Annotated in this window: 98 protein-coding genes, 1 tRNA gene, 1 pseudogene and 1 riboswitch; of the genes and pseudogenes, 41 read left to right on the top strand and 59 right to left on the bottom strand. The window is 72.6% G+C overall.

The window, feature by feature from the left end:
- Positions 1 to 125: 125 nt before the first annotated feature.
- Positions 126 to 395 (bottom strand): DUF4031 domain-containing protein, encoded by a 270-nt coding sequence (locus tag AB0D44_RS15495; protein WP_362590091.1) that lies wholly within the window; start codon positions 393 to 395, stop codon positions 126 to 128.
- Complete coding sequence (locus AB0D44_RS15490) at positions 392 to 763, bottom strand: hypothetical protein (protein WP_362590088.1); 372 nt, start codon at positions 761 to 763, stop codon at positions 392 to 394. The genes AB0D44_RS15495 and AB0D44_RS15490 overlap by 4 nt, the downstream gene beginning before the upstream one ends.
- 366 nt (positions 764 to 1,129) lie before the next feature.
- On the opposite strand from AB0D44_RS15490, the gene AB0D44_RS15485 reads away from it, so the two are divergent.
- Genes AB0D44_RS15485 through AB0D44_RS15475 form a run of 3 tightly spaced genes read left to right on the top strand, consistent with a single transcriptional unit; the run spans position 1,130 to position 4,471 of the window.
- Positions 1,130 to 1,984, top strand: coding sequence for a MurR/RpiR family transcriptional regulator (locus tag AB0D44_RS15485; RefSeq protein WP_362590112.1), 855 nt, complete (start codon positions 1,130 to 1,132; stop codon positions 1,982 to 1,984).
- A gap of 42 nt (positions 1,985 to 2,026) precedes the next feature.
- Positions 2,027 to 2,962: an N-acetylmuramic acid 6-phosphate etherase gene (gene murQ, locus AB0D44_RS15480; protein WP_362590086.1), complete on the top strand. Its 936-nt coding sequence runs from the start codon at positions 2,027 to 2,029 to the stop codon at positions 2,960 to 2,962.
- Positions 2,963 to 2,992: 30 nt separating this feature from the next.
- The gene (locus tag AB0D44_RS15475; protein ID WP_362590083.1) at positions 2,993 to 4,471 is read left to right on the top strand and encodes a PTS transporter subunit EIIC; all 1,479 of its coding nucleotides are present in this window, start codon (positions 2,993 to 2,995) and stop codon (positions 4,469 to 4,471) included.
- Between the two features lie 28 nt (positions 4,472 to 4,499).
- On the opposite strand, the gene AB0D44_RS15470 is transcribed toward AB0D44_RS15475, so the two are convergent.
- Positions 4,500 to 5,936, bottom strand: a complete 1,437-nt coding sequence (locus AB0D44_RS15470) for a hypothetical protein (RefSeq protein WP_362590080.1) — start codon at positions 5,934 to 5,936, stop codon at positions 4,500 to 4,502.
- Between the two features lie 138 nt (positions 5,937 to 6,074).
- On the opposite strand from AB0D44_RS15470, the gene AB0D44_RS15465 reads away from it, so the two are divergent.
- Positions 6,075 to 6,275, top strand: coding sequence for a hypothetical protein (locus AB0D44_RS15465; RefSeq protein ID WP_362590077.1), 201 nt, complete (start codon positions 6,075 to 6,077; stop codon positions 6,273 to 6,275).
- 7 nt (positions 6,276 to 6,282) lie between these two features.
- Here AB0D44_RS15465 and AB0D44_RS15460 read toward each other — a convergent pair whose 3' ends face one another.
- Positions 6,283 to 6,939 (bottom strand): hypothetical protein, encoded by a 657-nt coding sequence (locus AB0D44_RS15460; protein WP_362590075.1) that lies wholly within the window; start codon positions 6,937 to 6,939, stop codon positions 6,283 to 6,285.
- Complete coding sequence (locus AB0D44_RS15455; RefSeq protein WP_362590072.1) at positions 6,936 to 7,154, bottom strand: hypothetical protein; 219 nt, start codon at positions 7,152 to 7,154, stop codon at positions 6,936 to 6,938. Before AB0D44_RS15455 ends, AB0D44_RS15460 begins: the two co-directional genes overlap by 4 nt.
- A gap of 115 nt (positions 7,155 to 7,269) precedes the next feature.
- Here AB0D44_RS15455 and AB0D44_RS15450 point away from each other — a divergent pair, with 115 nt between their 5' ends.
- Positions 7,270 to 8,106 (top strand): helix-turn-helix transcriptional regulator, encoded by an 837-nt coding sequence (locus tag AB0D44_RS15450; RefSeq protein WP_362590070.1) that lies wholly within the window; start codon positions 7,270 to 7,272, stop codon positions 8,104 to 8,106.
- Entirely contained in the window at positions 8,090 to 8,344 is a 255-nt protein-coding gene (locus tag AB0D44_RS15445; RefSeq protein WP_362590067.1) for a DUF397 domain-containing protein, read from the top strand. The genes AB0D44_RS15450 and AB0D44_RS15445 overlap by 17 nt, the downstream gene beginning before the upstream one ends.
- Positions 8,345 to 8,348: 4 nt before the next feature.
- On the opposite strand, the gene AB0D44_RS15440 is transcribed toward AB0D44_RS15445, so the two are convergent.
- Complete coding sequence (locus AB0D44_RS15440) at positions 8,349 to 9,536, bottom strand: S8 family peptidase (RefSeq protein WP_362590064.1); 1,188 nt, start codon at positions 9,534 to 9,536, stop codon at positions 8,349 to 8,351.
- Between the two features lie 390 nt (positions 9,537 to 9,926).
- On the opposite strand from AB0D44_RS15440, the gene AB0D44_RS15435 reads away from it, so the two are divergent.
- Positions 9,927 to 10,298 (top strand): protease inhibitor I9 family protein, encoded by a 372-nt coding sequence (locus AB0D44_RS15435; protein WP_362590061.1) that lies wholly within the window; start codon positions 9,927 to 9,929, stop codon positions 10,296 to 10,298.
- Between the two features lie 94 nt (positions 10,299 to 10,392).
- Complete coding sequence (locus AB0D44_RS15430) at positions 10,393 to 12,000, top strand: serine/threonine-protein kinase (RefSeq protein WP_362590058.1); 1,608 nt, start codon at positions 10,393 to 10,395, stop codon at positions 11,998 to 12,000.
- Positions 12,001 to 12,018: 18 nt separating this feature from the next.
- Here AB0D44_RS15430 and AB0D44_RS15425 read toward each other — a convergent pair whose 3' ends face one another.
- The 6 genes from AB0D44_RS15425 to thrC form a co-directional block, all read right to left on the bottom strand.
- The gene (locus AB0D44_RS15425) at positions 12,019 to 12,762 is read right to left on the bottom strand and encodes a beta-glucanase (RefSeq protein WP_362590055.1); all 744 of its coding nucleotides are present in this window, start codon (positions 12,760 to 12,762) and stop codon (positions 12,019 to 12,021) included.
- A 69-nt stretch (positions 12,763 to 12,831) separates the two neighbouring features.
- Positions 12,832 to 13,446 (bottom strand): phosphoribosylanthranilate isomerase, encoded by a 615-nt coding sequence (locus AB0D44_RS15420; protein ID WP_362590053.1) that lies wholly within the window; start codon positions 13,444 to 13,446, stop codon positions 12,832 to 12,834.
- 182 nt (positions 13,447 to 13,628) lie between these two features.
- Positions 13,629 to 15,251, bottom strand: a complete 1,623-nt coding sequence (gene groL / locus AB0D44_RS15415; protein ID WP_362590050.1) for a chaperonin GroEL — start codon at positions 15,249 to 15,251, stop codon at positions 13,629 to 13,631.
- A 303-nt stretch (positions 15,252 to 15,554) separates the two neighbouring features.
- Positions 15,555 to 15,761 (bottom strand): cold-shock protein, encoded by a 207-nt coding sequence (locus tag AB0D44_RS15410; protein ID WP_030009783.1) that lies wholly within the window; start codon positions 15,759 to 15,761, stop codon positions 15,555 to 15,557.
- Between the two features lie 408 nt (positions 15,762 to 16,169).
- Positions 16,170 to 16,445, bottom strand: coding sequence for a MoaD/ThiS family protein (locus tag AB0D44_RS15405; protein ID WP_362590047.1), 276 nt, complete (start codon positions 16,443 to 16,445; stop codon positions 16,170 to 16,172).
- A gap of 36 nt (positions 16,446 to 16,481) precedes the next feature.
- A complete protein-coding gene (gene thrC, locus AB0D44_RS15400) occupies positions 16,482 to 17,780 on the bottom strand; it encodes a threonine synthase (protein ID WP_362590044.1) in 1,299 nt (432 codons plus the stop codon).
- A riboswitch (SAM riboswitch) is annotated at positions 17,774 to 17,925 on the bottom strand. It overlaps the preceding gene by 7 nt.
- A gap of 185 nt (positions 17,926 to 18,110) precedes the next feature.
- Here thrC and AB0D44_RS15395 point away from each other — a divergent pair.
- Positions 18,111 to 19,061: a glucosyl-3-phosphoglycerate synthase gene (locus AB0D44_RS15395; protein ID WP_362590109.1), complete on the top strand. Its 951-nt coding sequence runs from the start codon at positions 18,111 to 18,113 to the stop codon at positions 19,059 to 19,061.
- A 46-nt stretch (positions 19,062 to 19,107) separates the two neighbouring features.
- Positions 19,108 to 20,463: a trehalose-6-phosphate synthase gene (locus AB0D44_RS15390; protein ID WP_362590042.1), complete on the top strand. Its 1,356-nt coding sequence runs from the start codon at positions 19,108 to 19,110 to the stop codon at positions 20,461 to 20,463.
- Positions 20,464 to 20,671: 208 nt separating this feature from the next.
- On the opposite strand, the gene otsB is transcribed toward AB0D44_RS15390, so the two are convergent.
- The 3 genes from otsB to AB0D44_RS15375 all read right to left on the bottom strand — a co-directional run bounded on the left by otsB (position 20,672) and on the right by AB0D44_RS15375 (position 23,219).
- The gene (otsB, locus tag AB0D44_RS15385) at positions 20,672 to 21,520 is read right to left on the bottom strand and encodes a trehalose-phosphatase (RefSeq protein WP_362590040.1); all 849 of its coding nucleotides are present in this window, start codon (positions 21,518 to 21,520) and stop codon (positions 20,672 to 20,674) included.
- A 76-nt stretch (positions 21,521 to 21,596) separates the two neighbouring features.
- Complete coding sequence (locus tag AB0D44_RS15380; protein WP_362590037.1) at positions 21,597 to 21,833, bottom strand: DUF3263 domain-containing protein; 237 nt, start codon at positions 21,831 to 21,833, stop codon at positions 21,597 to 21,599.
- Positions 21,834 to 21,917: 84 nt separating this feature from the next.
- Complete coding sequence (locus AB0D44_RS15375) at positions 21,918 to 23,219, bottom strand: extracellular solute-binding protein (protein ID WP_362590034.1); 1,302 nt, start codon at positions 23,217 to 23,219, stop codon at positions 21,918 to 21,920.
- A 166-nt stretch (positions 23,220 to 23,385) separates the two neighbouring features.
- Here AB0D44_RS15375 and AB0D44_RS15370 point away from each other — a divergent pair, with 166 nt between their 5' ends.
- The 3 genes from AB0D44_RS15370 to AB0D44_RS15360 all read left to right on the top strand — a co-directional run bounded on the left by AB0D44_RS15370 (position 23,386) and on the right by AB0D44_RS15360 (position 26,505).
- On the top strand, positions 23,386 to 24,318 hold the full coding sequence (locus AB0D44_RS15370) for an ROK family protein (RefSeq protein ID WP_362590106.1): 933 nt from the start codon (positions 23,386 to 23,388) through the stop codon (positions 24,316 to 24,318).
- Positions 24,318 to 25,481 carry an N-acetylglucosamine-6-phosphate deacetylase gene (nagA, locus tag AB0D44_RS15365; protein ID WP_362590031.1) on the top strand — a complete coding sequence of 388 codons (1,164 nt, stop codon included), beginning with the start codon at positions 24,318 to 24,320 and terminating at the stop codon, positions 25,479 to 25,481. Before AB0D44_RS15370 ends, nagA begins: the two co-directional genes overlap by 1 nt.
- A 100-nt stretch (positions 25,482 to 25,581) precedes the next feature.
- Complete coding sequence (locus tag AB0D44_RS15360) at positions 25,582 to 26,505, top strand: 1-phosphofructokinase family hexose kinase (RefSeq protein WP_362590028.1); 924 nt, start codon at positions 25,582 to 25,584, stop codon at positions 26,503 to 26,505.
- Positions 26,506 to 26,527: 22 nt separating this feature from the next.
- Here the strand turns inward: AB0D44_RS15360 and AB0D44_RS15355 are convergent, their stop codons facing one another.
- On the bottom strand, positions 26,528 to 27,571 hold the full coding sequence (locus AB0D44_RS15355) for a CBM35 domain-containing protein (RefSeq protein WP_362590025.1): 1,044 nt from the start codon (positions 27,569 to 27,571) through the stop codon (positions 26,528 to 26,530).
- A 68-nt stretch (positions 27,572 to 27,639) separates the two neighbouring features.
- Complete coding sequence (gene cdgB / locus AB0D44_RS15350; RefSeq protein ID WP_362590022.1) at positions 27,640 to 29,370, bottom strand: diguanylate cyclase CdgB; 1,731 nt, start codon at positions 29,368 to 29,370, stop codon at positions 27,640 to 27,642.
- Between the two features lie 411 nt (positions 29,371 to 29,781).
- Between cdgB and AB0D44_RS15345 the strand changes: the two genes are divergently transcribed.
- A complete protein-coding gene (locus tag AB0D44_RS15345) occupies positions 29,782 to 30,267 on the top strand; it encodes a flavin reductase family protein (protein WP_362590103.1) in 486 nt (161 codons plus the stop codon).
- 4 nt (positions 30,268 to 30,271) lie between these two features.
- On the opposite strand, the gene arfB is transcribed toward AB0D44_RS15345, so the two are convergent.
- On the bottom strand, positions 30,272 to 30,697 hold the full coding sequence (gene arfB, locus AB0D44_RS15340) for an alternative ribosome rescue aminoacyl-tRNA hydrolase ArfB (RefSeq protein ID WP_362590019.1): 426 nt from the start codon (positions 30,695 to 30,697) through the stop codon (positions 30,272 to 30,274).
- A gap of 179 nt (positions 30,698 to 30,876) precedes the next feature.
- Between arfB and AB0D44_RS15335 the strand changes: the two genes are divergently transcribed.
- Both AB0D44_RS15335 and AB0D44_RS15330 read left to right on the top strand, forming a co-directional pair.
- Positions 30,877 to 31,452 carry a TerD family protein gene (locus tag AB0D44_RS15335; RefSeq protein ID WP_362590016.1) on the top strand — a complete coding sequence of 192 codons (576 nt, stop codon included), beginning with the start codon at positions 30,877 to 30,879 and terminating at the stop codon, positions 31,450 to 31,452.
- A gap of 125 nt (positions 31,453 to 31,577) precedes the next feature.
- Entirely contained in the window at positions 31,578 to 32,108 is a 531-nt protein-coding gene (locus AB0D44_RS15330) for a GNAT family N-acetyltransferase (protein WP_362590013.1), read from the top strand.
- Here the strand turns inward: AB0D44_RS15330 and AB0D44_RS15325 are convergent.
- Both AB0D44_RS15325 and AB0D44_RS15320 read right to left on the bottom strand, forming a co-directional pair.
- Entirely contained in the window at positions 32,105 to 33,517 is a 1,413-nt protein-coding gene (locus AB0D44_RS15325) for a M1 family metallopeptidase (RefSeq protein WP_362590010.1), read from the bottom strand. The two genes, AB0D44_RS15330 and AB0D44_RS15325, sit on opposite strands and share 4 nt — an antisense overlap.
- A gap of 50 nt (positions 33,518 to 33,567) precedes the next feature.
- Entirely contained in the window at positions 33,568 to 34,125 is a 558-nt protein-coding gene (locus AB0D44_RS15320) for a heme-binding protein (protein WP_362590007.1), read from the bottom strand.
- Positions 34,126 to 34,688: 563 nt separating this feature from the next.
- On the opposite strand from AB0D44_RS15320, the gene AB0D44_RS15315 reads away from it, so the two are divergent.
- The 3 genes from AB0D44_RS15315 to AB0D44_RS15305 all read left to right on the top strand — a co-directional run bounded on the left by AB0D44_RS15315 (position 34,689) and on the right by AB0D44_RS15305 (position 37,168).
- Positions 34,689 to 35,882, top strand: a complete 1,194-nt coding sequence (locus tag AB0D44_RS15315) for a sensor histidine kinase (protein WP_362590005.1) — start codon at positions 34,689 to 34,691, stop codon at positions 35,880 to 35,882.
- Positions 35,879 to 36,502, top strand: coding sequence for a response regulator transcription factor (locus AB0D44_RS15310; RefSeq protein WP_362590002.1), 624 nt, complete (start codon positions 35,879 to 35,881; stop codon positions 36,500 to 36,502). Before AB0D44_RS15315 ends, AB0D44_RS15310 begins: the two co-directional genes overlap by 4 nt.
- 162 nt (positions 36,503 to 36,664) lie before the next feature.
- The gene (locus tag AB0D44_RS15305) at positions 36,665 to 37,168 is read left to right on the top strand and encodes a hypothetical protein (RefSeq protein ID WP_362589999.1); all 504 of its coding nucleotides are present in this window, start codon (positions 36,665 to 36,667) and stop codon (positions 37,166 to 37,168) included.
- Positions 37,169 to 37,256: 88 nt separating this feature from the next.
- On the opposite strand, the gene AB0D44_RS15300 is transcribed toward AB0D44_RS15305, so the two are convergent.
- Positions 37,257 to 37,931, bottom strand: coding sequence for a pentapeptide repeat-containing protein (locus AB0D44_RS15300; RefSeq protein ID WP_362589996.1), 675 nt, complete (start codon positions 37,929 to 37,931; stop codon positions 37,257 to 37,259).
- A 100-nt stretch (positions 37,932 to 38,031) separates the two neighbouring features.
- Between AB0D44_RS15300 and AB0D44_RS15295 the strand changes: the two genes are divergently transcribed.
- Positions 38,032 to 39,024 carry a zinc-binding dehydrogenase gene (locus AB0D44_RS15295; protein WP_362590100.1) on the top strand — a complete coding sequence of 331 codons (993 nt, stop codon included), beginning with the start codon at positions 38,032 to 38,034 and terminating at the stop codon, positions 39,022 to 39,024.
- Between the two features lie 14 nt (positions 39,025 to 39,038).
- On the opposite strand, the gene AB0D44_RS15290 is transcribed toward AB0D44_RS15295, so the two are convergent.
- Both AB0D44_RS15290 and AB0D44_RS15285 read right to left on the bottom strand, forming a co-directional pair.
- Positions 39,039 to 39,521, bottom strand: a complete 483-nt coding sequence (locus AB0D44_RS15290; RefSeq protein WP_362589993.1) for a GNAT family N-acetyltransferase — start codon at positions 39,519 to 39,521, stop codon at positions 39,039 to 39,041.
- Between the two features lie 110 nt (positions 39,522 to 39,631).
- Positions 39,632 to 40,549 (bottom strand): aminoglycoside phosphotransferase family protein, encoded by a 918-nt coding sequence (locus tag AB0D44_RS15285; protein WP_362590097.1) that lies wholly within the window; start codon positions 40,547 to 40,549, stop codon positions 39,632 to 39,634.
- A 129-nt stretch (positions 40,550 to 40,678) separates the two neighbouring features.
- On the opposite strand from AB0D44_RS15285, the gene AB0D44_RS15280 reads away from it, so the two are divergent.
- Positions 40,679 to 42,061, top strand: a complete 1,383-nt coding sequence (locus tag AB0D44_RS15280; protein WP_362589990.1) for an FAD-dependent oxidoreductase — start codon at positions 40,679 to 40,681, stop codon at positions 42,059 to 42,061.
- 72 nt (positions 42,062 to 42,133) lie between these two features.
- On the opposite strand, the gene AB0D44_RS15275 is transcribed toward AB0D44_RS15280, so the two are convergent.
- Positions 42,134 to 42,208: transfer RNA gene (locus tag AB0D44_RS15275), tRNA-Thr, on the bottom strand.
- A 212-nt stretch (positions 42,209 to 42,420) separates the two neighbouring features.
- Between AB0D44_RS15275 and ugpC the strand changes: the two genes are divergently transcribed.
- The 3 genes from ugpC to AB0D44_RS15260 all read left to right on the top strand — a co-directional run bounded on the left by ugpC (position 42,421) and on the right by AB0D44_RS15260 (position 44,955).
- The gene (gene ugpC, locus AB0D44_RS15270) at positions 42,421 to 43,509 is read left to right on the top strand and encodes a sn-glycerol-3-phosphate ABC transporter ATP-binding protein UgpC (RefSeq protein ID WP_362589987.1); all 1,089 of its coding nucleotides are present in this window, start codon (positions 42,421 to 42,423) and stop codon (positions 43,507 to 43,509) included.
- 242 nt (positions 43,510 to 43,751) lie between these two features.
- Positions 43,752 to 44,168, top strand: coding sequence for a hypothetical protein (locus AB0D44_RS15265; protein ID WP_362589984.1), 417 nt, complete (start codon positions 43,752 to 43,754; stop codon positions 44,166 to 44,168).
- A gap of 28 nt (positions 44,169 to 44,196) precedes the next feature.
- Positions 44,197 to 44,955: a nucleotidyltransferase family protein gene (locus AB0D44_RS15260; protein ID WP_362589981.1), complete on the top strand. Its 759-nt coding sequence runs from the start codon at positions 44,197 to 44,199 to the stop codon at positions 44,953 to 44,955.
- An 83-nt stretch (positions 44,956 to 45,038) separates the two neighbouring features.
- On the opposite strand, the gene AB0D44_RS15255 is transcribed toward AB0D44_RS15260, so the two are convergent.
- The 7 genes from AB0D44_RS15255 to AB0D44_RS15225 form a co-directional block, all read right to left on the bottom strand.
- Positions 45,039 to 46,559 carry a DoxX family membrane protein gene (locus AB0D44_RS15255; protein ID WP_362589979.1) on the bottom strand — a complete coding sequence of 507 codons (1,521 nt, stop codon included), beginning with the start codon at positions 46,557 to 46,559 and terminating at the stop codon, positions 45,039 to 45,041.
- Positions 46,560 to 46,762: 203 nt separating this feature from the next.
- On the bottom strand, positions 46,763 to 47,734 hold the full coding sequence (gene rlmB / locus AB0D44_RS15250) for a 23S rRNA (guanosine(2251)-2'-O)-methyltransferase RlmB (RefSeq protein ID WP_362589976.1): 972 nt from the start codon (positions 47,732 to 47,734) through the stop codon (positions 46,763 to 46,765).
- A 104-nt stretch (positions 47,735 to 47,838) separates the two neighbouring features.
- Entirely contained in the window at positions 47,839 to 49,239 is a 1,401-nt protein-coding gene (gene cysS, locus AB0D44_RS15245) for a cysteine--tRNA ligase (protein WP_362589974.1), read from the bottom strand.
- A 94-nt stretch (positions 49,240 to 49,333) separates the two neighbouring features.
- On the bottom strand, positions 49,334 to 49,903 hold the full coding sequence (gene ispF, locus AB0D44_RS15240) for a 2-C-methyl-D-erythritol 2,4-cyclodiphosphate synthase (protein ID WP_362589972.1): 570 nt from the start codon (positions 49,901 to 49,903) through the stop codon (positions 49,334 to 49,336).
- Positions 49,893 to 50,639 (bottom strand): 2-C-methyl-D-erythritol 4-phosphate cytidylyltransferase, encoded by a 747-nt coding sequence (gene ispD, locus AB0D44_RS15235; protein ID WP_362589969.1) that lies wholly within the window; start codon positions 50,637 to 50,639, stop codon positions 49,893 to 49,895. The genes ispF and ispD overlap by 11 nt, the downstream gene beginning before the upstream one ends.
- A 277-nt stretch (positions 50,640 to 50,916) precedes the next feature.
- Positions 50,917 to 51,399, bottom strand: coding sequence for a CarD family transcriptional regulator (locus AB0D44_RS15230; RefSeq protein WP_003953493.1), 483 nt, complete (start codon positions 51,397 to 51,399; stop codon positions 50,917 to 50,919).
- A gap of 383 nt (positions 51,400 to 51,782) precedes the next feature.
- Positions 51,783 to 51,926: a hypothetical protein gene (locus AB0D44_RS15225; protein ID WP_362589966.1), complete on the bottom strand. Its 144-nt coding sequence runs from the start codon at positions 51,924 to 51,926 to the stop codon at positions 51,783 to 51,785.
- Positions 51,927 to 52,168: 242 nt separating this feature from the next.
- Here AB0D44_RS15225 and AB0D44_RS15220 point away from each other — a divergent pair, with 242 nt between their 5' ends.
- Complete coding sequence (locus AB0D44_RS15220) at positions 52,169 to 52,858, top strand: DUF461 domain-containing protein (protein WP_362589963.1); 690 nt, start codon at positions 52,169 to 52,171, stop codon at positions 52,856 to 52,858.
- 102 nt (positions 52,859 to 52,960) lie between these two features.
- On the opposite strand, the pseudogene AB0D44_RS15215 reads toward AB0D44_RS15220, so the two are convergent.
- The 3 genes and pseudogenes from AB0D44_RS15215 to AB0D44_RS15205 all read right to left on the bottom strand — a co-directional run.
- Positions 52,961 to 53,032, bottom strand: a pseudogene (locus tag AB0D44_RS15215) (DNA-binding response regulator); the annotation flags it as partial.
- Between the two features lie 109 nt (positions 53,033 to 53,141).
- Positions 53,142 to 53,822: a response regulator transcription factor gene (locus AB0D44_RS15210; protein WP_030387286.1), complete on the bottom strand. Its 681-nt coding sequence runs from the start codon at positions 53,820 to 53,822 to the stop codon at positions 53,142 to 53,144.
- Complete coding sequence (locus AB0D44_RS15205; RefSeq protein WP_362589960.1) at positions 53,819 to 55,057, bottom strand: ATP-binding protein; 1,239 nt, start codon at positions 55,055 to 55,057, stop codon at positions 53,819 to 53,821. The genes AB0D44_RS15210 and AB0D44_RS15205 overlap by 4 nt, the downstream gene beginning before the upstream one ends.
- Before the next feature lie 215 nt (positions 55,058 to 55,272).
- On the opposite strand from AB0D44_RS15205, the gene phoU reads away from it, so the two are divergent.
- Both phoU and AB0D44_RS15195 read left to right on the top strand, forming a co-directional pair.
- Positions 55,273 to 55,950: a phosphate signaling complex protein PhoU gene (gene phoU, locus AB0D44_RS15200; protein WP_361721411.1), complete on the top strand. Its 678-nt coding sequence runs from the start codon at positions 55,273 to 55,275 to the stop codon at positions 55,948 to 55,950.
- 100 nt (positions 55,951 to 56,050) lie between these two features.
- The gene (locus AB0D44_RS15195; protein ID WP_167344738.1) at positions 56,051 to 56,200 is read left to right on the top strand and encodes a hypothetical protein; all 150 of its coding nucleotides are present in this window, start codon (positions 56,051 to 56,053) and stop codon (positions 56,198 to 56,200) included.
- A gap of 227 nt (positions 56,201 to 56,427) precedes the next feature.
- On the opposite strand, the gene AB0D44_RS15190 is transcribed toward AB0D44_RS15195, so the two are convergent.
- Positions 56,428 to 57,189: a phosphoglyceromutase gene (locus AB0D44_RS15190; protein WP_362589958.1), complete on the bottom strand. Its 762-nt coding sequence runs from the start codon at positions 57,187 to 57,189 to the stop codon at positions 56,428 to 56,430.
- A gap of 152 nt (positions 57,190 to 57,341) precedes the next feature.
- Between AB0D44_RS15190 and AB0D44_RS15185 the strand changes: the two genes are divergently transcribed.
- Positions 57,342 to 58,721 (top strand): MFS transporter, encoded by a 1,380-nt coding sequence (locus AB0D44_RS15185; protein ID WP_362589955.1) that lies wholly within the window; start codon positions 57,342 to 57,344, stop codon positions 58,719 to 58,721.
- On the opposite strand, the gene AB0D44_RS15180 is transcribed toward AB0D44_RS15185, so the two are convergent.
- Together AB0D44_RS15180 and mshA are read right to left on the bottom strand one after the other, a co-directional pair.
- Positions 58,693 to 59,181, bottom strand: coding sequence for a YbjN domain-containing protein (locus AB0D44_RS15180; RefSeq protein ID WP_362589952.1), 489 nt, complete (start codon positions 59,179 to 59,181; stop codon positions 58,693 to 58,695). The two genes, AB0D44_RS15185 and AB0D44_RS15180, sit on opposite strands and share 29 nt — an antisense overlap.
- Entirely contained in the window at positions 59,174 to 60,472 is a 1,299-nt protein-coding gene (gene mshA, locus AB0D44_RS15175; protein ID WP_362590094.1) for a D-inositol-3-phosphate glycosyltransferase, read from the bottom strand. Before mshA ends, AB0D44_RS15180 begins: the two co-directional genes overlap by 8 nt.
- Positions 60,473 to 60,820: 348 nt before the next feature.
- On the opposite strand from mshA, the gene AB0D44_RS15170 reads away from it, so the two are divergent.
- From AB0D44_RS15170 to AB0D44_RS15160, 3 genes are all read left to right on the top strand, one after another.
- Positions 60,821 to 61,642, top strand: a complete 822-nt coding sequence (locus tag AB0D44_RS15170) for a class I SAM-dependent methyltransferase (protein ID WP_362589949.1) — start codon at positions 60,821 to 60,823, stop codon at positions 61,640 to 61,642.
- Positions 61,643 to 61,907: 265 nt separating this feature from the next.
- The gene (locus tag AB0D44_RS15165; RefSeq protein WP_362589946.1) at positions 61,908 to 62,984 is read left to right on the top strand and encodes an NlpC/P60 family protein; all 1,077 of its coding nucleotides are present in this window, start codon (positions 61,908 to 61,910) and stop codon (positions 62,982 to 62,984) included.
- A 405-nt stretch (positions 62,985 to 63,389) separates the two neighbouring features.
- Positions 63,390 to 64,706, top strand: a complete 1,317-nt coding sequence (locus AB0D44_RS15160) for a fused response regulator/phosphatase (protein WP_362589943.1) — start codon at positions 63,390 to 63,392, stop codon at positions 64,704 to 64,706.
- 33 nt (positions 64,707 to 64,739) lie between these two features.
- Here AB0D44_RS15160 and AB0D44_RS15155 read toward each other — a convergent pair whose 3' ends face one another.
- The 3 genes from AB0D44_RS15155 to AB0D44_RS15145 all read right to left on the bottom strand — a co-directional run bounded on the left by AB0D44_RS15155 (position 64,740) and on the right by AB0D44_RS15145 (position 66,265).
- Positions 64,740 to 65,078 carry a DUF2516 family protein gene (locus AB0D44_RS15155; RefSeq protein WP_362589940.1) on the bottom strand — a complete coding sequence of 113 codons (339 nt, stop codon included), beginning with the start codon at positions 65,076 to 65,078 and terminating at the stop codon, positions 64,740 to 64,742.
- A 150-nt stretch (positions 65,079 to 65,228) separates the two neighbouring features.
- Positions 65,229 to 65,813, bottom strand: a complete 585-nt coding sequence (locus AB0D44_RS15150; RefSeq protein WP_362589937.1) for a hypothetical protein — start codon at positions 65,811 to 65,813, stop codon at positions 65,229 to 65,231.
- 23 nt (positions 65,814 to 65,836) lie between these two features.
- Positions 65,837 to 66,265, bottom strand: coding sequence for a helix-turn-helix transcriptional regulator (locus tag AB0D44_RS15145; protein ID WP_362589934.1), 429 nt, complete (start codon positions 66,263 to 66,265; stop codon positions 65,837 to 65,839).
- A gap of 94 nt (positions 66,266 to 66,359) precedes the next feature.
- Between AB0D44_RS15145 and AB0D44_RS15140 the strand changes: the two genes are divergently transcribed.
- Both AB0D44_RS15140 and AB0D44_RS15135 read left to right on the top strand, forming a co-directional pair.
- Positions 66,360 to 66,755: a helix-turn-helix transcriptional regulator gene (locus AB0D44_RS15140; protein WP_362589931.1), complete on the top strand. Its 396-nt coding sequence runs from the start codon at positions 66,360 to 66,362 to the stop codon at positions 66,753 to 66,755.
- Between the two features lie 90 nt (positions 66,756 to 66,845).
- On the top strand, positions 66,846 to 67,262 hold the full coding sequence (locus AB0D44_RS15135) for a VOC family protein (protein ID WP_362589929.1): 417 nt from the start codon (positions 66,846 to 66,848) through the stop codon (positions 67,260 to 67,262).
- A 9-nt stretch (positions 67,263 to 67,271) separates the two neighbouring features.
- Here AB0D44_RS15135 and AB0D44_RS15130 read toward each other — a convergent pair whose 3' ends face one another.
- The 3 genes from AB0D44_RS15130 to AB0D44_RS15120 all read right to left on the bottom strand — a co-directional run bounded on the left by AB0D44_RS15130 (position 67,272) and on the right by AB0D44_RS15120 (position 69,994).
- Entirely contained in the window at positions 67,272 to 68,033 is a 762-nt protein-coding gene (locus AB0D44_RS15130) for a putative protein N(5)-glutamine methyltransferase (RefSeq protein WP_362589926.1), read from the bottom strand.
- 64 nt (positions 68,034 to 68,097) lie between these two features.
- The gene (locus AB0D44_RS15125; RefSeq protein WP_362589923.1) at positions 68,098 to 69,342 is read right to left on the bottom strand and encodes a GNAT family N-acetyltransferase; all 1,245 of its coding nucleotides are present in this window, start codon (positions 69,340 to 69,342) and stop codon (positions 68,098 to 68,100) included.
- Positions 69,343 to 69,409: 67 nt separating this feature from the next.
- Complete coding sequence (locus tag AB0D44_RS15120) at positions 69,410 to 69,994, bottom strand: AmfC protein (protein WP_362589920.1); 585 nt, start codon at positions 69,992 to 69,994, stop codon at positions 69,410 to 69,412.
- A 136-nt stretch (positions 69,995 to 70,130) separates the two neighbouring features.
- Here AB0D44_RS15120 and dtd point away from each other — a divergent pair, with 136 nt between their 5' ends.
- Positions 70,131 to 70,556, top strand: a complete 426-nt coding sequence (dtd, locus tag AB0D44_RS15115) for a D-aminoacyl-tRNA deacylase (RefSeq protein ID WP_362589917.1) — start codon at positions 70,131 to 70,133, stop codon at positions 70,554 to 70,556.
- 30 nt (positions 70,557 to 70,586) lie between these two features.
- On the opposite strand, the gene AB0D44_RS15110 is transcribed toward dtd, so the two are convergent.
- The 13 genes from AB0D44_RS15110 to AB0D44_RS15050 all read right to left on the bottom strand — a co-directional run bounded on the left by AB0D44_RS15110 (position 70,587) and on the right by AB0D44_RS15050 (position 80,302).
- The gene (locus AB0D44_RS15110; protein WP_362589914.1) at positions 70,587 to 71,555 is read right to left on the bottom strand and encodes a folate-binding protein; all 969 of its coding nucleotides are present in this window, start codon (positions 71,553 to 71,555) and stop codon (positions 70,587 to 70,589) included.
- Positions 71,556 to 71,576: 21 nt separating this feature from the next.
- Positions 71,577 to 72,050 (bottom strand): Fur family transcriptional regulator, encoded by a 474-nt coding sequence (locus AB0D44_RS15105; protein WP_362589911.1) that lies wholly within the window; start codon positions 72,048 to 72,050, stop codon positions 71,577 to 71,579.
- Between the two features lie 80 nt (positions 72,051 to 72,130).
- The gene (locus AB0D44_RS15100) at positions 72,131 to 72,703 is read right to left on the bottom strand and encodes an FABP family protein (RefSeq protein ID WP_362589908.1); all 573 of its coding nucleotides are present in this window, start codon (positions 72,701 to 72,703) and stop codon (positions 72,131 to 72,133) included.
- 291 nt (positions 72,704 to 72,994) lie between these two features.
- Positions 72,995 to 73,927, bottom strand: a complete 933-nt coding sequence (locus tag AB0D44_RS15095; protein ID WP_362589905.1) for a hypothetical protein — start codon at positions 73,925 to 73,927, stop codon at positions 72,995 to 72,997.
- Positions 73,924 to 74,763 (bottom strand): hypothetical protein, encoded by an 840-nt coding sequence (locus tag AB0D44_RS15090; protein WP_362589903.1) that lies wholly within the window; start codon positions 74,761 to 74,763, stop codon positions 73,924 to 73,926. The genes AB0D44_RS15095 and AB0D44_RS15090 overlap by 4 nt, the downstream gene beginning before the upstream one ends.
- Complete coding sequence (locus tag AB0D44_RS15085; protein ID WP_362589900.1) at positions 74,760 to 75,566, bottom strand: hypothetical protein; 807 nt, start codon at positions 75,564 to 75,566, stop codon at positions 74,760 to 74,762. The genes AB0D44_RS15090 and AB0D44_RS15085 overlap by 4 nt, the downstream gene beginning before the upstream one ends.
- 113 nt (positions 75,567 to 75,679) lie before the next feature.
- A complete protein-coding gene (locus AB0D44_RS15080; protein WP_362589897.1) occupies positions 75,680 to 75,943 on the bottom strand; it encodes a DUF3099 domain-containing protein in 264 nt (87 codons plus the stop codon).
- Between the two features lie 186 nt (positions 75,944 to 76,129).
- A complete protein-coding gene (locus tag AB0D44_RS15075) occupies positions 76,130 to 76,420 on the bottom strand; it encodes a DUF1416 domain-containing protein (protein ID WP_362589894.1) in 291 nt (96 codons plus the stop codon).
- A 69-nt stretch (positions 76,421 to 76,489) separates the two neighbouring features.
- Positions 76,490 to 77,335, bottom strand: coding sequence for a sulfurtransferase (locus AB0D44_RS15070; protein WP_362589892.1), 846 nt, complete (start codon positions 77,333 to 77,335; stop codon positions 76,490 to 76,492).
- A gap of 231 nt (positions 77,336 to 77,566) precedes the next feature.
- Positions 77,567 to 77,650, bottom strand: a complete 84-nt coding sequence (locus AB0D44_RS15065; protein ID WP_350206375.1) for a putative leader peptide — start codon at positions 77,648 to 77,650, stop codon at positions 77,567 to 77,569.
- A gap of 161 nt (positions 77,651 to 77,811) precedes the next feature.
- Positions 77,812 to 78,528 (bottom strand): DUF2993 domain-containing protein, encoded by a 717-nt coding sequence (locus AB0D44_RS15060; RefSeq protein WP_362589890.1) that lies wholly within the window; start codon positions 78,526 to 78,528, stop codon positions 77,812 to 77,814.
- A 63-nt stretch (positions 78,529 to 78,591) separates the two neighbouring features.
- Positions 78,592 to 80,037, bottom strand: coding sequence for a hypothetical protein (locus tag AB0D44_RS15055; RefSeq protein ID WP_362589888.1), 1,446 nt, complete (start codon positions 80,035 to 80,037; stop codon positions 78,592 to 78,594).
- Positions 80,038 to 80,047: 10 nt separating this feature from the next.
- On the bottom strand, positions 80,048 to 80,302 hold the full coding sequence (locus AB0D44_RS15050; RefSeq protein WP_361753177.1) for a MoaD/ThiS family protein: 255 nt from the start codon (positions 80,300 to 80,302) through the stop codon (positions 80,048 to 80,050).
- 472 nt (positions 80,303 to 80,774) lie between these two features.
- On the opposite strand from AB0D44_RS15050, the gene AB0D44_RS15045 reads away from it, so the two are divergent.
- The 5 genes from AB0D44_RS15045 (at position 80,775) to AB0D44_RS15025 (ending at position 86,264) form a co-directional block, all read left to right on the top strand.
- Positions 80,775 to 81,548 carry a response regulator transcription factor gene (locus AB0D44_RS15045; RefSeq protein WP_362589885.1) on the top strand — a complete coding sequence of 258 codons (774 nt, stop codon included), beginning with the start codon at positions 80,775 to 80,777 and terminating at the stop codon, positions 81,546 to 81,548.
- A gap of 169 nt (positions 81,549 to 81,717) precedes the next feature.
- Positions 81,718 to 82,740 (top strand): LacI family DNA-binding transcriptional regulator, encoded by a 1,023-nt coding sequence (locus AB0D44_RS15040; protein WP_362589882.1) that lies wholly within the window; start codon positions 81,718 to 81,720, stop codon positions 82,738 to 82,740.
- A 162-nt stretch (positions 82,741 to 82,902) separates the two neighbouring features.
- Positions 82,903 to 84,033, top strand: coding sequence for a trypsin-like peptidase domain-containing protein (locus AB0D44_RS15035; protein ID WP_362589879.1), 1,131 nt, complete (start codon positions 82,903 to 82,905; stop codon positions 84,031 to 84,033).
- Between the two features lie 60 nt (positions 84,034 to 84,093).
- Entirely contained in the window at positions 84,094 to 84,828 is a 735-nt protein-coding gene (locus AB0D44_RS15030) for a response regulator transcription factor (protein WP_362589876.1), read from the top strand.
- A complete protein-coding gene (locus tag AB0D44_RS15025) occupies positions 84,825 to 86,264 on the top strand; it encodes a HAMP domain-containing sensor histidine kinase (RefSeq protein ID WP_362589873.1) in 1,440 nt (479 codons plus the stop codon). The genes AB0D44_RS15030 and AB0D44_RS15025 overlap by 4 nt, the downstream gene beginning before the upstream one ends.
- Here the strand turns inward: AB0D44_RS15025 and AB0D44_RS15020 are convergent.
- Together AB0D44_RS15020 and AB0D44_RS15015 are read right to left on the bottom strand one after the other, a co-directional pair.
- Positions 86,244 to 87,119, bottom strand: coding sequence for a phosphatidylinositol-specific phospholipase C (locus AB0D44_RS15020; RefSeq protein ID WP_362589870.1), 876 nt, complete (start codon positions 87,117 to 87,119; stop codon positions 86,244 to 86,246). The genes AB0D44_RS15025 and AB0D44_RS15020 overlap by 21 nt on opposite strands.
- Positions 87,120 to 87,197: 78 nt before the next feature.
- Positions 87,198 to 87,767, bottom strand: a complete 570-nt coding sequence (locus AB0D44_RS15015) for a helix-turn-helix domain-containing protein (protein ID WP_362589867.1) — start codon at positions 87,765 to 87,767, stop codon at positions 87,198 to 87,200.
- A 131-nt stretch (positions 87,768 to 87,898) separates the two neighbouring features.
- On the opposite strand from AB0D44_RS15015, the gene AB0D44_RS15010 reads away from it, so the two are divergent.
- On the top strand, positions 87,899 to 88,684 hold the full coding sequence (locus AB0D44_RS15010) for an alpha/beta hydrolase (RefSeq protein ID WP_362589864.1): 786 nt from the start codon (positions 87,899 to 87,901) through the stop codon (positions 88,682 to 88,684).
- 129 nt (positions 88,685 to 88,813) lie between these two features.
- On the opposite strand, the gene AB0D44_RS15005 is transcribed toward AB0D44_RS15010, so the two are convergent.
- The gene (locus AB0D44_RS15005) at positions 88,814 to 90,628 is read right to left on the bottom strand and encodes a bifunctional metallophosphatase/5'-nucleotidase (protein ID WP_362589861.1); all 1,815 of its coding nucleotides are present in this window, start codon (positions 90,626 to 90,628) and stop codon (positions 88,814 to 88,816) included.
- Between the two features lie 182 nt (positions 90,629 to 90,810).
- Between AB0D44_RS15005 and mshD the strand changes: the two genes are divergently transcribed.
- Positions 90,811 to 91,740: a mycothiol synthase gene (mshD, locus tag AB0D44_RS15000; protein WP_362589858.1), complete on the top strand. Its 930-nt coding sequence runs from the start codon at positions 90,811 to 90,813 to the stop codon at positions 91,738 to 91,740.
- Positions 91,741 to 91,837: the final 97 nt, after the last annotated feature.

The following is a 91,837-nucleotide window of genomic DNA, read 5'->3' as shown; positions in this document are numbered from 1 at the left end:
GAAAGCCCAAGTACGTCCAGTACGGGGGCATCCGGCCGGCACGCCGAGAGCACGCACCGGACACCGCTCCTTCACCACGGACCTCCGTCAGACACGCCCTAGGGCCCCTGCCGCATCACCCCGCCCTACGCCTGCGCCCGTCCCTTCGGGCGGCGCAGGCCGGCCTCGGTGATGCGGCGGACGAGTTCCTTGCTGCCTATCTCCACCGCCCCCGCCTCGACCGCGGCCGCGTAGCGGTGGGAGGGGACGTCGTAGTGGTCCCGTTCGAAGGCGCGGGGCGGGCAGCCGATGGCCGCCGCGAACGCGTGCAGCTCCTCGTACGAGACGTCGCTGACCAGGTGCGACCACATGCGGCCATGACCCGGCCAGGTCGGCGGGTCGATGTAGACGGTCACGGGCGCAGGACCGGGCCGAGGCCGCCCACCGCCGCCACGCGCACGCCCGCCTCCGAGCAGACCCAGTGCGGGTCGGGTCCCAGTTCCGGCTCCACGTCCAGCGCGTGCGGCTCGCCGTGCGCGCAGACCGGGCACAGCGGCCAGCGCCCGTACTTCTCCAGGAGCGCGTCCTGCACGTCCTGGGCGACGAGTCCGGCAAGGTAGCCGACCCCCTCCGGCCACTGCTCCACCCACCACCGGCGGTGCGTGACCGAGTCCTCGACGAGGGAGACGACGTCGGCATCGGCGACCTCGCCGGCAGCGAGATCGGCGAGAACAAGTGCACGGGCGACGTGCAGCGCCTGTTCCAGGGGGGTCGCGTGGTCCATGGGCTCATTGTGGACCCGTGTGGCCCCGGTGGCGAAGGTCCTCTTTCCGGGGCCTTGTGGCGCCTTGCCCCCCACCCCGGCCGAAAATAGATTTCACACGTGAGCGAGCAACCGAAGGAAACTTTCAGCCCGTCATCGGCGGCGACGTCCGACAGCACCGGGCGGACCCCGGCGCGGGGCCGGGCGGCGCGGGCGCGGGCGGCCCCGACCCACCCGGCCGAGTCGGCGCCCACCGCCCCGGCCGCCCCGGCCGCGCCCACCGCCCATGAAGCGGCCCGGCCCGGCGCGTCCGCGCCCACGGCGGCCGGTCCCACCCGCGGCCCCCGCCCCGGCTCGCCCACCCCGCCCGCCCCGCCGGCCCACGCCCTGCGGGCGCGCGTGCGCGGCCTCGGACCCTCCATGACCCGCTCCGTGCAGGCCGTCGCCGAGGCCGTCGCCGCCGACCCGGCCGGCTGTGCCCGGCTCACCGTCTCCGCCCTCGCCGCGCGCACCGGCACGAGCGAGGCCACCGTCGTCCGCACCGCCCGCCTCCTCGGCTACCCCGGCTACCGGGACCTGCGCCTGGCGCTGGCCGCCCTCGCCGCACAGCAGGAGTCCGGCGCCGCCCCCGCCGTCACCGTCGACATAGCCGTCGACGACCCGCTCGCCGACGTCGTCGCCAAACTCGCCCGCGAGGAGGCGCAGACCCTCGCCGACACCGCCGCCGCACTCGACCTGACCCAGCTGGCCGCCGCCGTCACCGCCCTCGCGACCGCCCGCCGGATCGACATCTACGGCATCGGCGCCTCCGCCCTCGTCGGCCAGGACCTCGCCCAGAAGCTGCTGCGCATCGGCCTGGTCGCGCACGCCCACAGCGACCCCCACCTCGCCGTCACCAACGCCGTCCAGCTGCGCCCCGGCGACGTCGCCGTCGCGATCACGCACTCCGGATCCACCGGCGACGTGATCGAGCCCCTGCGCACAGCCTTCGAGCGCGGCGCCACCACCGTCGCCCTCACCGGCCGCCCGAACGCCCCCGTCGCCCACTACGCCGACCTGGTCCTGGCCACCTCCGCCGCCCGCGAGACCCAGCTGCGCCCGGCGGCCATGTCCAGCCGCACCAGCCAACTCCTCGTCGTCGACTGCCTCTTCGTCGCTGTGGCGCAGCAGACGTACGAGACCGCCGCCCCCGCCCTCGCCGCCTCCTACGAGGCCCTCGCCCACCGCCACACCGCCCGCTGAACGGCCCGCAGCCGCGCCCGCACCACGTCAGGAGTCCCGCCCATGACCGCGTACGCCGCCCTCCGCGCCCAGCTGGAGACGCTGACCACCGAGGCCTACCGTCCCGAACTGGCGGAGATCGACCGGCTGTCCACCCTGGACATCGCCCGCACGATGAACGCCGAGGACGCCACCGTTGCGGCCGCCGTCGCCGCGCAGCTGCCGCCGATCGCCGCCGCGATCGACGCGATCGCGGAGCGGATGGCCCGCGGCGGCCGCCTCGTCTACGCGGGCGCCGGAACCGCCGGCCGGATGGGCGTCCTGGACGCCAGCGAGTGCCCGCCCACCTTCAACACCGACCCGGCCGACGTCGTCGGCCTCATCGCGGGCGGCCCCGGCGCCCTGGTCACGTCCGTCGAAGGCGCCGAGGACTCCGGGGAGCTGGCCGCCGAGGACCTCACCGCGCTGGGGATCGGTCCGCACGACACCGTCGTCGGCATCTCCGCCTCCGGCCGCACCCCGTACGCGATCGGCGCCGTCGCGTTCGCCCGTACGCGCGGCGCGCTCACCGTCGGGCTGTCCTGCAACGCCGGCTCCGCGCTCACCGCGGCCGCCGACCACGGCATCGAGGTCGTCGTCGGCCCCGAACTGCTCACCGGCTCGACCCGCCTGAAGGCGGGTACGGCGCAGAAGCTCGTGCTCAACCTCATCTCGACGATCACGATGATCCGGCTCGGGAAGACGTACGGGAACCTGATGGTCGACATGCGCTCCTCGAACGAGAAGCTGCGCGCCCGCGCCCGCCGCATCGTGGCCCTGGCCACCGGCGCGTCCGACGCGGAGATCGAGGCGGCGCTGACCGCCACCGGCGGCGAGGTCAAGCACGCCATCCTCGTCGTCCTCGGCGGCGTCGACGGCCCGCAGGCCGCCGAGCTGCTCACCGCTTCGGGGGGCCACCTGCGCGCGGCCCTCGCCGCGGCCCCCGCCCGGATCCGCTGACCCCACCCCCTACGGCAAGGCGACCCCCACATGTCCACTGACAAGAACCGCGCCACAGCCGCCGCGATCCTTCCCCTGGTCGGCGGCCCGGACAACATCGCATCCATCGCGCACTGCATGACCAGGCTGCGCATCGGCCTGCTGGACCGTGCGCTGGTCGACGACGAGGCCCTGCGGGCGCTGCCCGCGGTCCTGGGCGTGGTCGAGGACGACACGTACCAGATCGTGCTGGGCCCGGGTACGGTCGCCCGCGTCACCCCGGAGTTCGAGGCGCTGGTCGAGGACGCCCGCACGGCCGCCGCGCCCCACCCGGTCACGGCGGACGAACTGGCCGCCCGGGGAGCCGCGTTGAAGGAGGCCCGGAAGGCCCGCAACGCGACCCCCTTCAAGCTGTTCCTGCGCCGCATCGCGAACATCTTCGTCCCGCTGATCCCGGCGCTCATCGGCTGCGGGATCATCGCCGGGCTGAACGGCCTTCTGACGAACGCGGGCTGGCTGCCCGGCGTGGTCCCGGCGCTCGCCGCCATCGCCTCCGGCTTCATGTCGCTGATCGCCGTCTTCGTCGGGTACAACACCGCCAAGGAGTTCGGCGGTACGCCCGTCCTCGGCGGCGCGGTCGCCGCGATCATCGTCTTCCCCGGCGTCGCGAAGATCACCGCGTTCGGCCAGGAGCTCAGGCCCGGCCAGGGCGGCGTCCTCGGGGCGCTCGCCGCGGCCGTGCTCGCGGTGTACGTCGAGAAGTGGTGCCGCAGGTGGGTCCCCGAGGCCCTGGACGTGCTCGTCACCCCCACCCTCACCGTCCTGGTCTCGGGCCTGGTCACCCTCTTCGGCCTGATGTTCCTCGCCGGGGAGGCCTCCGCCGCCATCGGTACGTTCGCCACCCGGCTGCTCGCCACCGGCGGCGCCTTCGCGGGCCTGGTCCTGGGCGGCCTCTTCCTCCCCCTGGTCATGCTGGGCCTGCACCAGGCCCTCATCCCGCTCCACACCACGCTCATCGAACAGTCCGGCTACACGGTCCTGCTGCCCATCCTCGCCATGGCGGGCGCCGGCCAGGTCGGTGCGGCCGTCGCGGTCTACTGCCGGCTCCCGCGCAACGGCTCGCTGCGCACCACCATCCGGTCCGCGCTCCCGGCGGGCTTCCTGGGCGTGGGTGAACCCTTGATCTACGGGGTCTCCCTCCCCCTCGGCCGCCCGTTCGTGACCGCCTGCGTCGGCGGCGCGGCCGGCGGGGCCTTCATCGGACTCTTCAACCAGCTCGGCGCGGCCTTCGGCTCCACCGCCATCGGCCCCTCCGGCTGGGCCCTGTTCCCGCTCCTGAACGGCACGTCGGGGCCGGGCGCGACCCTCGCCCTCTACGCGGGCGGCCTGGCGGTCGGCTACCTGGTGGGCTTCCTCGCCACGTACTTCTTCGGCTTCACCCGGCAGATGCTGACCGACCTGAACACCGACCCGCAGCCCGACACCACGGCAGCCACCACCGACCCGGCCAAGGAACCGGCCCTGACCTGACCCCGCGGCTGCTCGAGGCCCTGCCCCGTCACGTGGCCGGGCTCGGTTCCGTGGTCGGGGGCGGGGTCGGTGCCGCGCTCTCGCCCTTCCCGGTCGAGCCGGCCTTTTCCAGGAGCTCCCGGTAGGGCGTCTGGGCGATGGCGCCGCGCACCTGCGTCAGTCCGTACCGCTCGCTGGCCTTCTCGTTCGCGATGGGGTTCCTGCCGTCGTACGGTATGCGCTCACCCGGCGGCGACACGTCCACCACGACGTGCGGCTCCTTGCCTCCCACCCTCCACACCGTGACGCGCTGCGGGCCGCGGGTCACGTTCAGGATTTCACTGCTGTTCGAGATCCCGGTCCGGTACCTGGACGTCGCCCCGGCCGGATCCCCCGGCTGGCAGTCCTCCTCGAGGGCCTTGCCCTCCACCAGGGAGCGCTCGTAGTCCGCGCTCATCTTCATCCTGTCTTTCCTGATCACGTACACCTCGGTGCGCGCCCTGATCGCCTCGTATGTGTGGGGATCGGTGCCCTTCACCTCGATGACCGCGTCCTGGGAGACCTCTTCCCCCGGATTCAGCACGCGGCCCACGGGCGTGACGAACTCGCCCACGTAGAGCAGTTCGGTTCCGGCAGGCCTGACATCGGACTTGCTGTTCGCGGGCCCACCGTGGATCCAGTAGATGCTGCCGAGGATGTAGACGGGCACCTGGCCGGCGTTCTTCACGTACAGATGGACCGTCAGATACACCTCCTTCGCCCCCTTTTCCATGTTCGACTCCTTGAACGCAGCCCCGCTCTGGATCAGCGGCGTCGTCACATAGGGAACGTAGATCTGCGCGTAGGCAAGGTTGGCGGCGGCGAGAAGGGTGGAAATGACGACCCCGATCGCGATCTTCCTGGGAATCCGGAGCCCCCTCCACGCCCCGCATTTGAACAGACCGAACAGGGCCACCAAGGACCAGACGCCGAGGACGATCCCGACCACGGTGTAGCCGGTGAACCGCTCGCCGACCTGCAGCAGGAGCAGGGTGACGCTGCAGAGGAGGGAGATCACGACCCCGATCAGGACGACCACTCCCGAGTAACCCCACCGGCGCTTGGTCCAGTAGTCGAGGGCGGCCACCACCGCCAACGTCTCCACCAGGGCCACGACGAGGATGGTGAGCCCCGCGATCCGCCCGCCGTACGTGAGGGCGTCGCCGCTGTCCGACATGCCGATCCGGAAGAGCGGCCACGCCGTCGCGGCGAGGCCGAGGACCATGAAGAGGCAGATGGTGCGCCGCACCCACGCCTGGTCCGGCCAGACGGTGCCGTCCCCGCCGAGCCACTGCATCTCGTGCCCGGGCGGCACACCGGCGCGGTCCAGGATCCTGCGGAGCTCCCTGAGGGACCGGGCCTTGCCCACGCGCCTGCCGTCGACCGAAACCTGCCGCAAGCCGAGGTCTTCAGGCGCCCCGACGACTACCTCGGGCGTGTTCGCCATAACACCAGCCTGCTGCTCGATCGCAGGCGGCGCCTCTCGTGCGCCCCCTTGTGCGCCCCCCCACCGGGGTGCGCACGCTGCGCCGCAGAGGGAGGCTGGTGTCGACGCGTTGGTATCGCCCGCCCCAGAGGAGTTCCCATGCGTACCCGAATGCTCGCGTTCACCGCCGCGCTGGTCCTGGCCGCCCTCGGCGCCGCGGTCCCCGTTGCGCAGTCAGCCGTACCGGCCGTCCCGGGACCGACGTGCGAGTCCACGAAGGGAACGGTGGAGTACGACTCCGTCACCGGCCAGTACGTCTGTGAAGGCGGCAAGCACGACGGCGAACGCATCACCAGCTGAATTCGGCTCAGCCGGCCGCCGTACGCAGGAACCGCACGAGGTCGTCGGCGCTGTAGCCGAGCTTGGGGCCGCGCTCGGCGGCCATCAGCAGCAGCTGGCCCACGATTTCGGCGCCCCAGCCGTCGGTACCGTCCTGCGACCACTCCCCCAGCTTCTCGATGCCGAGGTCGGACATGAGCAGCCCGTGCTCGGCCCGGACCTCCCGGCAGGTCTCGGCGACGGCATCCAGCAGCCGCGCGCCCGGCCGCTCGCAGCGGAGCCCGAAGTACCCGCCGACGTCCTCGGCCACGCACCCCTGCGGCGGCCCCGCCTTGAGGCCCTCGTAGCGAGGGTCGTCGAACCCCGCGTGCTCGCCGACCGGACAGTGGACCAGCGTGAACCGTTGCCGGCCCGGCGGCGGGGGCGGCTGCCCCACCGACCCGAAGGCCTCATGGACCAGCGCGGTCGCCCCGTCCGCCGTGTCGGCCGAGCGCGCCGCCCGCCGGCTCCCGTCGTCCCCGACGGCGGTCCACAGCCCACTGCCCCCGTCGCGCCGCACCCGTACGGACAGTCCCAGGCCCGTGCGCTTCCACCCGCCGCTGACGCCGACCAGTGCGGCTTCCAGGGCGTGGAGCTTCCAGCCGAGTTCGAAGCCGAACTCCGCGGCCTCCACCGCCTCGCTCACGCGCGGGCCCGCTCGTGGAGCACGGCGGCCAGCCGGAGCGCGGTGTCGACGTTGCAGCGGCCGAGGTCGACCAGGGGCAGCCCGTACGAACCGGCCGCGGAGACCTGATCGACGCCCAGCGACGGGAAGACCACCCCGGCCCCGGCCAGCGCGCCCTTCAACTGCCGCACGGCCTCCTCGGCCGCGAGCAGGCGCTCCTTCGCCGTCATCACCATGACATGTCACCTTTCTACTCTGAGTGTTCGGCTTCTCTACTCAGAGTGGCGACCCTCTCGCTAGCCTTTCAACCAGGGCCACCCAGCAAACGCATCTGTTGGACCGGGAGTTGTCATGGCAGGAAAGAACCTCGACCCCTCCTCCTCACCCCGCGCCCTGCTCGGCGCCGAACTCCGCGTCGCCCGCGAGCGGGCCGGCCTCAGCCAGGTGGAGCTCGGCGAACCGCTCTTCGTGAGCGGTTCGTACGTCGGCCAGATGGAAGCCGGTACCCGGCGCATCCCCCTCGAACTCGCCAAGCCGATAGACGAGATCCTCAACACCGGTGGGTTCTTCGTCCGCAACTGCGCGGCGGTGGCCAAGTCCAAATACCCCGACCACTTCGCGGAGGCGGCCGAGGCAGAGGCGGAGGCGAAGGCCATCCGCGAGTACGCACCCCTCCTGATCCCGGGCCTGCTCCAGACAGAGGCGTACGCCCGCGAGGTCTTCCACGCCTACCAGCCCACGGCACCGCAGGCCGCCATCGACGAGCTGACCGAGAACCGGCTGGCGCGGGCCTCGCTCCTCTCCGATCCCACAACGCCCTTGTTGTGGTGTGTGCTGGACGAGGCGGTCCTTCGGCGCGTGGTCGGCAGCAAGGCCGTAATGGCCGAATCCCTGCGCCATATCGCTGCCCTGATCCGGTCACGGAGGATCATCGTCCAAGTGCTCCCGTTCAGTGCAGGAGCCCACGCGTCCATGGGCGGTGCCCTCAAGCTGATGGCCTTCAAGGACGCTCCCCCGCTCGCCTACATCGAAGGCAATGGAACTGGACGGCTGTTGGACGATCCGGCCGAGGTCGCCCAGCATGCCCTGGCCTACGATCTCCTCACGGCGAGCGCGCTGTCACCCAGCCACTCACTGGCCCTGATCGAGTCCGTCGCGGAGGATTACGCACATGATCAGCACACCTGAGAACGACCTGTCAGCGGCGATCTGGCACAAGTCCAGCTACAGCGACGGCACCGGCGGCGACTGCCTGGAGATGGCCACCTGGCGCAAGTCGACCTACAGCGACGGGAGCGGCGGCAACTGCCTCGAAGTCGCCGACGGTCACCCCGACCTCGTCCCCGTCAGGGACTCCAAGCAGCCCGAAGGCCCGCACGTGGTGTTCCACGCGCGGGCCTGGGCCGCGTTCGTCAGGGCGCTCTGACCGGTCAGACGCCCCCGGTGAACAGCAGCTGGTTCGGCGTGCTCTTGCTGACCGCGGTCAGTGCGTCCTTGGTGGACTTCTCGCCCAGGAAGTTCGCGAGGTCCGCCGGGAGCTCGTTCGGGTGCGCCTGCTTGTAGAGCGCGACGACACCGGCGACGTGCGGCGCGGCCATGGACGTACCGTTCAGGGCCACGCTGCCCCCGCCCAGCTTCGCGGAGACGATGTCCTGGCCGGGTGCGTAGAGGGAGACGCAGGCTCCCCAGTTGGAGAAGGACGTCTCCTCGTCCCAGCGGTTGCTGGCCGCCACCGTGATCACGCGGGTCGCGGACGCGGGCGAGACGTTGCAGGCGTCCTGTGCGTCGTTGCCCGCCGCGATGACCGGCAGGACGCCCGCGTCGGACAGGGCGTTGACCGCGTTGTTGAGGGCGTCCGACCTCGGGCCGCCCAGGGAGCCGTTCAGCACGGCCGGCTGCTTGGCGTTCTTGGCCACCCAGTCCATGCCGGCGATCATCCCGGCGTAGGAGCCCCGGCCGTCGCACCCGAGGACGCGCACGCTGACCAGGCTCGCCTTGCGTGCGACGCCGTACGTGGAGCCCGCGACGGTGCCCGCGACGTGCGTGCCGTGGCCGTTGCAGTCCTGGCCCTGCTGGGTCTCGGCGTCCGGCATCGCGTCGAATCCGAAGGTCGCCCGACCGCCGAACTCGGTGTGCTTGTAGTCGATGCCGGTGTCGAGGATGAACGCCGTCACTCCCGAGCCGTTGCTGTTGACCGTGAAGTTGTTGTCCAGGGGCAGCTGTCGCTGGTCGATCCGGTCCAGGCCCCAGGACGAGGAGGGCGCCCTGTTCGTGCTCGGGGCGGCGGGCAGCGGCACGGACGCCACCTTGGTGTCCTCCTCGACCGCCTTCACCCCGGTGCTCATCCGGACGAGGTCCAGCTGGAGTGCGGTGAGGGGCGCCGCGAAGCCGTTGATGGCCGACCCGTAGACGTGCTTCGGCTTCAGCTTCAGCTTCTCCGCCAGCTTGGCCGCGTCCACGCCCTTGTCGAGGGTCACGATGTACTGCCCGGGCACGGCGTTGGCGGAGGTCTGCAGCGGTGCCGGGGTCGGCTCGGGCACGGCGGCGGACGCCGTACCGGCGGCCACCGGGGTGAGGGCGATGAGGGCGGCGGTTGCCACGCGTGCGATCAGACGCATGAGGGGAACTCCCGAGGGGGAAGGTCGGCGGTCGGCACGAGGGAGCCGCCCCGTGCGATGCGGAACACGTTCCGGAGGGCGGCCGTCCCCTTCATCGGTCGCCCCCCGACCGGTACTTAAACAGCACGGCCCGCTTGGCCGATGCGCCCGCCATCAGCCGGACGGGGGACTCCGCAGCCGCTGCAAAAAGGATTCCTGCCGGTTGACGCCCGGGACCCGCCACCTGCCGGAACGTCCCCGCACAGGGCGGCCGGGCCCCGGCAAGTTCACCCGTACGGGGATCGGCCGGCGCATCCGCCGGGGGGCGCACTCGTTGTGCACTTCCACCCGCGTCCGCCACACCGCCGGGGGTCGTTGACCGGTCCGGCGGGGCGTGATGGCCTCGCCGTCATGCGCACTCGTCCGAACCGGGGCCTGCCGACGGCCGTCGTCGCCGCCGCACTGGCCGCCGCGGCCGCCCTGCCCGCCCTGCCCGCCCACGCCTCCCCCGCCTCCGCCGCCTCCCCCGCCTCCGCCGCACCCGCCGCCGCGTCCGCCCCGGCGGCCGAGTGGCCGGTCTACATCGTCATCGTGCGGCGCGGCCTCGATCCGGCCGTGGTCGCGGACGCCCACGGCATCACCCCGGTCCACGTCTACCGCGACGTGACCAACGGCTTCGCCGCCGGCCTCTCCCCCGAGCAGGTCGAGGCCCTGCGGGCCACCGCGCTCGTGGAGTCGGTCGAAGAGGACGGGGCCGCCTCCTCCTTCGGTACGGCCGTGTGAGTCGGCCGGATCCCCGGCAGTCCCGAGCCTCCCGCGCCGCTTAGGGTGAACCGGATCAACTCGTCGGTTGATCGGGGGAATCGGGGGGAGACCGATGAACAGCGCGACCGAGACGTTCCAGCCGCTGCGGGCCGACGATCCGCAGACCGTGGCCGGCTACCGCATCGCGGCCCGGCTCGGCGCGGGCGGCATGGGCCGCGTCTACCTGTCCCACACGCAGGGCGGCCGCCCGGTGGCCATCAAGGTGGTGCGGCCGGAACTGGCCGAGGACCCGGCGTTCCGGCGGCGGTTCCGCCGGGAGGTGGAGGCGGCCCGGCGCGTCCGGGGGGCGTACACCGCCGAGCTGATCGACGCCGAGGCGGACGGGACGCCGCCCTGGCTGGCCACCCTGTACGTGCCCGGGCCCTCGCTGTCGGAGGCCGTCGCGCGGCGCGGGCCGCTGCCGGTGCCCGCGGTGCTGTGGCTGATGGCGGGAGTGGCCGAGGCCCTGCAGGCCATCCACGGTGCGGGCATCGTGCACCGCGACCTGAAGCCGTCGAACGTCCTGCTGGCCGCCGACGGGCCCCGCGTCATCGACTTCGGCATCTCGCTGGCCTCCGACACCAGCGCGGGCACCGCCACGGGCAGTGCCATCGGCACGCCCCAGTACATGTCCCCCGAGCAGGCCACGGCGGGCGAGGTCACGGCGGCCAGCGACGTGTTCGCGCTGGGCCAGACCGCGGCGTTCGCCGCACTGGGGGAGCCGCTGTACGGGGACGGCCCCTCCATGACCGTGCTGTTCCGGATCGTGCACTCCGAGCCCGACCTGTCGCGGCTGCCGGAGCCGCTGCGCCCGCTGATCGCCCGCTGCCTGGCCTCCGAGCCGCAGGAGCGGGCCACCCCCGCGGAGATCGTCGCGTGGTGCAGGCAGCGGCTGGGCAAGGACGCCGACGGGGGCGGCGGACCGGCCGTCTGGAGGGAGGTGAGGGGGCCCGCAGTGGTGGTCCCGGCTCCGGTCCCGCACCCCACCTCCGTTCACACCCGATCGCTGACCCCGCAGCCGCCGACGCCGATGGTCTGGCAGCCGCCGCCGACGGCGCCGCTCACGCCGGAGGAACAGCGCCGGCGCCGGCTGCGTACCGCGGTGATCACCACCGCGGTGGTGACGGTGTCGGCCGTCCTGCTGACCGGCCTGGCCTGGACCGTCAGGGACGCGGCGAACCGGATGCGCGGGGCGGGGGCGGCCCCCGCCACGTCCTCGGGCCCCTCCGCTTCGGGCGCGCCCAAGGCGTCGCCCAAGAAATCGCCCAAGCCGTCGCCCAAACCGTCCAAGCAGCCGACGCCCGTCCCCCACCCGCTGGTGTTCCTGGACGAGAAGAGCTCGATCGGCATCAAGGACCCGGTCAAGCGCCAGGACCGAACCGGTGACATCCGCATGGACTGCGAGGGGAAGGGGAACTGCTCGCTGGCCAGCGACACGAGCGTGTTCACCCTGCTCTACGGCGACCCCGGCTCCGGCAGCTTCGACGCGTGCCGGCTGCTGACGAACGCCGGCACGCAGCGCACGCTGCCGCTGGCCGCGGTGGCGTCCGGCAGCGAGATCTGCGTCCGGCACCCGTCGGGGGACATCGCGCTGCTCGTGATCCAGACCAAGAGCATCGTGAAGGGGCGGGACCTGCCCGGCCTGGTCACCGCGGACATGACGATCTGGCGGGCGCCCTGACGGGACGGGCCGGAGCCCTCAGCGCCGGTACACCCGCAGCTGCGAGACCTCGTACGCCATCTCCGTCACCCCCGGCCCGGGCGCCGGGTGGTAGCGGCCGGCGGACACGGACAGGTTCACGATGAGGTACGCCCACCAGGACCGGCCCACGCCCTTGTGGTCCGCGAAGACACGGGCGCCGTTGACCCACCAGACGACCGAGGTCCGGCCGAACTCCACCTTGAGGTCGACCCAGGCCCCGGGCCGGACCGACGGGTCGCGGTGGTAGCAGTGGGCCTCGCGGACGTGGTTCGACAGCTCCAGCAGATCCGGGTTGTCGGGGTGGTACTCGAAGACGTCGATCTCCTGGTCGCCGTCCCGCCAGGTCCAGATCGCGGGCCACGCCCCCACCTCGACGGGGAGTTTCACCCGCGCCTCCAGGACGTCGCCGGTGCGCAGCGCGAAGCCCTCGTCGCTGCCCTCGGTGGTGAGCAGGCCCGTGTCCCAGTTGCCGTCGGGGCGCGGCGTCGCGCGGAAGACACCGGAGCGGCTGTAGGCGGGGTCGTCGACGAGGTGGTCGAGCTTGTTGTCCCCCGGGTTGGTGGGGCCGCCGTCGGGATAGGCCCAGGAGCGGCCCGCGACCCACTGGGTGGCGGAGGTGAAGTCGGCGGTGAAGACGAGGGTGCGGCGGGGTGCGGGCAGCACCGGTCCGCGGCCGTCCCCACCCCCCGGAGCGAAGCGGCGCCTCAGGCGCCGCAGCCATTCCAGCGTGTCCGTGACCATGGGGTACCTCTGCCCCCGGGGGAGCTGCCCACGCCGACGTTCTCGCAGGGAGTAATCGTACGAACACGCTCAGCGAGAGGAACCCGGTCCGCGGGCCGCTTCGATGAAGGCGCGGATCAGGTCCGGGGACTTGACCCCGCGCTCCCGCTCCACCCCGCTGGAGACGTCCACGCCCCAGGCGCCGGTGGCCTCGACGGCCCGGCGGACCGTGGCGGGGGTGAGGCCGCCCGCGAGCAGCCACCGCCCCTCGGGCGCGGTGAACTCCGCGGAGCCCCAGTTCCACGGCTTTCCGGAGCCCGGGTCGGGGGCGTCGAGCAGCAGCAGGTCCTCGCCCAGCTCCCCGCAGCGCGCCACGTGCTCGGCGGTGGCCCGGATCAGCGTCCGCCCGGGCGCGCGCAGGGCCTCGTAGTACTCGGGGCCCTCGTCCCCGTGGAGCTGGACGGCGCGGACCCCGCTCTCCTCGGTGAGCCGGCGCACCTCGTCCAGCGACTGCCCGCGGTACACCCCGACGGTGAGCACCCCGGCCGGCACCCGCGCGGCGAGCTCCCGCGCGGTGGCGGTCCCGACGGTACGGGGGCTGCCGGGGGCGAAGACGAACCCGACGGCATGCGCCCCGGCGTCGACGGCCACGTCGACGTCGTGCGCGGTCCGCAGCCCGCAGATCTTGATGAACACCTCACTCATACCGGCAGTCAAGCAGGTCGGGCGGGCGGACGTCGGCCGGTCCCGCATCGCGGGCGGCGGCCGGTCGCCCGTCGCCGCGCGGCGGCCTCCGGCGAAAACGCCCGAGGGCGGCACCCCCCGCAGGGAGTGCCGCCCTCGTTCGAGAACAGCCGATCAACCGGAAGGCCGAAGCCGGGGGTCGATCAGAAGTCCATGTCACCGCCCGGCATGCCGCCCGGGGCGCCCGCAGACGCCTTCTCCGGCTTGTCGGCGATGACGGCCTCGGTGGTCAGGAACAGCGCGGCGATCGACGCGGCGTTCTGCAGCGCGGAGCGCGTGACCTTCGCCGGGTCGATGATGCCCTCGGCGATCATGTCGACGTACTCGCCGGTCGCGGCGTTCAGGCCCCAGCCGACCGTCAGGTTGCGGACCTTCTCCACGACGACGCCACCCTCGAGACCACCGTTGACGGCGATCTGCTTGAGCGGGGCCTCGAGGGCGAGCTTCACGGCGTTGGCGCCGGTCGCCTCGTCACCCGAGAGCTCGAGCTTCTCGAAGACCGCGGAGGCCTGGAGCAGGGCCACGCCACCACCGGCGACGATGCCCTCCTCGACGGCCGCCTTCGCGTTGCGAACGGCGTCCTCGATGCGGTGCTTGCGCTCCTTGAGCTCGACCTCGGTCGCGGCACCGGCCTTGATGACGGCCACGCCGCCGGCCAGCTTCGCGAGGCGCTCCTGGAGCTTCTCGCGGTCGTAGTCCGAGTCGGAGTTCTCGATCTCGGCACGGATCTGGTTGACGCGACCCTGGACCTGGTCGCTGTCACCGGCACCGTCGACGATCGTGGTCTCGTCCTTGGTGATGACGACCTTGCGGGCGCGGCCGAGCAGGTCGAGACCGGCGTTCTCGAGCTTGAGGCCGACCTCCTCGGAGATGACCGTGCCACCGGTGAGGATGGCGATGTCGCCGAGCATGGCCTTGCGGCGGTCGCCGAAGCCCGGGGCCTTGACGGCGACGGACTTGAAGGTGCCACGGATCTTGTTGACGACCAGGGTCGACAGGGCCTCGCCCTCGACGTCCTCGGCGATGATCAGCAGCGGCTTGCCGGACTGCATGACCTTCTCCAGGAGCGGCAGCAGGTCCTTGACCGAGCCGATCTTGGAGTTGACGATCAGGATGTACGGGTCGTCGAGCGACGCCTCCATACGCTCCATGTCGGTGGCGAAGTACGCCGAGATGTAGCCCTTGTCGAAGCGCATGCCCTCGGTGAGCTCGAGCTCGAGCCCGAAGGTCTGCGACTCCTCGACGGTGATGACGCCTTCCTTGCCGACCTTGTCCATGGCCTCGGCGATGAGCTCGCCGATCTGGGTGTCAGCGGCGGAGATGGAGGCCGTGGAAGCGATCTGCTCCTTGGTCTCGACATCCTTCGCCTGCTCGAGCAGGGCGCCCGAGACGGCCTCGACGGCCTTCTCGATGCCACGCTTGAGGGCCATCGGGTTGGCGCCGGCCGCCACGTTGCGCAGGCCCTCGCGGACGAGCGCCTGGGCGAGCACGGTGGCGGTGGTCGTACCGTCGCCGGCGACGTCGTCCGTCTTCTTGGCGACTTCCTTGACCAGCTCGGCGCCGATCTTCTCGTACGGGTCCTCGAGCTCGATCTCCTTGGCGATGGAAACACCATCGTTGGTGATCGTGGGGGCGCCCCACTTCTTCTCAAGGACGACGTTGCGACCCTTGGGGCCAAGGGTGACCTTGACGGCGTCGGCGAGCTGGTTCATCCCACGCTCGAGACCGCGCCGGGCCTCCTCGTCGAACGCAATGATCTTGGCCATCTGAAGTGGTCCTCCCGGACAGCGGTGGATTGCTCCCAGGACCGCGCCCGCGCCCGCGACGGACGGCCTGCGTGCCCGGCGGTTCCTTCCCGCCGGACCCTGCGGGCCTCACCGACCCGGTCCTCGTTCAGTAGCACTCTCACCAGGAGAGTGCTAACGCCAATGATTAGCACTCGACCCCCGCGAGTGCAAGCGGCTTGGGGCAACACCCCCGCGAACGCGCCGCAGACACGCGAAGGGCCCACACCCCTGGTCCGGGATGTGGGCCCCTCCTGTACGCGTGGGCGGTCGATCGCGCCGGGACTAGCCGAGTGCGAGCTTGACCATGTCCGCCTGCGGACCCTTCTGGCCCTGCGAGATCTCGAACTCGACCCGCTGACCCTCTTCAAGGGTGCGGTACCCGTCCATCTGGATGGCGCTGTAGTGGACGAACACATCCGCACCACCGTCGACCGCGATGAAGCCGTAGCCCTTCTCCGCGTTGAACCACTTGACGGTGCCCTGAGCCATGCCTAACTCCCCTATTACTGGCCCTTGCGCAGGAACGCACTTCGCGGTCCCGGGTCATCACTTGCGTCGGAACGCGTCGACCGAGGCTGAATGTATCCGCGCCGGTGCTGTCTGCAACAGGTCAATCCGACGAGAATTCTGGACACGGGGAAACATAGAAATAGAGTGAAAATCTGGCATATTCCAGGGCAACTCGGGCCCGGCATATCTCGCCAAAGCCCCATACCGCACTTGCACATTGACCCGATGTCGACCCTCACGCGACCCGTTCATATGCAGCGGGCAAGAGCAGCGGAGGGGACTTCCCCAACTCTACCGCGCCCAATCAAGCAGAATTACCCCCTCCGCTTATTAACGGAGGGGGTAATTACGGTTTCGCGTGCCCGTCGCGGCGCCGCGCCGCTGCGGTCAGCCGCCCGCGACGGCCGGAATGATCGAGACGCCCGCGCCGTCCGGCGTCGCCGCCTCCAGCCCGCCCTCGAAGCGCACGTCGTCGTCGTTGACGTAGACGTTCACGAAGCGGCGCAGCTTGCCCTGGTCGTCCAGGACGCGGGCGGCGATGCCCGGGTGGTTCTGCTCCAGGGACTCGATGACCTCGGCGAGGGTCGCGCCCTCGGCGGGTACCTCGGCCTGACCGCCGGTGTAGGTGCGCAGGATGGTGGGGATGCGGACGTTGACGCTCATGGCGCTACTGCCTTTCCGGTCGTACGGGAGGGAGGGTCAGGCCAGGCCGGCGGCGCGGAACGCGTCCAGGCTCGGGCGGATGGTGGCGGTCTGGCCGCTGTCCGCTGCCACCGCCTCCAGGGTTTTGAGGCCGTCTCCGGTGTTCAGGACGACGGTGGTCAGCGCCGGGTCGAGCTGCCCGTTCTCGATGAGCTTCTTCGTCACGCCGACGGTCACGCCGCCCGCGGTCTCGGCGAAGATGCCCTCGGTCTGCGCGAGGATCTTGATGGCCTCGACGACCTGCTCGTCGGTCACGTCCTCGACGAAGCCGCCGGTGCGCCGCGCGATGTCCAGTACGTAGGGACCGTCCGCCGGGTTGCCGATCGCCAGGGACTTGGCGATGGTGTTCGGCTTCTGCGGGCGGACCACGTCGTGACCGGCCTTGAAGGCGCTCGACACCGGGGAGCAGCCCTCGGCCTGGGCGCCGAAGATCTTGTACGGCTTGTCCTCGACGAGGCCGAGCTTGATCAGCTCCTGCAGACCCTTGTCGATCTTCGTCAGCTGCGAGCCGGACGCGATGGGGATGACGATCTGGTCGGGCAGCTGCCAGCCGAGCTGCTCGCAGATCTCGTACGCCAGGGTCTTGGAACCCTCCCCGTAGTACGGGCGCAGGTTGACGTTGACGAAGCCCCAGCCCTCGCCCAGCGGGTCGCCGATGAGCTCGGAGCAGAAGCGGTTCACGTCGTCGTAGTTGCCCTCGATGCCGACGAGGTCGCCCCCGTAGACACCGGCCATGACGACCTTGCCCTGCTCCAGGTCGTGCGGGATGAACACGCAGGAGCGGAAACCGGCCCGGGCGGCCGCGGCGCCGACCGCGCCGGCCAGGTTGCCGGTGGAGGAGCAGGACAGGGTGGTGAAGCCGAAGGCGCGGGCCGCCTCGACGGCGATGGCCACGACGCGGTCCTTGAAGGAGTGCGTCGGGTTGCCGGAGTCGTCCTTGACGTAGAGCTTGCCGGTGACGCCGAGCTCCTTGGCCAGGTTCGCCGCGTCCACGAGCTTGGTGAAGCCCGGGTTCAGGCTGGGCTTGGAGGCCACGTCCGCGGGCACCGGCAGCAGCGGCGCGTAGCGCCAGATGTTGGCGGGGCCGGCCTCGATCGCGGCGCGCAGGGCCTCGGGGTCGCCGGCGGGGAGGTCGTAGGCGACTTCCAGCGGGCCGAAGCACTCGGCACACGCGAAGATGGGTCCGAGGTCGAAGCGGGTACCGCACTCGCGACAGGAAAGCGCGTTGGCGGGTCCGAGATCGACAGAGGTGGCAACAGTCTGTGCAGCCATGATGGCGAGGCCCTTTCTCCTCATCTTCCCCATGGCGCACTTCGCCATGAGACGGAATTGGCACCTTCCCTAGCCGGGGCCCCGCGGGATGCTTGTCGCATCGCGAGAACCGACTGGAGGGTTGCCGGGGCTTCAACGGGCCGTGTCCCTCTGCCCCTCTGGATGAGCGGTATGGCACCGGCACACGCGCTCTATGGCGCGCCGGTGCGTTTGTGCGCGAGGACCCCCGGCATGCGGCGGTCCTTCGCGTTGTTCAAGACTGTAACCGAAGGCCCACGTGGTTGAGACAGGCGTCCGAACCGCGAGATGGATCACTTTTCGGTCAATCCGACCAAGCCGCAGGGAGTGCTCAACGTGCTGGAAGAGGTGGAGCGCTGGCTGGCCGACCGCTCCTGGTCCGCCGCCGACCGACCGCTCGACCAGTTGCTGGACCGGAAACGGGCAGCTGGGACCACGGTCAGCGTGGTGCTGCCGGCGCTCGACGAGGAGGCGACGGTCGGCGCGATCGTCGAGGTGATCCGGCGCGAGCTGATGGAGGGACTGCCGGTCCCGCTGGTGGACGAGCTGATCGTGATCGACTCGGACTCCAGTGACGCTACGGCGGAAGTGGCGGCGAAGGCCGGGGCCCAGGTGGTGCACCGCGACGAGATCCTGCCGCGGATCCCGGCGCTCCCCGGCAAGGGCGATGTGCTGTGGCGTTCGCTGCTGGCCGCCACCGGGGACGTCCTGTGCTTCGTCGACGCCGACCTGCGGGACTTCTCGGCCGCCTTCGTCTCCGGCATCGTGGGACCGCTGCTGACCGAGCCGGACGTGCAGTTCGTCAAGGCCATGTACGACCGCCCGCTGGGGGACGCCCCGGGGCAGGGCGGCCGGGTCACCGAACTGGTCGCCCGCCCGCTGCTCAACCTGCACTGGCCGCAGCTGGCCGGCTTCGTCCAGCCGCTCGGCGGGGAGTACGCCGTCCGGCGCTCCCTGCTGGAACGCCTGCCCTTCCCCGTCGGGTACGGCGTCGAGCTGGGCCTGCTGGTCGACGCGCTGCACACGGTCGGACTGGACGCACTGGCCCAGGTGGACGTGGGCGTACGGCTCCACCGCCACCAGGACGGGCAGGCGCTGGGCCGGATGGCCGCGGCGATCTACCGCACCGCGCAGCTGCGGCTCTCGCGCGGGCACCTCGTACGGCCGGAGCTGACGCAGTTCGAGCGCGGCCCGGACGGGTTCGTACCGCACACGTACCCGGTGGACACCGAGGAGCGGCCGCCGATGCTGGGCATCAGGGAGTACGCCCTGCGCGGCGCGGCCTGACGGCTTCGGAAGTTTGCGCGAGGCCGGGCCGGGCTAGGTTCGCGACATGGCTTCATCTCAGGTACTCGTCGCCGCGAACCGCGGCCCGCTCTCGTATTCCCTCGACACCGACGGCACGCTCGGCACCCGGCGGGGCGGGGGCGGCCTCGTCTCCGGCCTCTCCGCGGCCCTCGCGGAGCAGCCGGAGGCGCTGTGGATCTGCGCCGCCCTGTCGGAGGCGGACCGGGAGGCGGTCCGCCGGGGCGTCGCGGAGCCAGGGGTCCGGATGCTGGACATCGATCCCACGATGTACGACGACGCCTACAACGGCATCGCGAACTCGGTGCTGTGGTTCACCCACCACCACCTGTACGACATCCCGCGCGAGCCGGTCTTCGACGCGGACTTCCGGCGGCGCTGGGCCTCGTACGTCGCCTACAACCGCGCCTTCGCCGAGGCGCTGGCCGAGGAGGCGGCGCCGGGGGCACGCGTACTGGTGCAGGACTACCACCTGGCGCTGGTGCCGGGGGCGCTGCGCGCGCTGCGGCCGGACCTGCGGATCGCGCACTTCACGCACACGCCGTGGGCCGCGAAGCCGTTCCTGGACGTGCTCCCGGACGACGTCCGGGAACAGCTGCTCGACGGGATGCTCGGAGCGGACGTGCTGGGCTTCCACACCCAGGCCTGGGCGACGAGCTTCCTGGACGCGGCGGGCCGGGGGAACGTGGCCGTGTTCCCGCTGGGCGTCGACGCGCAGGAGCTGCGGGCGCTGGCGCACCGGCCGGAGGTGGACGACAAGCTGGCGCAGCTGCGGGCGGAGGTCGGCGACCTGAAGACGATCGTCCGGGTGGACCGGACGGAGCTGTCGAAGAACGTCCTGCGGGGGCTGCTGGCGTACCGGGAGCTGCTGACGGCACATCCCGAGTGGCGCGGCCGGGTGGTGCACCTGGCGTCGGCCTATCCCTCGCGGCAGGACCTGAAGGTGTACCGGGACTACACGCAGTCGGTGCGGGAGCTGGCGGCGGCCGTGAACGCCGAGTTCGGCACGGAGCAGTGGCAGCCGGTGCTGGTGTCCGTGCAGGACGACTTCGCGCGGTCGCTGGCCGCGTACCGGATGGCGGACGTGGCGCTGGTGAACCCCGTGCGGGACGGGATGAACCTGGTGGCGAAAGAGGTGCCGGTGGTGTCGGAGGCGGGGTGCGTGCTGGTGCTGTCCACCGGGGCCGGGGCGTACGAGGAGCTGCGGGGGGATGCGCTGACGGTGAACCCGTACGACGTCACGCAGACGGCGGAGGCGTTGCACGCTGCGCTGGCCATGCCGGATCCGGAGCGCGCGGAACGCACCAAGCGCCTGGCCGCCGCGGCGACGGCCCTCCCGCCGGCGGCCTGGTTCGAAGCCCAGCTCTCGGCCTTGAACACCTGACCCGCACCCCGCCGCCCCGGCTCCGCCCCGGACCCCGCGGGTTCGGGGGCGGAGCCCCTGACGGCGGTGGCGCGGCAAACACCCGGGCCAGGCACGACCCGGCCCCGCAGGCCAGGCCCACCCCAGCCCCGTCGGCGTTTGAGGCGCGGGGTTCGGGGGCGGGGCCCCTGACGGCAGCCGCACCGGCCGGTCCCGCAGGCGCCGCAGGCTACGCGCGGAGGGCCGCCGCCAAGTCCGCCAGGAAGCCGACCACCGCGGCGGGCCCCGGTACGACGAGGTCGGCGCGGGAGGCCAGCTCCGGAACCTCCGCGGAGCCACTGCACACCAGCAGCCCCGGCAGACCCTCGGCCCGGCGCTTCTCGACCGCCGAGTACGCGGCCAGATCGCCCAGGTCGTCGCCCGCGTACAGGACCGCCTCCGCACCCGTTTCCGCCAGGAACTCGGTGAGGGCGACGCCCTTGTCCATCCCCGGGGGGCGCAGTTCCAGGACCGCGCGGCCGGGCTCCACCATCAGCCCGTGGCGGGCCGCCAGCTCCGCCAGGGGCTCGCGCAGCGCCGCGAAGGCCGCCTCCGGATCCGCCGCGCGCCGCGTGTGGACGGCCAGCGCGCGCCCCTTCTCCTCGATCCACGTGCCCTGCCAGGCCCCGATGGAGTCCAGGAAGCCGGGCAGCTCGGCCCGTACCGCCGCCACCCCCGGATGTTCCGCGGGGGCCTGCACGATCCCGGTGACGGCGTCCCACCGCTCGGCCCCGTAGTGGCCGAGGACGACCAGGTGTTCGAGTCCCGCGACCCCGGCGAAGCCCCCGTAGCGGACGGCGACGCCCGCCGGCCGGCCGGTGATCACGGCGACGTGGGCGACCTCGGGGGCCAGCGCGGCCAGGGCGGGCAGGGCTCCCGCGTGGGCGCGGGCCTGGTCCGGGTCCGGGACGATCTCGGCGAGGGTGCCGTCGAAGTCCAGGGCGACCACGGAACTGCGTGGCGCGCGGAGCAGGGCATCGAGTCCCTCGCGTCCGGCTGCGGTGACGGGCATCGGCAAGTCGTGCGGATGGCTCCCCATACGGATGACCCTAACGGCCGCGCCGGGCGACGGCTATGGCGCAGGCCACCGTCGGGCAAGATGCGAGAGAGACGACCTAGCGCCTTGCCCGCTGGGCCTCGCGGATGCGGCGCAGGCGGTTCACCGTGCCCGGTGCGTGGGCGAGCGCGCGGGGGTCGTCCATCAGCGCGTTGAGCAGCTGGTAGTAGCGGACCGGGGTCATCCCCAGCCCTTCCCGTATCGCACGCTCCTTGGCCCCGGGCCCGGGCCAGGTGCGTCCCTCGTACGCGAGCACCGCGGCCTCCGTGGCCGTCAGCCGCCCGTCGTCCGTCATACCGCCAGATTAACGCCGCCCACCGACACCGGCCGGGCGGGCCCCGGCGGGCCGGTCCGGCCCGGCCCGGGCCCCGCGCGGAGCTCAGCTCGGGTCGGCCGCCCGCGCGGACGTCGCGATCTCCTCCAGGACCTTGGCCGGCTGCCCGCCGGGCTGCACGGCCTTGCCGATGTTCTGCTTGATGTCCTCGCTGACGCCCGCCCAGGACTTCTTGCCCACCGGGTAGAGCCGCGAGGACGGCAGGGCGTCCAGGAAGGTCTTCAGCTGCGGCGCGGTCCCGCCCGTGCCGGACTGCACGGCCCGGTAGCCGGTGGTGGTGACCGGGAGCAGGTCGTACATGCCGGTGAAGGCGGTCACGTTCTTCGCCTCGTAGAGGTGGTCCAGGAACTTCCCGGACTCCTTGCGGTGGCCGTTCTTGAAGGCCATCACCCAGTCGGCGACGCCCATGGCCGAGTGCTCGGCGCCGTCCGCGGTGGGCATGGTGACCATGCCGAACCTGACTCCCTTGCCGGCCGCCTGCTTGATCAGCGTCGGGTGGCCGTTGAGCATGCCGACCTCGCCGCGCGTGAAGGCGTCGAAGGCGGCCTGCCGGTCGAGCTTGCCCGGTTCGACGGGTCCGGTCAGGCCCTGGCCGACCATCTTGTCCCGGAGGAACTCCAGCGCCTTGACGTTCTCGGCGGAGTCGATCGCGTACTGCTCCTCGTTGTCGGTGTAGCCGCCACCGCCCGCGAGCATCCACATCATCGTCTCGGCCTGGGCCTCCTCGCGGCCCAGCGGCAGCGCGAAGGGGGTGGGGACGCCCGCGCCCTTGAGCTTCTTCGCGGCCGCCTCCAGCTCCGCCCAGCTCTTGGGCTGCCAGCCGTTCTTGGCGTCCTTCGCGACGACCCCGGCGTCGGTCAGCAGCTTCTCGTTGTAGAAGAGGAGCCGGGTGCTGGCCACGAAGGGCATTCCGTACTGGACCCGCTTGACCTTGCCCGCGTCGGCGAGCGGCCCGAGGAAGTCGGCCTCGGTCTTGACGGAGAGCAGTTCGTCCGCCGAGTAGAGCTTGCCCGCCTCGGCGTAGTCGGCGTAGGCGCCGATCTGCGCGATGTCGGGGGCCTTGCCCGCCTTGACCATGTCGGCGACCTTGGCGTCGACCTCGGACCAGGAGTAGACGCTGACCTCGACGTTGATCCCCGGGTTGGCCTTCTCGAAGTCCTGGGCGAGCGTCTTCCAGTAGGTGGCCGACGAGTTCTGCGGATTGTCCCCGTACTCGGCCGCCACGACCCGCAGGGTCACCTCGTTGTCCCCGGTGAGTCCGCCGCCGGCTCCGCAGCCGGTCAGTGTCACGGCCGTCAGGCACAGAGCGGCGCCGGACGCGGCCAGGCGCAGGTTTCGGCGGTTCACAGTTCTCGTTCCACCCCTTGTTGTACGTACGATCCACGTAAGGTCTACACCACTTTGGCCGCCGGTCCACATCCTTGGCCCCGATTTGTATGGCCACTCAACAATCCCCCCTCAATGGACTAGACCTTTCCCCGTGAAGCACGCGAGACTGTCCCCTGTGAAACCCGTGAAACACGTCATCGCCCTCGATGTGGGCGGCACCGGGATGAAGGCCGCCCTGGTCGCCGCCGACGGCACCCTGCTGCACGAGGCGCGCCGCGCCACCGGCCGCGAGCGGGGCCCCGAAGCCGTTGTCGAGACGATCCAGGACTTCGCCGCCGAGCTGCTCGCCACCGGCCGGGAGCGCTACGGACGGGCCGCCTCGGCCGCCGGGGTCGCCGTCCCCGGCATCGTCGACGCCGAGAACGGGATCGCCGTCTACGCGGCGAACCTGGGCTGGCGCGACGTCCCGATGCGCGCGGTGCTCAGCGCCCGGCTCGGCGGCATCCCGGTGGCCCTCGGCCACGACGTGCGCACGGGCGGCCTCGCCGAAGGCCGCATCGGAGCGGGCCGGGGCGCCGACCGCTTCCTCTTCGTACCGCTGGGCACCGGTATCGCCGGGGCCATCGGCATCGCCGGCCGCATCGAGGCCGGGGCCCACGGCTACGCGGGCGAGATCGGCCACATCGTGGTCCGCCCCGGCGGCCCCGCCTGCGGCTGCGGCCAGCACGGCTGCCTGGAGACCCTCGCCTCCGCCTCCGCCGTCTCCCGCGCCTGGGCCGCCGCCAGCGGCGCACCCGAGGCCGATGCTGCCGACTGCGCCAAGGCCGTCGAATCCGGCGACGGACGCGCCCGCGAGGTGTGGCTGGCTGCCGTCGGCGCCCTCGCCGACGGCCTGGTCACCGCGATCACCCTGCTGGACCCGCGCACGCTGATCATCGGTGGCGGGCTCGCCGAGGCGGGGGAAACCTTGTTCACACCCCTGCGGACGGCCGTCGAGGAGCGCGTGACGTTCCAGCGGCTGCCGCACATCGTTCCGGCGGCCCTCGGGGACACCGCCGGATGCCTGGGCGCAGGGCTGCTCGCCTGGGACCTACTCGCCACGGAGGTACCTGCCTGATGTCCGGAAGCGCGCACAGCACCGTCCTCTCCGGTGCCAGGGTGGTGCTGCCCACCGGAACCGTGGCGGGCGGCCGTGTCATCGTCGACGGCGACCGCATCGCCGGCAGCGCCGGGGAGGGCGCGCGGGTCGTTGACCTGACGGGGCACTGGATCGTCCCCGGCTTCGTCGACATGCACAACCACGGCGGCGGCGGCGCCTCGTTCACCTCCGGCACCGCCGAGGAGGTCCTCCAGGGCGTCCGCACCCACCGCGCGCACGGCACCACCACCCTGGTCGCCTCCACCGTCACCGGGGACCTGGACGAACTGGCCCGCCGCGCCGGGCTGCTCGCCGAACTGACCCAGCAGGGCGAGATCGCGGGCATCCACTTCGAGGGGCCGTTCATCAACGCCTGCCGCAAGGGCGCCCACAAGGAGGAGCTGCTCCGCGACCCCGACCCGGCCGAGGTCCGCAAGCTGATCGACGCCGCGCACGGCGCCGCCCGCATGTTCACCCTCGCCACCGAACTGCCGGGGGGCCTGGACTCCGTGCGGCTGCTGGCCGAACACGGGGTCATCGCCGCGATCGGGCACACGGACGCCACCTACGAGCAGACGCGCGCCGCCATCGACGCGGGCGCGACCGTGGCCACCCACCTCTTCAACGCAATGCCGGGCCTCGCGCACCGCGAGCCCGGCCCGATCGCCGCGCTGCTGGAGGACGAGCGGATCACCGTCGAGCTGATCAACGACGGCACCCACCTGCACCCGGCGGCCCTGGAACTCGCCTTCCACCACGCCGGCGCGCACCGCGTCGCCCTGATCACCGACGCGATGGACGCGGCCGGCTTCGGCGACGGGACCTACCACCTCGGTCCGCTGGAGGTCGAGGTCAAGGAGGGCGTGGCCCGGCTGGTGGAGGGCGGGTCCATCGCCGGCTCGACGCTGACCCTGGACACCGCCTTCAAGCGCTCCGTCACCCTCGACAGGCTGCCCGTGGAGTCCGTGGTCCAGGCGATCTCCGTCAACCCGGCCAAGCTGATCGGCCTCTACGACGAGATCGGCTCGCTGGAGCCCGGCAAGTACGCCGACCTGGTCGTCCTGGACTCCGAGTTCGAGGTCCGGGGCGTCATGCGCCGCGGCGAATGGATCGTCATCCCGCCCATGGAGCAGGGCGCCTGACGGCCAACCGGCTGGAGCGGGCGGGCGGTCGGCCCCGAGGACTGGGCCGACCGCTTTCTGTTTGGCATGATCCCGGCAGCAACAGACCCGGGGGAGCCCAATGATCCTGACCGTCACGCTCAACACCGCGCTCGACGTCACGTACCGCGTGCCGCGGCTGCTCCCGCACGCCTCGCACCGGGTCGCCGCCGTCACCGAGCGCCCCGGCGGCAAGGGGATCAACGTGGCCCGCGTCCTGGCCGCCCTCGGCCACGAGGTGACCGCGACGGGCTTCACGGGCGGGCCGGTCGGCTCCGTCGTACGGGAACTGCTCGCGCAGTCCCCGGGCGTGGTGGACGCCCTGGAGCCCTGCGCGGGCACCACGCGCCGCACGGTGGCCGTGGTCGACGAGACCTCCGGGGACACGACGCAGTTCAACGAACCGGGCCCGCTGATCACGGCCGCGGAGTGGTCCCTGTTCCTCGCCCGGTACGAGGACCTGCTGGCGGCCGGGGCCCGCGCCGTCGCCCTGTGCGGCAGCCTGCCGCCCGGCGTGCCGGTGGGGGCGTACGCGGTGCTCGTACGGGCCGCCCGCGCGGCCGGGGTGCCGGTCCTGCTGGACACCAGCGGCGAGGCCCTGCGCCGCGGGGTCGCCGCCCGCCCCGAGATCATCAAGCCGAACGCCGCCGAGCTCGCCGAGCTGACCGGATCCCGCGAGCCGCTGCCGGCCACCCGCGACGCCCGCCGCCGGGGCGCCCACGCCGTGGTCACCTCGCTGGGCCCGGACGGCCTGCTGGCCGCCACCCCCGAGGGCGCCTGGCGGGCGGCCCCGCCGCGCGCCCTGGCCGGCAACCCCACCGGGGCCGGCGACTCCGCCGTCGCGGGGCTGCTGTCGGCCCTGGCGCAGGGCCTGGACTGGCCGGAGCGGCTGACCCGCGCGGTCGCCCTCTCGGCGGCCACGGTGCTCGCCCCTACGGCGGGAGAGTTCGACCCCCGCACCTACGAGGAGGTACGGGGGTCGGTGAAGGTCACGCGGGCCGACTAGGCGACTAGGGGGTGGCGGCCGTTCACTCCTTCTCGAGCCAGAGCTGGTCGAGGACGACGTCACACTGGTTGCCGGCCTCGCACGAGATCCTGATCGTGTTCGAGCCCTGCTTGAGCTGGACGATCGAGTACGTGTTGGTCCAGCCCTTGGCCCAGTCGCCCTCGGGGGCCTTGGAGAAGTTCTTCATGTTGATCGGCCGGGTCTGCGCCTCGCCGTTGACGGTCAGCGTCGTGTTGGCGTCCTTGCCGGGCACCCCGTAGGTCATCTTCAGCTTGTAGCCGCCGGCCTTGGGCACGTCGAGCGTCCACGTCGCCGCGGCGCCGAGCGCGTTGAGGCCGCCCACGTACTGGCCGCCGGCGCTCTTGGCACCCGGCACGGTGTTCTGCAGCATCGCGCCGCCGGTGAGGGACATGCCGGCGCCCGCGAAGTCCGCCTTCGGGAGCGGCGCCTCCGAGGGCTGCGGGGAGCTCGGGGCCGGGCTCGAGGGGTTCTGCGGGGCGGCCGACTGCTGGTTGCCGCCGCCCGTCGTGTCGCCGGCCTGGTCCTTGCCCTTGTTGCCGAAGGCCACGGCGGCGGCGATGCCGATCGCGACCGCGCCGACCACGGCGACCGCCGCGATGATCACGCCCTTGCGGCTGGAGCCTCCCCCGCCGCCGTGCCCCCCGTGGCCGCCGTGGCCGCCGGAGTGCGAGATCGTCTGCGTCTGGTGCTGCGGGGGCTGCTGCTGCGGCGGAACGCCGTAGCCGCCCGCCTGGAGTGCCTCCGGGGCCTGGTACTGCGCCTGGTAGGGCTGCTGCGCCGGGCTCGGCTGGTGCGGGACGGGCCCGCGCTGACCGCCGTACGTCCGCTCACCGACCGTCCGCACCTGGTGGTGGGAGGTGCGCGGGACACCGGGCTGCGCGCCGGAATGACCGCCGGCCGCCGGGCCGGGGTAGCCGTATCCACCGCCCGAAGCGGGCGGGGCGGCTCCGGCCGCCTGGCCGTCCGCGTAGAGATACCCGAACGGATCGTCGTCCTCGGGCTTGTTCGCCCCACCGTGCGGGCCGTTGTTCGCGGGCGTCGTCATCGCAGGTCACTCCTTTCGACCCCCGGGAGCCTACCCCGAACACGTGCGCCCACGGGTTTCCGACCGCCTCAGCCGGCCCGGCGGTGCGCCTTGGAGCGGGACCTCTTCTCGATGTACATCCGCTGGTCGGCGGAGCGCAGCACCTCGTCCGCCGACATGCCGCAGCTGGCCCAGCCGATGCCGAAACTGGCCCCGACACGCACCGCACGGCCGTCCACCCGGATCGGCGGGATGATCGCGTTGCGCAGCCGGACGGCGAGATCGGCGGCGTCGGCGGCGCCCAGACCGTCGGCAAGGACGACGAACTCGTCACCACCCAGCCGGGCGACTGTGTCACCGTCCCTGACGCCGGTCGTCAACCGGCGGGCCACCTCGATCAGGACCGCGTCACCCGTGTGGTGCCCGAACCGGTCGTTGATCGACTTGAAGCCGTCGAGGTCGCAGAAGAGCACCGCGAGCCCCTTCGTCCCGTCGTCGACGTCCGTGGCGGGCGCCACGGTGTGCACGTGGTGGTCGTACGGGCCGTCCGCCTGGGCGGGCAGTGCCCCGGGGTACTCGTAGGAGTCGGCCGCGCCGAACCGGTCGGGGCCCGGGCCGGAGCCCGGACCGTCGGGCCGAAACCCGTGCTCACCGGCACCACCCGCCCCCACCCGCACCTCGTGCCCGTCGCGCCCCTCGTAGGCCGCGTCGAGGGCTTCGACCGCGGTGGCCCGCACGGACTGCGGTCGGCGGCACAGCCGGGCGCCGAGCCGGGCCCGCAGCTCGGCGCTGTTGGGCAGGCCGGTCAGCGAGTCGTGGCTGGCCCGGTGGGCGAGCTGGAGCTCGTGGCGCTTGCGCTCCTCGATGTCCTCGACGTGCGTGAGGAGGAACCGCGGGCCGTCGGCCGCGTCGGCGACCACGGAGTTGCGCAGCGAGACCCATACATACGTGCCGTCGCGCCGGCCCAGGCGCAGCTCGGCGCGCCCGCCCTCGGCGGAGGTCCGCAGCAGGGTCCCGATGTCCTCGGGGTGGACCAGGTCGGAGAAGGAGTAGCGGCGCAGGACGGAGGCCGGGCGGCCCAGCAGCCGGCACAGCGCGTCGTTGGTCCGCAGCAGCCGGCCGTGCTGGTCCCCGCCCATCTCGGCGATGGCCATGCCGCTGGGCGCGTACTCGAACGCCTGCCGGAAGGACTCCTCGCTGGCGCGCAGCGCCTGCTGCTCGCGCTCGAGGCGGACCAGGGCCCGCTGCATGTTCGCACGGAGCCTGGCATTGCTGATCGCAATGGCCGCCTGGAAGGCGTACATCTGCAGCGCCTCGCGCCCCCAGGCGCCCGGACGGCGGCCGTTGCGCGGTCTGTCCACCGAAATGACACCCAGAAGTTCCCCGCCGGACGCATACATGGGGGCATAGAGCCGGTCCTCGGGGTGCCACTCGTCCTCGAAGCGCGGTTCGGGGCCGTCCGTGTGCCACTGCGGGACGTCGTCCTCCATGAGGACCCAGCCCTCGGTGTGCGGGATGAAGCGCAGCCCGTCCCAGTTCTCACCCATCGTCAGGCGGCGTTCCCAGGAGGAGCGGGAGCCGACGCGGCCGGTGATGAGGGCCTCCGCCGAGGGGTCGCCCGCGAAGGCGGCGACGACGAGATCACCGTCCGGGCGCACGAGGTTGACACACGCGAGTTCGTAGCCGAGGCCCACGACGATGCCGTCCACGACGGTCTGCAGAGTGTCCGCCAGGCTCCGGGCCGTATTGAGCTCGGCCACCACCCGGTGCAGCTGCCGCAGGGTCGCAAGACGGACGTACGGCTCCGACTCGGTCTCCATTGCTCGCTCTCCCCGAGACCTCGACAGCAACTCCAGGTTTGTCATCGGCGTTTCGTTGCGGTGTCCCGTCCACTGAATCACAGTGAGCTGTGCGGCAGGTACACAGGGTCAACAAATCTTGCCCTGTGTGACTCAAGTCACATGAGCTGAATAATGGGCGTCCCGCGGGCGGTCGGCGACTGGGAGCGCTCCCTGCCGTTTCCGAGAGCAAACGATATGCCCGGGGCCTAGGGCAAGGGGCGGGGACGCGACTCGGACCAGGGCCCGATGTGCCCGCAGGGAGGCGAGATTAGCGTTCGGAGGGTGCTGAAGACGACCCCTGCGCCTCCCTCCGTACCCGCCCCGGTACGCACCTCACCCCCTGCCGCCCCCCATGCTGGGGGAGTGAGCAACGAAGAGTTCCGGGCCGCCATGTCCCGGCTGGCGGCAGGCGTATGCCTGATCACCGCGCACGAAGGCCCCCTGTCGGCGGACGGCCCGCGCGGCGAGGACGTCGGCATGACGGCGACCGCCTTCATGTCGGTGTCCCTCGAGCCGCCCCTGGTGCTGGTGAGCCTGCGCGAGGGCTCGCGGATGGACGACCTGCTGGCGGAGCAGCCGCTGTGGGCGGTCTCCCTCCTCGCCGACCACCAGCTCCAGGTCGCCGGCCGGTTCGCGATGAAGGGCCGGATCAGCGACCGGCTGCTGTTCGCCGACCTCCCCCACGTCCGGGGCGAGGTCTCCGGCGCCCCGCTGCTGAGCGGCGCCCTGGCCACGCTCGAATGCCGTACGGAGAACCGCGTCGAGGCGGGCGACCACACGCTGGTGATCGGCCGCGTCCTGACCGCCGCCCTGCCCTCCCCCGACGGGCAGCCGCTGACGTACTTCCGCGGCCGCTACCGCCACCTGGGGCAGTGAGGCGTCACCAGTCGCGGCCGGTGCGGCCGCGCTTGGTCTCGGCCCGCGCCTTCTTCTCGCGCAGCCGCCGCTCGTTGATCCCCCGAGGGATCTTCGTGGCTTGGCGCGGCTTGGGTGGCGGCGCCGTCGCCTCGGCCAGCAGCGACGCCAGCCGGACCAGGGCCATCTCCCGGTTGCGGAACTGGGAGCGGTGCTCGGAGGCGCGTACCGTCACCACCCCGTCCACGAGCCGCGCGGCGAGCCGCTCCAGCGCCCGAGCCTTCCACACCTCGGGCAGCGCCTTGGTCGCCGCCACGTCGAACAGCAGCTCCACGCGCGAGTCCGAGGTGTTCACGTGCTGGCCGCCGGGTCCCGAGGACCGCGAGAAACGCCAGGCGAGCTCGCCCTCGGGGAGCACGACCGAACCGCGGATGACATAGGGACCAGGCATGCCCCTATGATCCGTGTCCGCCCGCGCCGCGTCACCCTCATTAATCGGCGGCACCGCGGCACCTTGAACGGCCGCACGGAATTCACCCGGGAACCCGACCGCCCTCTCGTGGCGTTAGAGGGGTGAGCGGTAATTTGACCGCCTGCACGTGCATGTCGGATGAGGAAAGGGACATTCCCATGGCTGTCAGCCTGTCCAAGGGCGGCAACGTCTCGCTCACGAAGGAGGCCCCGGGCCTCGCTGCCGTCACGGTCGGCCTCGGCTGGGACGTCCGTACGACCACCGGTGTCGACTTCGACCTCGACGCCTCGGCCATCGCGGTCAACCAGACGGGCAAGGTCGTCTCGGACGGCCACTTCGTCTTCTTCAACAACAAGTCCACCCCGGACCAGACCATCGTCCACACCGGTGACAACCGCACCGGCGAGGGCGCGGGCGACGACGAGGCCATCAACGTCAACCTCGCCGGCCTCCCCGCCGATGTCGACAAGATCGTCTTCCCGGTCTCCATCTACGACGCCGAGGCCCGCAGCCAGAACTTCGGCCAGGTCCGCAACGCGTACATCCGCGTCGTGAACCAGGCCGGCGGCGCCGAGATCGCCCGCTACGACCTCTCCGAGGACGCGGCGACCGAGACCGCCATGGTCTTCGGCGAGCTGTACCGCAACGGCGCCGAGTGGAAGTTCCGCGCGGTCGGCCAGGGCTACGCCTCCGGCCTCACCGGCATCGCGCAGGACTTCGGCGTCAACGTCTGACGCAGACGGGCCCGAGCCCGAAGGCCTGGGACCGGCGGTCGACGACCGCCGGTCCGAGACCGGCGGATTTGCGGTGAAGCCCCCTCCCGGCCGTCCGGGGAGGGGGCTTCGCTACCGTTCGACAGGTGATCCTTCAACCGCTCGTCCCCGTGGACGGCGCCCTGCCCGGTCCGGTCCTCACCGAGATCGCCGCCCTGTACTCGACGAACCACGCGTTCTTCGAACTCAGCGGCGACTTCCCCGACCCGGACCGCATCACGGTGGAACAGGTCGCGGCCTCCCTCGCCGACGAACTCGCCCAGGACGGCGCCGAGGTCCTCCTCGCCCGCTCCGCCGGCCGGCTCGTCGGCATCGCCACCACCCTGGCCCACCACCCCGACCCGGCCGCCGGGGACCCGGACCCGTGGATCGGCCTGCTGCTCATCGACGCCACCGCCCACCGCGAGGGGTACGGCCGCGCCGTGACCGCCCTCGTCGAGGAGCGCTGGCGCACCGCGGGCCGGACGGGTCTGCGCCTGGCCGTACTGGCCAACAACCCCGGGGCCCTCGCGTTCTGGCAGGCCCAGGGCTACCAGGTCCTGCGCCACGCCCGGGACCGCGAGCTGGGCCGCGAGTGCACGGTGCTGCGCAAGCCCCTGGGGCCCGAACTGTCTTAGCGGGGGCGGGCCTTCCCGTACAGCCACACGTCCCAGACCTTCTTCAGGTCGTGCCCGGTCTGCTCCTGCGCGTAGGCGGTGAAGTCGGCCGTACTCGCGTTCCCGTGCCGGTACTTGGCGGCCCAGCCGCGCACCAGGGCGAAGAACTTCTCGTCCCCGACCTCCTGCCGGATCCGGTGCAGCACCATCGCTCCGCGGTAGTACACCGGATTCCCGGAGATGTGCTCGGAGCCGGGCGGGTCGGCGGGCGGGAAGGCGTCCCAGTCGGAGTCGGCGGCCTCGTCGACGTCGGTGTCGCCGGCCAGGAACGCGTCGAACCTCTGCTGCGCCGTGGTCCCCCCGTGGTCTTCGGCCCACAGCCACTCCGCGTACGTCGCGAAGCCCTCGTTGAGCCACATGTCCTTCCAGGACTTCGGCGACACCGAGTTGCCGAACCACTGGTGGGCGAGCTCGTGCAGCACCAGCTCGGCACTGCCGGGCGCGCCGGGGAAGACCGGTTTGGTCTGCGTCTCCAGGGCGTACTGGAGGGTTCCGGCGGGCAGCACGACGGCGCCCGCCGTGGTGAAGGGGTAGGGGCCGAACCGTCCGGCGCCCCACTCCACCATGTCCGGCAGCCGCGCGAGGTCCCCCGCGCTGGCCGCCGCCTGCGCGGGCGCCACCGCGGTGTAGAGGGCCACGCCGGAGGGGGTCCGGCCGGTCGCCACCGCGTACCTGCCGACGACGGCGGTCGCCAGATAGCTCGCCATCGGCTCCGGACTGTGCCACGCGAACGCGGTGCTCCCGTCGGCCCGCGGGGTCCGCGCGCGCAACTCGCCGTTCGACACGGCCTCGTAGCCCTTGGGCACGGTGATCGTGATGTCGTACGCGGCCTTGTCGCTGGGGTGGTGGTTGCCCGGGAACCAGGTCATCGACCCCACCGGCTCGCCGACGCCCACGGCGCCGTCCGCGGTGGTGATCCAGCCCTCCTTGGCGCCGTCGGCGTCCGTGAGGGCCTTCGGCCGGCCGGAATAGTCGATCTCCGTACGGAAGACCTCGCCCGCCTCCAGGTCCTCGGCGGGGCGCACGGTCAGCTCGTTGCCGGTCCGGTTGTACCGGGCTGCTGCGCCCTGGACGCTGACGCCCTCGACCTTGAGGCCGCTGAGGTCGAGGTTGAAGGAGCTGAGCCCCTGCTCGGCGCGGGCGGTGATCACCGCCGTGCCGTGCAGCCGCCCGTCGGCGGGGTCGTAGTCGAGGTCCAGCGCGTAGTGATCGACCTGGTAGCCGCCGTTGCCCGCCTTGGGGAAGTACGGGTCGCGCAGCCCCGACGCGCCCGGCCGCCCCTGCACGGTGTCGCCCGTACACGCCGTGGTGAAGGCGAGCAGGGCGGCAACGGCAGGGGCGGCCAGGCGGGAGAGCGCGCGGAGTTCCACGCGTTCGATCCTAGGCGGGCCGCCGGTACGGCCCGCGCGGACCGTTCGGCCTACTTGGCGAGCGCGTCGACTCCGGCCTTGGCGTACTTCTCGTCCAGGTCGCCGCTGGGGGCGCCGGCCACGCCGATGCCCGCGACGGGGGCACCGTTCGCCTGGACCGGCGTGCCGCCGCCGAGGAACAGGGTGCCGGGGATGTCCTTCAGGTTCGGGGCCTGGGCGAGGCGGCCCGCGAGCACCGAGGTCGGGGCGTTCCAGGAGACGGCGGTGAACGCCTTGCGCTGCGCCGACTCGTAGGACTGCGGGCCCGCGCCGTCGCCGCGCAGGGTGACGATGGTGTTGCCGTTGCGGTCCACGACCGCGACCGTCACCTTCTGGTTCTCGGCCTTGGCGGCCTCCAGGGCGGCCTGGGCGGCGCGGGTGGCGGCGTCGATGGTGAGGTGGGTCGTGGTGGTGAAGTTCTTGTCGCTCACCTCGTCCTTCTTCGCGACGGCGGCGGCCGGGGCCGACTGGGCGGCGGGGCTGGCGCTGGCGCTGACGGCACCGAAGGTCCCGGCGCCCAGGGCGACGGCGAGGGCGGTACCGGTGAGAACGCGGGTGCGGGTGTTCATCTCTGCTCCTGAGAACGGCGACACGGTGACGGCATCGGGTCGGTCGGCGAGCCGGTCGGCCCGGCTCCTTCCCTGCTCCAAGCCTGGGCCCGGATCCCCCGCCACCCCGTCCCCGTACCGGCTCTGCCCGGCCCACCGCACCGGTGGACGAGGGGGTCATCCGATCGGCCGATGCGGTACTGCTCGGCGGGGGTATTGGCTGGTCAAGCCCCGCCAGGGCCCGCAGCCCCGTCCAGCCCTGCCGGCGTGCGAGGCCCGGGACCCCGGGGCGGAGCCCCGGCAACGACGCCGCACCCGCCCCGCCAGGGCACGGGCCGAGCCCCACCCGGCCCCGCCTGGCGTGTGAGGCCCGGGACCCCGGGGCGGAGCCCCGGCAACGGTGCCGCACCCGCCCCACCAGGGCACGGGCCGAGCCCCACCCGGCCCCGCCTGGCGTGTGAGGCCCGGGACCCCGGGGCGGAGCCCCGGCAACGGTGCCGCACCCGCCCGCACCACCCGCCCCGCGCCGCAGGCAACGGGCAGGCAACCGACAATGGACCCACGCCCCCGATCCAGGAGCCCCCGTGAGCCACCCCCCGCGGAACCGCGACACCCGCACCCTGGCCACGGTCGCCCACACCGCGTTCTTCCTCCTGCTCGGCGCCTCCGTGGCCCGCTTCCTCCTGCGCCACCCCGGCGAACCCCGCACGCCCTGGGTCATCGCCCTCAGCGTCACCCTGGCCCTGCTGTACGTCCTGGGCCCGGCCCTGGGAGGAGCCCCGCCGCCACCCGGGACGGGCCACGCCGCGCAACCGCCCGCCCGGCTGCTCTGGCTGGGCCTGGTCGTGACCACCTGGGTGGTCCTCGTCGTCCTCGCGCCGAGCTTCGCCTGGTGCGCCGTACCGCTCTTCTTCACCGCCCTGCGCACCCTCCCCCCGCGCCCCGCGATCGTGCTCGTCGCCCTCCTCACCGTCTTCGTCGTCACCGCCCAGCTGCAGCTGGCCGGGTCCTTCGACCCCAACCTGCTGCTCGCCCCGCCCGCCGTGGCCGCCCTCGCCACCGCGGTCTTCGTCCACATGGAACGCCAGGCCCAGGCCCAGCGCACGCTGATCGACGACCTGATCCGTACCCGCCGGGAGCTGGCCGCCACCGAGCGCCGCGAGGGCACCCTCGCCGAGCGCCAGCGGCTGTCCATGGAGATCCACGACACCCTCGCGCAGAACCTGTCCAGCCAGCAGATGCTCCTCCAGGCCGCCGACCGCACCTGGGACACCGATCCGGGCACCGCCCGTGCGCACGTCCGCACCGCCACCGGCATCGCGGCGCGCGGCCTCGCCGAGGCCCGGCGCCTCGTCCACGACCTGGCCCCGGCCGAGCTCGCCGACGGCGCCGGCCTGGCCGACGCCCTGCGCGCCCTGGACGCCGGCCCGGACATCGAGGTCCGCTTCCACCTCGAGGGCGCCCCGGCCCCGCTCCCCGACCGCGTCCAGTCGGCGCTGCTGCGCATAGCCCAGGGGGCGCTGGCCAACGTCCGCGAGCACTCCGGTGCGCGTACGGCCGCACTCACCCTGAGCTTCCTCGGCGACCAGGTCGTCCTGGACATCGCCGACGACGGCCACGGCTTCACCGAGCCCCGCACGGGCGCCGCCGAACGCGGCCACGGCCTGCCCGCCATGCGCGCCCGCGTCCGCCAGCTCGGCGGCACCCTCGCCATCGAATCCACGCCGGGCGAGGGCACCGTCCTCTCCGCGGCCATCCCCCTGGAGCCGGCCCCATGACGACGATCCTGCTCTGCGACGACCACGTGGTGGTCCGCGCCGGACTTCTGGCCCTGCTCGGCAGCGAACCCGACATCGAGGTGCTGGGCGAAGCGGGCAGCGGCGAGGAGGCCGTCGCCCTGGCCGCCAAACTCCGTCCCGACGTGGTGCTGATGGACCTCCAGCTGGGCGAGGGCATCGACGGCGTCGAGGCCACCCGCCGCATCACCGCCCTCGCCGAGCCGCCGCACGTCCTCGTGCTCACCACGTACGACACCGACGCGGACATCACCCGGGCCATCGGCGCGGGCGCGACCGGCTACCTCCTCAAGGCGGAACGCCCCGAGGAGCTGTTCGCCGCGATCCACTCCGCGGCGCAGGGCCGCACCACCCTGTCCCCGCCGGTGGCCAGCCGCGTCATGGCCCACATGCGGGGCACCCGCCCCACGCTGACCGACCGCGAGCTGGACATCCTGGGCCAGCTGGCCCGCGGGCTCGGCAACCGCGACATCGCCCGCGCGCTGTTCATCAGCGAGGCCACCGTCAAGACCCATCTGGGCCGCATCTACGACAAGCTCGGCGTCGACACCCGCGCCGGCGCCGTCTCGGTCGCCAAGGAACAGCGCCTCCTGCCGTCCTGACGCACCCGCGCCGTCTCGGTCGCCGAGGAGCAGCGCCTCCTGCCGTCCTGACGCGCCCGCGCCGGCCGCCGCCGCGCACCTCGGCCCCGCGCGCCGCCGCACGCCCCGCCCCCGCCCCGTCCGGGGTGGGGGCCCGCCCGGACCCGTGACACCATCGGGTACGTGCTCGACATCGGCTACTCCCTCTCCCGGCGCTTCCCGGACCCCCCGCAGACCGACTACCGCTCGGCGGACGTCCACACGCTGCGCCACGACCTGTTCTGCGGGGACGTCTACCTCGCGGACACCGACAAGGACCGGGAAGTGTCCACAGCCTGGGGATGGGTTCCGGTACTGGACTTCGCCTGGGCCCTGTGCGACATCGTCGAGCAGCTCGACCGGGATCCGCGCGGCAACCGCTCCGCCAACCGGCAGTACGCCGAGATCGACTTCACCGAGTCCACCGACCGGATGCTCTTCGAGCGCCGCTTCGGCTGGGTCGACATCGAGGCCGACTGGATGCCGGGCGACGAGGACCCGCTGACCTTCAGCCACCGCCTGCTGCGCCGCGAGGCCCGCGACTTCCTGCACGACCTCATCGCGGACCTCGTCGACATGCACGAGGGCCTCGCCGACAACCCGGCCGTCTGGATGCTCCAGTCCCGCTTCCCCCGCGTCCCCGCGTAGCCGCGCGCGAAGCTCCGGCCCCGCCGACGTGTCAGCGCGGGTGCCGGGGCCGGGAGCCCCGGGCTTCGAGCCGGGGGCGGTCCTGCCGCTACGGCAGCACCCGCAGCCCCAGCTGCGCCGCCAGCACCGGGGCCAGGTCGAACAGCTGGGCCGGGCTGATCACCGCCCCGGCCAGCGCGTCCACCCCCCGCGCGATCCCCAGCTCGGCGGCGGCCCGCAGGTCGACGTCCGTCATCCGCGTCCCCGAGAAGTCCGCCGCGCGGACCACGCAGTCCCGCAACTCCACCCGCTCCAGCACCGCCCCCGCGAAGTCCGGCTCCACCAGGACGCACCCCTCGAAGACCACGTCCCGCAGCCGGGCCCCGCGCAGGTTCAAGTAGTCGATCTTGCCCCCGCGCACCAGCACCCGCTCCAGCACGGCCCCGTGCATCCGCACCCCGCCCAGCCGGGCGTCGAGCAGCTCCACGTCCCGCAGCGTCGCCTCGGACAGGTCGGTCCCCACCCCGCGGACCGACTCCAGCACCGAGTCCAGGATCCGCGCCTTCGCCAGCCCCGCCTCGTCCAGGGCGCACCGCCGCAGCGCGCAGTCCATGAACCGGGCCCCGGCCCCCTCATGGCCCGTCAGGTCCAGGTCCGCGAACTCCAGCCCGTCGTAGTCCCCGTCCGGTTCCAGCTCGCCCCCCTCCCACCGCACCGGCTGCGGCAGCCGCACCTGCGGCCGCCGCGCCGCCCTCACCGTCTCCTGCTGCCCCTTGCGCGCCATCGCCACCGCTCCATCGTGGCCCACCCCACTGACAATCCCTTGACCTCAACCGCGCTCGAGGTCCGAGGCTTGCCCCATGTCCCCACACTCGAGCGCGCGAATGAACGCCGTCCGCCTGCACGCCTTCGGCCCCGCCGAGAACCTCGCGTACGAATCCGTCCCGGCGCCGGTACCGGCGCCCGGCCAGGTCCGCATCGCCGTCGCCGCCGCCGGGGTGCACCTCCTCGACACCGCACTGCGCCAAGGCCTGCAGGGCCCCGCCCCCGCCCTCCCGCATCTGCCGACGATCCCCGGCCGCGAGGTCGCCGGCACCGTCGACGCCCTGGGCCCCGGAACCGACCCCGCCTGGCTGGGCCGCCGCGTCGTGGTCCACCTCGGCTTCGCGCCCGGCGGCTACGCCGAGTACGCCGTCGCCGACGCCGACCGCCTGCACACCCTCCCCGACGGGCTCGCACCCGCCCCGGCCGTGGCCATGATCGGCACCGGCCGCACCACGCTCGGCATCCTCCAGTTCGCCGACCTCGGCCCCGGCTCCACCGCCCTGGTCCCCGCCGCGGCGGGCGGCATCGGCACCCTGCTCGTCCAGTACGCCCGGAACGCCGGCGCCACCGTCATCGCCCTCGCCGGCGGCCCCGCCAAGACCGCCCTCGCCGCTGCCAACGGCGCCCACCTCGCGCTCGACTACACGGCTGCGGGCTGGGCCGACGCCGTACGCGACCGGTATCCCGGCGGCGCCACCGTCCTGTTCGACTCCGTCGGCGGCGACACCGCCCGCACCGCCCTCGGCCTGCTCGCCCCCGGAGCCCGCCACCTCGTCTTCGGCTGGTCGGCGGGCCCCCTCACACTCACCGACGCCGAACGCGCCGACCTCACCGCCCGCTCCATCACCACCCTGGGCGTCCTCGGCCCCGCCATGCTCGAGGCCGTGGGCGCCCCCGACCCCCTGCGCGTCCTGGAGACCCGCGCCCTGACGGAAGCCGCCACCGGCCGCCTGCGCCCGGCCCTGCACCGCTTCCCCCTCGCGGAGGCGGCGGCCGCCCACCGCGCCCTGGAATCCCGCGCCACGACCGGCAAGGTCGTCCTGGAGCCCTGACGCCCGCCACAGCCCTAGGGGGTGTCTGGCCGCCCCAGCTCGGCCAGCGGCCCGTCCGTCAGCCGGTACACCGACCACTCGTCCTGCGCCCGCGCGCCCAGGGCCTCGTAGAACTCGATCGACGGCGTGTTCCAGTCCAGGACGGACCACTCCAGCCGTCCGTAGCCGCGCTCCACGCAGATCCGGGCCAGCTCCCGCAGCAGCGCCTTGCCGTGGCCGCCGCCGCGGGCGCCGGGGCGGACGTACAGGTCCTCCAGGTAGATGCCGTGCACCCCGCGCCACGTGGAGAAGTTGAGGAACCACAAGGCGAAGCCGACGACCTCGCCCTGCGCGGATTCGGCGATGTGCGCGAAGGCCGCCGGCCGCTCCCCGAACAGTGCCTCCCGCAGCTGCTCCTCGGTCGCGCGCGCCTCGTGCGGCACCTTCTCGTACTCGGCGAGCTCGCGGATCATGGCCCGGATGACGGGGACATCGGTGACTTCGGCATGGCGGATCATGTCCCGCACCCTAAGCGGGCGTCCCACCGGAAGGCATCGGCGCATGCGGCCGCCCACCGGGCGAAGGAGCGGGCGGCCGCCCGTGACCAGCTCCCCCGCCCCCGGTCAGGTCAGGACGTGCCCCGGTGCAAGGGCCTGCGGCGGCCCAGCAGTTCCTCCGCCACCGCCATCTGTTCCGCGTCGAGCCGGTCCTCTCCGTCCTCGACGTCCCACAGGCAGTTCTGCAGCACCCGGCCCAGGGTCCACGCCCGGGCCTGGTCCCGGTCCAGTCCCGTCACCTCCGTCAGCAGGTCGAAGCGCCACCGCACCTCCTCGGCGCGGAAGTTGTTCACGATCGCCGGCAGCAGCTCGAACCCCGGATCGCCGGCCAGCGGCTTCGGGTCGATCGCCAGCCACGGCTCCCGGCCTGCCGCCAGCACGTTGTCGTAGTGCAGGTCCCAGTGCAGCAGCCGGTCCCCCGGCTCCCCCGCGACCTCGGCCAGCGCCGCCGCGCAGCTCTCGAGCAGCCCGCGCTCGCGCCCGTCCGACAACCGCCCGAGCGCCTCCGGTACCCCGTCCAGCATCCCGGCGGCCACCGCGCCGAGCCCGCGCAGGCCTTCCGGCGCCGGGACGGCCGTCAGCCGCGCCAGCAGCTCCCCGACCACCTGGACCGCACGGCGGGAATCGCGCTCCGCCAGGGCCGACAGGTGGCGCCCCTCGTCGAGCCGTTCCAGCAGCAGCGAGCCGGTCTCCTCGTCGTGCTCCAACAGCCGTACGGCGCCCCCACCGGCCCACGCGCGCAGCGCGGCCGGCTCCCCGGCGCTCTCCTCGTCCACCCGCTGCAGCTTCAGCGCCGCCGGACTCCCGTCGGCCCGCACCACCGGCAGCACCAGGGCCGTCACCCCGTGCATCACCGGCCCCGTGCGCCGCAGCTCCCACCGCTCCAGGAACCGCGCCGCCCGCGCCGGCAGGCCGGCGATGAACTCCCGTCCCGCGTCGCCGTTCCATCTGATCTGCGCCTGGACGAGGCCGTCCGGTACTTCCGAGATCTCCACCACGGCCGGACCCTACGGCCTCCGCGCCCCCTCCCACAGCGACCATCAGGCCTGGAATCCCGCCCCGAAGCACGACAACCAGTCCCTGGACGCGCCACCGGAACGAGGTGTACCAACTCCCCCATGACGATCAACGGCGGCATTTCCTTCTGGTACGCAACCGACCGCACCGCCCCCACCGCCCCTCCGCGCGCCCCCCTGACCGCCGACGCCACGGCCGACGTCGTCATCGTGGGGGGCGGCTACACCGGCCTGTGGACCGCCTACTACCTGAAGTCCGCCGCCCCCGACCTCCGCGTCACCGTCCTGGAGCAGAAGTTCTGCGGCTACGGGGCCTCCGGCCGCAACGGCGGCTGGCTCTACAACGGCATCGCCGGCCGCGACCGCTACGCCGCCCTCCACGGCCACCAGGCCGCCCAGCGCCTCCAACAGGCCATGAACGACACGGTCACCGAGGTCATCGACGTGGCGGCCAAGGAGGGGATCGACGCCGACATCCACCGCGGCGGAGTCCTCGAAGTGGCCCGCACCCCCGCCCAGCTCACCCGCCTGAAGACCTTCCACGCCGCCGAACTCGCCTTCGGGGAGAGCGACCGCGAGCTCCACGACGCCTCCGCCACCCGGGCCCGCATCGACATCGCCGACGCCGTCGGCTCGAGCTGGAGCCCGCACGGCGCCCGTATCCACCCCCTGAAGCTGACCAGGGGCCTGGCCGCGGCCTGCGAACGGCTCGGCGTGGTGATCCACGAGTCCACCCCCGTCACCGAGATCGCCCCGCGCCGGGCCGTCACCCCCTACGGCACCGTCCGCGCCCCGTACGTCCTGCGCTGCACGGAGGGCTTCACCGCCGCCCTCAAGGGCCACAAGCGCGCCTGGCTCCCGATGAACTCCTCGATGATCGTGACGGCCCCGATCCCGGAGTCGACGTGGCGGCAGCTGTCCTGGTCGGACGCCACCCTCCTGGGGGACATGGCCCACGCCTACATGTACGCCCAGCGCACCGCGGACGGCCGCATCGCGATCGGCGGCCGCGGGGTCCCGTACCGGTTCGGATCCCGCACGGACAACGACGGGCGCACCCGGCCGGCGACCATCGACTCCCTGCGCGACCTGCTCTTCTCCTTCTTCCCGGTGCTCACCGGTACGGAGATCGCACACGCCTGGTCGGGAGTCCTCGGCGTCCCGCGCGACTGGTGCGCGACCGTCGCCCTGGACGCCGCCACCGGCCTGGGCTGGGCGGGCGGCTACGTCGGCTCCGGTGTCGCCACCGCCAACCTCGCGGGCCGCACCCTGCGCGACCTGGTCCTCGGCGACACCACGGAACTGACCGCGCTGCCCTGGGTCAACCACCGCGTGCGCCGCTGGGAGCCGGAACCCTTCCGCTGGCTCGGCGTCCAGGCCCTCTACGCCGCCTACCGCCGGGCGGACCGCCACGAGGCGCTCAGCCACACCCCGACGACGACCCCGCTGGCGCGCCTGGCCGACCGCATCTCGGGCCGCCACTGACGTGTGCCGCGAGGCCCTGCCGATACGGAAGAAGGCCCGGCTCGCAGAACATCCGGGCCGGGCCTTCCGCGGAGCCCCCTGTCGGATTCGAACCGACGACCTACGCATTACAAGTGCGTTGCTCTGGCCGGACTGAGCTAAGGAGGCGCGCGCTCCACGTGCCGGAGTCGGCGCGCACGGAGCGGCTTCACTCTACACAGCAGGCGATTCCCGAAGCCATCACGTGGTGAATCGTTGCCCGCCGGGTGCTGACAGGAGGCGGCTTCGGCGGGTAGCGTCGAGCGGAGTCCGCTTACTGGACTAGACCTTCCACTCGGATCGTCCGGCACGTTCCTGCCGGTAGAAGGGATTCATCACCCATGGCTTCTGTCACGTTCGACAAGGCGACCCGTCTGTACCCCGGCGGCGACAAGCCCGCCGTCGACCAGCTGGACCTGGAGATCGAGGACGGCGAGTTCCTCGTCCTCGTCGGGCCCTCCGGCTGCGGCAAGTCCACCTCGCTGCGCATGCTCGCCGGCCTCGAGGACGTCAACGGCGGTGCCATCCGCATCGGTGACCGCGACGTCACGCACCTGCCGCCCAAGGACCGGGACATCGCGATGGTGTTCCAGAACTACGCGCTCTACCCGCACATGTCCGTCGCCGACAACATGGGCTTCGCGCTCAAGATCGCCGGCGAGGACAAGGCCACCATCCGCCGGAAGGTGGAGGACGCGGCGAAGATGCTGGACCTGACCCAGTACCTCGACCGCAAGCCGAAGGCGCTCTCCGGCGGCCAGCGCCAGCGCGTTGCCATGGGCCGGGCCATCGTGCGCAAGCCGCAGGTGTTCCTCATGGACGAGCCGCTGTCGAACCTCGACGCCAAGCTCCGCGTGTCCACCCGTACGCAGATCGCGGCGCTCCAGCGGGACCTCGGCATCACGACCGTCTACGTCACCCACGACCAGGTCGAGGCCATGACCATGGGCGACCGCGTGGCCGTCCTGAAGGACGGGCTGCTCCAGCAGGTCGACACCCCGCGCAACATGTACGACCGCCCGGCGAACCTGTTCGTCGCCGGCTTCATCGGCTCCCCCGCCATGAACCTGGTCGAGGTCCCGATCACCGACGGCGGTGTGAAGTTCGGCGACAGCGTCGTCCCGGTGTCGCGCGAGGCGCTGTCGGCCGCGGCCGACGCGGGTGACCGCACCGTCACGGTGGGCGTGCGCCCGGAGCACTTCGACATCGCGGAGAGCGGCGGTCTGACGATCGTCGTGAACGTGGTCGAGGAGCTCGGCGCGGACGGGTACGTCTACGGCTCCACCGACAAGGCCGCCGGCGGACAGGACCTCGTCGTCCGCGTGAACGGCCGCCAGGTGCCCGAGAAGGGTTCGAGCCTGCACGTGGTGCCGCGGGCCGGCGAGATCCACGTGTTCTCGACCTCTTCGGGTGAGCGGCTCTCCGACTAGTCGGCGGCGGCAGGCTGTTGGAAGGGGCGTCCCCGTCGGGGGCGCCCCTTCCGCGTGCCCGCGGACCTCCTCTCCGTGCCCGCGGACCCGCGCAGGAACCCCGGCGCCCCGCGCAGGAACCCCGGCAGACCCGCCCATTCAGCCCCGCCCGTCAACCACCGATTCGAAAAACCACGTCGAACCATCCCTCGACCGGGTGACTAAATGTCTCCAAATCTTCACCGAGCGCTACTCTCGCCCTCGTGACCCACACTGCCCGCCGTATCGGCCGTTCCCTCGCCCTGGTCCTGCCCGTCGTCCTGGTCCTGTCCGGGACCCTCGCGGTCACCATGGTCCCCTGGGCGGACACGTCCTCCTCCCAGGTCCTGACCGCCTCCGCCGAGGACGTTTCCGTCCCCGCCAAGCCGCGCCCCGCGCCGCACGAGGTGCTGCGCGACACGCTCGTCGGAGAGATCCAGCAGGGCAAGGAGCCGGGCGACGTGCTCACCCACCTCCAGCAGGAGGTGGACAAGCGCCCGTCGCTGGCGGAGCACTGCGTGGGGATCGCCCGGGCGCTGGGCCGGGCCGCGGTCGGCGCCTACGGTCCGACCAAGGCGCAGTCCTTCGCCCGCCCGGTGTGCGACACCTCCTACGCGTCCGGCGTCGCCTCCATGGGCTGAGACGCACCGCGTCCCTACCCTGGCCCGCATGACCGACACTCCCCGATCCGACCCCTCCGCAGCCGCGTTCCCCGCCGCCCCCGCCCAGGCCGTCGTCCTGGCCGGCGGCCAGGGTTCGCGGCTGCGTCCGTATACGGACGACCGCCCGAAGCCGATGGTGGAGATCCCCGGCACGGGGGTCCCGATCATCGGGCACCAGCTGGCCTGGCTGGCGTCGGAGGGGGTGACGGACGCCGTGGTCTCGTGCGGACACCTGGCCGGTGTGCTCCAGGACTGGCTCGCGCAGGCGCAGTTGCCGCTGCGGGTGACGACGGTCGTGGAGGAGGAGCCGCTGGGGCGGGGCGGCGGTCTGAAGTACGCGGCGCGCCGCCTCCCGCACCCCGACCGGTCCTGGTACGCGACGAACGGTGACATCTGGACGCGGTTCTCGCTGCGGGAGATGGCCGCGTTCCACGCGGAGCGGGGTGCGGTGGCGACGCTGGCGCTGGCCCGTCCGCGGATTCCGTGGGGGGTGGTGGAGACGAACGAGTTCGGGCAGGTGCTGGACTTCATCGAGGCTCCGCCGTCCCCGTATCCGGTCAACGCGGGCGTGTACGTTTTCGGGCCCGAATTCGCCGCGATGCTGCCGGACTTGGGGGACCACGAGCGGACCACATTCCCGCGGCTGGCCCGGGAGAGGAGGCTGGCGGGCTTCCCGCTGCCCCAGGGGGCCTACTGGCGGGCGATCGACACGGCGAAGGATCTGACCGAGGCGGCACGGGAGTTGGCGGCGCAGACGGCCTCCTGAGCCCTTTCGGCCCCGGACCGCGCGGAGGGGCCCGGCACGCCGTGCGTGCCGGGCCCCTGTGCTGTCGGTGCCGTCGGCCGGGTTCAGCCGAGGAGTCCTCCGACCAGGCCGGGCTGCCTGGTCGGCGTGGTGCTGCCCCCGGTGGTGCTCCCGGAGGAGGTCGGCGGCTTCTGCGGGGCGGACTGGCGCGGGGTGCTGCGGGGCGTCTGCCTGGCGGTGGTGCCCTTGGTGGCGGTGGGCGATTCGGATCCGGTGCCGGCGGTCTCCCGGGCGGGGCCGCCGGACGCGCCCTTGCCGGACTTCGCGGCCGGCTCGGAGGCGCTGGCCGAGGGCTGTGCGGTCTTGGCCGGCGGCTGGGCGGGCTGCTGCTGCTTGGCCGGTTCCTGCGGGAGCGGGCGCCCGGGCAGGTAGTTGCTCGGGGGCTGGCCGGGACCGGGGACGGTGACGACGGTGGTGGAGCGGACGGCGCCGCCGAGGAGGGAGCCGACGAGCAGGGTGAGCCCGCAGATGACGCTGGCCATGATGGCTCCGCGGCGCAGGACGCGCCGGCGCAGCCGCCAGATCTCGGAGCGCGGTCCGAGGGTGCGCCAGGCCTCGCCCGCGAGCCGTCCGTCGAGGGAGTAGACGGGGGCACCGGCGATGATCAGCGGGCTCCAGGCGGCGAGGTAGATGATGTCGGGGGCGTCGTAGGCGGGGACGGTCTTCCAGCTCACCGTCATCAGGAGGGCGGCGGAGAGCAGTGCCCCGAAGCAGGCCGCGAACCGCTGCCAGAGGCCGAAGACGGTCAGGACGCCGACGATGACCTGGAGGAAGGCCACGCTGAGGCCGGCGCCCACGGGGTGGGCGAGGGCGAAGTCGCGCAGGGGTTCCGCCAGGGCCCACGGGTGGAGGGTGTGCAGCCACGTGACCATGGAGCCGCGTTCGCCGCCGTCGAAGTAGACGGGGTCGCACAGCTTGCCCATGCCGGCGTAGATGGAGATGAAGCCGAGGAAGACGCGCAGCGGGAGCAGCACGACGCCGAGGTTCATCCGGCGGCCGGGGTAGTAGGAGGCCTGTCCGCGGGTGTCGGCTCCGGTGCGCCGGGTGTCGGCGCCGGGACCGGAGTCGGGGCTCCCGCCGCCGTACCCCGGCCCGGCGGGCAGGTCCCGTACGGCGGCCAGCGGACGGGTCTCGTCCGGGGCGCCGTAGGTGCGCTGGCCGATGACGGTGGGCGTGGCGAGGGTGTCGTCGGCGAGGTCGTGCGCCAGGTCGATGCGCGGGATGACCTGGGTGGCGCCGCCGTCGTACTCGTCGTTGCCGCGGCCGGCCTGGCGTACGGCCTGGAGGAGTCCGCCCATGGCCGCGCCGTCCCCGGGTGCGGCCTTGCCGCTCCAGACGACGGGCGCTCTGCGGCGGGTGGCTCCGGCCGCGGCGGCCACGGCGCCGCCGAGGACGGGGGCGCGGCCGGGGGCGTTCGCGGGCTTGGAACGCGCGCTCGGGCTCGGTGCGAGCCGCACGCGGAAGCTGGCGTGGTTGACGATGACCTGTGCGGGGTCGCACGGCACCTTGACCATGCTCAGCGCGGGCTGGTCGTCGAACCCTGACGTTCTGGTGTCCACACTCATCTAACCGAGTGATCAGTGTTTAGGACACTGCCTTGACAGCAGGGATCTGTCCGAGACCCGTCAAGATCAAGCCACCCCGCCCGAAAGGGGCGGGGTGGCAGCCTCACGTGTCACTTTCCGTGAGCCAAGTGGATCAAGCGGACCGGGGGGACCGGGCGGACCGGGGGCCGGGCTAACCGGGCGGACCGGCCGAAGGGACCGGATCAGACGCGGCCGCGGTCCGCGCGGCGGCGGGCGGCCTCGTAGAGCACGACGCCGGCCGCGACACCGGCGTTGAGCGACTCGGCGCCGCCCGGCATCGGGATGCGGACGAGGTAGTCGCAGTTCTCGCCGACGAGACGGCCGAGGCCCTTGCCCTCGGAGCCGACCACGATGACGACGGGGCCGGCGAGCGCCTCCAGGTCGTTGACCGTGTGCTGGCCCTCGGCCGCGAGGCCGACGATCGCGATGCCGGCCTTCTTGTACTCCTGCAGGGCCCGGGTCAGGTTGGTGACGCGGGAGACCGGGGTACGGGCGGCGGTGCCGGCCGAGGTCTTCCAGGCGCCGGCGGTCATGCCGGCGGCGCGGCGCTCGGGGATGACCACGCCGTGGCCGCCGAAGGCGGAGACGGAGCGGACGATCGCACCGAGGTTGCGCGGGTCGGTGACCCCGTCGAGGGCGACGATCAGCGGGTCCTCGCCGTTGTCGTACGCCGCGGCGGTGAGGTCCTCGGGGTGCGCGTACTCGTACGGCGGGACCTGGAGGACCAGGCCCTGGTGGTTGAGCCCGTTGGTCATGCGGTCGAGCTCGGGGCGCGGGGCTTCCATCAGGTTGATGTTGCCGCGCTCGCCGGCGAGCTGGAGGGCCTCGCGCACGCGCTCGTCGTTGTCGATGAACTGCTGGACGTACAGGGTGGTGGCGGGCACGCCGTCGCGCAGCGCCTCGAAGACCGGGTTGCGGCCGACGACCATCTCGCTGGTGCCCTTGGGGCCGCCGCGGCGCGGGGCGGGGCGGCGCTTGGCGGCCTGCCTGGCCATGGCGTTGGAGACCCGGAACGCCTTGTGGCCCTTGCGTTCCTCGGCCTTGGGCGTGGGGCCCTTGCCTTCCAGGCCCTTGCGCCGCTGGCCACCGCTGCCGACCGTGGCGCCCTTCTTGTTGGACGTGCGGCGGTTCCTGCGCTGGCTGTTCCCGGCCATGACTTCTACCTGTTTTCGTTGATGCTGCGGTATGTACGTATGAAGAGTGTGCCGCCCGGAGCGCCGGGCAGCACACCAAGCTCAGCTGCCTGGGCTGCCCGGGCTCAGCGGGGGCCGAGCGTCCAGCGCGGGCCCGCCGGACTGTCCTCGATGACCAGACCCGACTGCTGGAGCTGGTCGCGGATGGCATCGGCGGTCGCCCAGTCCTTGCGGGCCCGGGCGGACTCGCGCTGCTCCAGGACGAGGCGCACCAGGGTGTCGACGGCGCCGTGGAGGTCCTCGCCGCGTTCGGACTCGCCCGCCCAGTGCGGGTCGAGCGGGTCCAGGCCGAGGACGCCCAGCATGGCGCGCACCTCGGACAGGCGCGCGATCGCCGCGTCCTTGTCGTCGGCGGCCAGGGCGCTGTTGCCCTGACGGACGGTCGTGTGGACGATCGCGAGCGCCTGCGGGACCCCGAGGTCGTCGTCCATGGCCTCGGCGAAGGCGGGCGGGACCTCGGCGGCGGGCTCGACGGGCTTGCCGGCCTTCTCGATGACGCGCTGGTAGAAGCCCTCGATGCGGGCGAAGGCGGACTCGGCCTCGCGCAGCGCCTCCTCGCTGTACTCGATCATCGACCGGTAGTGCGGGGTGCCGAGGTAGTAGCGCAGGACGATCGGGCGCCACTGCTTGACCATCTCGGAGACGAGGACCGAGTTCCCGAGGGACTTGGACATCTTCTCGCCGGACATGGTGACCCAGGCGTTGTGGACCCAGTAGTTCGCGAACTCGTCACCGAAGGCCTTGGCCTGGGCGATCTCGTTCTCGTGGTGCGGGAAGATCAGGTCCAGGCCGCCGCCGTGGATGTCGAAGGCCTCGCCGAGGTACTTGTGCGCCATCGCGGAGCACTCCAGGTGCCAGCCGGGGCGGCCGCGGCCCCACGGGGTCTCCCAGGAGGGCTCGCCGGGCTTGACGGACTTCCACATGGCGAAGTCGCGCGGGTCTCGTTTGCCGGTCTCGCCGGTGGACTCCGGCTGGCGGATGTTGTCGAGCTCCTGGCGGGACAGCGAGAGGTAGCCGGGGTAGGACTTCACGTCGAAGTAGACGTTGCCCTCGGACTCGTAGGCGTGGCCGCGCTCGATGAGGCCGCGCATCATCTCGACCATCTCGGTGACGTGGCCGGTGGCGCGGGGCTCGTAGGTGGGCGGCAGGCAGCCGAGGGCGCCGTAGCAGTCGTTGAAGGCGCGCTCGTTGTCGTAGCCGATGGACCACCAGGGGCGGCGCTGCTCGGCGGACTTCGCGATGATCTTGTCGTCGATGTCCGTGACGTTGCGGATGAAGGTGACCTCGTAGCCCCGGTACTCGAACCAGCGGCGCATCATGTCGAAGTTGAGGCCCGACCGGATGTGCCCGATGTGCGGGGCGGCCTGCACCGTGGCGCCACAGAGGTAGATCGAGACGCAGCCCGCATTGAGCGGGGTGAAGTCACGGATCTGCCGGGCGCTGGTGTCGTACAGGCGAATAGTCACGGCATCCAGGGTAGTGCGCCTGTAGCAGTGCCCCGCGACCCTTTGGGTACGCGGGGGCGTCTTTGTTGCGGAAGAAGTGTCTTCGTACGTCGCACTACGCGGGATTCGTCCGGTACAGGAGGGCGGTCGCGAGAGCGGCGAGCCCTTCGGCGCGGCCGGTGAGGCCCAGACCGTCGGTGGTGGTGCCGGAGACGGAGACGGGGGCGCCCGCGGCGGCGGCGAGCGCCTTCTGCGCCTCTTCGCGCCGTTTGCCGATCTTCGGGCGTACGCCGATCACCTGGATGGCGATGTTGCCGATCTCGAAGCCCTCGGCGCGGACGATCCGGGCGGCCTCCGCCAGGAGGGTGACGCCCGCGGCTCCGGACCACTCGGGGCGGGAGGTGCCGAAGTGCGCGCCGAGGTCGCCGACTCCGGCGGCGGAGAACAGTGCGTCGCAGGCGGCGTGCGCGGCGACGTCGCCGTCGGAGTGTCCGGCGAGGCCGTCCTCGCCCTCCCACAGCAGACCGGCGCACCACAGCTCGCGGCCGGCCTCGAAGGCGTGCACGTCGGTGCCGATGCCGACGAGCGGGATCAGCGGGGCCTGGGCCGGGGCCTGGGCCGGGGCCCCGGATCCGGCGGCGGAGTTCGCGCCCTGGTCTGCCGGACCTGCGGGACTAGTACGCATCGGTGGCCCTCCTGCGGGCGAGTACGGCCTCGGCGAGGACCAGGTCGAGGGGGCGGGTGACCTTGAAGGCCTCTTCGTGGCCGGGGACCACGACGACGGTGACGCCGAGGCGCTCGACCATGCCCGCGTCGTCGGTGGCGCCCTCGCCGGCCACGGCGATCTCCTCGTGCGCGCGGACGAGGGTGGCGCGGTCGAAGCCCTGCGGGGTCTGCACGGCGCGCAGCCGGGCCCGCTCGGGCGTGGCGACGACGGGCTCGGGCTCGCCGGGCCTGCCGGGCTCGACCTCCTTGACCGTGTCGGCCAGCGCCAGGGCGGGGACCACGGCGGGGGCCCCGTCGCGCACGGCCTCGACGACGGAGTCCACGGTGTCGACGGGGACCAGCGGGCGGGCCGCGTCGTGGATGAGGACGGAGGTGATGTCCGACGGGAGCGCGTCGAGGCCGGCGCGTACGGACTCCTGCCGGGTCTCGCCACCGGGCACGACCACGATCTCGGTGCGGTCGGGCAGCGCGTGCTCGTCCAGGAGGTGGCGCACCTCGGCGGCCCCGTCGGGCGGGGCGACGACCACGACCAGGGCGACCGCGCGGGAGCGGGCCATGGCACGGACGGCGTGGATCAGCATCGGGGTGCCGCCGAGGGCCCGCAGGGCCTTGGGGGCGCCGGGGCCGAGGCGTACCCCGCGGCCGGCGGCCGGGATCACCGCGGCGGTGCGGTGGGGGCGCGTTGCGTCAGACATCAGTAGGTAGCTCCGAGCCAGGTTTGTGACTTCGGCCGACATGGGTATGGCCTGAAGGGTGCCGGGTGCGACGCCCTCGCCCCTTCCGTGACGACCGGTCGAGCAGGCTGCCCGGACCCGGCATGCCAGTGAGGTGGATCAAAAGGGTATGGGTACAGACATGCCGCAGCGCCCGGCAACAGGCCCCTCGTGGAGGAGAGGCCTTGTCAGCGGGCACCGCGGCACAACTGTGTACACATTGTTCTGATGAACACTGTTTGCTGTACGGGGTCTCACGTCAGGACGCGAGCACCTCGTCGAGGAGGGCCTCGGCCTTGTCCTCGTTCGTGTTCTCGGCGAGCGCCAGTTCGCTCACCAGAATCTGGCGCGCCTTCGCGAGCATGCGCTTCTCACCCGCGGAAAGCCCGCGCTCACGCTCACGACGCCACAGGTCACGCACCACTTCGGCGACCTTGATGACATCGCCAGAAGCGAGCTTCTCCAGATTTGCCTTGTAGCGCCGGGACCAGTTCGTCGGCTCTTCTGCATACGGTGCGCGGAGCACCTCGAAGACCCGGTCCAGCCCGTCCTGGCCGACTACGTCGCGAACGCCGACGAACTCCGCATTGTCCGCAGGCACACGAACCGTCAGGTCGCCCTGGGCGACCTTGAGCACCAAGTAGGTCTTGTCCACGCCTTTGATCTGGCGAGTCTCAATGGCCTCGATCAGCGCGGCCCCGTGATGGGGATAGACCACGGTGTCGCCAACCTTGAACGTCATGTGACAGGTACCCCTTCCGTGGCTATCCAGGGTAACACGAGAACTGACTGTTATGAATGGCGTTTTCGCAGGTCAGGGCACATCTCGGGGCTTGACAACAGCGACAGGAACGTGCTGCGGAGGGCTTCCGGAGGGGGGTATTCGCAGGTCGGGGGCGCTGTGCGGACCGGGCGAAAGGGCCACGCTACACCTGCCCGGCACCCCCATCAGTGTGACATACGTCCCGTTTTGCCGGTTCCCGCGTCGAGAAACCGAACTACTCCGTTCGACTGGCGGCCGCGTCGCGGGGAGGGGTTCCGGCCCAATCCCGAATTGATCGCGTGGCGGCGTTCGCGGGAATCCCGGAATTGATCACCGGACGCCGGTGGCGCGATATGCGCGTGTCACATGATCGGCGCGTGATCTCCGCGTGATCTCCGCGTGAACGGCACGGTGATCGACCCCGTGACGGGCGTGGTGATCGACTGCGCGATCGGCGTGGTGATCGGCTCCGTGAGCGGCATGGCGATCGGCTCCGTGATCGGCATGGTGAGCGGCTCCGTGATCGGCACGGTGATCGACCCCGTGTGCGGCCGCGGAATACAGGAGCGCGGGACCGGGCCCGACCCCCCGGCAGGGCGGCCGCCCCGCTGCGGAGGGTCGGGTGCGGGGGCGGGGCGGCGGCTCGGTAACCTAAGGCCCGCTGACACACCCTTAGAGCGGCTTTACCTCGGCCGTTCCCAAGGGAGCCCACCCTCCCGTCCCGTACGTCCAAGGAGTTGCCGCCGCCGTGAGCCGCAGCCTTCGACGCGGCGCCCTCGCCGCCACCGCCGTCGTGTTCTCGATCGCCTCGCTGGCCGCATGCGGTGCGGGCAACGACGCGCAGACCCTCCAGATCAAGCCGGACAACGCCGCCGTCACCAAGGGCGAGATCAAGATCCAGAACGCGCTGGTGATCACCCAGGGCGCGAAGGACAAGAAGGGCCCCGCCGCCGTCTCGGCGACGGTCTTCAACGCGGGCACCAAGGAACAGACGCTTGACGGCATCACCCTCCCGGGTGGCAAGGGCAAGGTCGTGCTGAAGGCGGCCACCGGCACCGGCAAGGTCGTCGTGCCGGCCGGCGGCTCCGTGGTGCTGGGCGGCCAGGGCAACGCGTCCGCCGTGATCGAGAACGGCGCGGAGGCGGCCAAGGACGGCGACGTCCAGAAGGTCGTCTTCCAGCTGAGCAGCACCGGCGACGTCGCGCTCGACGCCTTCGTGGTCCCGGCCACCGGCATGTACGCGGGCTACGGCCCGACCGTGGCCCCCGCCGCCGGCCCCACCCCGTCGGGCAGCCCCGCGGGCACGCCGTCCGGGACCCCGTCCGGCAGCCCCGCCGGCTCTCCGTCCGGCGCCCCCTCGGGTACCCCGGCCGGCGCCCCGTCGGGCACGCCGTCCGGCACCCCGTCGGGTTCGGCCTCGCACAGCGCCGGCCACTGACGCCTCGGGCAATGACGGAAGGGCCCCGGTCGCAGAGGCGACCGGGGCCCTTCCCCGTCCGTACGGCCTGCGGCCTGCGGCTTCCGGCCTGCGGCCTACGGCCTACGGCTCGAACTTGTAGCCGAGGCCGCGCACCGTGACCAGGTAGCGCGGCGCGCCCGGGTCCGGTTCGAGCCCCGTCCCGCGTGCGCCCCTCGCGCGGCGAGGCCCCAGGGGGCCTCACCGGCTTCGGCGCGCTGCGCCGGCCTCCGGCCGGCCGTGGGACCGCCCCGGCGCCGTCGGCCTACGGCTCGAACTTGTAGCCGAGGCCGCGCACCGTGACCAGGTAGCGCGGCGCGCCCGGGTCCGGTTCGATCTTGGCGCGCAGGCGCTTGACGTGGACGTCCAGGGTCTTGGTGTCACCGACGTAGTCGGCGCCCCAGACGCGGTCGATCAGCTGCATGCGGGTCAGTACGCGGCCCGCGTTGCGCAGCAGCATCTCCAGCAGGTCGAACTCCTTCAGCGGGAGGTCCACCTTCCCTCCCGCGACGGTGACCACGTGGCGGTCGACGTCCATCCGTACGGGCCCCGCCTCCAGGGCCGCCGGGGTGACCTCTTCCGGCTCGCCGCGGCGGCGCAGGACCGCGCGGATGCGGGCGACCAGCTCCCGCGAGGAGAAGGGCTTCGTGACGTAGTCGTCGGCTCCTATCTCCAGCCCGACGACCTTGTCGATCTCGCTGTCCTTGGCCGTCACCATGATCACGGGGACGTTGGAGCGGCCGCGCAGCTGCCGGCAGACCTCCGTGCCGGGCAGCCCGGGGAGCATCAGGTCGAGGAGGACGAGGTCGGCGCCGTTGCGCTCGAACTCGTCGAGCCCGTCGGGCCCGGTCGCCGCGATGGCGACCTCGAAGCCCTCCTTGCGGAGCATGTAGGACAGGGCGTCGCTGAATGATTCCTCATCCTCGACGACGAGCACTCGGGTCACGGAAGGACCTCCGGGGCAGGGATGGCTGTTGCTGGTTCGGTCAGGGGTGGCGCGGACGCGGGAGTCGTCGTCGGGGCCGGCGCGGCCGCTTCGGGCAGTCGCAGCGTGAAGGTGGAGCCCTGGCCCTCCGAGCTCCATACGGACACCTCCCCGCCGTGCGAGGCGGCCACGTGCTTCACGATCGCAAGGCCGAGGCCCGTCCCTCCCGTGGCGCGGGAGCGGGCCGGGTCCACGCGGTAGAAGCGCTCGAAGATGCGCTCGCGGTCCTTTTCCGGGATGCCGATGCCCTGGTCGGTCACGGCGATCTCGATCAAGTCTCCCCCGGGCGCCGTGACCCTGCGCCCGGCTATGCCGACGCGGGTACGGGCCGGGCTGTAGTTGACGGCGTTCTCGACCAGGTTCCCGAGGGCGGCCGCGAGCTGGCCCCGGTGGCCCCAGACGCGCAGGTCGGCGGTGCCGCCCGCCGCCATGGTGATCTGCTTGGAGGAGGCCGTGTGCCGGCAGCGGTCGATCGCCTCCGCGACGAGGGTGTCCACGCGGACGGGCTCGGCGTCCTCCAGCGGGTCGTCGTTCTGCACGCGGGAGAGGTCGATGAGCTCCTGCACGAGGTTGATCAGGCGGGTGGCCTCGATCTGCATGCGGCCGGCGAAGCGGCTGACCGCCTCGGGGTCGTCCGCGGCGTCCATGACGGCCTCGGAGAGCAGGGAGATCGCCCCGACCGGGGTCTTCAGCTCGTGGGACACGTTGGCGACGAAGTCGCGGCGTACGGCCTCGATGCGGCGGGCCTCGGTGAGGTCCTCGACCAGCAGGAGCACCAGGCGGGAGCCGAGCGGGGCGACGCGCGCCGAGACGGCCAGGGCCTCGCCGCGGCCGGTGCCGCGCCGGGGCAGGTCCAGCTCGACCTGGCGTATCTCCCCGTCGCGGCGGGTGTCGCGGGCCATGTGGAGCATGGGTTCGACGGCGAGCTTGCCGCCGCGGACCAGCCCGAGGGCGTACGCCGCCGAGCTGGCCTTGACCACTGCGTCGCCCTCGTCGAGCACGACGGCGGAGGAGCGCAGTACGGAGAGCACCGTGTCCACGCCGGGCGGCAGCACCGCGTTGATGTCGGGGCGCATGGAGCTCCGGGTAGGGCGGGCCTGGTCGCGCTCGCTCCAGCGGAACGCCAGCATCGCGATCACACCGGTGCACAGACCGGCGATCGCTGCAGCTGCGGCGACCGCCGCGTTCACGTCCATGCATCCAGGTTAAGCAGGCACAACGACACTTCCACAGCCGTTCGGGTGGCACCTCGAACAGTCGTCGCCCAGAGTTCACCCTGGGGACGGGGTTGATTCACTTGGGGTGCCGAAGTCGGACGCGTTTGCGGTTCACCGTGTCAACGTGGGGCCAAGCGGCCGCCCCGGCCGGCCCCCGGGCAGTAGTGCAGTAGGTCAAGAGAGGGACACCAGACATGCGTGACGCGTACCACGAGGAACTGGACTCGATCGGGGAGAGCCTGGTCGAGATGGCCCGGCTGGTCGGTTCCGCGATCGGGCGGGCCACGACGTCCATGCTCGACGCCGACCTGAAGCTCGCCGAGAGTGTCATCGCCGCGGACCAGAAGGTCGACGACCTCCAGCACGACCTGGAGGCGCGCGCGATCGCCCTGCTGGCGCGGCAGCAGCCGGTCGCCACCGACCTGCGCATCGTCGTGACCTCGCTGCGGATGAGCGCGGACCTGGAGCGCAGCGGCGACCTGGCCCAGCACGTGGCGAAGCTCGCCCGGCTGCGCTTCCCGGACACGGCCGTGCCGCGGGACCTGCACGCCACCATCCTGGAGATGGGGCAGCTGGCGCAGCGCCTGATGGCGAAGGCAGCCGAGGTCATCATCACCAAGGACGTCGACCTCGCGCTCCAGCTGGAGACGGACGACGACGAGATGGACCAGCTGCACCGCACGCTGTTCCAGCACCTCATGGACGACCGCTGGAAGCACGGCATCGAGACGGCGGTCGACGTGACGCTGCTGGGCCGCTACTACGAGCGCTTCGCGGACCACGCGGTGTCGGTGGCCAAGCGCGTGGTGTACCTGGTGACGGGCGAGCACGCGGACGAGCTCCAGCCGCCGACCCAGGTCGAGGGCGTCTGAGCCCCCGTGCGCCGTTGACGCGCCGGTGCGGCTGGGCATGAATGAGGCGAAGGCGGTCCGTCGTACGGCGGCCCGTACGCCGCCTGCGCGAGGAGGAACCATGCCCGATTCCCCCGTCCCCATCACCCCGGAACAGGAGCAGCCGCCCCGGCCGGAGCCGCTGCGCCTCCCGCTGCTCGCCGCGTGCGGCTGCGGCTCGGGCTGCGGCTGCGGCTGCCAGTCCGGCGCCCCGTGCCAGTGCGGCGGCTGAACGCCGCGCGAGCGAAGGGCCCCGCCGGACGCCCGGCGGGGCCCTTGTGACGTTCCGGGCCGGCGCCGCCGTACCCGGCACGGCCCGGCTCCGCCCCCACGCCTCCTGCCCGGGGCCGCCCCGGCCCCGGAACCGCCGGCGGACCACCGCGGACCGGTCCGGGCCGGAGCAAGACGAAAGCCCCCCACCTGCACCGTGTGGGCAGGCCGGGGGCTTGGTCGCGTTCCCTACTTCTTCTTGCCCTGGTTCTTGACGGCCTCGATGGCGGCCGCGGCCGCGTCGGGGTCGAGGTAGGTGCCGCCCGGCTTGACCGGCTTGAAGTCGGCGTCGAGCTCGTAGGCGAGCGGGATGCCGGTCGGGATGTTGAGGCCCGCGATGTCGGCGTCCGAGATGCCGTCCAGGTGCTTGACCAGGGCGCGCAGGGAGTTGCCGTGCGCGGCGACGAGCACCGTGTGGCCGTCCAGCAGGTCCGGGACGATCGAGTCGTACCAGTACGGGAGCATGCGGACGACGACGTCCTTGAGGCACTCGGTGCGCGGGCGCAGCTCCGGCGGGATCGAGGCGTAGCGCGGGTCCTCGGACTGGGAGAACTCCGTACCGTCCTCGAGGGCCGGCGGCGGGGTGTCGTACGAGCGGCGCCACAGCATGAACTGCTCCTCGCCGAACTCGGCGAGGGTCTGGGCCTTGTCCTTGCCCTGGAGGGCGCCGTAGTGGCGCTCGTTCAGGCGCCAGGAGCGGTGGACCGGGATCCAGTGGCGGTCGGCGGCCTCGAGCGCCAGCTGCGCGGTGCGGATCGCGCGCTTCTGGAGCGAGGTGTGCACGACGTCGGGGAGCAGGCCGGCGTCCTTGAGCAGCTCACCGCCGCGGACCGCCTCCTTCTCGCCCTTCTCGTTGAGATTGACGTCCACCCAGCCGGTGAACAGGTTCTTCGCGTTCCACTCGCTCTCGCCGTGACGGAGGAGGATCAGCTTGTACGGTGCGTCGGCCATGCGTACGAGCCTAATGGACGGGCCGGGGCGCTCGCGCGCGGTGTCCAGGGCCGCCCGATTGACGGCGGACGTCAATTGAGTGGCGCCGGAAGGCGGCCGCTCGTAACGTGCGGAGAGCCGCAGAGACACTTACACCGCCGGGGGGATCCGTTATGTCCGCTGCCAGTTTGAGACGGGCCGCCCGGGAGAGCGTGTCGGGTCTGCCGCCCGCGTTCTGGTGGCTGTGGACGAGCACCCTGGTGAACCGGCTCGGAGCCTTCGTCGCGACGTTCATGACCTTGTACCTGACCCTGGACCGGGGCTACTCGGCCTCCTTCGCGGGACTCGTGGTCGCCCTGCACGGCCTCGGCGGGGTGATCTCCTCGCTGGTCGCCGGGGTGATGACCGACCGGCTCGGGCGCCGGCCCACGATGATGGCGGCCAACGTCTCGACCGCCTTCTCGGTCGCGCTGCTCGGTTTCATGGAGCACCCGGCGGCGATCGCGGCCGTCGCGCTGCTGGTCGGCATGACCTCCAACGCCTCGCGGCCCGCCGTGCAGGCGATGATGGCCGACATCGTCCGCCCCGAGGACCGGGTACGGGCCTTCGCGCTGAACTACTGGGCCATCAACCTCGGCTTCGCGGTCTCCTCCATGGTCGCCGGTTTCGTCGCCGAGTACAGCTACCTGGCCGGGTTCCTGGGCGAGGCGGCGCTGACACTGGTGTGCGCCGTGCTGGTCTTCGTGAAGCTGCCCGAGTCGCGGCCCGAGAAGGACGGCGCGGCCGCGGCGGCGGACGAGCCGGAGGCCGGGCTCGGCACGGTGCTGCGCGACGGGCGGTTCATGGCGGTGGTCGGGCTGTCGTTCCTGATCTCGCTGATCTTCATGCAGGGCTCGTTCGGGCTGCCGCTGGCGATGGGCAGCGCGGGCTTCTCCACCGGGGACTACGGGCTGGTCATCGCCGTGAACGGCGTGATGATCGTGGCGCTGCAGATCCCGGTCACGCGGTTCATCGAGCACCGGGACCCGCAGAAGCTGCTCGTGGTCTCGGCGCTGCTGGCCGGCTACGGGTTCGGGCTGACGGCGTTCGGCGGCTCGATCGGGGTGCTGACGCTGACCGTCTGCGTGTGGACCCTCGGCGAAATCATCAACTCGCCGACCCAGATGGGCCTGGTCGCGCGGCTCTCCCCGCTGCACGCGCGCGGCCGCTACCAGGGCATGTACACGCTGTCCTGGGCGGTGGCCTCGCTGATCGCGCCGCTGCTGGCGGGCGGGGTGATCGACCGGTTCGGCGCGGGCTGGCTGTGGGGGTCGACGGCGGCCCTGGGGACCGTCGCCGGGCTCGGGTACTGGCTGCTGATGCGCAACCTGCCGGCCGAGAAGGGGACCGGGGCCGGAGCCGGAGCCGCGACCGAGCGGCAGCCGGAAGCTGCGGAGACCGCGGTGGCGCGTGAGGCCGCGGTGGCCCCGGGGACCGCGGAGGCCCCGGAGGCCCCGGTGGCCCCCGCGGTCGTGCCCGCCGAGCTCAGGCCGACGGCTGCGTCAGGTGCTTGAACGCGTCCAGGTTGCGGGTCGGTTCGCCGCGGGAGACGCGCCATTCGTACTCGCGGCGGATCGCCCCGGCGAAGCCGAGCTCCAGCAGCGTGTTGAAGGCGCCGTCCGCGGCCTCCAGCACCGTGCCGAGCAGCCGGTCCAGCTCCTCCGGGTCGACCACGGACAGCGGTAGCCGGCCGGTCAGGTAGACGTCGCCGAGGCGGTCGACCGCGTAGCTCAGCCCGTACAGCTTGAGGTTGCGCTCCAGCAGCCAGCGGTGGACGCCGGCCTCGTTCTCGTCGGGGTGGCGGATCACGAAGGCGTTGACCGACAGCGCATGCCGGCCGACCCGGAGCGAGCAGGTGGTGCTCAGCTTGCGGGTGCCGGGGAGCTGGACGACGTACGAGCCCGGTTCGGGACTCTCCCAGCTCAGCTCGGCGCCGGTGAGCGTGGCCTCGATGATCTCGGCGGTGTCAGCCATGGTGGGAGCGTACGCGACGGCGGTGATCATGCATCGCCGCGGTGTACACGTCCGCCGTGCCGCTCGCCGCCGTGTCCCAGCCGAAGAACTGCGCGTGCCGCGCCGCCTCGGCGCCCATCCGGTCTGCGAGCCGGCCGTCGTCCACGAAACGCCGCAGTTCACGCGCATAGTCCACCGGATCGTGGCCGGGCACGAGGATGCCGGTGACCCCGTCGTTGACCGCGACGGGCAGTCCGCCGACCTCCGCGGCGAGCACCGGCGTGCCGACGGCCTGCGCCTCTATGGCGACGAGCCCGAAGGACTCGCTGTACGAGGGCATGACCAGCACGGACGCCGCGCGGAACCAGTCGGCGAGGCGGTCCTGCCCGACCGGCGGGTGGAAGTGCACGAGATCGGCGATCCCCAGCTTCGCCGCGAGCTTCTGCAGGCCCTCCGGTTTGGCCAGGCCGCTGCCGCTGGGGCCGCCGACGACGGGGACGAAGAGGCGGGTGCGCAGCGAGGGGTCCCGGTCGACGAGCTCGGCGACGGCGCGCAGCAGGATGTCGGGCGCCTTCAGCGGCTGGATGCGCCCGGCGAAGAGCGGGATCACGGCGTCCTGCGGCAGGCCGAGGCGGGCGCGGGCGGCGGCGCGGCCGTCGCCGACGGTGAAGCGGTCGAGGTTGACGCCGGGGTGGACGACGGCGACCTTGCCGGGGTCGGCCTCGTAGTGGCGGACGAGTTCCTCGGCCTCCTCGGCGGTGTTCGCGATGAGCCGGTCCGCGGCGGCCACGATCTGGGTCTCGCCGATGACGCGGGCGGCGGGCTCGGGCGTGTCGCCCTCGGCCAGCGCCGCGTTCTTGACCTTGGCCATGGTGTGCATGGCGTGCACGAGCGGGACGCCCCAGCGCTCGGCGGCGAGCCAGCCGACGTGCCCGGAGAGCCAGTAGTGGGAGTGGACGAGGTCGTAGTAGCCGGGGCGGTGTCCGGCCCAGGCCTGCATCACGCCGTGGGTGAAGGCGCACAGCTGGGCCGGGAGCTCCTCCTTGGCGAGGCCTTCGTACGGGCCCGCGTCCACGTGCCGGACGAGGACCCCGGGGGCCAGCTCGACCACGGGCGGCAGGCCGCCGGCGGTGGCCCGGGTGAAGATCTCGACCTCGATGTTGATCGCGGCGAGGCGTTTGGCCAGCTCCACGATGTAGACGTTCATGCCGCCGGCGTCGCCGGTGCCGGGCTGGTGCAGCGGGGAGGTGTGGACGCTGAGCATGGCCACGCGGCGGGGCTTGCGGTGGTGGCCGACGGCCGGCAGGCGCAGGCGCGGCGGCTCGTGCCGGGCGGCGCGGGCGGCGGCGAGGCGGCCGGTGAGGCTGCCGCCGAGGCGGGACACGTACTGGCTCAAGGGAGCAGTTCCTCTCGCTCGACGACACTCGGACCGGACGACACGGGGACGCCGCGCGGACGGCACGGGGACGCCACGCGGACGGCTGCCGGGCATGCCGACGGGCGGCCGCCGGGCATGCCGACAGGGGCGCGCCGGGCGCCCTGCAAGGAGTGCAACCCGGATGGCCGTCCCGCGCATTCCGGGGTGGCCGGATTTCCGCGTTTTTTCTCGGCGGGGCTCCGGATTTTCATCGGGCGAGGGCCCTCCGCTTACTCTCGGCTCATGGCCCCCCGCACCACTCCGCCCCCGAGCCGCGCGTCCGGCCGCCCCGTGGGCTCGGTGACGCGCGGGACGACGAACCCGAACCGGTTGCGCCGCATGGACCGCTGGATCGCCGCCACGCACGGGGCGGCGCTGCGGCGCGCGCAGGCACCGGTCGCGGTGGACCTCGGCTACGGCGCCGCCCCCTGGACCGCGGTCGAGCTGCTGGCGCGGCTGCGCGAGGCGGCCCCGCGGGTGCGCGTGGTCGGCATCGAGATCGAGCCGGCGCGGGTGGCGGGCGCGAAGCCCTTCGAGCGCGAGGGCCTGAGCTTCCGGCACGGCGGCTTCGAGGTGCCGCTGGAGGACGGGGCCCGTCCGGCCCTGATCCGGGCGGCGAACGTCCTGCGCCAGTACGACGAGGAGCAGGTCGCGGCGGTGTGGGAGCGGCTGTGCGCGCGACTGGCGCCGGACGGGCTGCTGGTGGAGGGGACCTGCGACGAGATCGGGCGGCGGCACGTGTGGGTGGCGCTGGGGCCGGAGGGGCCGCGCACGGTGACCTTCGCCACCCGGCTGGGGTCCCTGGAGCGCCCGTCGGACCTGGCGGAGCGGCTGCCGAAGGCGCTGATCCACCGCAACGTGCCGGGCGAGCCGGTGCACGCGTTCCTGCGCGACTTCGACCGGGCCTGGGCGGCGGCGGCCCCGTACGCCTCGTACGGGGCGCGGCAGCGCTGGATCCGGACGGCGCGGGCGCTGTCCGCGGAGTGGCCGCTGGCGGACGGGCCGGGGCGGTGGCGGCAGGGGGAACTGACGGTGCGCTGGGAGGCGTTGCGCCCGACGGGGTGAAAGACGCGTGCGGGGAACCGGTGTGACGGATCGCCCGTTGAGCCGTCGGGGGTGGGGTCCGTTGGGGCGGACAAGATCGGGCCGGTGTCCACAAGGGTGTCGGAATTCACCGGCTCGTGGCACCATCCCGAAAGCAGTGGCAAGTTACTGATGGATAGTCAGATCTGATGCAGGATGATGCGCGGTCTGACTCTGGGTGCCTGGGGGGACCATGGGGGCCGAACGGCGACGGCGGGGCGCGAGTGGGCTCGTACTGCTCTGCGCGATGGCGATACTGACGGCGCCGGGGCTGGCGACGGGTATGGCGTACGCGGCGCCGGCCGTCCCCGTGGCCCCTGCGGCTCCGGGGACTCCGGCGGCGCCCGGGGCTCCCGCGGCCCCGGCGACTCCCGCTCCGGGACCGGGTGCCACCTCGCTCGAGCAGGTCCGCAAGGACATCGAGGAGCTGTACCGGCAGGCGGGCGCCGCCACGGACGCCTACAACCAGGCCGAGGCCGAGGCCAAGGCCCAGTCGGACAAGATCGTCGAGATCGCGAATCAGATCGTCGCCGGCCAGGAGCGGATCGCCACCCTCAAGAGCCGCGCGGGCGCCGCCGCCCGCGCCCAGTACCGCTCGGGCGGGCTGCCGCCGAGCGCGAAGCTGGCGCTGAGCGACGATCCGAACCAGTTCCTCGACGGGGCGAACCGGCTGCGCCAGGGCGAGAAGGCCGCCTCGGACATGCTGACCGAACTGGACCGCACCCAGAACGACTTGAAGCGCTACGCGCAGGACGCCAGCGCGCAGTGGACCTTGCTCGAGGCCAACCGGATCAAGCAGGAGAACGCGAAGAAGCAGACCGAGGAGAAGATCAAGGCCGCGGAGGAGCTGGAGAACAAGCTGGAGGCCGAGGAGAAGGCCCGGCTGATCCAGCTGGAGCAGGAAGCGCAGTACAGGGCGCAGACGGCATGGCTGTCGACGGGCGCGATGAAGGACGTCAAGGGCTCGGCCTCGGAGGCCGGGAAGCGGGCCGTGCAGTACGCCACCGCCCAGATGGGCAAGCCCTACGTCTGGGGCGCCGAGGGCCCGGCCGCGTTCGACTGCTCCGGTCTGACCTCCCAGGCCTGGCTGGCGGCGGGCAGGCCGATCCCGCGCACTTCGCAGGAGCAGCTGCGGCTGCTGCCCAAGGTCGCGCTCAAGGACATGCGGCCGGGGGACCTGATCATCTACTTCGACGATGCGAGCCACGTCGGGATGTACGTCGGCGACGGCGCGATGGTCCACGCCCCGCGTCCGGGGCGCAACGTGACGATGGCGGGCGCCGGCTCCATGCCGATCAAGGCGGTCGTCCGCCCCGACGCGTAGCCGTCACGGGCTGGCAGGGCGGTCGCACGGCCTCTCGCGCCGGTGCGGCGCCCCCCCCTGCCGGGCTGCACTGCCAGGGCTCCGGGCCGGGCCCCGGCCCCCGTCGGGGCCCGCGCCCCCTGCCCCTGCCCCCGCCCGGGCCCCGGCCCCCGCCGACGGGGCCGCCCGGGGCCGGGCTGATCCGACGCGGCCCGGCAGGCAACCGAAGCACCCCGCAGGACGTCTCGGCAGGCGGGACGGAACACGGCCCCATCGTGACCTTTCTCATCCAGTGAGGCCGATTTTCCCCCGCGATAACGGCATATGACGGAGGCGCTGGCCCACGACGGCATTCCGCCCGCCCGGCCGGGCCGCTAGGGTCGGCGCACGAGCGCACCCTCGGGGGGAGGGAAGGAACCGGAGACGATGCCCGTACCCGTACCGCGGCAGAGGGACACCCCGGCCACGGAGAACGGTCAGGCTGTTCTGACCGCCACCGCCCCACCCCTGGCGCAGGCGACGCCGCAGGCGACCACGCACACGACCCCGCTGACCCTGCTGGTCATCGAGGACGACCCCGGCGGCGGCCTCACCGTCCCCGAGATCCTCGACACCGACGGCCACCGCATCCGGCTCCGCACCGCCCGCAACCTCACCGAGGCCGCACGGCTGCTCACGCCCGACGTCCACTGCATCCTGCTCGACCTGGCCCTCCCGGACACGGGCCCCCGCACGGCAGCCACGGCGACCGCGGCCACCCCGGACGCCGACCAGCTGGCCAACCTCCGCCACGTGCTCCGCATCGCCCCCCGCCACGCCGTCCTCGTCCTCACCGCCGAAGCGGACGCCGAACGCGCCGCGGAGGCCGTCCGGGTCGGCGCCCAGGACTTCCTCTTCCGGGACGAGCTGGACGGCCGGCTGCTGAGCCGCGCCATCCGGTACGCGGTGGAGAGAAAGCGGGCGGACATCGCCCAGTACAAGCTTGCAGAATCGAAACTGCGCGCCCAGGAGAACGCCCGTCTGGAGCGTGGGCTGCTCCCCAACCCGCTCCTGGAGGGCTCCGACCTCCGTTTCGCCGCGCGCTACCGCCCCGGCCGCAGCCGCGCCCTGCTCGGCGGCGACTTCTACGACACCGTCCGCACCCCCGACGGCACGGTCCACGCCATGATCGGCGACGTCTGCGGGCACGGCCCCGACGAGGCGGCCCTCGGCGTCGAGCTCCGCATCGCCTGGCGCGCCCTGACCCTGGCCGGGCTGTGCGGCGACGACCTGCTGGCCACGCTCCAGCAGGTCCTGGAGGTGGAACGTCCCTGCGAGGAGATCTTCGCGACGCTGTGCACGGTGGACATCGCCCCGGACGGCCGCCGCGCCGGCCTGTGCCTGGCCGGCCACCCGGCACCGCTGATCTCCCGGCCGGGACGCCCCGCGCGACTGCTCCCGTACGAGAACAGCGGCCCGGCGCTCGGCCTGCTGCCCAAGGCCCGCTGGCCCCGGCGCCAGGTCGAGCTCGGCGGCGCGTGGAGCCTGATGCTCTACACCGACGGGCTGATCGAGGGCCGGATCGGCGAAGGCAAGGAGCGCCTCGGGCAGGACGGCATGGTGGAGATGATCAACCGTCACCTGGACGAGGGGCTGAGCGGCGAGAACCTGCTGGAGGCCTCCGTCACCGAGGCCCGCCGTCTCAACGGCGGCGAGCTCACGGACGACGTGGCCGTGGTCCTGCTCTCCCGCGGCGCGGCCTGACGGCGGGCGGCGGGACGGGCGGCGCGGTCGGGGCTACCGGCCGCCGTTGTACGGCCCGTACGGCCCGTCGCTGCTGCTGCCGCCGCTGCGCCGCCCGCCGCCCGAGACCTGCTTGAGCGCGGGGCGCACGTCGACGAAGAACACGATGGTGGCGACCAGACCGGCGATCTCCAGGAACAGCATCCCCAGGAAGAAGTCCACGAGGACGGTGATGCCCAGGATGACCAGCCAGAACGTCTTGGTCTGCTTGTCCGCCGCCCGGTACGCGTCCTCGCGCGCGAGCAGCGCGAAGACGAACGCCACGACGGCGAGCACCAGCATGGCGAGCCCCAGCATCGGGATCACGCCTTGATCGAACCCGTCCATCAACATCGCTCCGACCGCCTTCTCACGCTCTTGCGCCCTTGCCCGGCACTGCTGACGGGATGCCGCCCGCTTCCACGCTACCGGCACGGCCCGCCCTCATGAACGACAACGGGCCGGACACCCCCAAGGTGCCCGACCCGCCGCCGCTCATGCGCTTCAGCCCTCGTCGCCCACCGTGGCGCCGGCCTTCTTGGCCGGGCTCTTGCGCGCGGCGGGCTTCTTCGCCGCGGGCTTGTCCTCGGCGGCGGACGCATCGCCGGCGGAGGCCTCCGCTGCGGGCGGCGCGGCCTCCGGCTCCGGCTCGACGGCCACGGCGATCTCGACGATCTCCTCGGACACCTCGCCGCGCCAGGCCCGGACGGCCTGCTCACCGTGCTCGGCGACCTTGTCGTACGTCTCCTTGGCGCGGACCGCGTACTCCGCGGCCACGCCGACGCCGCGCAGCGCCAGGTCCTGCGCGGTCTCCCCGAGCTTCTTCGGGTCGATCGCGCCGAACACCTCGGCGACCTTGGCGGTAACCGCCTCCTGCGCCTCCTTGGCCGCCGCGGCGGCCTTCTCCTGCACGACCTTCGGGTCGGTGTTCTTCACGGCCTCGATGCGCGCCGGGGCCTCGGCGCGCAGCTGCTCGATGAGCCCCGGCACCTTCTTGGCCTGCTGCACGGCCAGGTCGGCCGTACCGGCGGCGAAGTAGAGGGGGGTGGGGTCGGTGAGGGTCTTCTTCAGGTCATCGGCGATGGCCATGTGCTGGTCCTCCCGGATCAAGTTCAGTTCGTCTTCGGCGGCATCTCGCCGGCGGGCGCGTCGGGTGCACCGGGTACGTCCGGTGCGCCGGGCACGTCGGGCGCGTCGAGCGCGTTCTCCTTGCGGAACGACTCGTAGATCTGGAGCAGCACCTGCTTCTGCCGCTCGTTGATGGACGGGTCGGCGAGGATGACGGCCCGCGTCTCCACCTCGTCCCGGTCCCGCTCATCCAGGATTCCGGCCTGCACGTACAGCGTCTCCGCGGAGATCCGCAGCGCCTTGGCCAGCTGCTGGAGGATGTCCGCGCTCGGCTTGCGCAGCCCGCGCTCGATCTGGCTCAGGTACGGATTCGACACCCCCGCCGCCTCGGCCAGCTGCCGCAGCGAAAGCTGGGCCTGCCGACGCTGCTCACGGAGGTACTCGCCGAGGTTTCCGACGTTGAGCGATGCCATGCCCCGATCCTGCCCGACTCTGCTAACTATTGCAAGCAGCTGCTTGCTGCATCTCCCACGCCTGGCTGTCGGAGGGCCGTGCCATGCTGGTGCCGTGACCCTGGAGGACCTGAAGCGGCTGCGCCGCGCCCGGGACGTGATGGACCGCGACTACGCGCTGCCGCTCGACGTTCCGGCGCTGGCCAAGGTCGCCCTCATGTCGTCCGGGCACTTCTCCCGCTGCTTCCGCGCCGCCTTCGGCGAGACCCCGTACTCCTACCTGATGACCCGGCGCATCGAGCGGGCGAAGGCCCTGCTGCGGCGCGGCGACCTGAGCGTGACCGACGTCTGCTTCGCCGTCGGGTGCACCTCGCTCGGCTCGTTCAGCTCGCGCTTCACCGAGCTGGTCGGCGAGACCCCGAGCGCCTACCGGGCCCGCCGCCACGAGGCGGGCGCCCCGATCCCCGCCTGCGTCGCCAAGGTCCTCACCCGGCCGGTCAGGAACGGGTAGGCAAGGTCCGAAAGAGCCGGGCGGTCGGGCCGCCGCCACGGATCAGCATCGGAGAAGCGCGACCCGCCGCCGTCTCGTAGCGTCGGGTGCATGGACATCAAGCTCTCGCAGTGCTTCATCGCCGTCGACGACCACGACAAGGCGCTCGCCTTCTACCGCGACGCCCTCGGGCTGGAGGTGCGCAACGACGTCGGCTTCGAGGGGATGCGCTGGGTGACCGTGGGCTCTCCCTCGCAGCCGGACGTGGAGATCGTCCTCGAACCGCCGCTCGCCGACCCCAACGCCCACCCCGCCGACCGGCAGGCCATGGCGGAACTGCTGGCCAAGGGCATGCTGCGCGGCGTGATCTTCTCCACCGACGACTGCGACGCCACCTTCGAACGGGTCCGGGCGGCCGGCGGCGAAGTCCTGCAGGAACCGGTCGACCAGCCCTACGGCGTGCGCGACTGCGCCTTCCGCGACCCCTCCGGCAACATGCTCCGCATCACCCAGCCCCGCAAGCGGTGACCGCACCGCTCAGCGCCCGGCGATCACCACCGTCGCGTACAGCTCCTCCGAGACGGCCACGCGGGTGCGCAGGCCCGCCGACGCCAGCGCCGAGGAGGTCGACGGGCACTGGCGGGCGCTCGTCTCGATCAGCAGGTGCCCGCCCGGGGCCAGCCAGGGCAGGGCGTCCGCCGCCACCCGGCGGTGGACGTCCAGGCCGTCCGCGCCGCCGTCCAGCGAGACCAGGGGCTCGTGGTCCCGCGCCTCCGCGGGCATGAAGCCGATCTCCTGCGTCGGCACGTACGGGGCGTTGACCACCAGCACGTCCACCCGTCCCCGCAGCGACGCCGGGAGCGGGGCGTACATGTCGCCCTCCCACACGCTGCCGCCGTACGGGGCCACATTGCGCCGTGCGTACGCCAACGCCGCCGGGTCGATGTCCGCCGCGTGGAGTTCCACCCCGCCCGGCACCCGCGCCGCGACCGCCGCGCCCAGGGCGCCGACCCCACAGCACAGGTCCAGCACCACGGCGCCCGGCCGGGCCAGCGCCACCGCCTCCGTCACCAGGAACTCGCTGCGCCTGCGCGGCACGAAGGCCCCCGCCCCCACTTCCACGCGCAGTCCGCAGAACTCCGCCCAACCCACCACGTGTTCCAGCGGCTCGCCGCCGACCCGGCGGGCCAGCAGCTCCGCCAGGTGGCCCTCGTCCCGCGCGGCGGCGCGCAGCAGCTCCGCCTCCTCCTCCGCGAAGACGCAGCCCGCCGTGCGCAGTTGTTCCACCAATGTCGTCACAAGCTCAGCCCCACGCTCTCCTGCCCACCGGATGACGCCCGCACGCCCCAAGACGTCCGCAACGCTAGAAGACGTCCGGGCACCACGGCCGGCGCGCCGTACGGAACACCGCGTCGGCGAGCGCCAGTGCGCCCGGCCGCAGTTCGGCCACCCGCCCCAGCGCGCCCAGCCGCACCGCGGACTCGTCGCCGAGGTACAGGGACCCCAGCGCCGACACGTCCAGGCGCAGGTCCGCGGGGTCATCCGTACGCTCGCACGCCCCGGTCCCGGCGTCCAGCCGGTAGCGGCCGTCCGCCAGCCCCGCCGCGTCCGTGACCTCGAGTACGAGCATCCCGGCCACCGCGTACGTCCGCGCGCCCAGCGCCCGTTCGACGTCCAGCAGCCGTACCCACAGGAAGTCGGCTGCGGTCAGGGGCCGGGCGGACCGCGGGTCGGGCAGGAGCTGCGTGACGAGGTCGTCGGGGGCGCGGCCGCCGGTGCGGACCTTCATCACCCAGTCGATGGAGCACAGGAAGTGCCACAGCGCCCGCTCCGCCTCCGGCGTGACCGCGATCAGGTCCTTGACCTGCACGGTGTTCAGCGGCACCTTCGCGTCCGTCCAGTGGTCGTCGGCGGTGTACGCGGCCAGCCCGGCCACCTCGCCCGCCGCCGTCCGGTACACGGCGTGGAACTTCTCCTGGTACGGGCGGTACGACATCTCCTCCAGGCCGGTCGCCAGGTTCCACCAGCGCTCGTCCCGGTCCACCGCCCCGGGCGTGACCGCGCGCAGCCGCTCGTGCAGGTCCGGCCCCACCTCCCGGACCCCGGCGGCGTCCACCAGCTCGATCCGCCCCCCGTCCGCGGGCCCGGACCAGCGCCGGTCCAGTCCGGTGCGCGGTACGTCGATCTCCCATTCCGAGATCGAGGTGGCGGGCCCGTACCCGTACCGCCCGTAGATCGGCCACTCGGCGGAGATCAGGGTGGACAGCACGTCCCCGCGTGCACGGGCGGCGGCGAGTTCGGTGGCCATCAGCCGGGTCAGCAGGCCCTGGCGGCGGTGCGTGGGCAGGACGGTGACGTTAGAGACGGCGCTGGCCGCTACGGCCGCACCGCCCGGGACGGTCAGCCGCTGGGCGAAGGAGCGGAAGGTCGCCACGCAGCGGCCGCTGCCGGCGTCGAAGGCGCCCAGGACGCGGGCGAGGTCGCTGTACTTGGCCCGCAGGGCGACGTCCGCCTCCGTCACACCGGCCGGGGTCAGGAACCCCGTGTTCAGGGTCCGCAGCCACTCGGCGAGTTCGGGTTCGGCGATCGGCCGCACGTCAGCACTCATGACAGGCCACGCTAGTGGCCCGAGCGGCCGCAGTCGCCCGGTTTTCCGGCGGCCCCAGCGGGGGGGCTCAGGCCAGCAGGTCGTCCACCTGCGCCTCGCCCTCCCGGTAGCGGCGGGTGATCTCCGCGCTGCACTCGTCCACGGTGCGCTGGAGCTGCTGCCGGCGCCGCGAGACCTGCTGCTCGTAGCGCACCAGCTTCCCCATCCCCTCGTGGAGCTCGCCGTCCGTGCGCGCGGCCAGGTCCGACAGTTCCACGTCGGCCAGCATCTCGGCCGCCAGCAGTCGGTACTCCTCGCTGTGCGGGGTGCCGAGCGTGACGTGCCGGGCGGAGGCACTGCGGCTGGACGGCGCGTCGGCGAGGATCTCGGAGAGCCGGTCCACCACCGGCGCCTCGGGGTCGCTGCGCCGGGCCAGCTCGGCCCGCAGGATGTCGATGCGGCCCTGGAGCAGGCGGCGCACGTAGCTCAGATCGGCCTCGTCGCGCTGCGCGTCGCGGCGCAGCGTGCGCAGTTCCGGCAGCCCGAGGGCGCTGGTCGGCGCGCCGGCCTCGGCTGCACTGTCGGCGGTGCGCTGCGCGGGCGGTCGTACCGCGGCAGTGACGGCGGACGTGGCAGCGGGTGATGCAGGTACGGAGGTACCAGATGTATTCATACGAACGAGTCCGTCCCCTCGACCGGTGCGGCGCACCCGCACCGCCTGCGTGCATGGTGCCACTCTCCGTGGCCCCCACGCAGTCCCACGCCACCCGATCGGCCCCGGACGGGTGCAAGGCTGGTACACAGGTGGTATGCGAGCTGTGGTGCAGAGGGTGGACGGCGCGAAGGTCGTCGTGGACGGCGAGACCGTGGGCGAGATCGTCGGCGAGGGGCTGTGCGTACTGGTGGGGGTGACCCACGACGACACGCCGGAGAAGGCGGCGGTGCTGGCCCGCAAGCTGTGGTCGGTACGGATCCTGGAGGCGGAGAAGTCCTGCAGCGACGTGGATGCGCCGCTGCTGGTGATCTCCCAGTTCACGCTCTACGGAGACGCCCGCAAGGGCCGTCGCCCCACCTGGAACGCGGCCGCGCCCGGCCCCGTGGCCGAGCCCCTCGTCGACGAGGTCGTGGCGCAGCTGCGAACGCTGGGCGCGACGGTGGAGACGGGCCGCTTCGGGGCGGACATGCGGGTCTCGCTGACCAACCACGGCCCGTTCACCATCGTCATCGACGTCTAGGCCGTCGCTTTCGGATCGTGCGCGCGGCGGTCACGGCGCTACGACGACCTCCTGCGCGGCGGCCGTCGTGCCGACCAGCAGCGGCGCGTCCACCGGCACGTTCCGCTTGACCAGTGCGAGGGCGATCGGGCCGAGCTCGTGGTGGCGCACGGCGGTGGTCACGAACCCCAGCTGCCGGCCCTCCTCCCCGTCGGCGGCGAGCCGGACGGGCGCGCCGTGCGCCGGGAGGACCACCTCGGAGCCGTCCAGGTGCAGGAAGACCAGGCGGCGCGGGGGCTTGCCCAGGTTGTGGACGCGGGCCACCGTCTCCTGGCCGCGGTAGCAGCCCTTCTGGAGGTGCACGGCGGTGCCGATCCAGCCCAGCTCGTGGGGGATGGTGCGGTGGTCGGTCTCCAGGCCGAGCCGCGGCCGGTGCGCCTCCACGCGCAGGGCCTCGTAGGCGAGGAGCCCGGCGGCGGGGCCGTGGGTGGCGGCGAAGGGCTCGAGCTCGCCGCGGGGCAGGAAGACGTCGCGGCCGTGCGCGGTCTCCCGCACGACGTGCTCCTTGGCGACCTCGGCGATGGAGCCGGCCGGCAGGTGCACGACCGCGAACTCCTCGGTGCGGTCGGCGACTTCGACGCGGTAGAAGAACTTCATCGACTCCAGGTAGGCGATCAGCTCCCCCTGGGTGCCGGGCTCCACGTGCGCCCAGGTGGTCTCGCCGTCGTCGACGAGGTAGAGCGCGTGCTCGATGTGGCCGTTCGCCGAGAGGATCAGCGCCTCGGTGGCCTGCCCGGCCGGCAGCTCCGTGACGTGCTGGGTGAGCAGCAGGTGCAGCCAGCTCAGCCGCTCCGGTCCGGTCACGGTGACGACCCCGCGGTGCGAAAGGTCGACGAAGCCTCGGCCGTCCGCGAGGGCGCGCTGTTCGCCGTACAGCTCGCCGTAGTGGGCGGCGACGCCCTCGTCGCGGCCTTCGGCCTGCACGGCGCCGGGGAGATGGAGCAAAGGGCTGCTGGTCATGGGACCAAGCGTACGACTCGGCTAGACCGGCCCGGCACGGTGTTTGGCGGCGCACTTCTTGCACAAGCCGAAGATCGCGAAGTGCTTCATGTCGGTCTCGAAGCCGAAGGTGTCGCGCAGCTTGGCGGTGAACTCGGAGGCGATGTCCACGTCGGCCTCGATGACGTCGCTGCAGTCGCGGCAGACCAGGTGGATGTGGTGGTGCCGGTCGGCGAGGTGATAGGTGGGTGCGCCGTGGCCCAGGTGGGCGTGCGAGACGAGCTTCAGCTCCTCCAGCAGCTCCAGCGTGCGGTAGACGGTGGAGATGTTCACGCCGGAGGCGGTCTTGCGCACTTCGGCGAGGATCTCGTCCGGACTGGCGTGCTCCAGCGCGTCGACCGCTTCCAGCACGAGCTGGCGCTGCGGCGTGAGGCGGTATCCGCGCCGGCGCAGGTCGGTCTTCCAGTCGACGCCCTCGGCGCGCCCCGCGTCGCCCTCGGCCCTCTCGGTGCTCACCACCCGGCCAGTGTAAGCGCGGGAAGGGGACCACCGGGCTTCCCCGGTGGTCCCCTTCCCGTCGGAGGGGCTCCGCTGCGTCAGCGGAAGAAGGCGATGCCGTCGTCCGGCATGTCCGGGAGGTTGCGCGCCATCTCGGCGACCTCCTCGGGGGTGACGACCTTCTTGAGCTGGGCCGACATGTACGGGCGCAGCTCCACCTCCGGAGTGGCCTTCTCGCCGACCCACATCAGGTCGCTCTTCACGTAGCCGTAGAGCCGCTTGCCACCGCTGTACGGGCCGGAGGCGGCGGTGCGTGCGACGGCGTCGGTGGCCAGGTCGATCTGCGGCTTCTGGTCGGCGAGCTCGCCGTACCAGACCTCGACGACACCCTGGTCGCGCACCATGACGATCTCGACCTTGCGGTCCCTGTCGATGCGCCAGTACCCCGACTCGGACTCCAGCGGCCGCACCTTGTTGCCCTCGGCGTCGAGGACCCAGGTGTGGGAGGTGTACGCCAGGAAGTCCCGGCCGTCGTGGCTGAAGACGACCTCCTGGCCGAAGTTGCACTTCTCCTCACCCGGGAAGTCGAAGACTCCCGCGCCCTCCCAGTTGCCGAGGAGGAAGGCGAGGGGGACGAGTCCCGGGTTCAGGTCGGACGGGATCTGGATCATGGGTGGCTGCTCAGGCGATCTGTGGGAGGGGTTCCGGGGCGGTCGGCTGGGCGGACGCTCAGCGCTGACCCTGGTACAGCTTCTTGACGGCCAGGCCGGTGAAGGCGAGGACGCCGACGCAGACCAGGACCAGCAGGGAGGTGAAGACTGCCTCAAGCACGGGGTGCTCCTCGGAGGGTTCGTGTGGGTCCCCCGCGGACGGAGTCCGGGGAGGGTACGGCCGGTCCCCAAGCCTACTGGCCCGGGAACCGGCGCACTCTGTGAGGTGGGCCGAACGCCCGCCCCCCGGGGTCAGCTCAGCAGCTGGCCCTGGAGGATCACCGTCTGGTGGAAGGGAATGACCGGCAGCCCGCCCTTGCGGGACTGGACGATCACTCCCTGGACGTCACCCACCTGGAGGCAGCCGAAGCGGACCTGCTCGTCCCCGAAGGGCTTGGGCTCCTCGTAGAGGCTGATGTCACTGGTGCCGAGGGTGCCCGATCCGGCGGAGCCGCCGCTCCCGACGGTGCCGGACTGCGCCGTCTTGGCCTTGCTCCACGACACGTCGCCCGAGAGCGAGTCGGCGCCGGTCAGCCGGGTGTTGATGCTGCAGCCGAGGAAGGTGTCCACGAAGCTGGAGGAGTGGAAGCGCAGCAGGTAGACGCGGGTCCGCGTGCCGTCGGGCATGGTCCAGGACCGGCCGGTGATCTGGCGCAGCCCCTCCCACTCGAACCCCTCCTTGAGCTTCGGCCGGTCGTCAGGGGCGTACTCCTCAAGGAAGGCGTCGGGTTCCACCTTCCCGTCCTTGTCCGCCTTGACGGTGTCGTCGGGCCGGGACCCCTCGGGGGCGGGGAGCAGCAGGCCGCTCAGGGCGGCGTAGTGCGTGCCGTCCGGGTTGTCGGTTGCGCCCGGCAGCGGGGCTCCGGCAGGCAGCTCGGGCTTGGCCAGCTGCGGGTAGATCCAGCGGCCGTCGGACAGGGTGGACAGCCCGGGGATCTTGGTCCGCTCCGGCTGGACGACCCCGTACGCGGTGCCCGCGCCGACGGCGGCGAAGACGAGGACGGCGGCGGTCCACCGCAGCGCGGCGAAGAGCTTCCGGCGGTCCTTCGACGCGGCCGGCACCGGCTCGAGAGCCGGCTCGGACACCGGCTCGAGAGCCGGCTCGGCCACCAGCTCGGGCACCGGCTCGGCCACGAGGTCCGGTCCCTCGGCGGGTGCGGCGTCGGTGGTGTTCTGCTCGGTCACACGGACTCCCCGGGGGCCTTCAGGTGGTTCAGCTGCTTCGTGAACAGGCCGACGGCCGTCTTCACGTCGAACCGCGGCCGGGGCCCGTACGAACGGAAGGTCACCAGCACGTCGCCCTCGACGGCCACGCAGTCGAGGGATTCGATCGTCTCGGGCTTCTGCGATTCGGGCCGTTCCTCGACGATGTCCAGCAGGACGCACTTGGCCTGCGGGAACCCCTCGACGGCGGGCGCCTCCTTCTTCTTCTCGCCCAGCGCCACGAGGACGTCGAGGAGCTTCTTGTTGAGGTCCGCGAACCTGCCGAGTGCCTGCGGGTCCGCCTGGGTGAGCTCGATCTCGGTGATCGGGCCGGCGTACGAGAGGGTGTAGCTGCGACCGGCCACGCCCTTGAGCTTCAGCTCGGCCACGGCCTTGTCCCGCTCGGCGCGCTCGGCAGCGGACAGCCCCGTACGGGAGTCCTTCACGGCCTGGACCGCGCGCTCGCCCGACACGTAGAAGTCGTTGCCCTCGTCCTCCAGGTCGGGCCCCAGCTCATAGCTCGCGGGGACCGGCAGCAGCTTGCCCGTGAGCTCGTTGGGCGGCACGGTCGGCACCGGGGTCGCCGAGGCGGTCGGCAGGGGGCCGTCTGGTACCCAGTAGCGCGTCGGGGAGGTCCGGTCGGCCCGGTCGATCCTGTCGGCGGCCCAGAAGCCGCCGCCCGCGAGGACGGCCAGGCCGAGCCCGCCCGCGACCAGCGCCAGCGTCCTGCGGTTCACCCTGCGCGGCGGGCGCGCGGAGACCGGTGCGTCCTGCTCCGACGCCGGACCGGTCACGGCGCCGTTCTGCTGCTCGGTCACAGCCGCTCCATCTGTCGCTTGGCCAGGTCGGTGATCTCGGCCTGGGAGACGTCACCCCGGTTGTTCGTGAACTCGACGTCCATGACGATGTCCCCGCGCCGGAGGATGGCCCGGGCCTGGCGCAGCGGGTGGTACCCCGCCTTCGTCTTCGGCTTGTAGAGCCAGGCGCGGCCGTAGCCGTCGGGTACGCCGGGCAGCGCAAAGCCGTCGTTGCCCGCGCGCTTCTCCTCGTCCTGGTACGAGGACTGGCCCTCCTGGTACTTCCGGGCCGAGTGCTGGTCCTGGAACTGGAGCAGCCGGATCTCGATGAAGTCGTGCTCGCCCTGCCGCCAGCCCGCCGTGGCGATCCGCCGCACGTCCTGGGCGATGGCGTCGAAGCCGCGGTCGGGGGACTCGTAGTAGTCCGCCGCGAACGAGTCCAGCGACTCGTAACCGGAGTAGCCGTCCTGCGCGCCGCCCGGGGCCTCCAGCAGCTTTTTGGCGAGGTCCTCCTCCGCCTTGTCCCACCGGTTGGCGTTGACGGAGCGACGGGTGGTCGCGTCGTTCGCCGCGACGGGTGGCTGCACGGCCACGTTCTGCTGCGCCAGTGGCGGCAGCGGGGTCGGGGCCCGGTGGTACTGGACCGCGTAGCCGCTGACCGTGCCGGCGAGGACGCCGAGGACGGCCGCGCCCGCGATCAGGAGGGTGGTGCGGCCCCGGCGGCGACGCGGTGCGGCGGGCTCGGCGACCAGGTCCGGCGTGTCCGATTCCGGGCCGGTCTCAGCCTCTTTCCGCTGCTCAGGGATGGTCTGTTCGTGTTCCAAAGAAGTCCCCCCACAGGACTGGAGGCGCAGGCTGATTACCCGCGCGTACCCATGACCCGCATGTGGGGGGAGCAGTTGTATGAATGCTCATTACATTCTTGTCTCGCCGGGTTTCATTCCTCGGGACGCCGCTTTCCGTCCAGTTCGTCCCACCACTCGTCGGACTTCGGGTCCCCCGAGGGGTCGTCCCACCAGCGGTCGTCCGGGCCGCGCCGGTTCGCGATCACCGCGGCGACCGGCGGGATGACCATGGCGACCACGCACAGCGCCACGGCGGCCTCCACCGACCACAGGCGCACGAAGGACCAGGCGGAGACGAAGAGGAACAGACATCCGCCCATGAGGAGGAAGTAGACGCGTCGGCGCCGGGCGTACATGCCTCCAGCGTAAGAGGGGACGGCCCGGGAGGGTACGGAGCGGCGCGGGACGGCGCGGGCGGCACGGGACGGCCCGGCAGGGGACGTCCCGGGACGGCACGAAGGGCCGCACCCCGGTCCAGTGGCGTCCAACCCCCGGGGGTGCGGCCCTTCGGCCGATCTGTCAGGCGATCACAGGTGCGGTGCTCAGACCGCGATCGCCACGTCCGTCACGCCGCCGGCCTCGGCGACCACGACCTTGCGGTCCGCCGTGCCGCCCGGGACGAGCGCGCGCAGCGTCCAGGAGCCGGTGGCCGCGTAGAAGCGGAACTGGCCGGTCGCCGAGGTCGGGACCTCGGCGGTGAACTCGCCGGTCGAGTCCAGCAGGCGGACGTAGCCGGACACCGGCTCGCCGCCCTGCGTGATCTGACCCTGGATCGCGGTCTCACCGGGCTTGAGCGTCGCGAGGTCGGGCCCGCCGATCTGTGCTCCACACATGTCTCTGTCCTGTCCTAGAGAGAAGTTCTGACTACTACGGGCCTACGAGGCCCTGCATGCCCGGCAGGGTTACTTGTTGGGGCCGAGCTCGATCGGCACGCCGACCAGCGAGCCGTACTCGGTCCAAGAACCGTCGTAGTTCTTGACGTTCTCCTGGCCCAGGAGCTCGTGCAGCACGAACCACGTGAGCGCGGAGCGCTCACCGATGCGGCAGTAGGCGATGGTGTCCTTCGCCAGGTCGACCTGCTCCGCCTGGTAGAGGGCGGTCAGCTCTTCGTCGGACTTGAAGGTGCCGTCGTCGTTGGCGTTCTTCGACCACGGGATGTTGCGGGCGCTCGGCACGTGGCCGGGGCGCTGCGACTGCTCCTGGGGAAGGTGCGCCGGGGCGAGCAGCTTGCCGGAGAACTCGTCGGGCGACCGCACGTCGACCAGGTTCAGGGAGCCGATCGCGGCCACGACGTCGTCGCGGAAGGCGCGGATCGAGGTGTCCTGCGGCTTGGCCTTGTACTGGGTGGCCGGGCGGTTCGGGACGTCCTTGCCGTCGACCAGGTCGCGGGAGTCGAGCTCCCACTTCTTGCGGCCGCCGTCCAGCAGGCGGACGTCCTGGTGGCCGTAGAGCTTGAAGTACCAGTAGGCGTAGGACGCGAACCAGTTGTTGTTGCCGCCGTAGAGGACGACGGTGTCGTCGTTGGAGATGCCCTTGGCGGAGAGGAGCTTCTCGAAGCCCTCCTGGTCCACGAAGTCGCGGCGGACCGGGTCCTGGAGGTCGGACTTCCAGTCGATCCGGACGGCGTTGGTGATGTGGTTCTTGTCGTAGGCGGACGTGTCCTCGTCCACCTCGACGATGACGACGTTGGCGTCGTTCAGGTGGGCCTCGACCCAGTCGGCGTCTACGAGGACGTCGCTGCGGCTCATGGTGTTCTCCTCCGGGGCAGTGTGCGGCGGGGCTGTGCGGGGGTGCTTGCGGTGCTGCGCACTCGTCGGCTGCGGGGGTGCTGGTGCGGCCGGCTGGTGCGTGCGGTGCGTACGTCCGGGTGCGCTCGCGGATCCGGTCCGGCGCGAGGAGGCGTCAGGGGATCGGGAGGCGGGGTGCGGTAACGCGGAAGGGCCGTCGTCCGGCGCTGGTGGAGCGGATGCGCTCACACGTCACATGGATCGACAGAGCATGGCGGCGACGCGACACAGGTCTACTGCCCGCCGCTTCGTGAGGTCCGCCTGCTGATGCTTCATAGCCATGGATCGTAGGGACGAAACGGCCGCCCTGTCACCGGTGTGTCATATTCCGAGACGGGATCGTCCGCATACTGGGACCGCATCACCCCGAACGGCCGCTGCACCGCCCCGCGGAGCCCTTGTGGGGCCCGTCCTTCTGCGGATCGGACCCCACCGTCTCACGATCCGGCCAGCACCACGTCCGTACCGCCCAGCGTCAGGTGCACACCGGCCTCGTCCGAGGTCAGGGCCGAGAGGTGCAGTCCGGCGGGCAGCCCGCCGTCGAGGTCGCGCTCGAAGTCGGTCTTCTTGCGCACCAGCTTCTCGATCCCGGGGATCCCCTCGCCCGGCACCTCGTCGGCGCGCACCCGGACGATCTTGCCGCCCTTGCCGTCCTTCGCGTCCTCGAGGGTGATGGTCGACACCACGCTGCGTTCCAGCTTCTTGCCGAGGACGTCCACCGCCGCGCTCACGCGCACCTTCCCCGGCGCCCCGCCGTAGGACAGGGTCGCGCCGGTCTGCGAGGCCGCGGTCAGGTCCGCGTACGTGATCAGGCCGGTCCCCTCGGCCCGCGCGGCCGTGCCGCCGCTGTAGTCCCCGTTCAGCTTCACGCTGCGGAAGGTGGCGTCGAGCTCGCTCAGCCGCGTCTTGCGCCCGTCCGCGGCCACGTCGACGCCCCGGAGCTTCAGGTCGACGCGGTCCAGGTCGTGGCTGAGCGCCTGGGTCAGGAACGGGAACCCGCTGATCTCCACCTCCGAGGTGCCGGCCAGGCCCTGCCGGGCCTGGATCCGGTCGGCCAGCCGGTTCTCGGCATAGCTCACCGCCCACCGGTCGGCTCCCACGAACAGGGCTCCCAGAACCACCCCGATGATCACGACGGCGCGCAGGAAACGCACGTGCCCTCCCCCTCCTAGTCGGTACGTGCGTTCTAGTGGACCATGCCCCGTGTCGGGGAGAGATCAGCTCACCACCCGGCCGATCAGGTACACCGCGGGTGCGGCGACCGCCAGCGGCAGCGCGACACCGGCCGTCATGTGGACGAACTTCGACGGGTAGTCGTACGCCGCCACCCGCAGCCCGATCAGCGCGCAGGCCCCGGCGACGAGGCCGAGCAGCGCCCCGCCGCCGACCCCGGCTCCGGCCAGCGGGCCGACGGCGATGCCCGCCCCGGCGGCCGCGGCCAGCGAGACGCCGAGGGAGGGCGCGGGCGGCAGCGGCAGGGCGCGGGTGAACACGGCGACCGCGACGGCGGCGGCGCCGACGGTGACGGCGGCGGTGTCCGCGGCCAGGTAGCCGGCGCAGACGATGGCGAGCGCGGCGGAGGCCACCGAGGCCATCAGGCCGTACATCCGCTCGTCGGGATCGGCGTGGCTGCGCAGCTGGAGGACGAGCGTGAGCAGGACCCAGGCGCCGAGGGTGCCGATGATCGCGCCGGGGCCGTGGGCCGCGTCCACCGCGAGCACTGCCACGTCGGCGGCGAGGGCTCCGGCGAAGGCCACGGCGATGCCCTGCCGGGCGGGCCACATGCCGTTGAGGCGGAACCAGCCGGCCGCGGTGAGCCCCTGGAGGGCGATCAGCGGCAGGAGCAGGGCGTACTGGCCGACGGCGGCGGCCACGGCCAGCAGCACCCCGAGGACGGCGGTCAGTATGGCCGACTGCGGACCGGGGTCGATGATCGGCGACAGGCCCTCGGCGCGGGCCTTCGCGGGGTCGACGGCGCGCAGCGTGTTGCCGCCGAGGGTGGGCGGGGAGTACTCCGGCTCCTCGCCGGCCGACGGCTCCGGCGGCGCGGGCGGCCCGGCAGGTGCGGGCGCCTCGGCGGCCTCGGCCGCCACGGGCGGCAGGTACGCGGTCTGCTCGGCCGGAGGCTCCGCCGCCTGGGGCGGCAGGTACGCGGTCGTCTCGGCCCAGTCCGGGGCGGGCGCGGGTGCGGGGACGGCGGCGACCTCGTCGCGGAACCAGCCCTCGGGCACGGCCGGCTGCTGCGCGGGGCCCGTCCCGGCTTCGGCGACGGGGCCTGGGTACGGCGGCAGGTAGGCGGTCTGCTCGGCGGCGGCCGGGGCCGGCCGGGCCCAGTCCTGGGCCGGAGCCTGCGCCTGTGCCGGGGCCTCGTCGCGGAACCAGCCGTCGGGGGCGGCCGGCTCGGGATAGGGGGACTGCCCGGCGGCGGCCGGGGCCTCGTCGCGGAACCAGCCCTCGGGCGCGACCGGCTGCCCCGGCACTCCGCCCAGCGGCGGCTGCACCGGCTGGTACCCGGTGTCCCAGGTGTCGGACTGCCAGGTCTGCGTCCCGTACGGGTCCTGGTACTGCTGCTGTTGCTGTTGCAGCTCGTACTGCTGCTGCTCGTACTGCTGCTGCTCGTAGCGCTGCTGCTCGTAGCGCTGCTGTTCCTCAGGCGTGCTCATCGGCTCCCGCTCACCCGCCCGCGAACGGCGGGAGCACCTCGACGGTGCCCCCCTCGGTCAGCAGGACGGAATCGTGCGGGCGCTTGCCCACGGGCTCGTCGTTCACCAGGAAGGAGCAGCGCAGGAGGACCCGGGTCAGTTCCCCGGGGTGGCGTTCCCGCACGGCGTCGAGCGCCTCGGCCAGGGTGCCCGCCGAGTACGGCTCCTCCGCCGTCTTGGCCGCGGCCTTGGCCGCCGCCCAGTAGCGGATGGTTCCGGTTGCCACTGCAGCTCCTATCGTCGGCTCTCTACCGTCGGCCTCCATGATGACCCCTCCGCGCCCCCGCACCGGCGTGCATCCGCGCGCCCCCGGGTGCGCCCGGCGGCACCGGAAGCCCCCTGCGGGGGGCCGCCGATCCGGTGAAACCAGGGCATACGCTGGTCAGGGGCGTGGCGGGAACCACAGAAGAGGACCCGGCGAGACCTCGGCCCGGAAAGGGCCGGTGGGCTATTCTGCTGGCGAGAGGATCCGGGCAACGTTGCCCCCGGGTCCTTTTGTGCTTTCAGCACGTTGAACGAACCGAGAACAGTGGTATCCATCCGGGCCTCAGGGCGCGGGGCCCGCATGGCTACCGGCAGAGTCACCCGACTCACCGTACGAAGCAGTACCGCGCACGTCCTCGACGGGACCGAGGAGGAACCGACGTGATGGACCAGCGATCCGTGCAGAACCGCCCCACCCGGGCAGGTGGTCCGGCATGAGCTCTCTCCTGCTGCTGACCAACGCCCTGCAGCCGTCCACCGAGGTGCTGCCCGCCCTCGGCCTGCTGCTGCACAACGTCCGCGTGGCCCCCGCCGAGGGCCCGGCCCTCGTGGACACCCCGGGCGCCGACGTCATCCTCGTGGACGGCCGCCGCGACCTGCCGCAGGTGCGGTCACTGTGCCAGCTGCTCCGCTCCACGGGCCCGGGCTGCCCGCTGATCCTGGTCGTGACCGAGGGCGGCCTCGCGGCCGTGACCGCCGACTGGGGCATCGACGACGTGCTCCTGGACACCGCCGGCCCCGCCGAGGTCGAGGCGCGGCTGCGGCTGGCCACCGGCCGCCAGCAGCTGGGCTCGGACGACTCCCCCATGGAGATCCGCAACGGCGACCTGTCGGTGGACGAGGCGACGTACTCGGCGAAGCTGAAGGGCCGGGTCCTGGACCTCACCTTCAAGGAGTTCGAGCTGCTCAAGTACCTGGCGCAGCACCCGGGGCGGGTCTTCACGCGGGCGCAGCTGCTGCAGGAGGTCTGGGGTTACGACTACTTCGGAGGCACCCGGACGGTCGACGTCCACGTACGGCGGCTGCGCGCGAAGCTCGGTCCCGAGCACGAGTCGCTGATCGGCACCGTCCGCAACGTCGGCTACCGCTTCGTCACCCCGGAGAAGGTGGAGCGGGCGGCGGCCGAGGCCGCGGCCCAGGCGGCGGAGAAGGTGGCAGCCCGGGCGGCACAGGCCGGAGCACGGGCCTCCTCGCAAGCGCCCTCGTAAGCTCTTCCGAGGCCGCTTCCACGCCCCTCGGCGAGCCTGCGCGCGGGCCTGCGCCCGAGCCCGCGCACGGGCCCGCCCCGCCGTCACCCGGTCGGCCGAAGGGCCCGCGGGCATCCACTCCGCAGGACGCCCTGCCGAGATGCAGGTCACCCCGCGTAGACTGCCGCGCGTGGCCAAGGTGACGCGGGATGACGTGGCGCGACTTGCGGGTACCTCTACCGCCGTCGTGAGCTACGTCATCAACAACGGACCCCGGCCGGTTGCCCCGGCCACGCGCGAGCGTGTACTCGCCGCGATCAAGGAGCTGGGCTACCGCCCGGACCGGGTCGCCCAGGCGATGGCCTCGCGGCGCACCGACCTCATAGGCATGATCGTCCCGGATGCCCGGCAGCCGTTCTTCGCCGAGATGGCGCACGCGGTCGAGCAGGCCGCCGCCGAGCGCGGGAAGATGGTGCTCGTCGGGAACTCCGACTACCGCGACGAGCGCGAGGTGCACTACCTGAGGGCCTTCCTCGGGATGCGGGTCTCGGGTCTGATCCTCGTCAGCCAGGGCATGAGCGAGCGCGCGGCGACCGAGATCGAGGCCTGGGACGCGCGGGTCGTGCTGCTGCACGAGCGTCCGGAGGCGATCGACGACGTCGCCGTCATCACGGACGACATCGGCGGCGCCCAGATGGCGACCCGGCACCTCCTGGAACACGGCCACGAGTACGTCGCCTGCATCGGCGGGGTCGAGAACACCCCGTCCGTCGGCGACCCGGTGGCCGACCACGTCGAGGGCTGGCGCCGGGCCATGCTGGAGTCGGGCCGTTCGGTGGAGGGCCGGCTCTTCGAGGCCCCGTACAACCGGTACGACGCCTACCGGGTGGCCCTCGAGGTCCTGTCCGGCCCGAACCGCCCGCCGGCGATCTTCTGCGCCACGGACGACCAGGCCATCGGTGTGCTCCGGGCCGCGCGCGAACTGCGGATCGACGTGCCCGGGGAACTGGCCGTCGCGGGCTTCGACGACGTGAAGGAGGCGGCCCTCACGGACCCGCCGCTGACCACGATCGCCTCGGACCGCCCGGCGATGGCCCGCGCCGCGGTGGACCTCGTCCTGGACGACGCCCTGCGGGTGGCCGGCTCGCGCCGCGAACGCCTCAAGCAGTTCCCGTCGGCCCTGGTGATCCGCCGGTCCTGCGGCTGCCGCTAGGCCGACCGGGGCCGACCCGGCCCCTCCCGTCCGGAACCCGCCTCCGGCGGTCGCCCGGCAGCGCCGAGCCCCGCCGGGCCTTATACCGGGCATACACGGTTCTGTCGGGCTTCTCAGGCCGGGCTCAGGAAGCTCTCATGATCCGCGCTCAGAGTCGTAGCCATGACCGAGAGCTTCCGCCGCGAAGGCGAGTACCCGCAAGAGCACCGCCCGACCCGGGCCGGGGCGGCCTACCCGCCGCCGCCCTCGTACCCGCCCGCCGCGCCCGGCTGGCACGAGGCGCACCGGCCCCCGGTCATCCGCGGCGAGACCGTCCCGCCGGCCCCGGCCACGCCGGCGGAGCACGCGGCCGAGCAGGCGGCTCCGGCCCGTCACCGTGCCAAGAAGCCCGTCGCGCTGATCGCCGCCGTCGCCCTCGCGGCAGCGGTGGTCGGCGGCGGCACCGCGGCCGCCGTCCAGCAGCTGATGGGCACCCCCGGCGCCACCGGCACCGGCGGAGTCAGCGGCACCAACGTCTCCCAGTCCAGCATCGGCACGGTCTCCGGCGTCGCCGAGCAGAACAGCCCCTCCGTGGTCCGCATCGACACCCGCACGGGCTCCGGCCAGGGCACCGGCTCCGGGATCGTCCTCACCGCCGACGGCGAGGTCGTCACCAACAACCACGTCATCAGCGGCGCCTCCGAGATCCAGGTGACGATGAGCGACGGCAAGAAGTACACCGCCGAGATCGTCGGCACCGACCCCGACAAGGACCTGGCCCTGATCAAGCTCCGGGGCGCGAGCGGCCTGAGGCCCGCCAAGCTCGGCGACTCCGGGAACCTGAAGGTCGGTGACCAGGTCGTCGCCATCGGCTCCCCCGACCGCCTGACCGGCACGGTCACCAGCGGTATCGTCTCGGCCCTCGAGCGCGAGGTGAACGTCGCGAAGCCCGAGCAGCAGTCGCCCGGGCAGCAGGGGGACGGCGGCTGGCCGTTCTCGTACGGCGGTCGGCAGTTCAACGGCACCACCGGCTCGGACTCGGCCTCGTACAAGGCCATCCAGACGGACGCCTCCCTCAACCCCGGCAACTCGGGCGGCGCCCTGTTCACCATGAACGGCGAGGTCGTGGGCATGCCCTCGGCGATCTACTCCCCCAACAGCGGCGGCGCCGCCGGCAGCGTCGGCCTCGGCTTCGCCATCCCGGTCAACACCATCAAGGCCGACCTGGACTCCCTGCGCAAGGGCGGCCCCGGCGGCGCGGGCTCCGCCCACGGCAGCAACAGCTCCGCCCTCGGCTTCGGCACCTCCGCCTAGCCCGCCGTGCGAGGCTGGGAGACGCCCGCCCGCACCGAACACCACCCTGGGGGACCACCCGTGCATCCCACCGAAGGCGACCAGCACCGCATCCTCGTCGTCGACGACGAGCCGGCCGTCCGCGAGGCGCTGCGCCGCAGCCTCGCCTTCGAGGGGTACGCCGTCCAGACCGCGGTCGACGGGATCGACGCCCTCGACAAGGCGGCCTCGTACGCCCCCGACCTGATCGTCCTCGACATCCAGATGCCCCGGATGGACGGCCTGACGGCTGCCCGCCGGCTGCGCGCCGCGGGCAGCGTGACCCCGGTCCTGATGCTCACCGCCCGCGACACCGTCGGCGACCGCGTCACCGGCCTCGACGCGGGCGCCGACGACTACCTCGTCAAACCGTTCGAGCTCGACGAGCTGTTCGCCCGTGTCCGCGCCCTGCTGCGCCGCAGCTCCTACGCCGCCCCGCGGGTGGGTGAACAGGGCGCCGAGGACGCGCTGACCTTCGGCGACCTGCGCATGGACCTGGCCACCCGCGAGGTCACGCGGGCCGGGCGCCCGGTGGAGCTGACCCGTACCGAGTTCACCCTGCTGGAGATGTTCCTCGCCCACCCGCGCCAGGTCCTGACCCGCGAGCAGATCCTCAAGACCGTGTGGGGCTTCGACTTCGAGCCCAGCTCCAACTCCCTGGACGTGTACGTGATGTACCTGCGCCGCAAGACCGAGGCGGGGGGCGAGCCCCGCCTGGTCCACACCGTGCGCGGGGTGGGCTACGTCCTGCGCGCCGGCGAGAGCGGTCCCGAGTGAGCCCCACCGCCAGATTCCGCGCCCTCCCGCTGCGCTCGCGCCTGGCGCTGCTGGTCACGGTGGCGGTGGCCCTGGCCGTGGCGGCCGTCGCCGCGGTGTCGTGGGTGATGGTGCGCACCCAGCTGCGCGACCAGCTGGACCGCTCGCTGCTGGCGACCAACCCGAACGCCCAGGTCTCGCGCGCCCTGCTGGACGGACGCTGCACCCGCCCCGCCGACACGCCGCAGGACATCGCCGGGAACCTCAACGCGACGGTGCAGATCGTCACCTCCGACGGGGCGCACTGCTGGGTGAGCGGACCGGCGACGCTGCCCGTCACCGCCGTCGACAAGGAGGTCGCGGCCGGCCGGCGCCGGGCCGCCCTGCAGGACGTGACGACCGCCGACGGCACGGACATGCGCGTCTACACCTTCCCCGCGCAGACCCAGCCCGGCGCCCCGGTGTTCGCGGTCTCGGTGGCCAAGCCGCTCGCCGACATCGACAAGCCCCTGTCCACCCTGGCCTGGGTGCTGCTGCTGGTCTGCGGCATCGGCGTCGTCGGGGCCGGGGCGGCGGGCCTGTGGGTGGCCCGTACGGGACTGCAGCCCGTCGACGAACTCACGGACGCCGTCGAGCACATCGCCCGGACCGAGGACCTCACCGTCCGCATCCCCGACGAGGGCGACGACGAGATCGCCCGCCTGTCGCGGTCCTTCAACTCCATGACGGCCGCCCTCGCCTCGTCCCAGGAGCGCCAGGCCCAACTGATCGCCGACGCCGGGCACGAGCTGCGCACCCCGCTGACCTCGCTGCGGACCAACATCGAGCTGCTGGCCCGCAGCGAGGACACCGGGCGGGCCATCCCGCCCGAGGACCGCAAGGAGCTGCTGGCCTCGGTCAAGGCGCAGATGACGGAGCTCGCCGCGCTGATCGGCGACCTCCAGGAGCTGTCGCGTCCCGACGCCGTCTCCCCCGGCCCGCTCCAGGTGGTGGCCCTGCACGAGATCGCCGGGGCCGCGCTGTCCCGGGCCCGGCTGCGCGGTCCGGAGCTGGAGTTCGGTTCCGTCCTGGAGCCCTGGTACGTACGGGGCGAGGCGGCCGCGCTGGAGCGTGCGGTGGTCAACGTCCTGGACAACGCGGTGAAGTTCAGCCCGCCGGGCGGCGCGGTGGAGGTGACGCTGCGGGCGGGCGAGCTGCGCGTGCGGGACCACGGTCCCGGCATCCCGGACGAGGACCTCCCGCACGTCTTCGATCGGTTCTGGCGCTCCCCTTCGGCCCGCGCCCTGCCCGGCAGCGGCCTGGGCCTGTCGATCGTGGCCCGTACGGTGGCCCGCGCGGGCGGGAGCGCCGAGCTGCGGGCGGCGGCCGACGGCGGCCCGGGCACGGAGGCGGTGCTCCGCATTCCGGGAGCGCCCTCCCCTCCGCCGCCGGGGACCTCAGTTGTGCCGGATCAGTGAGGCGACCAGGCCGGAGCGGGTGTGGGGGAAGTCCATCGGGACGATGCCCAGCCCGGTCCGGCCGGCCATTTCCCCGCCGTCGACGAAGGCGTGCACCTGCGGGTTGAGGCGGTCGGAGTTCCAGCGCGGCGGCATGTACGCCGAGGTGCTGGTGTAGTTCACGAAGAGCTTGCCGGGCTGCTGGACGGCCTTGCGGAAGTGGTTCTCGATCTTGCCGCGCTTGGCGAAGGGCTCGGCGTTCCAGTCGTCCTGGATGTCGAAGACGTTGCCGTCGCCGTAGCGCAGGCCGGGCAGTCCGCCGTTGTCGGCGAGCAGGACCACCTTGCCGCGGGCCTGGCCGAGCGTGGGCAGGGTGTCGGCGATCCGGAACAGCGGGCGCCAGCCGCGGTGGTCGAGGTAGTCGTCGAAGACGGCGCGGAAGGTGGCGTCGCTGTCGGTGGAGTACTCCTGCTTGAGCCGCATCAGGACGGTCTCGGAGGGGCGCGCGGCGAGGAAGTTCCAGCAGGCGCCGAGCACGTCGCCGAACATGAGGTTCTGGTAGAAGGACCCGTGGTGGATGGCGAACGAGCCGCCCGTGACCCGGCAGCGGACGTCGAGGAAGCGGATGCCGGAGTCGAGCTGTTCGGCGATGGAGGTGTTCTGGCAGGCGACGTAGAGGCCGCCCTGGCGGGCTCCGGAGTCGTGCGTGCCGGGGATGGTCATCCGCTGCAGGGGCGTCGAGTCGCCGAGGCCCGCCATCCAGTCCTGGGTGCCGAGCACGCCCGCGGCGGCGGGTGCGGCCCCTGCCGTCCCCATCACCGCGCCGGCGCCCGCGGCAGCCGCTCCGATCAGAAATGCCCGACGATCCAGTGCCATGCCCGCCCCTTTGCCGACCCGGTTGGTGGCACCGGATTATGGCGTGGGGCACCGGGCTTTACTACCCGTCGGTAGAGGTCAGCTTTCGAGCAACTCGGCCATTCTGCGCAGCCCTTGGGCGAGCTCGCGGCCGTTCGGGGCCTGCTCCGGGTCGGTCAGGCACTGCACCATCACCCCGGTCAGCAGGGCGATGTGCAGCGAACCGAGGGACCGTACCTCCTCCTCGGCCACCTCCCCCTCGGGCACCCCGGCCAGCACGGCGGCCACCATGCGCCGGTTGCGCCGCTGCCCCTCGGCCAGGACGGCGAGCAGCTCCGGCTGGGACTGCGCGTGCACGAAGGCCTCGACGGAGGCGGTCCACAGCCAGCGCATCTCGCCGAAGTCCCGGATCTTGCGGTCCCAGGTGTCGGCGTAGCGCTCCAGGGCGCTCTCGCCCTGCCCGGCGAGCCGGCCCGACCCGGCGGCCCACTCCTCCATCGCGTCGAACAGCGCCTGGTTGAGCAGGGCGTCGCGCGATCCGAAGTGGTAGCCGATCGCGGCCATGCTCACGCCCGAGGCCGTGGCGATGTCGCGCACGGTCGTGCGCAGATAGCCCTTCTCCTCCAGGCAGCGCCGGGCTCCGGCCAGCAGGTCCTCGCGATTTCCCATGCGGCGATCGTATCGGCGCCCCCACTTGGGCAAGTGCGCTAAACATGCGTATTGCGCACTTGCCCAAACACTGGCAGGCTTCGGTCATCGGAAAGATCCACGGATCCACGGTCCTACGGGAGGCAAGAGCCATGCGCCACGAGCTGAAGATCGACGACCGCACGCTGTCCTACCTGGACTTCGGCGGCGCCGGCCGCCCGCTGCTCGCCCTGCACGGCGGACTGTCCGAGGGCCTCGCCTTCGCCGCCCTGGCCGAACACCTCGGCGACACCTGGCGGGTCATCGCCCCCGACCAGCGCGGCCACGGCGACTCCGGCCGGGCCCCGGACTACCACCGCGCGGGCTACGTCTCCGACGCCGTCGCCCTCCTCGACCACCTGGGCCTCGACGCGCCCGTGGCCCTCCTCGGCTACTCCCTGGGCGGCCTCAACGCCTACCACCTCGCCGCCGCCCACCCCGACCGGATCTCGGCCCTCATCGGCATCGACGCGGCCGTCGAGGTCCACCCCACCGCGGAGGGGGCCCTCTTCGACTTCCTCCGCGGCATGCGGTACTCCGCACCGACCCGCGAGGAACTCCTCGAGGCGGCCGGGCCCGTGGGCGCCCAGTTCGTCGCGCAGGCACTGCGCCCGCTCCCCTCCGGCGAGGGCTGGCGGCTGCCGTTCCACCCGCAGGACATGCTCGACTCCATCGAGTCCTGCCGTGGCGACCACTGGGACGCCTGGCTCGCGAGCACCTGCCCGGCCGTACTGGTCCACGGCACCCGCAGCCAGGCGCTCCCGCAGGGCACGGCCGACGCGATGGTCACGCGCCGCCCGAAGACCTCGTACGCCCCGCTGGACGGGGACCACTTCGTGCCCTTCACCGACCCGCAGGGCGTCCACGAGGCCGTCGCGCAGTTCCTGTCGGCCCTCTGACCGCCCGTCCGACCGCTCCGGCACGGGGGTACGGAGCGCACGCGCCGGAGGGGCGGCGGGCCGACGGCCCACCGCCCCTCCGGGCGCGCTGTACGCGGGTGATGCTCGATGACGCGCTGACCGCAGGTCCTACTTGATGACCGTGATCCGGTCCGCCGCCGGCGGGGCGATCGGGGCCGCCGCCGTGGACTTGCCCAGGTAGGCGTTGAAGCAGTCCAGGTCGGGAGCGCCGACCAGCTTGTTCTTGTGCTCCTTCAGGACGGTGAACCCGTCACCGCCGCCCGCGAGGAACTCGTTCATCGCGACCCGGTAGGTCTTCGCGGGGTCGATCGCCGCGCCGTTCAGCTTCACCGAGTCCACGACGATGCGGTCCGCACCGGCCTTGGTCATGTCGAGGGTGTACGTGAAGCCCTTCGACACCTGGAGGATCTTCGGGTTCGCACCGTTGACCGGGCCGCTGACCTGCTGCTGGAGCGCGGTGATCAGCTGCGCGCCGGTCAGGTCCACGACGTTCATCATGTTGTTGAACGGCTGGACCGTGTAGGACTCGCCGTACGTCACGACACCGTCGCCCTCGGCCCCGGAGGCCTTGTAGGCGAGGTCGGCACGGATGCCGCCCGGGTTCATCAGGGCCAGCTGCGCGCCGCCCTTGTCGGCCGGGGCGAGCGCCTCGAGCTGCGCGTCGGCGATCAGGTCGCCGAGCGGCTTCTCCGGCGAGTCCGAGCCGCGGCCCGGGATGTCGGCCGAGATGAAGCCCTGCGGGCGGTTCGCGATCGGGGCCGCCAGTGCGTTCCAGCGCTGGAGCAGCTCGCTCATGTCCGCGGCCTTGGGCTGGTCGCGGGTGACGACCTTGTTGACCGGCTTGGGCGAGCTGGCCGGCGTACGGACGATGTCCTTGGTCTGCCGGTCGTAGGTCAGCGTGGTGTCCGTGAACAGCCGGCCGTAGGAGGCGGCCGAGGTCACCATGCGCGGGTTGCCCGCCGGGTCCGGGATGGTGCAGGCGTACGCCTGGTGCGTGTGGCCGGTGACCAGCGCGTCGACCTTCGGGTCCAGGTTCTTGGCGATGTCCACGATCGGACCGGAGATGCCGGCGCCGGCCCCCGGGACGTCGCAGTCGTAGTTGTACGCGCCGCTCGCGGGCAGGCCGCCCTCGTGGATCAGCGCGACGATCGACTTCACGCCCTGCTTGTTCAGCTCGGCGGCGTACTTGTTGATCGTCTCGATCTCGTCGTTGAACTTCAGGCCCTTGACGCCCTCGGCGGTGACGACGTCCGGAGTGCCCTCCAGGGTGACGCCGATGAAACCGATCTTCACGTCCCCCTTCTTCCAGATGAAGGTGGGGTTCATCATCGGACGCTTGGTCTTCTCGTCCGTGACGTTGGCGGCGAGGAAGGGGAACTCGGAGCCCGTGAACTCCTTGCCCTCCTCGAAGCAGCCCTCGACCGGGTGGCAGCCGCCGTACGCCATGCGGCGCAGCTCGGCCCTGCCCTCGTCGAACTCGTGGTTGCCGACGCTGGTGACGTCGAGGTCGAGCTTGTTCAGCGCCTCGATGCTCGGCTCGTCGTGGAAGAGCCCGGACAGCATCGGGCTGCCGCCGATCATGTCACCGGCTGCGGCGGTGACGGAGTACTCGTGGCCCTTGCGGGCTTCGCGCAGGGCGGTCGCGAGGTACTCGACCCCGCCCGCGGGTATGGCTTTGGTGGTGCCGTCGGCCTGACGTTCGGTCACATTGCCGGAGGAGCCCTGCGGGGGCTCCAGCGTGCCGTGGAAGTCGTTGAACGACAGCATCTGCACGTCGACGGTCCGGCTCTTGGCGGCACCGCCACCACTCGCGGCCCCGGCCGGCAGAGCGGCGGCGACCATCGCCCCGGCCCCGGCCGTGACGGCGAGAGCGGTGAAGGTCAACCGGCGGTTGCGGCGGTGCCGTTGTGGCGTCGCTGACATTTAGTCCCCTTTGTGGACAGCGAGACAAACATGGGAGGTCCGCCGCAGCCTATGGTCAACGCGCGTAGCACGACAGGGGTACCGGGTATCGAGGTGGTTACGGGCAGAAGACGGACCCATGCCCGGGGCCGCACCCGCCCCGGCGCCCGCCCCGGCGCCCGCCGCGGTCGTAGGCTCAAGGCATGACTGACGCAGCAGCGGCCCTGGAGCCGGGACGGCAGATTGAGACCCTCGACGAGCTGACGGAGGAGCAGGCCCAGGCCGTGCTCGCCCTCATCGCCGACGCCGCACGCACCGACGGCACCACCTCCGTGTCCGAGCAGGGCCGCCTCCAGCTGCGCGGCGGGCCGCGCGAGGGCATCCGGCACTTCCTGCTCACCGAGGGCGGCCGGCTCGCCGGATACGGGCAACTGGAGGACACCGACCCGGTGGAGGCCCCGGCCGCCGAACTCGTCGTCCACCCCGCGCTGCGCGGCCGCGGCCACGGGCGGGCCCTGGGCACGGCCCTGTTGGCCGCCTCCGGCAAGCGGATCCGGGTGTGGGCCCACGGCGGCAAGTCGGCGGCCCGGCACCTCGCCCAGGTGCTCGGCCTGACCCTCTTCCGCGAGCTGCGCCAGCTGCGCCGGCCGCTCGGCCCTGACGCGGACCCGCTGCCGGAGCCGGTGCTGCCGGAGGGTGTGACCGTACGGACCTTCGTGCCCGGCACCGACGACGCGGCCTGGCTCGCGGCGAACGCGGCCGCCTTCGCCCACCACCCCGAACAGGGCTCGCTGACCCAGCGGGACCTGAACGACCGCATCGCGCAGCCCTGGTTCGACCCGAAGGGCTTCTTCCTGGCCGAGCGCGCCGGAGAACTGGTCGGCTTCCACTGGACGAAGATCCACCGGGCCGAGGAGCTGGGCGAGGTCTACGTGGTCGGCGTCCGCCCGGGCGCCCAGGGCGGCGGCCTCGGCAAGGCCCTCACGACGATCGGCCTGCGCCACCTTGCCGCGGCGGGCCTGCCGACGGCGATGCTGTACGTCGACGCCGACAACCCGGCGGCCCTGGCCGTCTACGAGGGCATGGGCTTCACCACCCACGAGGTCGACCTGATGTACCGCACGGAAAGCTAGGAGGTGTCTGACGGAGGTCCGCGGCGTCGCGGTGCCCGGCACGCACTCTCGCCGCACCGGCCGAAAGCCCAAGTACGTCCAGTACGGGGGCATCCGG

Origin of the sequence: Streptomyces sp. NPDC048349, from assembly GCF_040651925.1 — a bacterium.
GTDB lineage: Bacteria > Actinomycetota > Actinomycetes > Streptomycetales > Streptomycetaceae > Streptomyces.
This window is presented reverse-complemented; position numbering and strand designations above follow the sequence as displayed.

Coding starts and splice junctions, on each gene's coding strand:
- AB0D44_RS15100 (WP_362589908.1), bottom strand. CDS start 72,703: ATGATCCAGATCCCGTCCGACCTGAACCCGGGACTCGTCCCCCTCGCC.
- AB0D44_RS15020 (WP_362589870.1), bottom strand. CDS start 87,119: ATGGCACTGGATCGTCGGGCATTTCTGATCGGAGCGGCTGCCGCGGGC.
- AB0D44_RS15170 (WP_362589949.1), top strand. CDS start 60,821: ATGGCCCCCCGCACCACTCCGCCCCCGAGCCGCGCGTCCGGCCGCCCC.
- AB0D44_RS15490 (WP_362590088.1), bottom strand. CDS start 763: ATGGACCACGCGACCCCCCTGGAACAGGCGCTGCACGTCGCCCGTGCA.
- AB0D44_RS15065 (WP_350206375.1), bottom strand. CDS start 77,650: ATGAAGCATCAGCAGGCGGACCTCACGAAGCGGCGGGCAGTAGACCTG.
- AB0D44_RS15345 (WP_362590103.1), top strand. CDS start 29,782: ATGTCCCGGCTGGCGGCAGGCGTATGCCTGATCACCGCGCACGAAGGC.
- AB0D44_RS15160 (WP_362589943.1), top strand. CDS start 63,390: ATGCCCGTACCCGTACCGCGGCAGAGGGACACCCCGGCCACGGAGAAC.
- dtd (WP_362589917.1), top strand. CDS start 70,131: ATGCGAGCTGTGGTGCAGAGGGTGGACGGCGCGAAGGTCGTCGTGGAC.
- rlmB (WP_362589976.1), bottom strand. CDS start 47,734: ATGGCCGGGAACAGCCAGCGCAGGAACCGCCGCACGTCCAACAAGAAG.
- AB0D44_RS15410 (WP_030009783.1), bottom strand. CDS start 15,761: ATGGCTCAGGGCACCGTCAAGTGGTTCAACGCGGAGAAGGGCTACGGC.
- AB0D44_RS15420 (WP_362590053.1), bottom strand. CDS start 13,446: ATGAGTGAGGTGTTCATCAAGATCTGCGGGCTGCGGACCGCGCACGAC.
- AB0D44_RS15475 (WP_362590083.1), top strand. CDS start 2,993: ATGTCCACTGACAAGAACCGCGCCACAGCCGCCGCGATCCTTCCCCTG.
- AB0D44_RS15405 (WP_362590047.1), bottom strand. CDS start 16,445: ATGAGCGTCAACGTCCGCATCCCCACCATCCTGCGCACCTACACCGGC.
- AB0D44_RS15230 (WP_003953493.1), bottom strand. CDS start 51,399: ATGACGTTCAAGGTTGGCGACACCGTGGTCTATCCCCATCACGGGGCC.
- AB0D44_RS15150 (WP_362589937.1), bottom strand. CDS start 65,813: ATGGCCATCGCCGATGACCTGAAGAAGACCCTCACCGACCCCACCCCC.
- AB0D44_RS15110 (WP_362589914.1), bottom strand. CDS start 71,555: ATGACCAGCAGCCCTTTGCTCCATCTCCCCGGCGCCGTGCAGGCCGAA.
- AB0D44_RS15430 (WP_362590058.1), top strand. CDS start 10,393: ATGAACAGCGCGACCGAGACGTTCCAGCCGCTGCGGGCCGACGATCCG.
- AB0D44_RS15015 (WP_362589867.1), bottom strand. CDS start 87,767: ATGGGAAATCGCGAGGACCTGCTGGCCGGAGCCCGGCGCTGCCTGGAG.
- AB0D44_RS15120 (WP_362589920.1), bottom strand. CDS start 69,994: ATGAATACATCTGGTACCTCCGTACCTGCATCACCCGCTGCCACGTCC.
- otsB (WP_362590040.1), bottom strand. CDS start 21,520: ATGGGGAGCCATCCGCACGACTTGCCGATGCCCGTCACCGCAGCCGGA.
- AB0D44_RS15055 (WP_362589888.1), bottom strand. CDS start 80,037: ATGAGCACGCCTGAGGAACAGCAGCGCTACGAGCAGCAGCGCTACGAG.
- AB0D44_RS15260 (WP_362589981.1), top strand. CDS start 44,197: ATGACCGACACTCCCCGATCCGACCCCTCCGCAGCCGCGTTCCCCGCC.
- AB0D44_RS15280 (WP_362589990.1), top strand. CDS start 40,679: ATGACGATCAACGGCGGCATTTCCTTCTGGTACGCAACCGACCGCACC.
- AB0D44_RS15075 (WP_362589894.1), bottom strand. CDS start 76,420: ATGTGTGGAGCACAGATCGGCGGGCCCGACCTCGCGACGCTCAAGCCC.
- AB0D44_RS15225 (WP_362589966.1), bottom strand. CDS start 51,926: ATGCCGATCACGGAGCCGATCGCCATGCCGCTCACGGAGCCGATCACC.
- AB0D44_RS15185 (WP_362589955.1), top strand. CDS start 57,342: ATGTCCGCTGCCAGTTTGAGACGGGCCGCCCGGGAGAGCGTGTCGGGT.
- AB0D44_RS15010 (WP_362589864.1), top strand. CDS start 87,899: ATGCGCCACGAGCTGAAGATCGACGACCGCACGCTGTCCTACCTGGAC.
- AB0D44_RS15310 (WP_362590002.1), top strand. CDS start 35,879: ATGACGACGATCCTGCTCTGCGACGACCACGTGGTGGTCCGCGCCGGA.
- murQ (WP_362590086.1), top strand. CDS start 2,027: ATGACCGCGTACGCCGCCCTCCGCGCCCAGCTGGAGACGCTGACCACC.
- ispF (WP_362589972.1), bottom strand. CDS start 49,903: ATGCGTACTAGTCCCGCAGGTCCGGCAGACCAGGGCGCGAACTCCGCC.
- AB0D44_RS15155 (WP_362589940.1), bottom strand. CDS start 65,078: ATGTTGATGGACGGGTTCGATCAAGGCGTGATCCCGATGCTGGGGCTC.
- AB0D44_RS15255 (WP_362589979.1), bottom strand. CDS start 46,559: ATGAGTGTGGACACCAGAACGTCAGGGTTCGACGACCAGCCCGCGCTG.
- AB0D44_RS15450 (WP_362590070.1), top strand. CDS start 7,270: ATGGCAGGAAAGAACCTCGACCCCTCCTCCTCACCCCGCGCCCTGCTC.
- AB0D44_RS15470 (WP_362590080.1), bottom strand. CDS start 5,936: ATGGCGAACACGCCCGAGGTAGTCGTCGGGGCGCCTGAAGACCTCGGC.
- ugpC (WP_362589987.1), top strand. CDS start 42,421: ATGGCTTCTGTCACGTTCGACAAGGCGACCCGTCTGTACCCCGGCGGC.
- AB0D44_RS15070 (WP_362589892.1), bottom strand. CDS start 77,335: ATGAGCCGCAGCGACGTCCTCGTAGACGCCGACTGGGTCGAGGCCCAC.
- AB0D44_RS15440 (WP_362590064.1), bottom strand. CDS start 9,536: ATGCGTCTGATCGCACGCGTGGCAACCGCCGCCCTCATCGCCCTCACC.
- AB0D44_RS15360 (WP_362590028.1), top strand. CDS start 25,582: ATGATCCTGACCGTCACGCTCAACACCGCGCTCGACGTCACGTACCGC.
- mshD (WP_362589858.1), top strand. CDS start 90,811: ATGACTGACGCAGCAGCGGCCCTGGAGCCGGGACGGCAGATTGAGACC.
- phoU (WP_361721411.1), top strand. CDS start 55,273: ATGCGTGACGCGTACCACGAGGAACTGGACTCGATCGGGGAGAGCCTG.
- AB0D44_RS15455 (WP_362590072.1), bottom strand. CDS start 7,154: ATGGTGATGACGGCGAAGGAGCGCCTGCTCGCGGCCGAGGAGGCCGTG.
- thrC (WP_362590044.1), bottom strand. CDS start 17,780: ATGAGGAGAAAGGGCCTCGCCATCATGGCTGCACAGACTGTTGCCACC.
- groL (WP_362590050.1), bottom strand. CDS start 15,251: ATGGCCAAGATCATTGCGTTCGACGAGGAGGCCCGGCGCGGTCTCGAG.
- arfB (WP_362590019.1), bottom strand. CDS start 30,697: ATGCCTGGTCCCTATGTCATCCGCGGTTCGGTCGTGCTCCCCGAGGGC.
- AB0D44_RS15380 (WP_362590037.1), bottom strand. CDS start 21,833: ATGACGGACGACGGGCGGCTGACGGCCACGGAGGCCGCGGTGCTCGCG.
- AB0D44_RS15205 (WP_362589960.1), bottom strand. CDS start 55,057: ATGGACGTGAACGCGGCGGTCGCCGCAGCTGCAGCGATCGCCGGTCTG.
- AB0D44_RS15320 (WP_362590007.1), bottom strand. CDS start 34,125: ATGAACACCCGCACCCGCGTTCTCACCGGTACCGCCCTCGCCGTCGCC.
- AB0D44_RS15125 (WP_362589923.1), bottom strand. CDS start 69,342: ATGAGTGCTGACGTGCGGCCGATCGCCGAACCCGAACTCGCCGAGTGG.
- AB0D44_RS15390 (WP_362590042.1), top strand. CDS start 19,108: ATGGCTTCATCTCAGGTACTCGTCGCCGCGAACCGCGGCCCGCTCTCG.
- AB0D44_RS15355 (WP_362590025.1), bottom strand. CDS start 27,571: ATGACGACGCCCGCGAACAACGGCCCGCACGGTGGGGCGAACAAGCCC.
- cdgB (WP_362590022.1), bottom strand. CDS start 29,370: ATGGAGACCGAGTCGGAGCCGTACGTCCGTCTTGCGACCCTGCGGCAG.
- AB0D44_RS15135 (WP_362589929.1), top strand. CDS start 66,846: ATGGACATCAAGCTCTCGCAGTGCTTCATCGCCGTCGACGACCACGAC.
- AB0D44_RS15180 (WP_362589952.1), bottom strand. CDS start 59,181: ATGGCTGACACCGCCGAGATCATCGAGGCCACGCTCACCGGCGCCGAG.
- AB0D44_RS15425 (WP_362590055.1), bottom strand. CDS start 12,762: ATGGTCACGGACACGCTGGAATGGCTGCGGCGCCTGAGGCGCCGCTTC.
- AB0D44_RS15035 (WP_362589879.1), top strand. CDS start 82,903: ATGACCGAGAGCTTCCGCCGCGAAGGCGAGTACCCGCAAGAGCACCGC.
- AB0D44_RS15195 (WP_167344738.1), top strand. CDS start 56,051: ATGCCCGATTCCCCCGTCCCCATCACCCCGGAACAGGAGCAGCCGCCC.
- AB0D44_RS15295 (WP_362590100.1), top strand. CDS start 38,032: ATGAACGCCGTCCGCCTGCACGCCTTCGGCCCCGCCGAGAACCTCGCG.
- AB0D44_RS15190 (WP_362589958.1), bottom strand. CDS start 57,189: ATGGCCGACGCACCGTACAAGCTGATCCTCCTCCGTCACGGCGAGAGC.
- AB0D44_RS15165 (WP_362589946.1), top strand. CDS start 61,908: ATGGCGATACTGACGGCGCCGGGGCTGGCGACGGGTATGGCGTACGCG.
- AB0D44_RS15145 (WP_362589934.1), bottom strand. CDS start 66,265: ATGGCATCGCTCAACGTCGGAAACCTCGGCGAGTACCTCCGTGAGCAG.
- AB0D44_RS15445 (WP_362590067.1), top strand. CDS start 8,090: ATGATCAGCACACCTGAGAACGACCTGTCAGCGGCGATCTGGCACAAG.
- AB0D44_RS15045 (WP_362589885.1), top strand. CDS start 80,775: ATGAGCTCTCTCCTGCTGCTGACCAACGCCCTGCAGCCGTCCACCGAG.
- AB0D44_RS15300 (WP_362589996.1), bottom strand. CDS start 37,931: ATGGCGCGCAAGGGGCAGCAGGAGACGGTGAGGGCGGCGCGGCGGCCG.
- nagA (WP_362590031.1), top strand. CDS start 24,318: ATGTCCGGAAGCGCGCACAGCACCGTCCTCTCCGGTGCCAGGGTGGTG.
- AB0D44_RS15335 (WP_362590016.1), top strand. CDS start 30,877: ATGGCTGTCAGCCTGTCCAAGGGCGGCAACGTCTCGCTCACGAAGGAG.
- AB0D44_RS15005 (WP_362589861.1), bottom strand. CDS start 90,628: ATGTCAGCGACGCCACAACGGCACCGCCGCAACCGCCGGTTGACCTTC.
- AB0D44_RS15465 (WP_362590077.1), top strand. CDS start 6,075: ATGCGTACCCGAATGCTCGCGTTCACCGCCGCGCTGGTCCTGGCCGCC.
- AB0D44_RS15080 (WP_362589897.1), bottom strand. CDS start 75,943: ATGTACGCCCGGCGCCGACGCGTCTACTTCCTCCTCATGGGCGGATGT.
- AB0D44_RS15290 (WP_362589993.1), bottom strand. CDS start 39,521: ATGATCCGCCATGCCGAAGTCACCGATGTCCCCGTCATCCGGGCCATG.
- ispD (WP_362589969.1), bottom strand. CDS start 50,639: ATGTCTGACGCAACGCGCCCCCACCGCACCGCCGCGGTGATCCCGGCC.
- AB0D44_RS15435 (WP_362590061.1), top strand. CDS start 9,927: ATGCGCACTCGTCCGAACCGGGGCCTGCCGACGGCCGTCGTCGCCGCC.